The 91,980-nt window shown below is 74.0% G+C and carries 79 protein-coding genes and 1 tRNA gene (1 of these 80 running past the window's edge); 23 read left to right on the top strand and 57 right to left on the bottom strand.

Annotation, left to right across the window (positions count from 1 at the left end; translation table 11 throughout):
- Nucleotides 1-1,087: the 5' portion of an aldehyde dehydrogenase family protein gene (locus ACIGW4_RS26780; protein ID WP_123453028.1), read on the bottom strand. 371 nt of this gene lie to the left of the window's left edge; the window shows 1,087 of its 1,458 coding nt (coding positions 1-1,087); the start codon lies at nucleotides 1,085-1,087; its stop codon lies off the left edge, out of view.
- Between the two features lie 63 nt (nucleotides 1,088-1,150).
- Entirely contained in the window at nucleotides 1,151-2,023 is an 873-nt protein-coding gene (locus ACIGW4_RS26785) for a helix-turn-helix transcriptional regulator (RefSeq protein ID WP_123453030.1), read from the bottom strand.
- A 329-nt stretch (nucleotides 2,024-2,352) separates the two neighbouring features.
- Between ACIGW4_RS26785 and ACIGW4_RS26790 the strand changes: the two genes are divergently transcribed.
- Nucleotides 2,353-2,853: an ATP-binding protein gene (locus ACIGW4_RS26790; RefSeq protein ID WP_123453032.1), complete on the top strand. Its 501-nt coding sequence runs from the start codon at nucleotides 2,353-2,355 to the stop codon at nucleotides 2,851-2,853.
- A 118-nt stretch (nucleotides 2,854-2,971) separates the two neighbouring features.
- Here ACIGW4_RS26790 and ACIGW4_RS26795 read toward each other — a convergent pair whose 3' ends face one another.
- The 7 genes from ACIGW4_RS26795 to ACIGW4_RS26825 form a co-directional block, all read right to left on the bottom strand.
- Nucleotides 2,972-3,184 carry a DUF397 domain-containing protein gene (locus ACIGW4_RS26795; protein ID WP_063992029.1) on the bottom strand — a complete coding sequence of 71 codons (213 nt, stop codon included), beginning with the start codon at nucleotides 3,182-3,184 and terminating at the stop codon, nucleotides 2,972-2,974.
- Nucleotides 3,185-3,412: 228 nt separating this feature from the next.
- Entirely contained in the window at nucleotides 3,413-4,141 is a 729-nt protein-coding gene (locus ACIGW4_RS26800; protein WP_399583245.1) for a hypothetical protein, read from the bottom strand.
- Nucleotides 4,138-4,740, bottom strand: a complete 603-nt coding sequence (locus ACIGW4_RS26805; protein WP_399583247.1) for a SigE family RNA polymerase sigma factor — start codon at nucleotides 4,738-4,740, stop codon at nucleotides 4,138-4,140. The genes ACIGW4_RS26800 and ACIGW4_RS26805 overlap by 4 nt, the downstream gene beginning before the upstream one ends.
- Nucleotides 4,741-4,842: 102 nt before the next feature.
- Nucleotides 4,843-5,448: a hypothetical protein gene (locus ACIGW4_RS26810; RefSeq protein WP_399583249.1), complete on the bottom strand. Its 606-nt coding sequence runs from the start codon at nucleotides 5,446-5,448 to the stop codon at nucleotides 4,843-4,845.
- A 96-nt stretch (nucleotides 5,449-5,544) separates the two neighbouring features.
- On the bottom strand, nucleotides 5,545-7,680 hold the full coding sequence (locus ACIGW4_RS26815) for an FUSC family protein (protein ID WP_399583251.1): 2,136 nt from the start codon (nucleotides 7,678-7,680) through the stop codon (nucleotides 5,545-5,547).
- Nucleotides 7,681-8,523: 843 nt separating this feature from the next.
- On the bottom strand, nucleotides 8,524-9,636 hold the full coding sequence (locus tag ACIGW4_RS26820) for a DUF2786 domain-containing protein (RefSeq protein ID WP_359586847.1): 1,113 nt from the start codon (nucleotides 9,634-9,636) through the stop codon (nucleotides 8,524-8,526).
- Nucleotides 9,633-10,025 (bottom strand): helix-turn-helix domain-containing protein, encoded by a 393-nt coding sequence (locus ACIGW4_RS26825; protein ID WP_123453042.1) that lies wholly within the window; start codon nucleotides 10,023-10,025, stop codon nucleotides 9,633-9,635. Before ACIGW4_RS26825 ends, ACIGW4_RS26820 begins: the two co-directional genes overlap by 4 nt.
- A 73-nt stretch (nucleotides 10,026-10,098) precedes the next feature.
- Between ACIGW4_RS26825 and ACIGW4_RS26830 the strand changes: the two genes are divergently transcribed.
- The 3 genes from ACIGW4_RS26830 to ACIGW4_RS26840 all read left to right on the top strand — a co-directional run bounded on the left by ACIGW4_RS26830 (nucleotide 10,099) and on the right by ACIGW4_RS26840 (nucleotide 13,932).
- Nucleotides 10,099-10,920, top strand: coding sequence for an NAD(P)H-binding protein (locus ACIGW4_RS26830; protein WP_398708337.1), 822 nt, complete (start codon nucleotides 10,099-10,101; stop codon nucleotides 10,918-10,920).
- A gap of 70 nt (nucleotides 10,921-10,990) precedes the next feature.
- A complete protein-coding gene (locus ACIGW4_RS26835; protein ID WP_399583253.1) occupies nucleotides 10,991-11,842 on the top strand; it encodes an ABC transporter ATP-binding protein in 852 nt (283 codons plus the stop codon).
- On the top strand, nucleotides 11,836-13,932 hold the full coding sequence (locus ACIGW4_RS26840; RefSeq protein WP_399583255.1) for an FtsX-like permease family protein: 2,097 nt from the start codon (nucleotides 11,836-11,838) through the stop codon (nucleotides 13,930-13,932). The genes ACIGW4_RS26835 and ACIGW4_RS26840 overlap by 7 nt, the downstream gene beginning before the upstream one ends.
- Before the next feature lie 732 nt (nucleotides 13,933-14,664).
- Here the strand turns inward: ACIGW4_RS26840 and ACIGW4_RS26845 are convergent.
- Both ACIGW4_RS26845 and ACIGW4_RS26850 read right to left on the bottom strand, forming a co-directional pair.
- Nucleotides 14,665-15,210 carry a GNAT family protein gene (locus ACIGW4_RS26845; RefSeq protein ID WP_359586843.1) on the bottom strand — a complete coding sequence of 182 codons (546 nt, stop codon included), beginning with the start codon at nucleotides 15,208-15,210 and terminating at the stop codon, nucleotides 14,665-14,667.
- Nucleotides 15,211-15,262: 52 nt separating this feature from the next.
- Complete coding sequence (locus ACIGW4_RS26850) at nucleotides 15,263-16,189, bottom strand: NADP-dependent oxidoreductase (protein WP_398708332.1); 927 nt, start codon at nucleotides 16,187-16,189, stop codon at nucleotides 15,263-15,265.
- A gap of 151 nt (nucleotides 16,190-16,340) precedes the next feature.
- Between ACIGW4_RS26850 and ACIGW4_RS26855 the strand changes: the two genes are divergently transcribed.
- Together ACIGW4_RS26855 and ACIGW4_RS26860 are read left to right on the top strand one after the other, a co-directional pair.
- Entirely contained in the window at nucleotides 16,341-17,585 is a 1,245-nt protein-coding gene (locus ACIGW4_RS26855; RefSeq protein ID WP_399583258.1) for a LuxR C-terminal-related transcriptional regulator, read from the top strand.
- A 542-nt stretch (nucleotides 17,586-18,127) separates the two neighbouring features.
- Nucleotides 18,128-19,819, top strand: a complete 1,692-nt coding sequence (locus tag ACIGW4_RS26860; protein WP_399583260.1) for a bifunctional 3'-5' exonuclease/DNA polymerase — start codon at nucleotides 18,128-18,130, stop codon at nucleotides 19,817-19,819.
- Between the two features lie 56 nt (nucleotides 19,820-19,875).
- Here ACIGW4_RS26860 and ACIGW4_RS26865 read toward each other — a convergent pair whose 3' ends face one another.
- The gene (locus ACIGW4_RS26865; RefSeq protein ID WP_399583262.1) at nucleotides 19,876-21,192 is read right to left on the bottom strand and encodes a hypothetical protein; all 1,317 of its coding nucleotides are present in this window, start codon (nucleotides 21,190-21,192) and stop codon (nucleotides 19,876-19,878) included.
- Nucleotides 21,193-21,247: 55 nt separating this feature from the next.
- Entirely contained in the window at nucleotides 21,248-21,757 is a 510-nt protein-coding gene (locus ACIGW4_RS26870) for a SigE family RNA polymerase sigma factor (protein WP_123453058.1), read from the bottom strand.
- A 236-nt stretch (nucleotides 21,758-21,993) separates the two neighbouring features.
- On the opposite strand from ACIGW4_RS26870, the gene ACIGW4_RS26875 reads away from it, so the two are divergent.
- The gene (locus ACIGW4_RS26875) at nucleotides 21,994-22,377 is read left to right on the top strand and encodes a DUF6479 family protein (RefSeq protein WP_123453060.1); all 384 of its coding nucleotides are present in this window, start codon (nucleotides 21,994-21,996) and stop codon (nucleotides 22,375-22,377) included.
- A gap of 198 nt (nucleotides 22,378-22,575) precedes the next feature.
- Here the strand turns inward: ACIGW4_RS26875 and ACIGW4_RS26880 are convergent, their stop codons facing one another.
- The 8 genes from ACIGW4_RS26880 to ACIGW4_RS26915 form a co-directional block, all read right to left on the bottom strand.
- The gene (locus tag ACIGW4_RS26880; protein WP_123453062.1) at nucleotides 22,576-23,292 is read right to left on the bottom strand and encodes a pyridoxamine 5'-phosphate oxidase family protein; all 717 of its coding nucleotides are present in this window, start codon (nucleotides 23,290-23,292) and stop codon (nucleotides 22,576-22,578) included.
- Between the two features lie 44 nt (nucleotides 23,293-23,336).
- A complete protein-coding gene (locus ACIGW4_RS26885; RefSeq protein ID WP_399583265.1) occupies nucleotides 23,337-24,692 on the bottom strand; it encodes a lysine N(6)-hydroxylase/L-ornithine N(5)-oxygenase family protein in 1,356 nt (451 codons plus the stop codon).
- 28 nt (nucleotides 24,693-24,720) lie between these two features.
- Nucleotides 24,721-25,962, bottom strand: coding sequence for an APC family permease (locus tag ACIGW4_RS26890; protein WP_359586836.1), 1,242 nt, complete (start codon nucleotides 25,960-25,962; stop codon nucleotides 24,721-24,723).
- Between the two features lie 511 nt (nucleotides 25,963-26,473).
- A complete protein-coding gene (locus ACIGW4_RS26895; protein WP_399583267.1) occupies nucleotides 26,474-28,654 on the bottom strand; it encodes an FAD-dependent oxidoreductase in 2,181 nt (726 codons plus the stop codon).
- Complete coding sequence (locus tag ACIGW4_RS26900) at nucleotides 28,647-30,260, bottom strand: class I tRNA ligase family protein (RefSeq protein WP_398708320.1); 1,614 nt, start codon at nucleotides 30,258-30,260, stop codon at nucleotides 28,647-28,649. Before ACIGW4_RS26900 ends, ACIGW4_RS26895 begins: the two co-directional genes overlap by 8 nt.
- Nucleotides 30,257-30,766, bottom strand: coding sequence for a cupin domain-containing protein (locus tag ACIGW4_RS26905; protein ID WP_399583269.1), 510 nt, complete (start codon nucleotides 30,764-30,766; stop codon nucleotides 30,257-30,259). The genes ACIGW4_RS26900 and ACIGW4_RS26905 overlap by 4 nt, the downstream gene beginning before the upstream one ends.
- A gap of 229 nt (nucleotides 30,767-30,995) precedes the next feature.
- On the bottom strand, nucleotides 30,996-31,880 hold the full coding sequence (locus ACIGW4_RS26910; RefSeq protein WP_399583271.1) for a hypothetical protein: 885 nt from the start codon (nucleotides 31,878-31,880) through the stop codon (nucleotides 30,996-30,998).
- Between the two features lie 4 nt (nucleotides 31,881-31,884).
- Nucleotides 31,885-32,088: a hypothetical protein gene (locus ACIGW4_RS26915; RefSeq protein ID WP_399583273.1), complete on the bottom strand. Its 204-nt coding sequence runs from the start codon at nucleotides 32,086-32,088 to the stop codon at nucleotides 31,885-31,887.
- A 206-nt stretch (nucleotides 32,089-32,294) separates the two neighbouring features.
- Here ACIGW4_RS26915 and ACIGW4_RS26920 point away from each other — a divergent pair, with 206 nt between their 5' ends.
- Both ACIGW4_RS26920 and lepB read left to right on the top strand, forming a co-directional pair.
- On the top strand, nucleotides 32,295-33,479 hold the full coding sequence (locus tag ACIGW4_RS26920) for a LuxR C-terminal-related transcriptional regulator (protein ID WP_399583274.1): 1,185 nt from the start codon (nucleotides 32,295-32,297) through the stop codon (nucleotides 33,477-33,479).
- Between the two features lie 113 nt (nucleotides 33,480-33,592).
- Nucleotides 33,593-34,354, top strand: a complete 762-nt coding sequence (gene lepB, locus ACIGW4_RS26925; protein ID WP_359586827.1) for a signal peptidase I — start codon at nucleotides 33,593-33,595, stop codon at nucleotides 34,352-34,354.
- Between the two features lie 125 nt (nucleotides 34,355-34,479).
- Here the strand turns inward: lepB and ACIGW4_RS26930 are convergent.
- The 4 genes from ACIGW4_RS26930 to ACIGW4_RS26945 form a co-directional block, all read right to left on the bottom strand.
- Nucleotides 34,480-34,553 (bottom strand) — tRNA-Thr (locus ACIGW4_RS26930).
- An 84-nt stretch (nucleotides 34,554-34,637) separates the two neighbouring features.
- Nucleotides 34,638-36,182, bottom strand: coding sequence for an alpha/beta hydrolase (locus ACIGW4_RS26935; RefSeq protein ID WP_399583275.1), 1,545 nt, complete (start codon nucleotides 36,180-36,182; stop codon nucleotides 34,638-34,640).
- Between the two features lie 65 nt (nucleotides 36,183-36,247).
- Nucleotides 36,248-37,450 carry a DNA polymerase III subunit delta' gene (locus ACIGW4_RS26940; protein WP_398708309.1) on the bottom strand — a complete coding sequence of 401 codons (1,203 nt, stop codon included), beginning with the start codon at nucleotides 37,448-37,450 and terminating at the stop codon, nucleotides 36,248-36,250.
- Nucleotides 37,451-37,621: 171 nt separating this feature from the next.
- Complete coding sequence (locus tag ACIGW4_RS26945) at nucleotides 37,622-37,795, bottom strand: hypothetical protein (protein ID WP_185094569.1); 174 nt, start codon at nucleotides 37,793-37,795, stop codon at nucleotides 37,622-37,624.
- A 160-nt stretch (nucleotides 37,796-37,955) separates the two neighbouring features.
- Between ACIGW4_RS26945 and ACIGW4_RS26950 the strand changes: the two genes are divergently transcribed.
- Together ACIGW4_RS26950 and ACIGW4_RS26955 are read left to right on the top strand one after the other, a co-directional pair.
- Nucleotides 37,956-39,140 carry a sensor domain-containing protein gene (locus tag ACIGW4_RS26950; RefSeq protein ID WP_399583276.1) on the top strand — a complete coding sequence of 395 codons (1,185 nt, stop codon included), beginning with the start codon at nucleotides 37,956-37,958 and terminating at the stop codon, nucleotides 39,138-39,140.
- Nucleotides 39,128-39,772 carry a response regulator transcription factor gene (locus ACIGW4_RS26955; protein ID WP_030692566.1) on the top strand — a complete coding sequence of 215 codons (645 nt, stop codon included), beginning with the start codon at nucleotides 39,128-39,130 and terminating at the stop codon, nucleotides 39,770-39,772. The genes ACIGW4_RS26950 and ACIGW4_RS26955 overlap by 13 nt, the downstream gene beginning before the upstream one ends.
- Here ACIGW4_RS26955 and ACIGW4_RS26960 read toward each other — a convergent pair.
- The 14 genes from ACIGW4_RS26960 to ACIGW4_RS27025 form a co-directional block, all read right to left on the bottom strand.
- Entirely contained in the window at nucleotides 39,762-42,182 is a 2,421-nt protein-coding gene (locus tag ACIGW4_RS26960; RefSeq protein WP_399583278.1) for an FtsX-like permease family protein, read from the bottom strand. The genes ACIGW4_RS26955 and ACIGW4_RS26960 overlap by 11 nt on opposite strands.
- Nucleotides 42,179-43,069 (bottom strand): ABC transporter ATP-binding protein, encoded by an 891-nt coding sequence (locus ACIGW4_RS26965; protein WP_399583280.1) that lies wholly within the window; start codon nucleotides 43,067-43,069, stop codon nucleotides 42,179-42,181. Before ACIGW4_RS26965 ends, ACIGW4_RS26960 begins: the two co-directional genes overlap by 4 nt.
- A gap of 87 nt (nucleotides 43,070-43,156) precedes the next feature.
- On the bottom strand, nucleotides 43,157-46,441 hold the full coding sequence (gene tmk, locus ACIGW4_RS26970; RefSeq protein WP_123453089.1) for a dTMP kinase: 3,285 nt from the start codon (nucleotides 46,439-46,441) through the stop codon (nucleotides 43,157-43,159).
- 113 nt (nucleotides 46,442-46,554) lie between these two features.
- Nucleotides 46,555-49,443, bottom strand: a complete 2,889-nt coding sequence (gene topA, locus ACIGW4_RS26975) for a type I DNA topoisomerase (protein WP_399583283.1) — start codon at nucleotides 49,441-49,443, stop codon at nucleotides 46,555-46,557.
- 384 nt (nucleotides 49,444-49,827) lie between these two features.
- Nucleotides 49,828-50,025, bottom strand: coding sequence for a hypothetical protein (locus tag ACIGW4_RS26980; RefSeq protein WP_123453093.1), 198 nt, complete (start codon nucleotides 50,023-50,025; stop codon nucleotides 49,828-49,830).
- A gap of 267 nt (nucleotides 50,026-50,292) precedes the next feature.
- Nucleotides 50,293-51,111 carry an ABC transporter permease gene (locus ACIGW4_RS26985; RefSeq protein ID WP_398708299.1) on the bottom strand — a complete coding sequence of 273 codons (819 nt, stop codon included), beginning with the start codon at nucleotides 51,109-51,111 and terminating at the stop codon, nucleotides 50,293-50,295.
- A gap of 13 nt (nucleotides 51,112-51,124) precedes the next feature.
- Nucleotides 51,125-51,898 carry an ABC transporter permease gene (locus ACIGW4_RS26990; RefSeq protein ID WP_123453097.1) on the bottom strand — a complete coding sequence of 258 codons (774 nt, stop codon included), beginning with the start codon at nucleotides 51,896-51,898 and terminating at the stop codon, nucleotides 51,125-51,127.
- A complete protein-coding gene (locus tag ACIGW4_RS26995; RefSeq protein ID WP_359586819.1) occupies nucleotides 51,895-52,911 on the bottom strand; it encodes an ABC transporter ATP-binding protein in 1,017 nt (338 codons plus the stop codon). Before ACIGW4_RS26995 ends, ACIGW4_RS26990 begins: the two co-directional genes overlap by 4 nt.
- A 124-nt stretch (nucleotides 52,912-53,035) precedes the next feature.
- A complete protein-coding gene (locus ACIGW4_RS27000) occupies nucleotides 53,036-54,040 on the bottom strand; it encodes an ArsR/SmtB family transcription factor (RefSeq protein ID WP_398708295.1) in 1,005 nt (334 codons plus the stop codon).
- On the bottom strand, nucleotides 54,037-55,590 hold the full coding sequence (locus ACIGW4_RS27005) for a methyltransferase (RefSeq protein WP_359586817.1): 1,554 nt from the start codon (nucleotides 55,588-55,590) through the stop codon (nucleotides 54,037-54,039). The genes ACIGW4_RS27000 and ACIGW4_RS27005 overlap by 4 nt, the downstream gene beginning before the upstream one ends.
- A 105-nt stretch (nucleotides 55,591-55,695) precedes the next feature.
- On the bottom strand, nucleotides 55,696-56,388 hold the full coding sequence (locus ACIGW4_RS27010) for a small secreted protein (RefSeq protein ID WP_123453105.1): 693 nt from the start codon (nucleotides 56,386-56,388) through the stop codon (nucleotides 55,696-55,698).
- A 161-nt stretch (nucleotides 56,389-56,549) separates the two neighbouring features.
- A complete protein-coding gene (locus ACIGW4_RS27015) occupies nucleotides 56,550-58,868 on the bottom strand; it encodes a sodium-translocating pyrophosphatase (RefSeq protein WP_399583287.1) in 2,319 nt (772 codons plus the stop codon).
- Nucleotides 58,869-59,019: 151 nt separating this feature from the next.
- A complete protein-coding gene (locus tag ACIGW4_RS27020) occupies nucleotides 59,020-59,478 on the bottom strand; it encodes an ATP-binding protein (RefSeq protein ID WP_123453109.1) in 459 nt (152 codons plus the stop codon).
- A 15-nt stretch (nucleotides 59,479-59,493) separates the two neighbouring features.
- Entirely contained in the window at nucleotides 59,494-59,847 is a 354-nt protein-coding gene (locus ACIGW4_RS27025) for an STAS domain-containing protein (RefSeq protein ID WP_015034520.1), read from the bottom strand.
- An 80-nt stretch (nucleotides 59,848-59,927) separates the two neighbouring features.
- On the opposite strand from ACIGW4_RS27025, the gene ACIGW4_RS27030 reads away from it, so the two are divergent.
- Nucleotides 59,928-62,393: a DEAD/DEAH box helicase gene (locus ACIGW4_RS27030; RefSeq protein WP_398708291.1), complete on the top strand. Its 2,466-nt coding sequence runs from the start codon at nucleotides 59,928-59,930 to the stop codon at nucleotides 62,391-62,393.
- Here ACIGW4_RS27030 and ACIGW4_RS27035 read toward each other — a convergent pair.
- The 7 genes from ACIGW4_RS27035 to ssd form a co-directional block, all read right to left on the bottom strand.
- Nucleotides 62,347-62,964, bottom strand: coding sequence for an Rv3654c family TadE-like protein (locus ACIGW4_RS27035; protein ID WP_399583290.1), 618 nt, complete (start codon nucleotides 62,962-62,964; stop codon nucleotides 62,347-62,349). The genes ACIGW4_RS27030 and ACIGW4_RS27035 overlap by 47 nt on opposite strands.
- Nucleotides 62,961-63,317 carry a TadE family type IV pilus minor pilin gene (locus ACIGW4_RS27040; protein WP_399583292.1) on the bottom strand — a complete coding sequence of 119 codons (357 nt, stop codon included), beginning with the start codon at nucleotides 63,315-63,317 and terminating at the stop codon, nucleotides 62,961-62,963. Before ACIGW4_RS27040 ends, ACIGW4_RS27035 begins: the two co-directional genes overlap by 4 nt.
- Nucleotides 63,304-63,510 carry a DUF4244 domain-containing protein gene (locus tag ACIGW4_RS27045; RefSeq protein ID WP_123457357.1) on the bottom strand — a complete coding sequence of 69 codons (207 nt, stop codon included), beginning with the start codon at nucleotides 63,508-63,510 and terminating at the stop codon, nucleotides 63,304-63,306. The genes ACIGW4_RS27040 and ACIGW4_RS27045 overlap by 14 nt, the downstream gene beginning before the upstream one ends.
- A gap of 125 nt (nucleotides 63,511-63,635) precedes the next feature.
- Nucleotides 63,636-64,427, bottom strand: a complete 792-nt coding sequence (locus ACIGW4_RS27050; RefSeq protein ID WP_399583294.1) for a type II secretion system F family protein — start codon at nucleotides 64,425-64,427, stop codon at nucleotides 63,636-63,638.
- The gene (locus tag ACIGW4_RS27055; protein ID WP_399583296.1) at nucleotides 64,424-65,302 is read right to left on the bottom strand and encodes a type II secretion system F family protein; all 879 of its coding nucleotides are present in this window, start codon (nucleotides 65,300-65,302) and stop codon (nucleotides 64,424-64,426) included. The genes ACIGW4_RS27050 and ACIGW4_RS27055 overlap by 4 nt, the downstream gene beginning before the upstream one ends.
- Complete coding sequence (locus ACIGW4_RS27060) at nucleotides 65,299-66,498, bottom strand: TadA family conjugal transfer-associated ATPase (protein ID WP_399583298.1); 1,200 nt, start codon at nucleotides 66,496-66,498, stop codon at nucleotides 65,299-65,301. Before ACIGW4_RS27060 ends, ACIGW4_RS27055 begins: the two co-directional genes overlap by 4 nt.
- Nucleotides 66,495-67,595, bottom strand: a complete 1,101-nt coding sequence (ssd, locus tag ACIGW4_RS27065; protein WP_399583300.1) for a septum site-determining protein Ssd — start codon at nucleotides 67,593-67,595, stop codon at nucleotides 66,495-66,497. Before ssd ends, ACIGW4_RS27060 begins: the two co-directional genes overlap by 4 nt.
- 477 nt (nucleotides 67,596-68,072) lie before the next feature.
- Here ssd and ACIGW4_RS27070 point away from each other — a divergent pair, with 477 nt between their 5' ends.
- On the top strand, nucleotides 68,073-68,939 hold the full coding sequence (locus ACIGW4_RS27070) for an HAD family phosphatase (protein WP_123453121.1): 867 nt from the start codon (nucleotides 68,073-68,075) through the stop codon (nucleotides 68,937-68,939).
- 358 nt (nucleotides 68,940-69,297) lie between these two features.
- Here ACIGW4_RS27070 and ACIGW4_RS27075 read toward each other — a convergent pair whose 3' ends face one another.
- Entirely contained in the window at nucleotides 69,298-70,146 is an 849-nt protein-coding gene (locus tag ACIGW4_RS27075; RefSeq protein WP_399583302.1) for an oxidoreductase, read from the bottom strand.
- A gap of 102 nt (nucleotides 70,147-70,248) precedes the next feature.
- Here ACIGW4_RS27075 and ACIGW4_RS27080 point away from each other — a divergent pair, with 102 nt between their 5' ends.
- Nucleotides 70,249-71,235, top strand: coding sequence for an ATP-binding protein (locus ACIGW4_RS27080; RefSeq protein WP_359586805.1), 987 nt, complete (start codon nucleotides 70,249-70,251; stop codon nucleotides 71,233-71,235).
- Between the two features lie 52 nt (nucleotides 71,236-71,287).
- Here ACIGW4_RS27080 and ACIGW4_RS27085 read toward each other — a convergent pair whose 3' ends face one another.
- Entirely contained in the window at nucleotides 71,288-72,589 is a 1,302-nt protein-coding gene (locus ACIGW4_RS27085; protein WP_123453127.1) for a hypothetical protein, read from the bottom strand.
- A 292-nt stretch (nucleotides 72,590-72,881) separates the two neighbouring features.
- Here ACIGW4_RS27085 and ACIGW4_RS27090 point away from each other — a divergent pair, with 292 nt between their 5' ends.
- From ACIGW4_RS27090 to ACIGW4_RS27115, 6 genes are all read left to right on the top strand, one after another.
- Nucleotides 72,882-75,341 (top strand): SulP family inorganic anion transporter, encoded by a 2,460-nt coding sequence (locus ACIGW4_RS27090; RefSeq protein ID WP_399583305.1) that lies wholly within the window; start codon nucleotides 72,882-72,884, stop codon nucleotides 75,339-75,341.
- A 265-nt stretch (nucleotides 75,342-75,606) separates the two neighbouring features.
- Nucleotides 75,607-77,562, top strand: coding sequence for an acetate--CoA ligase (gene acs / locus ACIGW4_RS27095; protein ID WP_399583307.1), 1,956 nt, complete (start codon nucleotides 75,607-75,609; stop codon nucleotides 77,560-77,562).
- 248 nt (nucleotides 77,563-77,810) lie between these two features.
- Nucleotides 77,811-79,199 carry a Na+/H+ antiporter NhaA gene (gene nhaA / locus ACIGW4_RS27100; protein ID WP_123453131.1) on the top strand — a complete coding sequence of 463 codons (1,389 nt, stop codon included), beginning with the start codon at nucleotides 77,811-77,813 and terminating at the stop codon, nucleotides 79,197-79,199.
- Nucleotides 79,200-79,237: 38 nt separating this feature from the next.
- Nucleotides 79,238-79,723 carry a phage holin family protein gene (locus tag ACIGW4_RS27105; protein WP_399583309.1) on the top strand — a complete coding sequence of 162 codons (486 nt, stop codon included), beginning with the start codon at nucleotides 79,238-79,240 and terminating at the stop codon, nucleotides 79,721-79,723.
- On the top strand, nucleotides 79,720-80,655 hold the full coding sequence (locus ACIGW4_RS27110; RefSeq protein ID WP_123453135.1) for an alpha/beta fold hydrolase: 936 nt from the start codon (nucleotides 79,720-79,722) through the stop codon (nucleotides 80,653-80,655). Before ACIGW4_RS27105 ends, ACIGW4_RS27110 begins: the two co-directional genes overlap by 4 nt.
- A 122-nt stretch (nucleotides 80,656-80,777) precedes the next feature.
- Nucleotides 80,778-80,969 carry a hypothetical protein gene (locus tag ACIGW4_RS27115; RefSeq protein WP_093875378.1) on the top strand — a complete coding sequence of 64 codons (192 nt, stop codon included), beginning with the start codon at nucleotides 80,778-80,780 and terminating at the stop codon, nucleotides 80,967-80,969.
- A 115-nt stretch (nucleotides 80,970-81,084) separates the two neighbouring features.
- Here the strand turns inward: ACIGW4_RS27115 and ACIGW4_RS27120 are convergent, their stop codons facing one another.
- The 3 genes from ACIGW4_RS27120 to nth all read right to left on the bottom strand — a co-directional run bounded on the left by ACIGW4_RS27120 (nucleotide 81,085) and on the right by nth (nucleotide 84,028).
- Nucleotides 81,085-82,284, bottom strand: coding sequence for a MarP family serine protease (locus ACIGW4_RS27120; protein WP_123453137.1), 1,200 nt, complete (start codon nucleotides 82,282-82,284; stop codon nucleotides 81,085-81,087).
- Nucleotides 82,285-82,362: 78 nt separating this feature from the next.
- Nucleotides 82,363-83,067 (bottom strand): NUDIX hydrolase, encoded by a 705-nt coding sequence (locus tag ACIGW4_RS27125; RefSeq protein WP_399583312.1) that lies wholly within the window; start codon nucleotides 83,065-83,067, stop codon nucleotides 82,363-82,365.
- A 112-nt stretch (nucleotides 83,068-83,179) separates the two neighbouring features.
- A complete protein-coding gene (nth, locus tag ACIGW4_RS27130; protein WP_399583330.1) occupies nucleotides 83,180-84,028 on the bottom strand; it encodes an endonuclease III in 849 nt (282 codons plus the stop codon).
- A gap of 230 nt (nucleotides 84,029-84,258) precedes the next feature.
- Here nth and ACIGW4_RS27135 point away from each other — a divergent pair, with 230 nt between their 5' ends.
- Nucleotides 84,259-84,933: a Crp/Fnr family transcriptional regulator gene (locus ACIGW4_RS27135; RefSeq protein WP_015034542.1), complete on the top strand. Its 675-nt coding sequence runs from the start codon at nucleotides 84,259-84,261 to the stop codon at nucleotides 84,931-84,933.
- Nucleotides 84,934-85,000: 67 nt separating this feature from the next.
- On the opposite strand, the gene ACIGW4_RS27140 is transcribed toward ACIGW4_RS27135, so the two are convergent.
- The 5 genes from ACIGW4_RS27140 to ACIGW4_RS27160 form a co-directional block, all read right to left on the bottom strand.
- A complete protein-coding gene (locus tag ACIGW4_RS27140) occupies nucleotides 85,001-85,885 on the bottom strand; it encodes a prohibitin family protein (RefSeq protein WP_123453142.1) in 885 nt (294 codons plus the stop codon).
- A gap of 231 nt (nucleotides 85,886-86,116) precedes the next feature.
- Nucleotides 86,117-86,947, bottom strand: a complete 831-nt coding sequence (locus ACIGW4_RS27145; RefSeq protein ID WP_123453144.1) for an MBL fold metallo-hydrolase — start codon at nucleotides 86,945-86,947, stop codon at nucleotides 86,117-86,119.
- The gene (locus tag ACIGW4_RS27150; protein WP_123453146.1) at nucleotides 86,944-87,831 is read right to left on the bottom strand and encodes an NUDIX hydrolase; all 888 of its coding nucleotides are present in this window, start codon (nucleotides 87,829-87,831) and stop codon (nucleotides 86,944-86,946) included. Before ACIGW4_RS27150 ends, ACIGW4_RS27145 begins: the two co-directional genes overlap by 4 nt.
- Nucleotides 87,832-87,950: 119 nt before the next feature.
- On the bottom strand, nucleotides 87,951-88,421 hold the full coding sequence (locus ACIGW4_RS27155) for a RidA family protein (RefSeq protein WP_359586798.1): 471 nt from the start codon (nucleotides 88,419-88,421) through the stop codon (nucleotides 87,951-87,953).
- Nucleotides 88,418-88,576: a DUF4177 domain-containing protein gene (locus ACIGW4_RS27160; protein WP_015034547.1), complete on the bottom strand. Its 159-nt coding sequence runs from the start codon at nucleotides 88,574-88,576 to the stop codon at nucleotides 88,418-88,420. The genes ACIGW4_RS27155 and ACIGW4_RS27160 overlap by 4 nt, the downstream gene beginning before the upstream one ends.
- A 123-nt stretch (nucleotides 88,577-88,699) precedes the next feature.
- Between ACIGW4_RS27160 and ACIGW4_RS27165 the strand changes: the two genes are divergently transcribed.
- Nucleotides 88,700-89,662 (top strand): ArsA family ATPase, encoded by a 963-nt coding sequence (locus tag ACIGW4_RS27165; RefSeq protein ID WP_399583316.1) that lies wholly within the window; start codon nucleotides 88,700-88,702, stop codon nucleotides 89,660-89,662.
- A 110-nt stretch (nucleotides 89,663-89,772) separates the two neighbouring features.
- Entirely contained in the window at nucleotides 89,773-91,074 is a 1,302-nt protein-coding gene (locus ACIGW4_RS27170; protein ID WP_123457360.1) for an ArsA family ATPase, read from the top strand.
- Between the two features lie 62 nt (nucleotides 91,075-91,136).
- Here ACIGW4_RS27170 and ACIGW4_RS27175 read toward each other — a convergent pair whose 3' ends face one another.
- On the bottom strand, nucleotides 91,137-91,481 hold the full coding sequence (locus ACIGW4_RS27175) for a WhiB family transcriptional regulator (RefSeq protein WP_015034550.1): 345 nt from the start codon (nucleotides 91,479-91,481) through the stop codon (nucleotides 91,137-91,139).
- Between the last annotated feature and the right edge of the window lie 499 nt (nucleotides 91,482-91,980).

The following is a 91,980-nucleotide window of genomic DNA, read 5'->3' on the forward strand; positions in this document are numbered from 1 at the left end:
CGAGGTTGCCGTCGACCGTGCCGTGCAGCAGGGCCGTCGCGCCGGCCGCGACCGTCTGGTCGACGATCGAGGAGACGGCCTCCGCCTGCTGGGAGTTGATGAGGGGGCCGATGTGGGTGGCGGGGTCGGCCGGGTCGCCGACGCGGAGGGTCTTCACCTTCGCCACGAACTTCTCGGTGAACTCCTCCTCCAGGGTGCGGTCCACCAGGATGCGGTTGGCGGCCATGCAGACCTGGCCCTGGTGCACGAAGCGGCTGAAGACGGCCGCGTCCACCGCGTAGTCGACGTCGGCGTCGTCGAGGACGATCAGGGCGCTGTTGCCTCCGAGTTCGAGGACGGCGTGCTTGAAGTTCTGCGCGCAGACGGTGGCGACGTGGCGGCCGACCTTGTCGGAGCCGGTGAAGGAGATGACCTTCGGGACCGGGTGGGTCAGGAGCGCGTCGCCGATCTCGGCGATGTCGGTGATCACGACGTTCAGCAGGCCGGCCGGCAGACCGGCCTCCTCCAGGACCTTCGCGACCAGCGTGCCGCCGCAGATCGGGGTGTTCTGGTGCGGCTTGAGGACGACGGCGTTGCCCAGCGCGAGCGCGGGCGCGACCGACTTGAGGGAGAGGAGGAAGGGGAAGTTGAAGGGGGAGATGACGCCGACGACGCCGACCGGGACGCGGTAGACCCGGTTCTCCTTGCCGTCGACCGGGGACGGCAGGATGCGGCCCTCGGGGCGCAGCGCCAGCTGGATCGCCTCGCGCAGGAACTCCTTGGCGAGGTGCAGCTCGAAGGCCGCCTTGAGCCGGGTGCCGCCGAGCTCGGCGACGATCGTCTCGGCGATCTCCTCCTCGCGGTCCTCGACGATCCGCAGCGCGCGCTCGAAGACGAGCCGGCGGGTGTACGGGTTGGTCTCGGCCCACGCGGTCTGGGCGCGCTCGGCTGCACGGTAGGCGCGGTCGACCTCGTCGACGGTCGCGATGGTGATCGCCGCCAGCTTCTCCCCGGTGTACGGGTTGAAGTCGATGATGTCCCACGAACCGCTGCCGGGCTTCCACTCGCCGTCGATGTACTGGTGGGCCAGGTCGGTGAAGTGCGACATGGTTGAAGACCCCTCTACCCGCTACCTGCAGTGCGACTGATGTGGCGTCATCGTACTGATGTGTCAGGAGAGTTGGAGGAGCCCGCGGAGAAGGTCCCGGCTTTCGGCCGGATCCGGACCTTCCTCCTGCAGCTTCTCCATCACCCGCTGGTACTGGGCGACTTCCTCGCGCTTGTCGAGGTAGAGGGCGCTGGTGAGCTGTTCGAGGTAGACGATGTCGGAGAGGTCGGACTCGGGGAAGCTCAGCATCGTGAAGGCGCCGCTCTCGCCGGCATGACCGCCGTAGCTGAAGGGCATGACCTGGAGCGTGACGCCCGGGTGCTCGGAGATCTCGATGAGGTGCCTCAACTGCCCCCGCATGACCGACCGGTCGCCGTAGGGGCGGCGCAGCGCGGCCTCGTCGAGGACGGCGTGGAACTGCGGGGCGCGCTCGGAGACCAGGACCTTCTGACGCTCCAGGCGGAGGGCGACCCGGCGGTCGATCTCGGCGCGCGGGGCGTCGGGCATGCCCCGGGTGACGACGGCCTGGGCGTAGTCCTCGGTCTGCAACAGGCCGTGGACGAACTGGACTTCGTAGACACGGATGAGGGAGGCGGCGCCCTCCAGGCCGATGTACGTCTGGAACCAGCCGGGCAGGACGTCGCCGAAACTGTGCCACCAGCCGGCGACGTTGGCCTCGCGGGCGAGCCCGAGGAGCGCGCCGCGCTCGGCCTCGTCCCCGACCCCGTAGAGGGTGAGCAGATCCTCGACGTCCCTGGCCTTGAAGCTCACCCTTCCCAACTCCATACGGCTGATCTTGGATTCGGACGCGCGGATCGAATAACCGGCAGCCTCGCGGGTGATCCCGCGCGACTCGCGCAGCCGCCTCAGCTGGGAGCCCAGCAGGATGCGCCGCACCACGCTCCCGCTCGCTCCGCTCGATTCGCCTGCGGTCACGGCTCTTCGCCTCCCCTTCACGGTGTCGAGCCCCCGTCGAGCCCCGGATTCTGCCATCAAACGCTTCAGCGCGTACACATTCGATTACGGAAAGACGGCGGCTTCCGGGCATCCGCGCGCACAGCGCGTGCAGATCGGGGGAAGTTCCCCTCATCGTGTGGACGACTTATGCACAGATTCGGCACGGGGGCGGACAGGTCCGGCGCGTGCACGTGCATCTGCCCTTGCATCCAGTGGGCGCATTCGGAACCATGGAGCCCGCGCAGACGCGTACTCGTTCGTGTTGTCGTGTTGTCGCACCACAGTCGCGATTCCCGGGAGTGCCTCGCATGGGGACGAATGGATCGACCGTGCTCGAGCCGTTACGGCAGGGCCTTCCGCCGATCGATCCCGGCGCCGTCTCCACCTCCGCCTCCTGCGCCCTGCCCGCCCGGTACGAAGCCGTGCGCGGGGCCCGCAAGTTCACCAGCGCCACGCTCGACCGCTGGGAACTGACGGAGCGTTTCGACGACGTGGCCCTGGTCGTCTCCGAACTCGTCACCAACGCGCTGCGGCACGCCGTGCCCGCCGACGCGCCACAGGAAGAAGGCCAGAACCCACCGGTCCGGCTGCACCTGATGCGCTGGGCCTCGCGCCTGGTGTGCGCCGTGCGCGACCCCAGCCGGGAGAGCCCGGAGGCACGCGGCGGCGAGGAGGACTTCTCCGCCGAGTCGGGGCGCGGCCTGTTCCTGGTGGACTCGTTCAGCGACAGCTGGGGCTGGCACCCGCTCGCCGGGACGCTCCAGGGCAAGGTGGTGTGGGCGCTGTTCCGGATCGGACCGGAGCAGTAGCCCCGTACGGGCGGTACAGGAGAAGGGCCCCGGCGCACGACGCCGGGGCCCTTCTCGCATGTCTCCGCGCTCACGCGCCTTCGCGCACACGTCCCTGCGCGCACACGTGCCTTCGCGCTCACACCAGGTGGTCGAACTCCCCGTCCTTGACGCCCAGCAGGAGTGCCTCTATCTCCGCGGGCGTGTAGACGAGGGCGGGCCCGTCGGGGTGACGCGAGTTGCGCACGGCGACGTCGCCCCCCGGCAGCTTGGCGAACTCCACGCAGGATCCCTGGGAGTTGCTGTGCCGGCTCTTCTGCCACACGACTCCTCGCAGCTCCGTGGCCGCCATGCCGTTGTACGCGTGATGCGCATGATGCACTGGTAGCTCCCCGAGTTGCTTGGTGCAGGTGTCAACTTCCTCGGATCATAGCTGTGTTCATATGCCGATGCATGAGCAGATGCACGTGCACAGGGGGTGGCGTAGCGGCTACGCGACGGAGAGTTCTACCGGCGAGTATCCCCCGCTCCCGCCGGGCCGCGGGCCACATCGGCAGAGGGCCCCGGGGCGTCCCTCGGTTCAGCCCCGCAGCTCGGCCAGGCGTCGGCCCGCCCGGTCGTACAGCGCCACGGCGGCCCGGTCGCCCCCCGGGCCGGTGCGCGCGTACCAGACGCCCCAGCCCGGGCGGCCCGGCAGTTCCAGCAGGGTGGCGAGGACCGGGCGCCCCCCGGCCCCGGTGAGCTCGACCCGGCCCGCCTCCTTCGTCCCGTAGTAGAGGCCCGAGTGGAACACGCCCGACGCGTCGCCCTCGCTCTGGTGGCTGACGCCGGGCTGCGCACGGTCGATGTTGCCGTCGACCACGCTGCGGAAGTTCTCGAAACCGTCCGGACCCGCCCAGTGCTTGCCGTCCTCCGTCAGCCACACCGTGAACCCCTCCCCCGCGTCCACCCGCTCGCCCCGGGCCACGACCCGTACCGGAGGCGGGGTCCGGGGCGGACGGGCCACCGGTGCCGGGATCCGGACGGGGCTCGGCGGGGCGGCGACGGACACGGGCGCCGGCGGAGAGGAGGACCGTACGGGAACCAGGGTGACGACCCCCGCCACGGCGGCCGCGACACCGAGCGCCGAGAGCACGGACAGGCCCGCCGTACGGCGTCGGCGCCGCGTCCGGCCCGCGCGCCGGACGGCGTCCAGAGGCACCGGGCCCGGGGTCACGTCGAGCGCGGCGCGCGCGAACACGGCCCGGACCTCGCTCTCGCCGGGGAGGGACGGAGAACGGCCGGGGTCCGGCGGGGGCATGGGGTTCATCGGCGGACTCCGGAAGAGGCGGGGAGAGAAGGGGAGGGAGAGGAGAGGGGGGAAGGAGGGACGGGCGGGGCGGGGGAGGAAAAAGAGGTGGAGGCGGTGGCGAGGGCGGGGTGGGCGCGCAGTGCCGCCAGGCCGCGCCGGGCGTGAGACTTGACCGTGCCGAGCGAGCAGCCGAGCACGCTCGCGACCTGCGACTCCGTCAGGTCCTCCCAGTAACGGAGCACCATCACGGCCCGCTGCCGGACGGTGAGGTCCCCCAGCGCGGCGAGGAGCGCGGTGCGTTCCTCGACCGTCTCCGCGTGGCCCGCCGAGGTGTGGCGGAGCGACTCCGGCAGCACCGGCGTCAGGAGGTGGGCGACCCGCTTGCGGCGGATCCTGCTCAGGTTGTTGTTGATCAGCGCGCGGCGCACGTAGAGGTCCATCTCGGCGCGGGGCACCCGCCGCCAGCGCCCGTAGACCTTGGCCAGCGTCGTCTGCACCAGGTCCTCGGCCTCGTGGAAGTCCCCGGTCAGGAGCTGCGCCGTGCGCACCAGCCGGGGCCAGGCGGCGACGGCGAACTCGGCGAAGCCGTCGTCCTCTGTGACGGACTCGTGCGGCACGGTGTCGGTCCTCGCGATCGGTCGGTGGCTCGGTGGAGGGGTGGAGAGAAGGTGGGTGGGACCCGCCCCGTGTCGGGCCCCACCCGGTGACGCGTACGCCGGTCAGGGCTTCCGGAAGCCCGGCAGGTCGGCCAGGAGCCTGCCCCCTCTGTCGTACAGCGCCACGGCCTGGCTGTCCTCGGACGGCGCCGTGTGGGCGTACCAGACGCCCCAGTCGGGGTGGCCCTTCAGGGCGACGAGCGTGGCCACGGTCTTGTGGCCCTCGCCGTCGGTCAGTTCGACGCGGCCCGCCGTGCGCGTCCCGTAGTAGAGGCCCGAGTGGAACACGCCCGACGCGTCGCCCTCGCTCTGGTGACTGACGCCGGGCTGCGCACGGTCGATGTTGCCGTCGACCACGCTGCGGAAGTTCTCGAAACCGTCCGGACCCGCCCAGTGCTTGCCGTCCTCCGTCAGCCACACCGTGAACCCCTGCCCCGCGTCCACCCGCTCGCCGGAGCGGACCGTACGGATCCGGGCCGGGGCGGGCGCGGCGGGCGCGGGTGTCGGGTGGAGGGCGGGCGTGGCGGTCTGGTGGAGGGCGGGGACGGGGGTCGGGTGGAGGGCGGGGGTCGGGTCGGTGGGAGGTTCGGAGGAGGCGCCCACGGCCGACGGGGCCGCGATCACCGCGGCGGCCACCACACCGGCCGCCGCCAGCAGGTACTTCTTCATCCGGTTGCTCCTGGGGTCTCCGGGGGCCGCGACCGTTCGCGGCCCTCATCCCTTCCAACTCCTCCGCACGCGCCGCCGGATGACACGACGCCAGATCTACGAGGACCGTTTCGGCTCCATGAGGGCCGTCGTGAGCTCGTCCAGGCACTCCAGGAGCAGGGCGGCGCCCTTGTGGAGCAGGAAGTGGTCCGGCGGTTCCGCCGACCAGGCCGTGACGGTCTCCCGCAGATCGTCCCAGTGCGGCTCCCCGCGCTCCCGCACCTCCTTCGCGCCCCGCTCCGTCGACCGGCGCAGGGACTCGGCGAGGGCCGCCGCGGCGGGCACGGGCGGGGCTCCGCGCTCCGGCAGGTGCGCCTCCAGGAGCATCGCCACCCGGCCGAACTCCGCGAGCGCGTGCTCGGACTGCTCCGCCGCCGCGTGCGAGAGCCCCCGGTGCCGCACCGGCTCGTGGGTCGCCCGGGCCACCGCCTCCTGCCAGGCGACCCGGGCCGCACGGGTCCTCAGGAGCGCCTCCCGCACGTCGGGGCTGGCCGGGCCGGCCGGATCGGCGTACCGCGCGGTGACGACGGCCGCGAACGCGCCGACCGACGCCAGCCAGTCCGCGAGCCGACCGCGCAGCCGGGGCGTCTCCCAGGCCGGGTAGACGGCGTACGACAGCATCGCCAGGACCCCGCCGAGCAGGGTCAGCAGGACCCGCTCCCGTACGGTCTGGGTCAGGCCCGCGCCCTCCATGCCGAGCAGGAAGACGACGTACGCGGAGACGAAGGTCTGCCCGGCCGCGTACCCCGTCCGCATCAGCAGGTACATCCCGAACGCGCACATCACGGCGAGCGCGGCGGACAGGTACGTGCCCGGATGCGCCGCCTGGACGACCCCCGTCGCCAGCGTCACCCCGAGCAGGGTGCCGCCGAAGCGCGCCACCGAGCGCGCGTACGTCTGCGAGAAGTCGGGGCGCATCACCATCACCGAGGCCATCGGCGCCCAGTAGCCGTGCCCGAAGGGCAGCCACGTGCCCAGCAGGTAGCCGGCGGCCGTGACCGCCGAGACCCGGACCGCGTGCCGCAGGACCGGGGAGTCGGGGCGCAGCTCGGCACGCACCTGCGCCACCACGACGGGCACGAGGCGGAGGAGGGTGGGGCGGGTGCGGGCGCCGTGGCCGGGCGGCGCCTCCGCCGTCCTCGGCGTCCGCGTGCCCGGGCCCGGCCTGCTCGGCGTCCGCGTGCCCGGGTCCGGCCTCCTCGTCCGCGTGCCCGGGTCCGCCGTCTCGACGACGTCGCCGAGCAGGGCCGTCAGGCGGAGGGCCGCCCGGCGGGACGGGCCCTTGAGGATCGCTCCCGTGTCCGGGGTGCGGAGCGCGGCGAGAGCGGGCGGCGGCGGCGCCATCGGCTCGCCGTGCCGGATCGCGTGCGCGGCGGCGTCCAGGACCTCGGCCGCCGCGGCCAGCAGCTCCCGCACCCGGGCCCGCTCCGGACCCTCCTCCGGCACGCCGACCGCGGGGTCCGCGAGCGAGGCGAGGACGGGGCGGATGCGCTCCGCGAGGCCGCGCGCTCCGTGCAGCTCCGCCGGGCGGGTACGGGCCTGGCGGGGCGTCACGGCGGCGGCGCTCCGCGCCGTCATGAGCGGTACGGGATCGAACGGGGCGACCGGATCGTGGCGCAGCCGGCGTGCGTAGTCCGCCTCCGCGGCGAGCGCGTCCGCGAGGGCGTCGCGCTGGGCGCCCCAGCGCCGGACGGGAAGGAGGACGACGAGGGCGGCCTGGACGACCCCGCCCGCGAAGATCATGACGGCGTGGCCGGCGGCGGTGGCGACGGAGGTCGGGAGCGTGACCGTCACCAGCATGATCGCCACGTTGGAGGAGGCGATGATGCCGGCGGTCGGGCCCGCGGCCCAGGCCAGACCCGACACGAACGTCCAGAAGAGCAGCAGGGCGAGGAAGAGGGCCGTGTGCCCGCCCGTGAGATAGCCGAGGAACGTCGAGACGGCGAGGCTGGCGCCGGAGGCCAGGGCGAGGGTGGGGCGGGGGCGCCAGGAACGCTGGAAGGTGGCGATGGCCGCCTGGAAGGCGCCGAAGGCGGAGGAGACGGCGACTGCGGGGCCGAAGAGGGCGAGGGAGAGGCCGACGACCAGGGCGAGACCGAGGGCTCCGCGGGCCGCGACGACGGGTTCGAGCCGCCGTCGCTCGACGGTGAGGCCGGAGCGGGCGGTCTCCTTCAGGGCCCGGAGCCAGCTCATGCCCCGAGCGTATCCGCGAACCCCCCTTAAACGGTTGGTAACCACACGAGCCGGGCCACCACCCGGCCCTTGCCGGACCTGAGGCCCCGCCGCCCGCGGAGGCGGACCGCGGGCTGCGCCCTCACCGCGCCGTTGCGGGCGGTCGCCCCACCGGGCGGCGCCCCCGCCTGTCGTGGGCGCGCGCCCGCCGGTGCGGCGCCCTTGCGCCCCCGTTGCGGGCAGTCGTTCCGCTGGGGCGGTGCCCCCCCTCGCGCCCCCCGTTGCGGGCTGCGCCCGCTGGGGCGGCGCCCCCGCCCGCCCCGTTGTGGGCTGCGCCCGCCGGTGCGGTGCTCCCGCCGCCCCCGTTGTGGGCAGTCGTTCCGCTGGGGCGGAACGGGTGGGCACAACGGACCCGCGCCCTGCCGGCGCCCGAGGCTTCTGTGCCTGGACCCGCACCCCGTGTGCACCGCCGCTCGTGGTGCGGGTTCAGGCGCGGGACGCGGAGGCGCCGCTGAAGGGCGCCGTCCCGTGTGCCCACCCGTCCCGCCCCAGCGGGACGATTGCCCACACGGAGGGTGGGCGGGGGGCACCGCCCATCCGGGCGCGGGCCCCACACGGGGGTAAGCAGGGCACCGCCCCACCGGGCCCGGGCTCCACACGGGGGGGTGCGGGAGGGAAGCCGCCCCAGCAGGCGCGGGCCCGCGCAGCGGAGGGCAGGCACGGTCCGGGCGGCGGAGGGCCGGCAAGGGGTGCCGTCCCGCGGGCGTGCCCGCAGGGCGGGTGCCGGCGCGGGCGGGTGCCGGCGCGGGCGGGGGCGCTGCACCGGCGCGGGCGGTAGTGCGGCAGTGGCGTCTGGAGGTGGGGTTACGGCAAGTGGGGGCGGTTCGGGTGGAGGCCGGCGGCGTCGGCGGCCGTCGCCCCGTGGTTCCAGCCCGCCTCGTCCCACGCCGCCCGCACCCGCGTCGCCCTCGTCTCCGGGAAGAGCTCGTCCGTGCGGGCCGACACCGCGACCTCCCGCGACGCGAGCGCGGGCAGGAGCGTCGGGGCCTCGGCCGCCACCCGCCGGGACGTCGCCGAGAGCCGGGCGCCGAGCCGGTTCGCGTACGCGAGGAGGAAGGACTGCCGGAACGACTTCGTGCGCTTGCGGCCGCCCGCCCGCTGCTCCGCCTCCGCCCGCGTCATCGCCGCCGTGCCCTGGACGAGCAGCGAGGTGTAGAGCAGCTCGACCGGGTCGAGGTCCGCCTCGAAGCCGACGACCGTCGAGAAGCCGTACGCCTCGTTCCACACGGCCCGGCAGTGGTTCGCCGTCGCCACCGCGTCGAGCAGGATCGCCTTCGCCTGCTCGTAGGGCGGTTCCACCCCGATCCGGATCGCGCCCGGCGTCTCCGGGGACGGCGCGCCCGCCGCGAGCGTGGCCTCGTCCAGGCTGTGCCGGGCCATGAGTTCCTGGGCCTTGGCCGTCAGCGCCTCCGCCTCCTCCGGGTAGCCCGTGGCCTCCGCCTTCGCGAGCAGCGCCCTGATCCGGGTGAGCATCCGGGGCTCGCCCGCCGCCGCGGGCGGCAGGGCCTCCCCGGGGACGGGCCCCACCGCGTCCAGGCGCGGCAGCCGGACCAGCAGCCGGTACAGCTCCAGGACGGTCGTCGCCTGCGAGAAGCGGTCCACGGGCCGGACGGCCGGATCGCCCAGCGCTTCGATCTGCGCCTGCCAGCGGTGCGGCAGCCGCTCGTACCGGGACGTCTCCGTCCTGATCAGCCCGACGAGCAGCCGTACGTGTTCCTCCGACAGCTCGCGGCGCGCCACGCGGACCAGGTCCGCCGGCTGCCAGCCCCGCCCCCACAGCGTCCGGACGAACTCCTCGCCCCGCCGGGCCCGTTCCGCGTCCGCGCCCGGGTCGGCGGCGAGCAGGGAGGCCGCCGTGTCGAGGGAGCCGTCGTCGCTCGCGTACAGCGCCTCGAAGGCCTTGTCGATCACGGTCATCCCGTCGTCCTCGCGTCCCATTCCTCGCGCGACCGGGCGATCACCGCGCGGTGGTCGAGCGACCAGTCGATCAGCTGCTTGATGAGGTGGGTCATGCTGTGCCCGGTCCCGGTCAGCGCGTACTCCACCTGCGGCGGGGTCGTCGGGTACACCGTCCGCGAGACGAGCCCGTCCCGTTCGAGGCGGCGCAGCGTGAGCGTCAGCATCCGCTGCGAGACGCCGGTGACGAGCCGCTGGAGCTCCTTGAACCGCCTCGGTCCGGCGGCCAGTTCGACGACGACGTGCACCGTCCACTTGTCGCCGAGCCGGTCCTGGACGTCCCGTACTCCGCAGTCCTCGGCACAGCTGACCAAGGGCTCGGTGGTTACCTCCGTGTGCCCCTCTGACATCAATGTGCCTCCTTCCGCACTCCTGTCCGTCCGGTCACGATGGTCTCAGCCGTCACCACCCCTGGGGGAATCCATGCTGCTCGTCACCGGCGTCTCCGGCGCCCTCGGCTCTCTCGTCGCCGAACGGCTCGCCGGCCGCGACGACGTCGTCCTCGGCACCCGCGCCGGGCTCCCCGGCACCCGCCCGCTCGACTTCGACGCCCCGGAGACCCTTCCGGCGGCCTTCGCCGGCGTGGAGACCCTCCTCCTCATATCCGCCGGGTACGGGGAGGACGACGTCGTGATCGCCCGCCACGAGGCCGCGATCTCCGCCGCCGAGGCCGCCGGCGTCCGACACGTCGTCTACACCAGCCTCTCCGGCGACGGCGACCACCTCACGTACGCCCTCGCGCACCGCTGGACCGAGCGGCGGCTGCGGCGGTCCACGACGCTCGACTGGACGATCCTCCGCAACGGCCTCTACGCCGAGCTCCTCACCTGGATCGCCGCCCCCGACGCGCAGAACCGCATCACCGGGCCGCTCGGCGAGGGCCGTCTCGCCGCCGTCGCCCGCGCGGACCTCGCCGACGTCGCCGTCTCCGTCGCCACGGACCCGGCCGCCCACCGGAACCGGGTGTACGAGCTCGTCGGCGAGCGCCCCCTCGGCGGTGCCGACCTGGCGGCGGCCCTCGGCGCCGCGTACGCGCCCGGCACCCTCGCGGAGGCCCGCGCCGCGCTCGCCGCCTCCGGAGCCGCGCCCTTCCAGGTGCCGATGCTGGCGAGCACGTACTCGGCGATCGCCCACGGCTTCATGGACGGCACGGGCGTGGAGCGGGGCCACCTGCGCGCGCTGCTCGGCGGGCGCGAACCCCTCGACGCGCTGGACGTGTTCGTGAAGGCGGTACGGGAGGGGTAGGGCCAGGCCCACCCCCGGGACGCCCGGTGGTGGTCGTGATCGGAGCGGGCCGAAACGGTTCGCTTGATCCATGACCACGACCGCCGCCGCCACCGGCCCTGCCTCCCTCTCTGCCACCGCCACCGCCTCTGCCTCTGCCTCTGCCGTACGGCTCCGGGGGCTCGTCCGGCACCACCGGGACGTCCGCGCCCTCGACGGCGTCGACCTCGACTTCCGCGCCGGGACCTTCACCGCCGTCATGGGGCCCTCCGGCTCCGGCAAGTCCACGCTCCTCCAGTGCGCCGCCGGGCTCGACCGGCCCACCGCCGGGACCGTGGAGGTCGGCGGCGTCACCCTGGACGGGCTGGGCGAACGGCGCCTCACGCTGCTGCGGCGGGACCGGATCGGCTTCGTCTTCCAGTCCTTCAACCTGCTGCCCTCGCTGACCGCCGCGCAGAACGTGGCCCTCCCGCTCCGGCTCGCCGGCCGCCGCCCGTCCCGTACGGAGGTGCGGCAGGCCCTCGCGCGCGTGGGGCTCGCCGGCCGGGAACGCCACCGGCCCGGCGAACTCTCCGGCGGCCAGCAGCAACGGGTCGCGATCGCCCGCGCCCTGATCACCCGGCCCGCCGTCCTCTTCGGCGACGAACCGACCGGCGCGCTCGACTCGACGACGAGCCGCGAGGTCCTCGACATGCTGCGGGACCTCGTCGACCACGACGGCCAGACGATCGTCATGGTCACCCACGACCCGGTGGCGGCCTCCCGCGCGGACCGCGTGGTCTTCCTGGTCGACGGACGCCTCGCGGGCGAACTGACGGGCCCGACGGTGGAGTCGGTCACGGCCCGGATGACGGCCTTGGAGACGGGCGGCACCAGCGGCGTCGAGGCCGGCGGTGTCGAGACCGGCGGCGTCGAGACCGGTGCCGGAGGTGTGGCGTGCTGACCGTCGTCCTCGCCGGGCTCCGGGACCGCTGGGCCTCCTTCCTCGGCGGGTTCGTCGCGCTCGCGCTCGGGGTCGGGCTGCTCGCCACCATGGGACTCGGCCTCTCCGCCACCCTTCACGCGCCCGAGCGTCCTCCCCAGCGGTTCGCCTCCTCGCCCGTCGTCGTCCAGGGGCAGGACCGGCTGACACTGGACGTGCGGCGCGGGCCCCGCACCGTACCCGTGGAGCTGCGGCTCGACCGTCCACAGCCTGTGGACAGTCGCGTGCTCCGCGAACTCCGCGCCCGCTGGACCGTCACCGCCGCCGGCGGCCCCGACGCCGTCGGCGTCGACGCCCCCGCCGCCGAGGTCCGGACGCTCGTCGGCGACCGCGCCCGGGTCCTCACCGGCACCGAACGCGCCCAGGCCGACCCCGACCCCGACCGGGACGCCCGCGCGCTCGTCGGCCTCAACGCCCTCCTCGGCACCTCCGGCGGCGTCACCGCCTTCGTCTCCGTCTTCGTCGTCGCCTCCACCTTCGCCTTCGCCGTCGCGCTGCGCCGGCGCGAGTTCGGGCTCCTCCGGACCGCCGGAGCCACCCCCGGCCAGATCCGGCGGCTCCTCCTCGCCGAGGCGGCGGCGCTCGGCGTGCTCGCCTCCGCCGCCGGGTGCGCGCTCGGCACCCTCGGCGCGCCCCTCCTCGCCCGGGCCCTCGTCGACGGCGGCCTCGCGCCCGCGTGGTTCACGATCGGCGGGGCCTCCTGGCCGTTCCACACGGCCTTCTGGACCGGTGTGACCGTCGCCCTGGCCGGTGCCGTCGCCGCGTCCCGGCGGGCCGGGAAGGTCGGGCCGACGGCCGCGCTGCGGGAGGCGGACGTCGACGCCGACGCCCTGCCCCTCGGCCGGGCCGTCCTCGGCACGGGCCTGCTCCTGGCCGGGCTCGGGCTCCTCGTCTGGACCTGCGCCACCGAGCCGTCCGCGCTGCTCAAGCGGAAGACGTACACGACCCTCCCGATGCTCCTGATCACCGGCGTCGCCCTGCTCTCCCCGCTCCTCGTCCGGCCGGCGGCCCGGCTGCTGCGGTCGCGCGGCGCGGTGGGGACGCTCGTGCGGGAGAACAGCGCGGCCGCCGTCCGCCGCACCGCCGCCGTCGCCGCGCCCGTCCTCGTGACCGTGGCGCTCGCCGGGACCCTGTTCGGCTCGGCGACCGGCGTCACGCGCGCGAAGGAGGCGGAATCCCGGGAGCAGACGGCCGCCCAGTACGTGGTGCGCGGGGAGGAGTTGAGGCCGGTGGCGGCGCCGCCCGGGGCCGTGGTGTCCCCCACCGGGGCGACGTCCGTCTTCGTACGGGACGGGGCCGAGGCCGTCGTGAAGTACGGGGCGCGGGCGGTCGCGGACCCGGCCGCGTTCGCGGAGCTCGCCCGGCTGCCGGTGGTCGCCGGGGACCTGCGGGACCTGGACGACCGGTCGATCGTCGTCAACGAGGAGTTCGAGCGGCACCGGGTCGGCGAGACCGTGGAGGTGTGGCGGGCGGACGGGAGCGGTCCGGTACGGCTCCGGGTCGCGGCCGTCCTCGCGCTCGGGACCGGCGACAACGGGCCGTACGTCACCCGGGCGAACGCGCCGGGCTCCGCCCTCGACCGGATCGACGCGCGCGGGGGCGGGGCGGCGACGGTCCGGGCGCTGGAGGCGAGCGGCGGAACCGTCCCGTCCGAGCACCGGCCGGACGGCGGCAACCCGCAGAACCGGCTGGGCATGATCCTGGTCCTGGGCATCGCCCTCGTCTACACGGTGATCGGCCTCGCCAACACCCTGCTGATGGCGACCTCCGTACGGGGCGGAGAACTGGCCTCGCTGCGGCTCGCCGGGGCGACCCGGGCCCAGGTCCTGCGGGTCGTGACGGGCGAGGCGGCGCTCGCCGTCGCGATCGGCACGGTGCTCGGGCTGATGGTGACGGGCGTCGTCCTGGGTGCCCTGGGAGCGGGCCTCGCGGCCCTCTCGGCGCCCGTGGTCCTGGTCCCGCCGTGGACGGTGATCGGCGCGGCGGCGGGCGTCTGCGCGACGGTCGCGGTCGCCTCGGCGGGGCTTCCCGCGTGGCGGCTCACGCGCTGAGCGGCCATGGTGGGACGACGGGGCGGTGACCGGGGTCGGAGCCGGGTCCCCGCCCCGCCCGCACGGGGGCGCCGCCCTGGGCGCACGGGGGCGCCGCCCTGCCCCACAGGGCCTCCGTCCTGCCCGCGCGGGCCGCCATCCCGCCCCGCAGGGCCTCCGTCCTGCCCGCGCGGGAGCCCGCTCGCCCCGCCTGTGCGGGGGCCGACTGCCTCCGCGCGTCCGGGGACCGCCCGCCCCACCCCCGTGGGGGCAGGCGGGCCCCGGGCGCCGCGGGAACGACGCACCCCTGCCTGTGCGGGGCCGCGCGCCCGCTGCCCGCGGGGGACCGCGCCCCTGCTGGGCGGTGCCCCGCTCACCTCCGTGTGGGCAGTCGTCCCGCTGGGGCGGGACGGGTGGGCACACGGGACGGCGCCCTCCAGCGGCGCCTCCGCGTTCCGCGCCTGAACCCGCACCCCGAGCTGGATGCGCAACCGGTACGGGTCCAGGCACAGCAGCCTCGGGCGCCGGCAAGGGCGCCGTTCCGTTGTGCCCACCCGTTCCGCCCCAGCGGAACGACTGCCCACAACGGGGTGGGCAGGGGTGAGCACTGCCCCAGCAGGTGGGCGCCCACGACGGGGGCGCGGGGGTGGGCACCGCACCGGCGGTGTGTGCCCACAACGGCGGGGGCGCCGTCCGGAAGGCGCAGCCCGCAACGGGGTGCGAGGGGCGGGCACCGGGCCGGAGCGGGGTGGGTCAGGTGGGCCAGGACGGGGACAGGATCGACCAGATCTCCTCGTCGTGCCGGGCCCCCCGGTACGCGTAGCTGCCCCTCAGCACACCGTCCCGCGTCATCCCCAGCCTCCGCGCCACCGCGATGCTGGGTTCGTTGTCGGAGGACACCACCCACTCCACCCGGTGGATGCCCCGCACCCGGATCGCCCAGTCGATGAGCGCCCGCGCCGCCCGGGTCACCAGGCCCTTGCCGACGCCCGCCGGCTCCAGCCAGCAGCCCGCCTCGGCGTAGGAGGCCGCCAGGTCGAACCTCCGGAGGATCACCGCGCCGACGAGCGTGCCGTCGGACCAGATGCCGTGGATCCGGCCCGTGTCGGTCGCCGCCTTCTCCGCGTACAGACGGAGGAACGCCCTGCTCGACTCCAGGTCCGTCACGACGTCGGGTAGGCCGTTGCGCGCGCCGATGAACTCCCGTCCCCGGTCCATGTGCGCGAGGAACTCCTCGGCCTGCCACGGTTCCAGCGGGCGCAGTTCCGCGCCGTCGTCGCCCAGGGACATCGCGTACATCGGCGTCACACTCCTCCGTCAGGACGTCGGGGACGTCGGGGACGGAGGGATGCTACGGGATCAGGACGATCTTGCCGCGTACATGACCCGACTCGCTCGCCTCCTGGGCACGGGCCGCCTCCTTCAGCGGCAGCGTCTCGGCCAGCCGGACCTTGAGCGCCCCCTCCGCCGCCAGGCGGGCCTGGGCGACGAGGCCGCGCCGCACGTCGTCCGGGTCGCCCGTGACGCCGGAGAAGACGATGCCGTGCTCCTCCGCGTCCGTCGCCGCGATCGTCACGATCCGCTCCTTCGCCGCGTCGCCGCCGCCGAGCAGCTCGACGGCGACCGGCAGCACGCCGTGCCCGGCCGCGTCGAAGACCGCGTCGACGCCCTCCGGGGCGGCGGCGCGGACCCGGTCGGCGAGGCCGTCCCCGTACGCGACGGGGATCGCGCCGAGTTCGCGCAGGTAGGCGTGGTTGGACTCGGAGGCGCTGCCGATCACCGTGATCCCGGCCGCGACCGCCAGCTGGACGGCGACCGAGCCGACGACTCCGGCGGCGCCGTGCAGGAACAGCGTCTCGCCCTCCCGCACCCGCAGCAGGTCCAGGACGCGCTGGGCGGTCTCGCCGGCCACCGGGAGGCTCGCGGCGGCCTCCCAGGAGAGCCCGGCGGGCTTGGGGGCGACGGTGCCGGCGATGGCGTACTCGGCGTAGGCGCCGGTCTTCGTCCAGCCGAGGACCTCGTCGCCGACGGCCAGGTCGGTGACGCCCTCGCCGAGCGCGTCGACGGTGCCGGCGAACTCCAGGCCCGGGACGGCGGGGAAGGTGGTCGGGTAGAACGCCTCGACCCAGCCGCGACGCCGCTTCCAGTCCACCGGGTTGACGCCGACCGCCGCCACCTTGACCCGGACCTCGCCGGGGCCGGGCTCCGGCTTCGCGACGCCGGCCTCGTGGCGCAGCACCTCGGGGCCGCCGAACTCCTCGTACACGATCGCTTCCATGTCAGCCTCCGGCGCTGTCCGTTCGTCCTTCTCGTTCTTCGACTCCCCAAGACTGCGCCGTCGGGCGCCCGGTCCCCGCCCTCCCAACGGCCAGTCGTACCTGGCCGAAAGACGGGCCGTCACCTGTCCGCCCCGCACTAGGCTGAACCCCATGGACACGTCCACGCTGACCACCGCGTACGAGATCATCCGGCAGCCGCTCGGGGAGATCCTCCCCAAGGTCTCGGCCGCCCTCGCCCCGCTCGTCCCGCACGTCGACGCGGCCGAACTCTCCACCCACTGCGCCCACTCCCCCTTCAAGGCGCTCGGCGGTACGGAGCTGATGACCGCCGCCGAACTGACCCCGCTGCTCGCGGCCGGCGTCCCCGGCTCCCCCTGGCAGGGCCGCGCGACGATCGGCGGGCGCGAGCGCGAGATCGTCGCCGTCACCAGTCACGCGACCCGGCGCGGAGCGGTCCTCGTGCTCGTACGGGAGGACGGCGCCGCCCCCGTCGACACGGCCGCGCTCACCGTGGCGCAGGCGCTGTGGGACCTGGTCACCGGACACTTCGACCGGTTCGCGACGGAAGCCTTGCCGGGCGCGCTCGCCCGCTCGCGGGCCGCCGCCGACACCCGGGCCCGGGTCATCGCCGAACTCACCGGCGCGCACGCGGCCGCGCTCTCCGGCGTCCTCGGGGTGCTCCGCAGCCGGGCCCTCGACGACACGACCGCCCGCACCACCGCCACCGACCTGGCCGCGTCCGCGCTGATCGAGATGCGGGCCGAACAGCGGCGGGACCGGGCGCTCGCGGAGGAACCCGCGCAAGACGCCTTCGAGCGGCTCGCCGGCGAACTGCGGCCCATGCTCCGGCACAGCAAGGTCCGGCTCGAACTCGGCGCGCCCGACTCCGCCCGGTCCCTCGCGGCCGACGTCGCCCACAGCGCGCGGGCCATCGTCCGGTCACTGCTCCTGATCGTCCTGGAACAGGACTCCGTGCGGCGCGTCCACGTCGGCTGGCAGCTGACCGAGCACGAACTGCGGGCGTCCGTGCGGGACGACGGCGCCGGTGCGCTCGCCCCCTGCGACCTGGGCGCCGGGACGATCCGGGACCGGCTCGACGTGCTCGGCGGGCGGCTCGACATGGACGCGGTCCCCGGCTGGGGCACGACCATCACGGCGGTCATCCCGCTGGCGACCCCGGAGGCGCCCGTCGAGGCGGCGCACCCGCTGACCGGGCTCGGCTCACGGGAGGTCGAGGTCCTGCGGCACCTGGCGCTCGGGCACCGGAACCGGAGGATCGCGGAGGAGCTGCACATCAGCGAGTCCACGGTGAAGTTCCACGTCGCGAACATCCTGAACAAGCTGGGGGTCGATTCGCGGGGCGAGGCGGCGGCCCTCTTCCACGCAGCGGCCTGACCCACCCACCGCCGGCGCCCGCCCACCCCTGCGCCCCGCGCCCCCGTTGCGGGCTGCGCCCGCCGGGGCAGTGCCCCCGCCCACCCCGTTGTGGGCAGTCGTTCCGCCGGGGCGGAACGGGTGGGCACAACGGACCCGCGCCCTACCGGCGCCAGAGGCTGATGCGCCTGGACCCGCACCCCTAGGTGCACCGCACTTGGGGTGCGGGTCCAGGCGCGGGACGCGGAGGCGCCGCTAAGGGCGCCGTCCCGTGTGCCCACCCGTCCCGCCCCAGCGGGACGATTGCCCACACGGGCGGGGGGGCCGCCCCGGCGGACGCGGGCCCCCACGGAGGTGCGGGAGGAGCACCGCACCGCCGGGCGCGGGCCCACACGGGGGGCGCGGGAGGGGCACCGCCCCGGCGGGCGCGGGCCCGTACGGCGGGTGGGCGGGGGCGCCGCCCCGGTGGGCGTCGGCCCGTGCGGGGGTGGCAAGGCGGCGACCAGCGGGGGGCGCGGATCGGGGGGCCGAGGGGTGTCAGTGGGGGGTGGCAGACTCGCGGTATGGGTGAGCGGTGGGCGCTGGCGGCCGAGGCCGAGGGGGACGGAGCCCAGCTCGTCCCCCTCGGCCCGGACGGGCTGCCCGCAGGCCGGGTGCGGCACGAGCCGGACCTGGTGGCGGCCGTACGGGCGCGCCCCGACGTGGCCCGCTGGGTGTGGCGGTCGACCGCCGAGGTCTATCCGCGGCTCCTCGCCGCCGGCGTCCGCGTCGAGCGCTGCTACGACATCGAGGGCGCCGAGCAGCTCCTCCTGGGCCACGAGGGCCGGCTCGGCGAGCCCCGCTCGGCCGCCGCCGCCTGGGCGCGCCTGCGGAACGCCCCCGTGCCGCCCGACCCGCCGCAGCGCGCCGCCGAGCCCGGTTCGCAGGACTCGCTCTTCGAGCCGCGCCCCACGGTCTCCGTGCCGTTCGAGGGGCTTCTCGCGGTGTACGCGGAGCAGCTGCGCCGCCATGACCTGGCCCAGCACCCCGGTCGGATGCGGCTGCTCACGGCCGCCGAGTCGGCGGGGATGCTGGTGGCCGCCGAGATGCACCGGGCGGGGCTGCCGTGGCGGGCGGACGTGCACCGGGAGCTGCTGGGCGAGCTGCTCGGCGAGCGGTACGCGGGCGGGGGCGAGCCGCGCCGCCTGGCGGAGCTCGCGGACGAGGTGTCGGCGGCGTTCGGCCGCCGGGTCCGGCCGGATCTGCCGGCCGACGTGGTGAGGGCCTTCGCGCAGGCCGGGATCCGGGTCAGGTCCACGCGCCGCTGGGAGCTCGCCGAGCTGGACCACCCGGCGGTGGAGCCCCTCCTCGCGTACAAGAAGCTGTACCGGATCTGGACGGCGCACGGCTGGTCGTGGCTGGCCGACTGGGTGCGGGACGGCCGTTTCCGGCCGGAGTACCTGCCCGGCGGCACGGTCAGCGGTCGCTGGACGACGAACGGCGGCGGCGCCCTGCAGATCCCGAAGGTGATCCGGCGGGCGGTGGTCGCCGACGGGGGATGGCGGCTGGTGGTGGCCGACGCCGATCAGATGGAGCCGCGCGTCCTCGCCGCGATCTCCCGCGACCCGGGGCTGATGGAGGTCGCCGGGCATCCCGACGACCTCTACACCCGGCTCTCCGACCGGGCCTTCTCCGGCGACCGCGAGCACGCCAAGATCGCGCTGCTGGGCGCGATCTACGGGCAGACGAGCGGCGACGGCCTGAAGAACCTGGCGGCGCTGCGGCGCCGCTTCCCGCGCGCGGTGGCCTATGTCGACGAGGCGGCGAAGGCGGGTGAGGAGGGCCGGCTCGTACGGACCTGGCTGGGCCGGACCAGCCCGCGGGCGGTCGGATCGGACGGGGACGAGGAGGCCGGGATCCCGCAGGACACCGGCGAACCGGACCGGGAGGGCGGCGAGTTCGTCCCCGGGTACGCCTCGGGGAACGCGCGGGCGCGCGGCCGGTTCACCCGTAACTTCGTCGTGCAGGGCAGCGCCGCCGACTGGGCGCTGCTGATGCTGGCGGCGCTGCGGCGCTCCCTGTCGGGGATGCGGGCCGAGCTGGTGTTCTTCCAGCACGACGAGGTGATCGTGCACTGTCCGGCGGAGGAGGCGGGGGCGGTGGCGGAGGCGATCCGGGCAGCCGGGGACGAGGCCGGGCGGATCGCGTTCGGGGAGACGCCGGTCCGGTTCCCGTTCACGACGGCGACGGTCGAGCGGTACGCGGACGCGAAGTAGCCCGCGCCGGAGGGAGAGAAGGGGTGCGGGGCCGCCGCCCCGCACCCCTCCCCCGGCTACTTCAGCGGCAGCTTCCGCCACTTCGGGCTCAGCGCGATCGCCTTCAGCTGCTCCATCGTCAGCGCGGGCTCGGCGCGCGTGGCGGCCTCGTACTGCGTGCCCGAGTTGTAGGCGGAGACGATGACCCGGAAGCCCTTCGGGCTCAGGGTGTCGACGTTCCACCGGACGACCCCTTCGCCGCCCTTCTCTCCGAGCTCCTGCGTGGACTTGACCTTGGTGCCGTCGGGCAGGGTGACGACGCCGGATCCGCTGAAGAGTTCGGCGACCACGCTCCCGGCGGTGGGCTGGACGTCGACGCCGACCATGCTCGCGCCCTTGCCGTCGTCGACGACGACGTAGCCGTGGCCGTCGCCCCCGCCGTGGGAGGTCACGGTGGCGCCCCGGGGCAGGAGGGAGCGCAGGGTCGCCTGGACGGCGGCCGCGCTCGGCACGGAGGGCGACCGGCCCGGGCCCTTGGGGGGCTTGGGCGGCTCGGGGAGCTGCCGCAGGAGCGGCCGCCAGGCTTCGGCGGTGACGAGGGCCTTGAGCTGGGCGGGGCTGAAGGGCGGGTTCTCGCGGCTGATCTCGGCACCCTTCTCGGCGGCGGCGTTGTACTCGCTCGCGTCGACGATCAGGCCGTCCTTGGTGAGCAGGACCGCCCGCCAGTCCTTGGTCTCCTCGCGCTTGTCGGCGTACTCGTACCCCTGGAGGACCATGAGCCGGTCACCGCCCGGCAGCCGCTCGCTGGTGCAGGAGTCGAAGGGGACGAAGTTCTTGTCGGGGCAGGTGACCTGGTCCGTTCCGGACTCGGCGGTGCCACCGGCCCGGTAGAGGCCGACGCTGACGCCCGCCTTGCCGTGGCCGTCGTCGTAGACGCCGGTGACGGCCTGGCCCCGGCCCTCCAGGTCGTCGAACTGCCACTGCCCGGCCGGGGTGTGGGCCTTGAGGACGGCGGCGATGTCCTTCGCCGGGATCTGCGGCTGGGCGAAGGGTTCCTTGCCGGTGGGAGCGTCGGTACGGGCGCCGGTGCCGTTGGCGTGGCCGGGCTGCGGGGGCGCGGCCACGGTGGTCGTCGTCGCCTGTCCGGCGGGGCCGAGCAGCGAACCGCCGTACACGCCGCCGATGCCGACGGCGGCGAGCGCGAGGACGCCGCCGGTCACCGCGAGGCGGCGGCGCACCAGGCGGCGCCGGCCGCGCTGGAGCCCGCCCGCGACCAGCTCGCGCCGGTCGTCGACGGCGAAGCCGTCACCGGTGCTGCGCAGGACCGCGCCGAGCTCCTCCTCGAAGCGCTCCCGGGGGGCTCCGTCGTGTTGGGTTCCTTCGTTCTGGGGCATGCCGAGATCACCGTCTCCGGTCCGTGGGAAAGGGAAAAGCGGGAAGGGTGCGTGGTCAGTGGGTGGCGAAGGCGACGAGGCTGCCGCCGAGCCGTTCCCGCAGCTTCGCGAGCGCGCGCACCGAGCGGGTGCGCACCGCGGCGGAGCTGACGTGCAGGGCCTCTGCGGTCTCCTCGATGCTGCGGTCCTCCCAGTACCGCAGCACCACGACCGCCCGGTCCTTCGGCGCGAGCGCGGCCAGCGCGTCGAGCAGCGCGATCCGCAGCGCCGGGTCCTCGCCGTGCTCGGGGGCACGGTCGGGCAGCTCGCCGAGGGGGCGCTCGGTGGCCGAGCGGCGCCGCTGGTGGCTGAGGAACGTGCGGACGAGCACGGTCTGGGCGTACGCGGCGGGGTTCCCGATCCGGGCCATGCGGCCCCAGAGGGCGTACATCCGGCCGAGCGTCTCCTGGGTGAGGTCTTCGGCGAGATGCGTGTCCCCGCTGGTCAGCAGACACGCCGAACGGAACAGGTGCCCCGTGCGTGCGGAGGCGAACTCCAGGAACTCGTCCGCGCGGGACTTTCTCATGCCCCTCCTTTCCCTCGCGGTCACGTGGCGTGGTCGACGTACACCTCATTGACGCGACGGGGGAGCGGAAATGTTTCAGCGGAATCGGGAAGTTCCGAAGGGGCTCCTTGAGGGGGCTTCTTTGAGAGGTCTCCCAGGGCTTCCCAGGGATTCCCCGAGGAGATCGCCGGAGGGGATTGCCGGAGGATGGTCCGCCGGACGTATCCGAGGAAGCGGAATCGGGTAATCCTGTTGGTATGAACACTCTCAGCGCAGCAGAGAACCTGGCCGCTGGAGTCTGGCAGTCAGGTATGGGGCAGGTCCTCGGCGGCCTCGTTCTCGTGGCCGTCCTCATCGGGGCCTTCTGGTTCGGATACCGGGTCCGCAACCGCGAGCCCGAGCCCCCGAAGCCGGAAGAGCAGCCGCACCGGCCCGACACCGGGGCGCTCCCCGGCGAGACGAGCGAATACCGCAAGCCGGCCGAGATGCCGCAGACCGACGGCGAGCACCGGCTCATGCCCTACCAGCTCAAGAACGGCGGCACGGAGACCTCGTCCGACCCGCCGTCCGAGGAGAAGCGCAAGTGGGGCGGCATCTCCAGCGGAGGCTTCGGCAGCGGAGGCACCGGCCACGGCGACTGACGCCGGACACGGCAGCTGAGGCCGGACAGGGCGACTGACCCCGGAGACGGCGACCGACCCCGGAGGCGGCCCCGGACGCGGGAAAAGCCCAGCCGCGCACGCGGCTGGGCTTGGTCCGGTCCGGTCCGGCGCGGCTGGGCTCGGTCCGGCGCGCCGGGGCTCGGTCCCGCTCGGTGAAGCCCCCGGCTACGCCTGGACCTACACCTGGGCGGCGGCCGCGGGCTCCCCGCCCAGGACCCGGCCCGCGCGCGAGGCGATGTGGGCCGGCGGGGCGAAGTCCGCCGGAAGGATCGGGTCCGTGATCGGCTCGCCGAAGGTGGTCACCACCGGGAGCACCCCCGCCCACAGGCCGAGCGCCGCGTCCTCGGACTCGCCGTCGTCCGGCGGGCCGCCCGCGGTCTTCACGGAGGCCTCGGTCAGGTCGAGCGCGAGCACCGCGGTCGCGGCCAGCTCCTTGCGGCTCGGCTGCCGCGCGTACTCCCACTGGCCCGGCGAGCTCTGCTCGGTCAGGGCCCGCAGGCCGCGGAGCTTCTCCTCCGGGTCGGTGACGATCTCGGGAACGCCGTAGATCATCGCGCACCGGTAGTTGACCCCGTGCTCGAAGACGGAGCGGGCGAGGACGAGGCCGTCGACGTGCGTGACCGTGACGCAGACGGTGGTGTCGGGGGCCTGGACCAGGCTGCGGCTGGCGACCGAACCGTGGAGGTAGAGCCGGTCGCCGTCCACGCCGTACGCGGTGGGCACCACCATCGTCGTGCCGTCGACGGTGACGCCGAGGTGGCAGAGGAAGCCCGCGGCGAGCACGGCGTCCAGGTCGGCCCGCCGGTGGCTCCCCTTGTGACGCATCCGGCGCAGCCGGGTCCGCTCGGTGACGGGCAGCGCGTCGCCGGGCTCCGTGGGGGTGGTGGTGCTCATGGTGCCCTCTCGTCGAAGTGTGGTGGAGAGTGTTGTACGGGGGATCAGCCGGTCACCGCCACCGGCGCCCGCCTGTCGGAACGGCGGCGGGCGGCCAGGGAGTCGCAGATCTCGCCGGCCCGGACGGCGGCCATCGACAGCAGGTTGGCCGTGATGCCGTGCGAGTGCTCGGTACCGCCCATCAGGTAGATCCCGGCCTCCACCTCGGGCGCGGTCTCCACCCGGTAGTCGCGGCGCACCCGCAGCCGGCCGTCCTCGTCGCGCGTGCAGGCGGCGTCGAGCTCGCCGAGCAGCCGGCCCGGGTCGGGCTCGGAGTAGCCGGTGGCGTAGACGACGGCGTCCGCCTCCATCGTCTCCGTCTCGCCCGTCGCGAGGTTCCGCACCTGGACGCGGACGCCGTCGGGGCCCTCCTCGACCTCGGTGAGCCGGGTGACGCCGAGGATCCGCAGCCGCTGCTCGCCGCGCACCTTCTCCTGGTACGAGCGGCGGTAGAGCTCCTCGATGAGGTCCATGTCGACGACGCCGTAGTTGGTGTTGCGGTGGTAGTCCATGAGCGTGCGGCGGACGGACGGCTCGGCGCCGTGGTAGAGGTCGACGGCCGCCGGGTCGAAGATCCGGTTCGCGTACGGGCTGTCGTCGGCCGGGCTGTAGCCGTACCGGGTGTGGACGGCGACGACCTCGGCCCCCTCGTACGTCCGGTGCAGGTGGTCGGCGATCTCGGCGGCGCTCTGGCCGGCTCCGGCGACGACGAAACGGCGCGGCTCGTCGGTGGGCAGGGCGGCGAGGCGGTGCAGGAACTCGCTGCTGTGCCAGAGCCGTTCGGAGGACCGGACGCCCTCGGGGAGCCGGGGGACGAGGCCGGTGCCGACGACGAGGTTCCGCGCCCGGTACGTGGCGGCCTCCGCCTCGCCGAAGGCGGCGACGTCGACCTCGACGACGGGGCCCGACGCCTCCGCGGCTCCCGCCGGTCCCGCCGTTCCCGCGGGGCGGATGGCGGTGACCTCCAGGCCGTAACGGACCATGTGGTCCACGCCGTCGGCGGCCCACTGGAGGTAGTCGTGGAACTCCTCGCGGGTCGGGAACAGCACCTTGTGGTTGATGAAGTCGACGAGGCGGCCCCGGTCGTGGAGGTACGGCACGAAGCCGAAGCGGCTGCGCGGATTGCGCATCGTGGCCAGGTCCTTGAGGAACGAGACCTGCATGGTGGCGTCCGGGATCAGCATCCCCCGGTGCCAGCCGAAGTTCGGCTGCTTCTCCAGGAAGACGGCCGTGAGCCGGTCCTCGGGCGCGGCCTGCTCGTTGTGCTCCTCGATCGCGATCGCGAGGGCGAGGTTGGCGGGCCCGAAGCCGACACCGACGACGTCGTAGACGGGGGTGGTCGCGTTCACGGTCTCGTTCATGACGAAGTGCCTTTCGATGGCGAGGGGTTCAAGAGGTGTGCGCGCGGCCGGAGAGGGCGGCGCAGCCGGCGGCGAGGAGCAGGGCGAGCAGCAGCCCCGTACCGGCGAAGGAGAGGAAGACGGCCGCGATCAGAAGGGTCACGGCGGCCGTCGCGCGCAGGGCGCGGCCGGTGCCGCGCGCCCGCAGGGCGGCCGCGGCGGCGGCCACGTACAGCAGCAGGAACGCGCTGCTGGTGACGACGAGCACCAGCTCCTCGCCGGTCCCCGTGACGGTCAGGGCGCCGAGGACGGCCGCGTAGGCGAGGGCCAGCGCGACGGTCGCCCGCACCGGGCGGCCGTCCAGGGCGCGCGGCAGGATCCGCTCGCGGGCGGCGGCCCGGACGACCCGGGTGGCGCCGAGCACCCAGGCGTTGGTGGCGACCACCGCGAGGCCGAGGGCGAGGAGGTCCCCGGCGAACGCCCCGCCGTCGCCGAGCGAGGCGCCGAGCAGGGCGGTGATGACGACGGGCTCGTCGCCCGGGACCGCCAGGTAGGCGGCCGTCACCGCCGCGTAGAGCAGCCCGACGATCGGCACCGCCCAGCGGATCGCCCGCCGGTAGCTGCGGGCCGGGTCGTCGACCTGCTCGGCGAGGGTCGAGACGTTCTCCCAGCCGAGGAAGGAGAAGAAGGCGGTGACGACGGCGATGCCGACGCCGCCCCAGCCGTGCGTGAGGAACGGGGTGTACTCCCCCGCCTCGAAACGCGGCACCGCGAGCACCACGGCGCCGCCGAGGCCGAGCAGCAGCACCAGCAGCGCGGCGGTCTGCACGCGGGCGCCGGCCGTGAGCCCGAGCAGCGTGAACGCGGCGGACAGCGCCATGAAGCCGATCGCGATCGGGTACACGGGCCCGTCGGGCTGGCCGAGCAGCCCGAGCAGGCAGCGGGCGGACACGATGCCCATCACCGGGTTCCCGATGACGTACGTGGCGACGAGCAGCAACGCCGCCGCCCGCCCCGGGCGGCGCCCGAACCCGGCCTCCACCATCGCGGCGAGACCGGAGGCGTCGGGGCGCCAGGCCGACATCTCCGCGAAGAAACGGGCGAAGGGGTACGAGCTGAGGGCCAGCGCCAGCCACGCGAGCAGCGCGGCGGGACCGGCCTGCCGCTCCGTCAGGCCCGGCACCAGGAGGATGCCGGTCCCGACGAGGCTGCTGACGTAGAACACGACGAGAGAGCGCACGCCGAGGGTGCTGCGGGGGGCGGCGTCGGGCCGCTGCAGCAGATCGGTCATGGTGTCACCTTCGAGTGAGTGATGAGCATTCGTTCACCTGAACCACCCCTGTTACGGGCAGTCGTTCCGCCGGGACGGCCCCCACCCCGCTGTGGCTGCGCCCCCGGGCCGGTGCCCCCGTTGCGGGCTGCGCCCGCTGGGCGATCCCGCCCCTTGCGCCCCCCGTTGTGGGCAATCGTTCCGCTGGGGCGGAACGGGTGGGCACAACGGACCCGCGCCCTGCCGGCGCCAGAGGCTGACGCGCCTTGACCCGCGTCTCAGGTGCGCCGCACTGGTGGTGCGGGTTCAGGCGCGGAACGCGGAGGCGCCACTGAAGGGCGCCGTCCCGTGTGCCCACCCGTCCCGCCCCAGCGGAACGACTGCCCGCACGGGGGTGGGAGCCGCCCCGCAGGGCGCGGGCCCCACGCAGCGGGCGCGGGAGGGGCACCGCCCCGGCGGGCGGCGGGCCCGCACCGGACGGGAGGACGGGGCCCGGGAAGGGCGGGTCCGGGAAGACGGGGTCGCGTGGGGGTCAGGTGGCTTCCAGGACGTCCAGCGCCTCCGCCGCCGCAAGCTCCCCCGCCGCCGGCGCCGTCTTGAACCCCGCCCCCGACCACCCCGTGGCGAGCACGATCCGGCTGCCGGGCCGTTCACGGCCGAGGTGGGGCCGGGAGTGCGGTGTGTAGAGGTCGACGCCCTGGCGCCCGCCGAGGAAGCGGGTGGCGGGATCGGCGAGCCAGGGCCACCGCGCGGCCGCCCCCTGGCGTATGTACGCCACGTGCTCGTCGGTCAGCGTGGCGAGCCCGCCCGGGGGTACGTCCCATTCGTCGACGGGCCGTCCGGCCATGTAGCCGTCGGCCGCCTCGCCGGTGAGTTGGGGCCGGCCCCAGACGCCGCTGACCATGTCGACGACGGTCGGCAGGCCGGCGGTGGCGGGGTGGTGGAAGAAGCCGTACCGGATGCTCTTGGTGCGTCCGGCGTCCGCGCCGCTGAGCCGGTGCCCGGCGATCTCTCCCGTGCCGCCGCCGGCCGCGAGGACGACGGCGAAGGCCTCGACGGGACCGCCGGGTTCGAGGAGGACGCGGACCCGGTCGGCGCCGGGTGGTGCGTCGAGTTCGCGTACCCGGGCGGGCAGCAGCCGGGCCCCGTGGGCGAGGGCGCGGTCGCGGTAGACGCGTGCGGTGCGGGGCGGGTCGGCGTAACCGGCCTGGGGTTCCCAGACGGCGGCGGTGACGCCGTCGACGGAGAGTCCGGGGAAGCGGGCCCCGAGCACGCCCGGGTCCAGCAGCTCCGCCGGCACGCCGGCCCCGTTGAGCTCGGCGACGCCCTTCTCGGCCTGTTCCAGGTCGGCGTCGCCGCAGAGGACGAGCGACCCGGTGGTCATGAAGCCGTACGGCCCCGGCGCGAGCGCGGCGGGCCCCCAGGCGAGGTGGTGGCTGCGGAGGGCGAGCCCGCGCAGGTACGGGTCGGCCTCGAAGGACCGGACGAGCCCGCCGGACCAGGCGGTGGCGTGCTCGTCCCGCCCGTCCATGGGGGCGACGAGCGCGACCCGCGCGCCGTGCCGGGCGAGGGCGGAGGCGGTGGCGGAGCCGACGACCCCGGCGCCGACGACGATGACGTCGTAGGCCCGCCCGTGCCGCCCGGCGGTCCGGGGGGCCGGCGTGCCGGCCGCAGGGGGCACGGGCACGAGGTCCCATCCCACGCTCCCGGGCTCGGGTTCGCCGAGCGCGGTGAACCCCCGGTCGGCGTGGGCGCGTACGGCGGCGAGGAGGGTGCGTCCGGTGCGCGTCGGGTCCTCGGCGAGCGCGGCGGTGGCGGCGGCGAAGGCCGCGTCCACGTGGGCTTCGGGCCCGCCGCGCATCCGGGCGACGTACGAGGAGGCGACAGGACCGAGGAGTTCGGCGAACTCGTCCACCGCGCAGTCGTCGGTGAACCAGAACGCGCCCTCGAACCCGGCCGCCCGCCACTCCCGGGCCGCCCGCGCGGCCCCGACGTGGGTGCCGCAGACGACGAGTGCGGTGAGCGCCGTGGCGTCCCCGCCTTCCGGCCCGTCGAGGACGTCCGGGGAGGGCCCGGTCAGGGCGGCGGGCACCGGTACGGCGCCCGTGGCGGGCCCGCTGCCGTCGGAGACCACGGCCCCCGACGGGACGGCGGGCCGCACGGCCGCCGAGGCGTCCCGTACGGACGGGGTCGACCGTGCGACCACCGAGGCGTCCCGTATGAGCGGCGTCGGCCGCGCGACCGCCGGGGCGTCCCGTACGAGCAGGGCGAGCCGCTTCCCGTACGCGCTGCCGTCGTGCGTGACGGCGACCCGGGTGTGCCCCGCGTCCCGTACCGCGGCGAGCAGGTCGGCCGCCTGGGCGCGGTCGTCCGGGCACCAGCGCAGGAGGGTGCCGGCGCCGTCGGCGAGGAGGCCGGGGGTGGTGGCCAGCGGGAGGAGGACGGGGAGTCCGGCGGCCCGGTAGACGGGGAGGGCGGCCGCCGCACCGGCGCTGTTGAAGTGCCCGACGACCAGGGCGTGCCGGCCCTCGGCGACGACCGCCTCGGCGATCTGCCGGGCCGTCTCGGCCTCCCCGCGGTCGTCGTACAGCTCCCAGTTCACGGCCGTGCCGTACCGTTCGGCCGCCCGCTCCAGGTGCTCGCCCCAGGCGGCCCGGGGCCCGGAGAAGGGCCCGACGACGGCGCCGCGCGGCAGGAACTCCGCGTCAGGCACTGAAGACCGCCCCGGGCCAGGCCGCCACCGGTGTCCCCGGGGCGAGCGGGGCGAGGGCCTCCGCGTCCACCCGGCGCGGCTCCGGAGCGAGGCCGAGGAGGGCGGCGAGCCGGGCGGAGCCGTACGGGAGGGCGGGCGCGGCCCAGGCGGACAGGGCGGCGGCGACGGCGAGCTGGGCGGAGAGCGCGGAGCGGTGCGCGGCGGCGCCGTCCGGACGCTCGGCCTCGAAGCCGTTCACGTATCCGAAGTCCTCGGCGAGGCAGACGACTTCGTCGAGCAGCGCGATCGCGCGCCGCGCGTCGTAGCCGCCGATCTCCGCGCCGTACGCCTCCCTCAACTGCCCGACGGTCTCGGTCAGTCGGGCGCGCAACCGCTCCCACGCCGGTCCCCGGGGCGCCTCGGCCGGCGCGGACCCGTCGGCGGACTCGGCGACGGCGGTGAGCAGTCGGCCGAGCCAGCCGTCCCAGCGCTCGGCGAGCCGGCTGCGGCTGAGTTCGAGGGCGGTGGAACCGAAGCTGGTCTGGCGGCCGTTGGGGCGGTCGGAGAGGACGTGGTAACGCAGGACGTCCGCGCTCGTCCGGGCGAGCTCCTCGTGCGCCCAGATGGCGTGGCGCCTGCTGGTGGAGAACTTGAGCCCTTCGAGCCGGTAGAACTCGTTGACGACGAAGGCCTTCGGCAGCGCGATCCCGGGGTCGTACGCCCGGAAGGCGGCGGGGAACAGCAGGGCGTGGAAGTAGCCGTTGTCGAAGCCGAAGAACTGGACGGGGGCGGGCGCGGGGCCGGTCTCGCCGGCGCCGGTCCACTCCAGGAGGTAGCCGGGGGCCATCTCGAACCAGACGTAGATCCGCTGCTCGGTGAAGCCCTCGACGGGCACCGGGACGCCCCACTCGGAGGGGTGGCTGACGGCGATCTCGGGGAGGCCCTCGGCCCGCATCCGCTCGCAGAGGGAGCGCAGGTGCGGCGGCATGTCGACCTGGTCCCAGAAGGCGGTGAGCTGCTCCTCCCAGGGGGCGAGGGGGAAGTAGAGCCGCTCGCAGTCGCGGAGTTCGGGGGTTGCGCCGCAGCCGGTGCAGACGGGGTCGGCGAGGTCGGCGCAGTCGTTGGGGCGGCCGCAGGGCTCGCAGGCGTTGCCGTTGGAGCCGGAGCCGCAGTGCGGGCAGTCGCCCTTGAGGTAGGCCTCGTACAGCCAGCGCTCGCAGTCGGCGCAGTACGGCAGGGGGCGGGTGCGGGCGACGATGTGCCCGGCGTCGTACAGGCGGCTGAAGAACTCCTGGACGGCCGACTGGTAGCCGACGTCGCGGCGCGGGCGGACGATCGCGTCGAAGTCGGCGCCGGCCTGCCGCCACACGGACTCGATGGAGGCGCCGTAGCCGTCGGCGACCTCCTCGCCCTTGCGCCCGCCGTCGTTGAGGCCGCGGACGGGCACGTAGCTCTGGTGGTCGTCGAGGCCGGTGGTGTAGCGGACGGTGCCGGTGCCCTCGGCGGCGAGGAAGCGGCGCAGGACGTCGCCGGCGAGGTAGGGCCCGGCGAGGTGGCCGATGTGGAGGTCGCCGTTGGGGGTGGGCGGGGTGGCGGTGATCCAGTGGGTGGACACGTCGGCGCTCACGCGGCGACCTCCTTGTTGTCGGTCTCGTTGCCGGCCTCGTCGCCGGTCTCGTTGTCGGTACGGATGGCGGGCTCGCGCAGCGGCCAGTAGAGGGAGAGCCAGCTCAGCTCGGTGTCGCCGGTGTTGTGGACGACGTGCTCCTGGTTCCGGGGCAGCACGACGATGTCGCCGGTGCGGAACGGGGGCTCCGGGCGCCCGTCGAGGGTCACGCTCCCGGTGCCGCCGAGGATGACCATGACCTCGTCCTGGTTGTGGCAGTCGGGGTCGGAGTCCCCGCCGGGCTTCAGGAAGCAGGCCATGGCGCCGACGGGCGGCTCGGCGTCCCCGCCCGACCAGGGGATGATCCGCTGGCAGGCGAGCCCGAACTCCTCGGTGGCGGCGCTGCGGTCGATGCGGAAGCGGCGGTCGGCCATGGGGGCGTCTCCGGTCTTCGGGGGAAGGCCGCGGTACGGAGTGGAGGCGGGGGCCGGTTCTCCGGGCGGCAGGATGGGCGAGGTGAAGGGCATGGGGTCTCCAGGGACTGCGGGCGCGGTGGGGTGCGGGCGCGGTCGGGACGGGTGCGGGCGCGTTCGGGGCGGGTGTGGGCGCGGTCGGGACGGGTGCGGCGCGGTCGGGACGGGTGCGACGCGGTCGGGACGGGTGCGACGCGGTCGGGGCGGGTGCGGCGCGGTCGGGCGCGGAGGCTGCGGGGGCGGCTGGGACTGCAGAGGCGGCTGAGGCTCAGTGGTGGTGGGGCTACCGGGGCCCGAGGCCCGTCACCGAGGCGACCGGGATCCGGGCGAGGCCGGCCATGACCTGCCGGGGCCCGGCCCCCCACCCGTACCGCTGCTTGAGCGGCGCGACGTGGGTGGCGATGAGCCCGAGGAGGGGCGCGAGGTCGGTGGGCGTGGCGCCGAGGAGGGCGAGCAGTTGCTCGGTACGGGTCAGGCCGGCGCCCGGGCCGATCCCGTGCACGGCGGCGTCCTGCCAGGTGGCTCCGGCGCTTCCGGCGACGACGGTGTTGTGCAGGGCGAAGCCCTGGTTGTCGTGGGCGTGGATGCCGACGGGGGCGGACACGGCGGCGCGGGTGGACTGGACGAGTTCGATGACGCGCTCGGGGCGGAGCGAGCCGAGGGAGTCGACGAGGAAGACGGCGTCGAGCGGGCCGAGTGCGGCGCTCTCGCCGAGACAGCGGTCGAGCTCCGGGTAGGAGGCGAGGTCGATGTGGGTGAGCAGGAGGCAGACGCCGAAGCCGGCTTCCCGCAGGCGGTGCAGCGGGGCGGCGGCGCGGGCCACCCGGTCGTACCGGACGGCGAGGCGGACGAGGCCGACGGACACGGGTCCCGCGGCCAGGGCGTCGGCGATCCGCCCGGCGGAGGCCGTGGCGGCGGCGTCCGAGGCGGGCAGGTGCGCGGTGTCGAGGAGGACGGAGAAGCGGGGGCCGTAGCGCTCGGGGAGCGGGACCGGCAGCAGCGCGCCGCGCGGGGCGGAGCGGTCGGCGGGGTCGTGGACGTCGCCCAGCTCGATGACGTCGATGCCGAGCCGCGCGCAGACCGCGAGGTAGTCGGCGGCCAGCGCGGGGGGCACGGATCCGCCGGTGAGCCGTCCGCCGGTGCGCAGGGTGCAGTCGAGCAGGGTCACCGGGTCACCCCCAGCCGGTGTCGTTCGTGTCGGCGCCGGCGGCGGGCGCGCCCCAGCCGGTGTCGTACGCGCCGGTGAGGACGGCCGCGCCCCAGCCGGTGTCGTTCGTGCCGGTGCCGCCGGTGACGGCGTCGGCGGTGACGGTGGCGAGGCCCGCGAGGCCGACGACCAGGGTGGTGAGGAGGGTGGTGAGGATCCGCCGCTTCATGTCGTGTGCTCTCTTTCCGCTTCGGCGAGGGTGAGTCGTGGGTTTTCGTGGGGGTTCGCGATGTTCGCTGGCTGCGCGAGCTTGGTGCGCTTTGACCTTGTGGGCGGTGGTACGAACGTATCCAGGGCGGCATGACTATGGGGCGGACCGCATGGCTCATTAGGCTGCATGGCAGCAAGAGGACGCCGTCACAAACGGGGGAAAAGGTGGCGATACCAGACGTACTGCGGGCCCAGAGCGAGGACGGAACTCCGGACTCCGCCGCTCCGACGGAAACGGCAGGGACGGCGGGAGCAACGGGAACAACAGCAGCAACGGGAACGGCAGAAACAACAGGAGCAACAGGAACGGCAGGAGCAACGCGAGCGACCTCCCCCGCGCCCCCCTCCGAGGACCCCGAAGACCCCCTGACCCGGGTCTACACCTGCCTCCTGGCCCGGGACCCGGCCCAGCCGCCCGCGCACTCCGCCGACCTCGCGGCGGAACTCGAACTGCCGCTCTCCCGGGTGGAGTCGGCCGTCTCGGCCCTCCTCGACATGGGCCTGCTGCGCCGCACCCCGGAGCGGGCGGTGCTCCCGGTGGCGCCGGACGAGGCCGTCCAGCGCACCCTGGGGCCGCTGGAACGCGAGATGCGCGCCCGCCGCCAGCACATGGAGCGCACCCGTGAGCAGCTGATGGCCTTCATGCCGCTGTACGAGTCCCACCTGCTCCGGCTGACGCACCTGCGGCAGGCGGAGTACGTGGAGCTGCTCACCGACCTCCGCGCGGTGCGGGAGGCCATCACCGAACTGGGCCGGACCTGCGAGCGCGAGGTCATGACGGCGCAGCCGGGCGGCGGCCGGCGCGCCGAGGTCCTGGAGGAGGCGGTGGCCCGCGACGAGGAACTCCTGCGCCGCGGCGTCCGGATGCGCGTCCTCTACCAGCACACCGCCCGCTTCTCCTCGGGAACCTGCGCCTACGTGGAGCGGATCGGCCGGCTCGGCGCCCAGGTCCGCACCCTGGACGACGAGTTCATGAGGATGCTCGTCTTCGACCGCTCGACGGCGGTCATCCCGGTCCCGGACGACCCGCACGCGGCGGTCCTGGTCCGCGAGCCGCACGTGGTCGCGTTCATGGTGGGCGCGTACGAGCGACTGTGGCTGGAGGCCCTGCCGTTCGAGACGGAGTGGGACCGGCAGACCATCATGGACATCTCCGACGAGCTGAAGCAGACGATCGTCCGCCTGCTCACCGAGGGCCTGACGGACGCGGCGATCGCCCGGCGCCTGGGCCTCTCCGTCCGCAGCTGCCGCCGTCACGTCGCCGACGTGATGGCGGCCCTGGGCGCCGAGAGCCGCTTCCAGGCCGGTTACCTCCTGGCGCAGCAGGAGCGCGAGCAGCCGGGCCCCTGAGGGGACCGCGGGGTCACCCGTACGTGGTGAAGAGCGGTCCGGGGCCGCCGTACGGGCGCTCCCGGGCATAGGGTCCGTGCAGACGACACGGACACGACGAAGTCAGGGTGGACATGAGCGACTTGGCGACCGAGGAGCGATCCGAACGGGAGGGCCCGGAGGGAAGCCCTCCGGACGGGGCCGCCCCGGCGGCCGGCCGCGCCGCGAAACGGCGCCGCCCCTTCTGGATCGAGCTGCCGTTCCTCGCGGGGATCGCGCTCGTGCTGGCGTTCCTGATCAAGACGTTCCTGCTCCAGGCGTTCCTGATCCCCTCGGGATCGATGCAGAACACCCTGCAGGTCGACGACCGGGTCCTGGTCGACAAGCTCACGCCGTGGTTCGGCGCGGAACCCGACAGGGGCGAGGTCGTGGTCTTCCGCGACCCCGGCGACTGGCTGGTGGGACGGCCGGTGACGGAGCCCACCACGCTGCAGAAGGCCCTGGGCTTCGTGGGCCTGATGCCGGCGGCCGGGGAACAGCACCTCATCAAGCGGGTCGTCGGCGTCGCCGGCGACACCGTCGAGTGCAAGGGCACGGGCCCCCTGAAGGTCAACGGCAAGGCCCTGACCGAGCCGTACGTCTTCCAGGGGAACACGGCCTGCAGCACGGACCCGGAAGGCCAGTTCAAGGTCACGGTCCCCGCCGGCCACCTGTGGGTGATGGGCGACCACCGGCAGAGCTCACAGGACTCCCGCTACCACCGGAACGACCCCCGGGGCGGCATGGTGCCCGTCACGGACGTGGTCGGCCGCGCCGTCGTGGTCGCCTGGCCGCTCTCCCACTGGTCGACCCTCCCCGTCCCGGACACCTTCGACCAGCCGGGCCTCACCCACTGACCGACCAGCCGGGCCTCACCCACTGACGAAACCGCCCGGGGCACCCGCCCCGGGCCACCGGGCCCTCAGCTTTCCGGGAAACAGAAAAGGCCAGGTCAGACAATGTCTGACCTGGCCTTTCTCTGAGCCGCCTTCGGGATTCGAACCCGAGACCTACGCATTACGAGTGCGTTGCTCTGGCCAACTGAGCTAAGGCGGCGTGCTGTGCAGACACATCGTGGTGCAGCAGCGTCGCCAAGTCTACACAGTTTCCGGAGGTGCTCCGACCACCCCCGGATCAGGCCTACGAGCAGCGCTTTCCGTCTGCCGGAGGGGTGCCTTCCAGGAGGTAGGTGTTGATCGCCGTGTCGATGCAGTCGCTGCCCCGGCCGTAGGCGGTGTGGCCGTCGCCCTCGTAGGTCAGCAGGGTGCCGGAGGAGAGCTGGTCTGCCAGGGACTGCGCCCAGTGGTACGGGGTGGCCGGGTCGCGGGTGGTGCCGACGACGAGGATCGGGGCGGCGCCCTCGGCGGTGATGCGGTGCGGCCGGCCGGTGGGCGGGGCGGGCCAGTAGGTGCAGTTGAGGGCGGCCCAGGCGAGGCCCGCGCCGAAGACCGGGGAGGCCTTCTCGAAGGACGGGACGGCCTTCTCGACGGCCGCGGCGTCACGGTAGGCGGGCGGCAGGTCCAGGCAGTTCACGGCCGCGTTGGCGAACATCAGGTTGGCGTACGTGCCGTCCGTCTCGCGCTCGTAGTAGCTGTCGGCCAGCGCGAGCAGCCCGGAGCCCTCGCCGCCCCTCGCCTGGGCGAGGGCCTCGCGCAGCTGGGGCCAGGCGCCCTCGTCGTACATGGCGGCGATCACGCCCGTGGTGGCGAGGGACTCGCCGAGCTCCCGGCCCTCCCCCGTGGGCACGGGCTTGGCGTCCACGTCGCGGAAGAACTTCTTCATCGCCTCCCCGGCCGCGGCGACGGACCCGGTGCCCAGGGGGCAGTCCGGCTTCCGGACGCAGTCGGCGGCAAAGGCGCGGAAGGCGGTCTCGAAGCCGCCGGTCTGGTCCCGGTTGAGGTCGAGCGCGGAGAGCGAGGGGTCCATCGCCCCGTCGAGGACGAGCCTGCCGACCCGGTCGGGGAACAGTTCGGCGTAGGTGGCGCCGAGGAACGTGCCGTACGAAGCCCCCACGTAGGTGAGCTTCCCGTCGCCGAGCACCGCCCGCAGGACGTCCATGTCGCGGGCCGCCTCGACGGTGGAGACGTGCGGCAGGACCTTCCCCGACCTCTTCTCGCAGCCGGCCGCGAAGTCCTTGAAGGCCGCGCTGAGCGCGTTGACCTCCGCCGTGTCGTCGGGGGTCTGGTCGACCTGCGTGTACGTGTCCATCTGCGGGCCCGTCAGGCACTCCACGGGCGCGCTGCGGGCCACGCCGCGCGGGTCGACGGCCACCATGTCGTAGCGGGCGCGGACGGGTGCCGGATAGCCGATGCCCGCGTACCCCTGGAGGTAGCCGACGGCGGAGCCGCCGGGCCCGCCGGGGTTGACCAGGAGCGAGCCGAGCCGCTTGCCGGGGCCGGTGGCCCGGGCCCGGGAGACCGCGAGCTCGACCTCCTCCCCGTCCGGCTTCGCGTAGTCGAGCGGGGCCCGCAGGGTGGCGCACTGGAAACCCTCGACGCCGCAGTCGCGCCACTTCAGCTTCTGCTCGTAGTACTTCTTCAGCTTCGGCGCCTCGGGCGCGAAGGAGGGCGCAGGCGCGGCCGTCCGGGGCGCGGCGGCGCCGCTCCCGCCCGAGCAGCCGGAGAGGATCAGTCCGGCGGCCGCGAGGGCCGTGGCGGTCGTGCGGAGCAAGCGCCTGGAGTCCATCCCCGGAGCGTATCCGTACCGGTACGGATCGTGTCCAATCGCCCTCCGGGGCCGGGACGCCGGAGTCAGCCCCGCAGCGCCATCGTCATCGCCTCCACCGCGAGCAGCGGCGCCACGTTCCGGTCGAGGGCCTTGCGGCAGGCGAGGATCGCCTCGATGCGGCGCAGGGTCCGCTCCGGGGTGGTGTCGCGGGCGATCCGCTCCAGCGCGTCCTGCACGTCCGTGTTCGCCAGCGCCGTGCGGGAGCGGAGCTGGAGGGCCAGGACGTCACGGTAGAAGCCGGTCAGGTCGGTGAGCGCGAGGTCCAGGCTGTCGCGCTGCGTCCGCGTCCTGCGCCGCTTCTGCCGCTCCTCCAGCTCCTTCATCGCCCCGGCCGTGCCGCGCGGCATCCGCCCGCCCTGCGCCGCGCCGAGGGCCGCCTTCAGCTCCTCGGTCTCCTTGACGTCGGTCTCCTCCGCGAGCTGCTTCGCGTCCTCCGCGGCCGCGTCGACCAGCTCCTGCGCCGCCTTGAGGCAGCCGCCGACGTCGTCGATCCGCAGCGGCAGCTTCAGGACGACGGACCGGCGCGCGCGGGCCCGCTCGTCGGTGGCGAGCCGCCGCGCCCGGTCGATGTGCCCCTGGGTGGCCCGGGCCGCGGCGTGCGCCGTCTCCGGCTCGATGCCGTCGCGCCGCACGAGCACGTCGGCGACGGCCTCCACCGGCGGGGTGCGCAGGGTCAGGTGGCGGCAGCGGGAGCGGATCGTGGGCAGCACGTCCTCCAGGGAGGGCGCGCAGAGCAGCCAGACCGTGCGCGGCGCGGGCTCCTCCACGGCCTTCAGGAGCACGTTCCCCGCGCCCTCGGTGAGCCGGTCCGCGTCCTCCAGGACGATGACCTGCCAGCGGCCGCCCGCCGGGGAGAGCTGGGCGCGCCGGACGAGGTCGCGGGTCTCCTTCACGCCGATGGACAACAGGTCCGTACGGACGATCTCGACGTCCGCGTGCGTCCCGACGAGGGTCGTGTGGCAGCCGTCGCAGAAGCCGCAGCCCGGCGCCCCGCCGAGCGCCCGGTCGGGGCTCACGCACTGCAGCGCGGCGGCGAAGGCGCGCGCCGCGGTCGCCCGGCCCGAGCCCGGGGGGCCGGTGAAGAGCCAGGCGTGGGTCATCTTGGAGGCGTCGGGCGCCGGCTCGCCGGCGGCGTGGGCGGTGACGAGCGCGTCGGCGTCGCGCGCGGCGGCGGCGAGCTGCTCCTCGACCCGGGTCTGTCCGACCAGGTCGTCCCATACGGCCATGTCTGCCCCTCCTCAGGTACGTCCTCCATTGTGGGGCAGCGCTCTGACAGCATCCGTCGGCCTGTGGGAGCCTCCCCGGCCCCGTCGACCCGTGGAGAACCTCCGCCTCCCCAGCCCCGGCGGACTGTGGGACTTCCTCCCCTCCCCCGCCGGCCTGTGGGAGCCTCCCCCTCAGCCCTCGCCGCGGGGCCTGGTCAGCCACAGGCCGGTCGCGGAGCCGAGGAGCACCGCTCCCGTGCCGACGCTCCCGGCGACCTGGAGGCCGCCGGTCCAGCCGGCGAAGGTGCCGACGAAGACATTGGCCAGGACGCTCGCGGTGAGCAGCAGCCAGAGAAGGGCGCGCATGGGATGCCTCCGTGGGGCGGTTTCCGGGTGTCGCCGCCGGGGTTCCGGCGGCTCTTCGATCCTGGTCGACGCCGTCTCCCCGCACAGCCGTGCCCGCTCCCGGAGCGATGGTGTAGCCCGCTCCACCGTCTCCCCCGGAGCCGCCGCCTACCCTGGCTCCATGCGTGAGGCGATCAAGGAAGCGGCCCGGGCGTGGCTCCACCTCACGGTAGGGGCCGCGATCTCCCTCCTGTGCTACCTGATGGCGGGCGTCGTCCTCTTCACCTCCGTCGTCACCCTCACGGTCATCGGCGCCGGCGTGCTCCCCGAGAGCGTGCTGCTGCTGCGCCGGCTCGCCGGCCGGGAGCGGCGCCGCACGGCCGCGTGGACCGGGACGCCCGTCCCCGAGGCGTACCTGCCGCTCGAAGGCCCCCTCCCCGCGCGCGTGCGGACCGCGGTCGTCGACCCGGGCACCCGACAGGACCTGGTCTGGGCCGCCGCGCAGCTGCTCTACGGCCTGGTGCTCTGGTACCTGTCGATGATCCTCTGGGCGCCCGCGCTGCTCGTCGACGGCTTCCTGACCGGCCTCGCCGGGCGGCCGCCGGTGGCCCTGCCGCTGATCGGGCGGCTCGCGGGCCTGGCGGCGGAGTGGTCGCGCGCGCTGCTCACGCCGGCCCCGTCGGCCACCCGGGACGCCGCCCTCGCCGCCCGGATCGAGCAGCTCACGGCCACCCGGGCGGGCGCGATCGCCGCGCACGGCGCCGAGCTGCGCCGGATCGAACGCGACCTCCACGACGGCGCGCAGGCCCGTCTGGTGGCGCTGTCCATGCGGATCGGGCTCGCCCGGCGCGCGTACGAATCCGATCCCGCGACCGCCCGCAAACTCCTCGACGACGCCCAGACCCAGGCCGAGGAGGCGCTGGCGGAGCTGCGGCACGTGGTGCGCGGCATCCATCCGCCGATCCTCACCGACCGCGGCCTGACCGGAGCGGTACGGGCCCTCGCCGCGAGCAGCGGCCTGGAGGCGGCGGTCTCGGTGACCGGCCTCGGCGACCACGACCAGGACGGCCCCCGCGCCCCGGCCGCCGTCGAGGCCGCCGCGTACTTCGTGGTCGCCGAGGCGCTCACGAACGCCGCCAAGCACAGCGGCGCCGCCCGCGCCGCCGTCTCCCTGTCCCATGAACCGGCCGCCCTGCGCGTGCGCGTGCGGGACGAGGGGCGCGGCGGGGCCGAGGCCGGCGAGAGCGGCGGCTCCGGCCTGACGGGGATGCGGCGCCGGGTCGCCGCGCTCGACGGCACCGTACGGTTGACCAGCCCCGTCGGGGGGCCGACCGTGATCGAAGTGGAGCTTCCGTGCGTGTGGTGATCGCCGAGGACAACGCCCTCCTCAGGGAGGGCCTGGTGCTGCTGCTGACCTCGTCCGGCCACGAGGTCGCGGGCGTCGCGGCCACCGGCCCCGAGATCCTGCCGCTGCTCCTGGAGCACCGGCCGGACGTGGCCGTCCTCGACGTGCGGCTGCCGCCCGGCTTCCGCGACGAGGGGCTGCGGGCGGCGCTCGCGGCCCGCGAGCGGCTCCCGGAGCTGCCGGTGCTGGTGCTGTCGCAGTACGTGGAGGAGACGTACGCGGCCGAGCTGCTGGGCGGTGGCGCGCGGGGCGTCGGCTACCTCCTGAAGGACCGGGTGGGCCGGGTCGACGAGTTCCTGGACGCCCTGGAACGGGTCGCGGCCGGCGGTACGGCCCTGGACCCGGAGGTCGTCACCGAACTGATGGCCCGTCGCCGCGACGACCCGCTGGACTCCCTCACGCCCCGCGAGCGCGAGGTCCTGGAGCTGATGGCGCAGGGCCACGACAACGGCACGATCGCCCGCTCGATGGTGGTCACCGAGCGGGCCGTGCACAAGCACATCGGGAACGTCTTCCTGAAGCTCGGCCTGCCGCCGACCGACAGCGGCGGTCACCGCCGGGTCCTCGCCGTCCTCGCGTACCTCAACGCCTGAGCGTCGCCCGGGACGGCCCGAACACGCCCGCGACCACCGTCACCAGGACGACGCCCGCGATCGCGCCCGCCTGTGCGGGCGGCAGGTACGGCAGGCCGCCGGTGAGCGCCCAGGCGAAGGCGGTCAGCGGCAGCGCGCCCACCACGAGCCCGACGAGCAGGCCCGTCGCGGTCAGGAACCCCGCCTCCAGGCCGAGCATCCGGCGCAACTGGCCCGCCGAGGCGCCGACCTGGCGGAGCAGTCCCAGTTCGCCGCGCCGCCCGGCGCCGATCAGGGCGAGGGTGCTCAGGACGGAGAGGACCGTGAGCCCGCCGATCGCCGCGACGATCCCGCCGGAGACGATCCCGTTCAGCTCGGCCCCGGGCAGCGTCACCGCCTCGGGCGCGACGGGGGCGGAGCCCGCGGGTCCCGCCGCCAGTACGCGCGCGGGGTACGGGTCGCTCATGTGCGGGGCCAGTTCGCCCTTCGGCAGGAGGAACTCGCCGAGGGCGAGCGAGCGTTCGTACACCGCGACCACCCGCAGCCGCTTCGGCGTCCCGTCGCCGAGCCGCAGCTCCACCGTCGAACCGGGCCCCACCTCCAGGGACTCGGCCGTGTCCGCGCCGACCGCGACCGTGCCCGCCGCGGCGAGCCCGGCCAGGTCGCCCGCGACGACGCCGGGGTCGAGCGTGCCCGCAAGGCCCTCGGCGTCCACGCCGAGGACCGGGAGCCGGTCCAGGCGCGGCGTGCCGGCCTCGGTGCGGGCCAGGACCACGGTCGACCGCAGCACGTCCGTGGCCGCCTCCACCCCCGGGAGCTCGCGCACCCGCTCCGCCGTGGTGCCGGAGAAGGCCAGGTCGGCGGTGGTCGCGGCCCGCGCCTGCGCGGCGGCGGCCCGCTCCATGGTGGCGCCGGCCGAGAGCTGCACGACGGCGAAGGAGGTGACGAGGACGACGGGCACGAGCGCGGCCCCGAGCCGGCGCGAGTGGGCGGCGGCACCGGCCGCGGTGAGCCGCCCGGGCGCGCCGCCGAACCACCGGAACGGCCTGTCCAGGACCGTCGTCGCGGCCCGCGCGATCCACGGCCCGAGCAGCGCGCACCCGGCGACCAGCGTCACCGTGGCCGCCCCGGCCGCCGCGGCGGCCGCGTCGCCGCCCTGCAGCGCGGCCGTACCGGCCGAGCCCGCGCCGAGCGCGAGCAGCACGAGCCCGGCGACACGGCGGGCGCCGCCCTTCCCCGCACGGCCCGGCCGCCGGGCCGCGAAGAGGACCACGAGCCGGGTGATGCCCACCACGAGGGCGGCGACGACGAGGACGGCGGCGAACAGCCAGGGCGGGGTGGGCAGTTCGAGTCCTTCCGGTACGACTCCGGTACGGGCCCGCAGCGCCGACCACAGCGCTAGGAACGCCGGTACGGACGCGAGCGCGCCGAGCAGCGCCGCCGCACCCGCCACCCGGGCCACCTCCCGGCCCGCCGCGCCCCGCACCTGACGGGGCGTCGCACCGACCGAGAGCAGCAGTTCCCGCTCGGCGGCGCGCTGCTGGAGGGCCTGCGCGACGAGCGAGGCGAGGACGAGGACGGCGACCAGGACGAGGGTCCCGGAGACGGCCGCGAGGAGCTGGAGGAGCTCGGTGCGCGCGGGCGGCGCGCCGAGGTGCTCGACGCCGCCCCGGCCGTTCCCGGTCAGCGCCCGGAGTGGCTGCCCCGCGGCGGTGTCCTTGAGGCCGGCGGCGTCCAGGGCGGCCCGTACGCGCGCGTGGAGGGCGTCCACCGGTACGCCGGGCTCGGCGAGGACTCCGACGGCGTCGACGGCACCGGGGTGCCCGGCGAGCCGCCGCGCCTCCCCCGCCGTGACGTAGAGCGCGGCCGGCCCCTCGGCGACGCCGACGATCCGGCGGCCGGCCACGGTGTCCCCGACGGCGGCGCCGAGACCGGCCCCCACGACGGCCTCCCCGGCGCTCCGGGGCTCCCGCCCGTCGGCCAGCCGGTACGGGGCGAGCCGGGCCGCCTCCCAGGAACGCCCGGTGTACGCGCGCGTGGCCGCGCCCGCGGAACCCGCGCCCCCGTCCCGTACGACGAACGTGTCGTCCGGCACCGCCTCCCGCACTCCGGGCACGGCCCGCAGGACGGCGACGGCCGCCTCGGGGATCCGTACCCGCTCGGTCAGGCCCGCCGTCTCGGTCGTCGGCTCGCCGCCCCACGGCGTGGCCGTCCGACGGACCTCCTGGTCGCCGGCGACGACGACGGGCGCGGCGGCGTACCGCTCCACGCGCGCGTGGCCGAGGCCGGTGGAGCCCAGCGCGAGGGCCAGGGCGCCGAGCAGCGCGGTGGTGACGGCGACGGCCGCGAACACGGCGGCCCACGCCTTGCGGTGGGCCCGCAGCGACCGGGCGGCAAGCAGCCGCACGGCGGGGTTGCCGGGGCGGCTCACCGCGCCACCGCCGAGTGACGGCCGGCCGCGGCACGGGCGCGCGCCTCTCGCACGCCGGCCGCGGCGCGGGCGCCGAGCCCCTCCCGTGCGCCGGCCGCGGCGCGGGCGCCGAGCGCCTCCCGTACGCCCGCCTCGTCCGGGTGGTCGAGGCGGGCGACGATCCGGCCGCGGTCCAGGAACACGGCCTCGTCCGCCCAGGTGGCGGCCACCGGGTCGTGGGTGACGAGGACGACCGTGCGCCCCCGCTCGTCGACCGCGCGCCGCAGCAGGGCGAGGACCCCGGCCGCCGTGACCGGGTCGAGGGCGGCGGTCGGCTCGTCGGCGAAGACGACCTCGGGCTCGTCGATCAGGGCGCGGGCGATCGCCACCCGCTGCCGCTGGCCGCCGGAGAGGCTCTCGGGCCGGTCCTCGGCCCGGTCGGCGAGGCCCACGGCGTGGAGGGCGGCCAGGGCGCGGGCGTCGAGCGCCCGGCCCTCGCGGGCCCCGGCGAGGAGCAGCGGCAGGGTGACGTTCTCCCGCACGTTCAGGGCGGAGACGAGGTTGAGCGACTGGAACACGAAGCCGATCCGCTCCCGCCGGAGCCGGGTGAGACCGGCCGCCTTCAAGGTGGCGAGGTCGGTGCCCCCGATCCGTACCCGCCCGGCCGTCGGCCGTTCGAGCCCGGCCGCGCAGCGCAGCAGGGTGGACTTCCCGGAACCGGACCGGCCCATCACTGCCACGAAGCGCCCGCGCGGCACGACCAGGTCGACCCCGTCGAGCGCGGGCGCCCCGCCCCCGTACGTACGGCTCACCCCGTCCAGGGCGAGGGCGGCGTCCGCGGCGGGGATGGCGTCCGCGGCGGGGGCGGCGAGGGTGGCGCCGTTCTCCGTCACTGCTGTCGTCGTCATACCGACCACGCTAGAAAAGCGCAGGTCACAGCGGTATGGGGCTGGCTGCCGTAGCGGGGGTGGAGCCAGCTCCACCCCCGCCGGGATTCAGCGACGGCGGCGCGGGCCCTCGTCCTCGTCCTCGTGCGGGCCGAACAGCTCGTCCGCGAGGGTCGGCAGGTCGTCGAGCGGGGTCTCCTCCGCCCAGTCGGAGCGGCGGCGCGGCCGGCCGTTCTCGTCGAGCTGGGGCAGCTCCCGGGTCCGGTCGTCGGCCCCGTACGGCTCGTTCCACTCACCGCGCTCGTCGCGCTCGTCGCGGAAGATGCCCGGCGGCACCCGGTCGGCGGGGTCGGACGCCCCCGCGTCCCGTACGGGAGGCAGCACGGCCGTCTCGTCGACGGCCCGCGGGTCCCGGACCTGCGGCAGGACGGCGGTCTCCGCCTCCGGCCGCTCGGCCGTCCCCGGCTTCACGATCGGCGTCTCCACGGTGACCTCGTCCGGCGAGACGGTCGGCGCGTCCGGCTGCACGACCGGGGTCGCCACGGTGACCTCGTTCGCCGACACCTCCGTCGACCGGGCGGCACGAGCGGCCCGCTCCGCCGCGGCCGTCCGCCCGGCGGCGGCCTTCTCCGCGGCCTCCCGCTCCCGAGCGGCCTTCTCCCGAGCGGCCTTCGCGGCCTCGGCCCGTTCGGCGGCGGCCAGCTCCGCCGCCGCGCGCTCGGCGGCCGCCCGCTCCCGGGCCGCCTTCGCGGCGGCCTCCGAGGCGAGCTTCTCCGCCGCGGCCTTCGCCGCGGCCTCCTCCGCGGCCTTCGCCGCAGCGGCGGCCTCGGCGGCCCGGCGGGCCTCCTCGGCGCGGAGAAGCGCCTCCTCGGCCTTGCGCTGCTTCTCCAGGCGGCGCTCCTCGGCCTCCTTGCGGAGCCGGGCCTCCTCCTCGGCCTCCTTGCGGAGCCGCTCCTGCTCCTCCTGACGGGCCTTCTCCTCGGCGGCGAGGCGCCGGCGCTCCTCCTCGGCGGCGAGCCTGGCCTCCTCGGCCCTGCGCCGGGCCTCCTCCGCCTGCCGTTCGGCCTCCAGCCGGCGCGCCTCTTCCTCCTCGCGCCGCTTGCGCTCCTCCTCCTCGGCGCGGAGCCGGGCGAGCTGCTCCTGCCGCTCGCGCTCCAGGCGCTCCTCCTCGGCCTTGCGGGCGGCCTCCTCCTCCGCCAGGCGCCGGGCCTCCTCCTCGGCCTTGCGGCGGGCCTCCTCCGCGGCCTTCACCTCGGCCTCGGAGAGCGGCAGCATCCGGTCGAGCCGGTGGCGCACGACGGTGGTGACGGCCTCGGGCTCCTGCCCGGCGTCGACGACGAGGTAGCGGCTGGGGTCGGCGGCCGCGAGGGCCAGGAAACCGGCCCGTACGCGCGCGTGGAACTCCGGCGGCTCGGACTCCAGCCGGTCGGGCGCCTCGGTGAACCGTTCCCGCGCGGTCTCCGGGGAGACGTCGAGGACCACGGTCAGGTTCGGGACGAGACCGTCGGTCGCCCAGCGCGAGATGCGGGCGATCTCCGTCGGGGACAGGTCGCGGCCCGCGCCCTGGTAGGCCACGGACGAGTCGATGTACCGGTCGGAGAGGACCACCGCCCCCCGCTCCAGGGCCGGACGGACCAGGGAGTCGACGTGCTCGGCGCGGTCGGCCGCGTACAGCAGCGCCTCGGCGCGGTTCGAGAGCCCCGCCGACGACACGTCGAGGAGGATCGAACGGAGCCGCTTGCCGATCGGCGTGGCTCCCGGCTCGCGGGTGACGACGACCTCGTGGCCCTTGGCGCGGATCCACTCGGCGAGCGCCTGTACCTGCGTGGACTTCCCGGCGCCGTCGCCGCCCTCCAGGGCGATGAAGAAACCGGTCGGGGAGGGCGCCTGGACCGGGTCGGAGCCGCGCAGCGCGTCGCGCAGGTCGCGGCGGAGCGGGACGCCCGCCCGGTCGTCGGTCTTCGCGAGGACGAGCGCGGCGACCGGAAGCAGCAGGGCACCGGCGAGGGCGAGCGTGAAGGCGGCGCCGCCGTGCGCGAAGACGAACTCCCCGGAGGCGAGCCGGTGCGGCCCGATCGCGGCGGCGAGCAGCGGGGCGGCGAGCGCGCCGAGGCCCATGGCGACGCGGGCGGCGGCCTGGAGGTGCTCGGTGGTCCGGGCCCGGCGGGGCTCCTCGGTCTCCTGGTCGATCAGGGTGTGCCCGGTGTTGGCGGCGACCCCGGCCGCGTACCCGGCGAGGGCGGCGAGGAACAGCACGGTCGCCGTGTCCGGGACCAGACCCATCGCGATCAGGGCGACGCCGGTGACGGCGATGGCGAGGGCCAGCAGCCGGCGCCGGGACAGGACCGGCAGGACGGAGCCCGCGGTGCGGATGCCGACGGCGGTGGCGCCGCTGAGCGCCAGGATCAGGAGGGCGTACGTGACGGGCCCGCCGCCCAGGTCGTACGCGTGGAGCACCGCGAGGGACGCGGCCGCGGCGATCGCCCCGGCGACGGTGGCGGAGGCGAGGACGAGCAGCGGCAGGGCGCCGGTGCGGCCCTTCCCCTCGCCCTCGGCCTTCCGGTCCGGCCGGCGCAGGCCCTCCAGCGGCGAGCGGGGCCGGGGCGTCTCCTCGCCGGGCAGCGCCATCGCGTACAGGACGGTGACGGAGGCGGCGAACAGCCCGGCCGAGACGTACGAGCCGAGGGCCGCCTGGTGCAGCGTGAACCAGTCGATCCCGGCACCCAGCAGGTTCCCGACGAGGGTGGCGACGAGCAGCGCGGCGGCCGCGGCGGGAACGGCGAGGAAGCCGGTCCGCTGGGACAGCCGGCGCAGCGCGCCGAGGTGGTCGGGCAGCGGCCGCACGGCGGCGCCCTCCAGGGGCGGGGCGGGCAGCAGCGCGGGCGCGGCGCCCTCGCGGCCGACGGTCCAGAGCCGCTCGGCCGCGCCGGCGACGAAGACCGTGCCGAGCAGGTACCAGAGGGCGCTGTCGGGGACCCAGTCGATCCACAGCGGGGCGACGACGAGCAGCGCGATCCGCACCCCGTCGGCGCCGATCATGGTCCAGCGCCGGTCGAGCGGACCGCCGGGCCCGGTGAGCGCGGTCAGCGGCCCGAGGAGCACGGCCCCGAACAGCACCGAGGCCAGCAGGCGGGCGCCGACGACGGCGGCCACGGCGAACGCGGCCCCCCGGTAGCCGCCCCCGAGCGCGCCCTCGGCGACGGCCGCCTGATAGCCGAGGAGTACGAGGACGAGGAGGGCGAGGGCGTCGCCGGTGCCGCCGGCCAGGTGGGCGCCCCACAGCCTGCGCAGCGGCTGATGGCGCAAGAGGGCGCGTACGGCGCGCTCCCGGGAATCCGCGACGAGTGCGGCGTCGGAATCGCCCAGGCGGTCTGGCTGCTCTGCTCGCGTCATCCGTCCACCCTATCCGGACGGCCTTGCTCCCCGCGGCCCGCGCCCGAACAAACGTGGGAGGGCGGGAGCACCGCTCCCGCCCTCCCGCCGGCCCCTCCGGAAACCGCTCGGGGCTACTCCGGCTTGGCCGCCGCCGTCTTCTTGGCGGTGGTCGTCTTCTTCGCCGTCGTGGTCTTCTTCGCGGCCGTCTTCTTGACTGCGGTGGTCTTCTTCGCCGCCGTCTTCGCGGCCGTCTTCTTGACTGCGGTGGTCTTCTTCGCCGCCGTCTTCGCGGCCGTCTTCTTCGCCGCGGTCTTCTTCGCCGGGGCCTTCTTGGCGGCCTTCTTCGCCGGACCCTTGGCCCGCTTCTCGGCGAGCAGCTCGTAACCGCGCTCCGGCGTGATCGTCTCCACGCTGTCGCCGGTGCGCAGGGTGGCGTTGGTCTCGCCGTCCGTCACGTACGGGCCGAAGCGCCCGTCCTTGACGACCACGGGCTTCTCGCTGACCGGGTCGGTGCCCAGCTCCTTCAGCGGCGGCTTGGCCGCGGCCCGGCCCCGCTGCTTCGGCTGGGCGTAGATCGCGAGCGCCTCTTCGAGGGTGATCGTGAAGAGCTGCTCCTCGTCGGTGAGCGACCGCGAGTCCGTGCCCTTCTTCAGGTACGGGCCGTAGCGGCCGTTCTGCGCGGTGATCTCGACGCCCTCGGCGTCCGTGCCGACGACCCGCGGGAGGGACATCAGCCGGAGCGCGTCCTCCAGGGTGACGGTGTCCAGGGACATCGACTTGAAGAGGGAGGCCGTGCGCGGCTTCACCGCGTTCTTGCCGGTCTTCGGGGTGCCCTCGGGCAGGATCTCCGTCACGTACGGGCCGTAGCGGCCGTCCTTGGCGACGATCTGGTGGCCGCTGGCCGGGTCCGTGCCCAGCTCGAAGTCACCGCTCGGCTTGGCGAGCAGCTCCTCGGCGAGCTCGACGGTCAGCTCGTCGGGCGCGAGGTCGTCGGGCACGTCGGCCCGCTGGTGGCCTTCCTGCTCCTTCTCGCCGCGCTCGACGTACGGGCCGTAGCGGCCGACGCGGAGCACGATGCCGTTACCGACGGGGAAGGAGGAGATCTCGCGCGCATCGATCGCGCCGAGGTCGGTGACGAGCTCCTTGAGGCCGCCGAGGTGGTCGCCGTCGCCGTTCCCGGCGTCCGCCGCGCCACCCGTGCCGCCGCCCGTCCCGCCGGACTCGCCCTCGCCGAAGTAGAAGCGCTTCAGCCACGGCACCGCCTGGGCCTCGCCGCGCGCGATGCGGTCGAGGTCGTCCTCCATCTTGGCGGTGAAGTCGTAGTCGACGAGCCGCCCGAAGTGCTTCTCCAGGAGGTTGACGACGGCGAAGCTCAGGAAGGACGGGACGAGCGCCGTGCCCTTCTTGAAAACGTAGCCGCGGTCGAGGATGGTGCCGATGATCGAGGCGTACGTCGACGGGCGGCCGATCTCGCGCTCTTCCAGCTCCTTGACCAGCGAGGCCTCGGTGTAACGGGCCGGCGGCTTGGTCGCGTGGCCGTCCGCCGTGATCTCCTCGGCGGTCAGCGCGTCGCCCTCGGCGACCTGCGGCAGGCGCCGCTCGCGGTCGTCGAGCTCCGCGTTCGGGTCGTCGGCCCCCTCCACGTACGCCTTCATGAAGCCGTGGAAGGTGATCGTCTTGCCGGAGGCGCTGAACTCGGCGTCACGGCCGTCGGCGGCGGTGCCGCCGATCTTCACGGTGACCGAGTTGCCGGTCGCGTCCTTCATCTGGGAGGCGACGGTCCGCTTCCAGATCAGCTCGTACAGCTTGAACTGGTCGCCGGTGAGCCCGGTCTCCGCCGGCGTGCGGAAACGATCACCCGAAGGCCGGATCGCCTCGTGCGCCTCCTGCGCGTTCTTCACCTTGCCCGCGTAGACGCGCGGCTTCTCCGGCAGGTAGTCGGCGCCGTACAGCTGCGTGACCTGCGCCCGGGCCGCCGCCACGGCGGTGTCGGAGAGGATCGTGGAGTCCGTACGCATGTAGGTGATGAAGCCGTTCTCGTACAGCTTCTGCGCCACCTGCATGGTCGCCTTCGCGCCGAAGCCCAGCTTGCGGCTCGCCTCCTGCTGGAGGGTGGTGGTCCGGAAGGGGGCGTACGGGGAGCGGCGGTACGGCTTCGACTCGACCGAGCGCACCGAGAACGCCGTGTCGGCGAGCGCGGCGGCGAGGGCCCGCGCGTTCGTCTCGTCCAGGTGGAGCACGTTCGCGGTCTTCAGCTGCCCGTCGGCGCCGAAGTCACGGCCCTGCGCGACGCGCCTGCCGTCGACCGTCGCGAGGCGCGCGACCAGCGAGGACGGGTCGGAGGCGTCACCGGTGCGGCCGGTGCCGAAGGTGCCGGTGAGGTCCCAGTACTCGGCGGAGCGGAAGGCGATGCGCTCGCGCTCCCGCTCGACGACGAGACGGGTGGCGACGGACTGCACGCGGCCGGCGGACAGCCGCGGCATGACCTTCTTCCACAGGACCGGCGAGACCTCGTAGCCGTACAGCCGGTCGAGGATGCGGCGGGTCTCCTGGGCGTCGACCATGCGCTGGTTCAGCTCGCGCGGGTTGGCGACGGCCTCGCGGATCGCGTCCTTGGTGATCTCGTGGAAGACCATCCGGTGGACCGGGACCTTGGGCTTCAGCACTTCCTGGAGGTGCCACGCGATGGCCTCGCCCTCGCGGTCCTCATCGGTGGCGAGGAAGAGCTCGTCGGACTCGGCGAGGAGCTCCTTGAGCTTCCTGACCTGCGCCTTCTTGTCGGCGTTGACGACGTAGATGGGCTGGAAGTCGTGCTCGACGTCGACCCCGAGGCGGCGCACCTCGCCGGTGTACTTCTCCGGCACCTCGGCGGCGCCGGAGGGGAGGTCGCGGATGTGCCCGACGCTCGCCTCGACGACGTAGCCGGGGCCGAGGTAGCCCTTGATCGTCTTCGCCTTGGCAGGCGACTCGACGATGACGAGTCGGCGGCCGCCGTGTGCGGTCTCGCTGGTCGGGGACAACTTCGCTCTTCTCTCCGGATCGACGCTCTCTGGCACGTACGGCACTGGCACGCACGGCAGCGCACGGACGGTGACGCTCCCGTCGCTGCGGAGTGTGACGGTACAACCCGCCCCCGTGTCAAACGGCAAAAGCCCGCAACGGCCACTCGAACGGTAACCCGAGTCCTGGCATTCCTGCCGCCCGGACTCCCGGTCCGGCGGGGCGGGGGACATCTCGGAGAGATCACAAACAAACCGGAAGCGGAACCCGGACCGGATCCAGAACCGGGTCCGTCACACGACTCGGGACCGGGGCCGGGCCGGCGTCACGACCGGCTTCGGGGCGGGTGCGGGCCGGGTGCGGGCAGGATTCGGACCAGGTTCGGACCGGGTGGGGCGCTCGCTTCAGAGCCGGCCGAAACACCAGACGCCGAGGAGGAGCGAGACGGCACCGGCGAGGCCCGTCAACGCGACGGCGGTGCGCGGAGGGACCCCGTACGCCACGGGCTCACGGTGCAGCGCCCGCACGGTGGTCCACAGCAGCAGCGCGCCTCCGAACAGCGTGAACGCCGCCCCCGCGAAGATCGCCGGCCCGCTCTCCATGCCCGTCCCCCGTTCCGTTCACGTGCGGTGTTCGCCCCTCGCGGCCGAGGCTGACAGCCCTGGGCATCGAGGGCGCGAACTCCGGGTGAACGGAGTGGGCCGGGGTCGTACGGTTTCACGAAGATGGCCGGTAGTGGTCCGCCTCGGGGGCCCCTCCCCCCGCCCCTCCCCGCCCCTCCTCTTTTTCTCTCCCGCCGTGTGACGTCCCTCGTCACATCACGCCCGCCCCATCACGTTCGTCACACCACCCCTGTCGCATCACGTCCGTCACATCACGTCCAGCGTGGCCCGGTGCCGGCTCCCCCGCTCGAAGACGGCGAGGAGGACGACGGCGAGCAGCCCCCACCCGGCGCCGACCGCGAGCTCGGCCCCGAGCAGGCGACCGTCCAGGCCCGCGCCCGCGGTCAGCCCGCGCGCCGCGTCCGCCGCGTGCGTGAGCGGCAGCAGCTCACCGGCGGCCCGCATCCATTCCGGCAGCGTCTCCCGGGGCACGACGGCGCCCGTCAGGAGCAGCAGCCCGGAACTGGCCACGTTCGACACCAGGAACACGTCGCGGAAGCGCAGCCCGAGCGCCCCGAGCGCGAGCCCGAAGGCCGAGCAGGCGCCCGCCGCGACGAGCAGCACCGGACCGAGCCCGGGCAGCGCCCCGACGGGCACGGGCAGCCCGAGGACGAGGGCGGCGGCGGTGAGCACGAAGGCGCTGACGAACAGCCCGTTGAGGACGTACGGGAGGGCTCGTCCGAGCCACAGCGGGACCCTGTGGCGGGGGGAGAGCAGGACGGCCCCGAGGGTGCCGTACCGGCGCTCGTTGGCGACGGCCATCGTGCCGCCGTACACGCAGGAGGCGGAAGCTGCGAGGACGGCGTTGCCGACGAGGTGGAAACGATCGTCGGCGACACCCAGTTCCCTGCCCAGGAAGACGAAGAAGAAAACCTGGAGGAGCGGCCCGACCAGGAGCGTTCCGATGAACATCGGCGGGGTCGTCCAGTTGAACAGGGCGCGGTACGAGATCGCTCCGCCGACCACGAGCAGCCGGGAGGAGGCGTGGAAGCGGAAGCCGAGGAGTCGGCACCGGAAGCGGAACATCCGACGGTGCCTTTCAGGCGAGGGCGAGGGTGGCGGCGGCGCGGGCCCGGCGCTCCACGCGCCCGAGGACGAGGACGGCGGCGAGGGCGTATCCGGAACCGAGGGCGACGGCGGTGAGCATCGGTGCGACGACGTCCCCGCCGGAGGTCGCCGCGTGCACGGCCCGCGCACCCCAGGTCGTGGGCAGCGCCCAGGAGATCGGGCGGGTCCAGACGGGCAGCACGGTGACGGGCACGAGCAGCCCGGACAGCAGCCAGACGGGGGTGTCGAGCGGGTTGGCGAGGGCGTTGGCGTTGCGGAGCAGGACGAAGGTGGCGGCAAGGAGCAGCCCCGTCATGCCGAGGGCGAGGACGCACACCGGGACGGCGACGAGGAAGAGCAGCGGGTGCGCGAAGTCGAGCGGCACGTCGAAGAGCAGCACGCCCCACAGGACGGTCGCGCCCATCGCGTACGTGCCGATGACGGCGGTCGCGAGGGTGATGGGGAGGAGGACGAGCGCGAGCGGCGTGGGTGCGACGACCAGGGTCTCCAGGGTGCCGAGCAGGCGCTGGTTCTGCACCGCGCCGCCCGAGCCGAAGAGGACCGAGCCCCAGATGCCCATGAGTCCGGCCCCGACGGAGGCGGTGAGCAGCCGGTCCGGATCGCCGGCGGCGCGGAACAGGTGGACGGCGAGGGTGGCGTGGACGAGGGGGACGAGGAGGGCGAAGGTGATCTCGATCGGGGAGCGCGACATGGAGGAGACGTGGGTGCGCACCCCGACGAGGACCAGTCGTGGGAGGCGCGTCATGCGGCCGCCTCCTCGGCCTCGGTCCCCGGAGACCCGGGCCCGGCCGTCTCCTCGACGATCGCGATGTAGGCGTCCTCCAGGGAGGGTTCGCGGTTCGTGACCCTGCCGATCCGTACGCCGTCGAGTGCGGCGAGGACGGGTCCGTGCAGGTCGGAGGCGCCGCGTCCGGTCTGCACGGTGACGGTCTGCAGGGCTCCCCGGTCCTCCGTCGACACGCCCCGCACGCCGGGCACGCGCCGTACCCGGTCGAGCCGCTCCTCGTCCACGCCGTAGGCCTCGATCTCCAGCACGTCCCGTTCCCGTACGAGGGACTTGAGGCTGTCGGGGGTGCCGAGGGCGCGGATGCGGCCGCCCGCGATGACGGCGATCCGGTCGCAGAGCTCGTCGGCCTCGGCCATGTAGTGGGTGGTGAGGAGGACGGTGGTGCCGGCGGCGGCCAGGTCGGCGACCGTGCGGCGCAGGTCGCGGGCGGCGACGGGGTCGACGCCGATGGACGGTTCGTCGAGGAAGAGGACGTCGGGGTGGTGGAGCAGTCCGCGGGCGATGTGGAGGCGCTGGCGCATGCCGCGCGAGTAGCCCTCGACGCGTTCCTTCTCCCGTCCCACCAGGCCGACGAGGTCGAGGAGTTCGGCGATGCGCCGCTTCTGGTCGCGCGCCGGGACGCCGTACAGCTCGGCGAAGTAGCGGAGGTTGTCGAGGGCGGAGAGCCGGTCGTACAGGCCCCGGTCGCCGCCGAAGACGTATCCGATCCTGCGGCGTACGGCGACGGGGTCGCGGGCCACGTCGTGGCCGAACACCCGTGCCGTGCCGGAGGTCGGCAGCAGCAGGGTGTTGAGCATCTTGATGGTGGTGGTCTTGCCGGCGCCGTTGGGCCCGAGCAGGCCGAACAGTTCCCCCGGCGCCACCTCGAAGGTGACTCCGCGCACGGCCTCGGTCTCGGTCCGCCGGGACCTCGGCCACCCGGTCCGGCTGGTGTAGGTGCGGCGCAGCGCGTCCGCCTCGATTGCGAGCATGCGCCGGACGGTAGGGGCCGCCGGAAGGGCCGGGCCATCGATTCGGAAGGCTCCGAATCGTGGTGCCGGGGCGGCGAATCCGCGGTTCGCGCTTCCCGAATCGTCGGGCCGGGGCGGCGGCCCGTCAGGCCACGGCGGTGAGGACGTCCTCTCCCGCGAGCAGCGCGAGCAGGGAACGTCCCGTGTCCGTCAACTGGTAGTACACGGAGCGCCCGACGCGGTGGCGGGTCACGACGCCGGCCTCCGCGAGGACCGACAGGTGCTCGGAGACCGTGCTGGGGGCGAGGCGGAGCCGGTCGGCGAGCCCGGCGGTGGTCAGGGGGCCGCCCAGTTCGCGCAGGACCGCCGCCCGGCCCCGGCCGAGCATCAGCCCGAGCCGGTCCTCGGCGACGGGTTCGGCGGGTTCGCGCAGGGCGGCGGCGCCCCGGGCCTGGAAGCTGAGCGCGAAGACCTCGGGGTCGTCGGTGGAGTAGAGCCGGCAGCCCTCCGCGAAGACCAGCGGGACGAGGACGAGGCGGCGCTCGCCGGGGGCGTACTCCGCGTCGATGTGCTTGGTCAGTTCGAGTACGGGCGGCTGCCAGCGCCCCCGTGTCTCCAGGCCGGTGAACAGCGCGTCGACGCCCTCCGTCGCGAACGTCCTGGCCCGGACGAGCACTTCGTCCTCGACGAGGCGGCGCATCGTGGGCCAGTACGGTTCGATCGCGCCCTCCCAGTAGGCGGCGTACGCGTCGGCGAGCGCCGCGCAGGCGGCCTCCGGGTCCTTCAGGTAGGGCTGGAGGAAGGGCGCGTCGGCCATGCCGGGGTAGCAGACGGCCGCCTGGGCGCGGACGAACTCCGGGTCGGTGGCCCGCAGTGCGGCGAGCTCCTCGTGGACGTGGACCGTGCCGAAGGGGCGGGGCAGCAGGAAGTCGGAGACCACGTGCCGTTCCGGGACGAACAGGTCCCACAGCGGGCGGAGCCGGTCGTCCTCGCGCCACACCTCGCGCGCCTGCCCGACCCACTCCTGGTACGGCCAGGAGGGGTGCCGGTGGGGCTGCGCGAGGTGCATCGAGCAGAACGCGTCGCGCAGCGGGCTGATCGCGATCCGGGTGGCCCCGAGCGAGGCCTCGTCCAGTTCGATCCGTATCAAGCACCGCTCCCTTCGGTCACGGACAGCAGGGAGTCGGGGATCAGGAAGCCCTCCTCGACGAGCAGCCGGATCGCCTGCGGGGTGCGGTCCCGCAGCATGACCGGGTCCTCGCCCATCAGCTGTCCGATCGCGTCGAGGATGCGGCCGGCGCTGAGCGTGCCGTCGCACACGCCGGCGAACCCGGCGCCGACGTGGTCGACCTTGGTGGCGCGGCGCATGCCGCGGTTCTGCCGGAGGACCACGTGCTCCGGGTCCTCGGCGCCCGGCAGTCCGACCTGCTCCTGCACCACCTCGGGCGCGAGCGTGAACCGGTCGGCGAGGAGCGCGGCGTCGTCGTGGCCGCGCAGGTAGTCCTGGCGCTCGAAGTGGGCGCGGACGGTGGGGCCGAGGGGCTGTTCGACGGGGTGGGGCCACTCCTCGATGACGATCGAGGGTTCGACCGCGCCGGAGGCCACGGCCTCGTTGCGCCGGATCGTGATCCAGCCGAAGCCGACCGCTCGGGTCTTGCCTGCCTCGAACTCGTCGAGCCAGCGGTCGTACGCCGCCCGGTAGGCGGCCGGGTCGCCGCGGTGGTCGCCGCTGTCGCGCAGCCACAGCTCCGTGTACTGGGTGATGTCCTGGACCTCGCGCTGCACGATCCAGGCGTCGCAGCCGCGCGGCACCCAGGAGCGCAGTCGCTCCTGCCACTCCTCGCCCTCGACGTGCTGCCAGTTGGCGAGGAACTGGGCGTATCCGCCGTCGTTGAGCCGCTCCCCGGCCTGCTGCACGAGGGTGCGGCACAGGTCGTCGCCGCTCATCCCGCCGTCCCGGTAGGTGAGGCCGGCGCCGGGGGAGATCACGAACGGCGGGTTGGAGACGATCAGGTCGTACGTGTCGCCGTCGACGGGCTCGAAGAGCGATCCGGTCCTCAGCTCGGCCTCCCGGGCGCCGGAGAGGGCGAGGGTGAGCCGGGTGAAGTCGAGGGCGCGCGGGTTGAGGTCGGTGGCGGTGACCCGGGTGGCGTGCTGGGCCGCGTGCAGCGCCTGGATGCCGGAGCCGGTGCCGAGGTCGAGGGCGGAGGAGACCGGCGTGCGGACCGTGATGCCGGCGAGTGTGGTGGAGGCGCCGCCGACGCCGAGGACGACTCCTTCGTCCTTCCTGCCGATGCCTCCGGCGCCGCCGACCGCGCAGCCCAGGTCGGAGACGATGAACCAGTCCTCGCCGTCCGGTCCGCCGTACGGCCGGACGTCGACCGTGGCGAGGACGGTGCCGTCCTCGCGGACGACCCAGCCGTCGCCGAGGGCCTCCTCCAGCGGGAGCGCGGCGGCGGCCCGGTCGGCCGTGACGGGCTCCTGGAGCAGGAAGAGCCGGACGAGGGTCTCCAGCGGGGAGTCACCGCGGGTGGCGCGCAGGGCGGGCACGGTCTCGCTGCGGGCGAGTGCCGCGTAGGCCGGGGCGCCGAGCAGGTCGAGGAGTCCGTCGGCGGTGAAGTCGGCGGCGAGCAGTGCCTCGCGCAGACGGGCGGCGTGCGCGGGCACCGGGAGGCGGGGGGGCAGGCTGGTCGTACTCACCGCTCCATTGTGACGGCCGCCACCGACATCCGGGCGGCCGACCCGGCGGCATGCGGCGGATCGCCGCGGGCGCCGGGCCGTCCGGTCCCCGGTGCTCCTACCCGCTCACTCGCTCTTGCCGGCCGTGGGCTTCTTGGTCGGCTTGGCGGACGCCTTCTTGGTCGGGTTCGTGGAGTCGGAATCCGAGTCGGAGGCGGCGTCGGGGTCGGAGGTGGTGCCGGCGTTCGGGGAGGCGGAGGTCTTCGGCGGGACCGAGGCCGTGGGCTTCTGGCAGCCGGGCTGCTTGGCCATCGCCTGGCCCAGTTCGCCGTCCTCCAGCTTGGACAGGGCGTTCTGGTCCATCTTCTCGATCTTGGTCAGGCCGTCGGCGACGGTCTGGAGGCCGTCCGCGAACTTCTGCTGGTTCGTCGGGTCCAGCGCGTCGACCTGCTTCTTGAGCCCCTCGTACGCCACGGCGGTGTCGTTGAGCTCCTTGATCGCGTCCTGCTTGACCTTCTCGCCGTTCTCGACGGGCGGGGCTCCGGCGGTCTGGACGGCCTTGGCGAGGGCCCGGTCGGCGTTCGCGATGTCCTGGAACGCCTTCGAGTCGGCGGCCTGGATCTCGGCCGGCTTGCTGTCGGCGGCGGTCGAGATGATGATCTGGTGGGCGTCGGCCCGCTTCTGGATCTGGGGCTTGGCCTGGTCGCAGAACGTCTTCGCCCAGTCACCCACCTTGTCGCCCTCGTCGCTGCTGCAACCGGCCAGCGCGAGCATCAGTACCGTGCCGCCGGACAGTGCGGCCGCAAGCTTCTTGTTCAACGGATCGGTCCCTTCCAAGGCTCTCGGCCCCGGAACATACACGCCGAACGGGCTACTTCCACTTTTCGTACGACCGATTCGTACCATATTGCAGTCTTTTGAACCAAGGGATAAGCTTCCCGCCCCACCCGGAAACCCCCGGTAATGAGACGGACGCCACGTCAGGACATCGACACCGTCCGCCTCTTGGACGCCCGGACCGCGCCGATCACGACGAGGAGCGCGACCGCCGCGACCGCCGCCCGCAGCCCGGGGCTCGCGTCGCCGCCGTAGCTGAACCGCACGACCGCCGGGGCGATCAGCAGCGCGACCAGGTTCATCACCTTCAGGAGCGGGTTGATCGCCGGGCCCGCCGTGTCCTTGAACGGATCGCCGACGGTGTCCCCGATGACGGTCGCCTCGTGCGCCTCGCTGCCCTTGCCGCCGTGGTTCCCGTCCTCGACCAGCTTCTTCGCGTTGTCCCAGGCGCCACCGGAGTTGGCGAGGAAAACCGCCATCAGCGCGCCCGCACCGATCGCCCCGGCGAGGTACGCGCCGAGCGCGCCGACCCCGAGCGTGAAGCCGACCGCGATCGGGGCCATCACGGCGAGCAGCCCGGGCGTGGCGAGTTCGCGCAGCGCGTCCTTGGTGCAGATGTCGACGACCCGCCCGTACTCCGGCTTCTCGGTGAAGTCCATGATCCCGGGGTGTTCGCGGAACTGCCGCCGCACCTCGTAGACGACCGAACCGGCCGAGCGGGAAACCGAGTTGATCGCGAGCCCCGAGAAGAGGAAGACGACCGCCGCGCCGAGGATCAGGCCGAAGAGGTTGTTGGGCTGCGAGATGTCCATCGAGAGCGTCACCTCGCCGACCCTCACGCCGAACTCCCCGACGTCGGCGACCGAGGTCGCGATGGCGTCCCGGTACGAGCCGAAGAGCGCCGAGGCCGCCAGGACGGCGGTGGCGATGGCGATGCCCTTGGTGATGGCCTTCGTGGTGTTGCCGACGGCGTCGAGGTCGGTGAGGACCTGCGCGCCCGCCCCCGTGACGTCCCCGGACATCTCCGCGATCCCCTGGGCGTTGTCGGCGACCGGACCGAAGGTGTCCATGGCGACGATCACCCCGACGGTGGTGAGCAGGCCCGTCCCGGCGAGGGCCACCGCGAACAGCGCCAGCATGATCGAGGCGCCGCCGAGCAGGAACGCCCCGTAGACGGTGAGTCCGATCAGCAGGGCCGTGTAGACGGCGGACTCCATGCCGAGCGCCACGCCCGCGAGGACGACGGTCGCCGGGCCGGTGAGGGAGGACTTGCCGATGTCCCTGACCGGCCGCCTGCTCGTCTCGGTGAAGTAGCCGGTGAGCTGCTGGATGAGCGCGGCGAGGACGATGCCGAGGGCGACCGCGACCAGGGCGAGGACCCGCGGGTCGCCGCCGTGGCCGTGGATGCCCGGCTCGGTGACGCCCTCGAGCTCGGCGTACGAGGACGGCAGGTAGACGAAGGCGGCGACGGCGACGCCCACCAGCGAGATGACCGCCGAGACCAGGAAGCCGCGGTTGATCGCGCTCATCCCGCCGCGGTCGGCGCGCCGCGGGGCGACCGTGAGGATGCCGATCACGGCGGTGACCACCCCGATGGCCGGCACCATCAGGGGGAACGCGAGGCCGTGATCGCCGAAGGCCGCCTTGCCGAGGATGAGCGCGGCGACCAGGGTCACGGCGTACGACTCGAAGAGGTCGGCCGCCATGCCGGCGCAGTCGCCGACGTTGTCGCCCACGTTGTCGGCGATGGTGGCGGCGTTGCGCGGGTCGTCCTCGGGGATGCCCTGCTCGACCTTGCCGACGAGGTCGGCGCCGACGTCGGCGGCCTTGGTGAAGATCCCGCCGCCCACTCGCATGAACATGGCGATGAGCGCCGCGCCGAGCCCGAATCCCTCCAGGACCTTGGGCGCGTCGGCGGCGTAGACGAGGACGACGCAGGCGGCCCCGAGCAGTCCGAGGCCGACCGTGCACATGCCGACGACCCCGCCCGTGCGGAACGCGATCCGCATGGCCCGGTGCGCGACCTCGTTCAGGTCCCTCTCGGGTTCGCCCGGCGCCGGCGTGGCCTCCCGGGCCGCGGCGGCCACCCGCACGTTCGCCCGTACGGCGAGTCGCATGCCGAGGTAGCCGGTGACCGCGGAGAAGAGCGCCCCGACCAGGAAGAACAGGGAACGTCCTGCCCGCTGCGACCAGTTGTCGGCCGGCAGCAGCATCAGCAGGAAGAACACGGCGGCCGCGAAGACGGCGAGGGTCCGCAGCTGCCGCGCGAGGTAGGCGTTGGCGCCCTCCTGCACGGCGGCGGCGATCGCCCTCATCCTCTCGGTGCCCTCGCCCGCCGCGAGCACCTGTCGGACGAGGAGCCGCGCGACGACCAGTGCGGCGAGGGCGATGGCCGCGACGACGACCACGATCGTCCGGTTCCCGCTCGTGAGCACCGCCGCGGCGAGCGTTGTGGGGTCCATGGAGACGGATCATAGGGAGACAAGACGGTACATATGGGGATGCACCAATTCGTGGGCGAGGACGCCCGGCGCACAAGGGAAGAGGCCCTGCGGTCGCAGGGCCTCTTCTCTCATGCACGTGTACGGGGGGTGGGCCCCGCCCGCGTACGGGTCAGGACAGCACGTCCGCCGAGCTCACCGGCCACGTCATCCGGATGGTGCCGCCGTCCCGGCCGGCGCTCACCTCGACGTCGTCGACGAGCCCGCGGATCACCGCGAGCCCCATCTCGTCCTCGCCGTCGGCGTCGTCGAAGTCCTCGGCCGGGGCCGCGGCCCGCGCACCGGGGACACCGGCCGCATCGGCCGCCGCCACCCCCGCGCCCGGCACCTCGTCGCCGACCTCGATGGAGAACGTCTTCTCCTCCTCGGTCAGGACGACCCGGATGGGGGTCGTGACGTCGTTGCTGCGATGCAGCCCGACCGCACGCGAACAGGCCTCACCCACAGCGAGACGCACCTCGTCGAGGACCGCCTCGTCCACACCCGCCCGGCGCGCGACCGCGGCCGCCACCAGGCGGGCCGTACGGACGTGTTCCGGCTGAGCGCTGAAGCGGAGTTCAACGGTGGCCATGCGAACCCCCTGGGCTCAGTCGACGGCGTTGACGGCCTCGTCGACCGAGGTGTGGATCGGGAACACCTTGGTGAGACCCGTGATCCGGAAAATCTTCAGAATGCGCTCCTGGTTGCAGACCAGGCGCAGCGAGCCCTCGTGGGCGCGCACGCGCTTCAGGCCGCCGACGAGCACACCGAGGCCGGTGGAGTCGAGGAAGTCCACGCCCTCCATGTCGACGACCAGGTGGTAGCTGCCGTCGTTCACCAACTCGACCAACTGCTCGCGCAGCTTGGGCGCGGTATACACATCAATCTCGCCACCGACCTCGACGACCGTACGGTCACCGCCAGCACCGGACACATTGCGAGTCGACAGGGACAGGTCCACGGATCCTCCAGCACCTTGCTATCGGGCGATCGTTTTCTCGGGTCTCCGGGGCGGAGCCGAGGAACGGAACGCCAGCCGCGATGGCATTCAATCACTTACCAGCAGCCATGCACGACGCCTTGGAAGCATTGTCCGTCATGGCAGTGACACACTCGGTGCCGATGGCCAAGAATCAGCGCCCCCGTCGCCCGGCCGGGGAAAAGGGCAGCCGCCCCTCTCCCGGCATGGTCCTCGACCGTCTCTCCTCGGGCGAGAGCCGGGCCGCGCGCATCACTCATACGGAGCACATGCCCGCTCGGCAGGGCCGCCATGCCGTCTGGCCGCACCGCATCCGCCCGGAGGTGATCGCGGCGATCCAGGAGGCCGGCATCGAGCACCCCTGGGCCCATCAGGCGGAGGCCGCGGAGCACGCCCTGGACGGCGAGTCCGTGGTGATCGCCACGGGCACCGCCTCGGGCAAGTCGCTCGCCTACCTCGCCCCCGTCCTCAGCACCCTCCTGGACGGCGCGGAGGCCCCGAACGGCCGCGGCACCACCGCGCTCTACCTCGCCCCCACCAAGGCCCTCGCGGCCGACCAGCGACGCGCCGTACGGGAACTGGCCGCCCCGCTCGGCAACCGGATCCGCCCCGCCGTCTACGACGGCGATACTCCGTTCGAGGAACGCGAGTGGGTCCGGCAGTACGCGAACTACGTGCTGACCAACCCCGACATGCTGCACCGGGGCATACTCCCCTCCCACCCCAGGTGGTCCTCCTTCCTGCGCTCCCTGCGCTACGTCGTGATCGACGAGTGCCACACCTACCGGGGCGTCTTCGGCTCCCACGTCGCCCAGGTGCTGCGCCGTCTGCGCCGCGTCTGCGCCCGGTACGGCTCCGAACCCGTCTTCCTCCTCGCCTCGGCCACCTCCGCCGAACCGGCCCGGGCCGCCGGCCGCCTCACCGGCCTGCCGGTCACCGAGGTCTCCGACGACGCCTCCCCGCGCGGCGAGCTGGTCTTCGCCCTCTGGGAACCGCCGCTGACCGAGCTGCACGGCGAGCGCGGCGCGCCCGTGCGCCGCACCGCCACCGCCGAGACCGCGGACCTGCTGACCGACCTGACCAGGCAGGGCGTCCGCTCGGTCGCCTTCGTCCGCTCCCGGCGCGGCGCCGAGCTGATCTCGGTGATCGCCCAGGAACGGCTCGCCGAGACCGACCGCGCGCTCGCCCGCCGCGTCGCCGCCTACCGGGGCGGCTACCTGCCCGAGGAGCGCCGCGCCCTGGAGCGGGCCCTGCACTCCGGGGAGCTCCTCGGCCTGGCCGCCACGACCGCCCTGGAGCTGGGCGTGGACGTCTCCGGCCTGGACGCCGTCGTGATCGCCGGCTACCCCGGCACCCGGGCCTCCCTGTGGCAGCAGGCGGGCCGCGCCGGCCGCTCCGGCGAGGGCGCCCTCGCGATCATGGTCGCCCGGGACGATCCGCTGGACACCTTCCTCGTCCACCACCCGGAGGCGATCTTCGAGCAGCCGGTCGAGACGACCGTCCTGGACCCCGACAACCCCTACGTCCTCGCCCCCCATCTGTGCGCCGCCGCCGCGGAGCTCCCGCTGACCGAGCCGGACCTGGTCCTCTTCGGCCCGGCCGCGCCCGGCCTGCTGCCCCAGCTGGAAGGGGCCGGTCTGCTGCGCCGCCGACCCACCGGCTGGTACTGGACCCGCCGTGAGCGGGCCGCCGACCTCACCGACATCCGGGGCGGCGGCGGCAGCCCCGTCCGGATCGTCGAGGCCGGCACCGGCCGCCTCCTCGGCACCGTCGACGAGGCCGCCTCCCACGCCGCCGTCCACGAGGGCGCCGTCCACCTCCACCAGGGCCGCACCTATCTGGTGCGGGAGCTCGACCTCAAGGACTCCGTGGCCCTCGTCGAGGAGGCCGTCCCCCCGTACTCCACCACCGCCCGCGACACCACCTCCATCACCGTCCTCGAAACCGACACCGAGATCCCCTGGGGAGCCGGCCGCCTCTGCTACGGCTCCGTCGAGGTCACCAACCAGGTCGTCTCCTTCCTCCGCCGCCGTCTGATCACCGGCGAGGTGCTCGGCGAGACCAAGCTCGACCTGCCGCCCCGCACCCTGCGCACCCGGGCCGTGTGGTGGACGGTCACCGAGGACCAGCTCGACGCCGCCCGGATCAACCCGGAGATCCTCGGCGGCGCCCTGCACGCCGCCGAGCACGCCTCCATCGGCATGCTGCCGCTCTTCGCCACCTGTGACCGCTGGGACATCGGCGGCGTCTCCGTGCCGCTCCACCCCGACACCCTGCTGCCCACCGTCTTCGTGTACGACGGGCACCCGGGCGGCGCGGGCTTCGCCGAGCGCGCCTTCCACACGGCCCGCGCCTGGCTGACGGCCACCCGGCAGGCCATCGCCTCCTGCGAGTGCGAGGCGGGCTGCCCCTCCTGCATCCAGTCCCCGAAGTGCGGCAACGGCAACGATCCGCTCCACAAGCGCGGCGCGGTCCGCCTCCTCACGGAACTCCTGCGGGAGGCTCCGGAGGACCCGCCCGCGACCTGACCTCCGGCCTGTACGGGCCGCGCACCACCCGGGCGGTCACGTCCGCGACCCCGTCCCGCACCGCGCACCGCGCCAGCTCGGCGCCCTGCGCGACGGCCACACGTGAGGCGGCGGCGCACGCCTCGGCCTCGCCCCACAGGGCCCGGTCGGCGGCGGCGAGGGCGGCCAGGTCGGCGGCCCCGCCGGCCCGGTGCCTGGCCGCCACCGCCTGCCCGAGCGCGAGCACCACCCCGAACACCACGCACAAGGCACACGCGGCGAACGCGGCCCACACGGTCGCCGCCCCACGATCCCCCACCGCCCCCGTACCCCGGTCCGACCGCTCGCCCGGCAGCGGGGACGGCCACCCGGCCGACCGCCCGCCCGGCAGCGGGACCGACCACTCGCCCGGCAGCCGGGACGGCCGTCTGGCGGGCTGCCAGGTCGGCTTTCTGGCCGGCAGCTGGATCGGCCGTGTGGCCGCCGCCAGTCGGGTCGGCCGTACGGCCGTCAGCCGGGTCGTGCCCCGGCTCGCGGTCCCGTGTTCCGGCCAGGATCGAACAGGAGCGCCGCGGCGCCCGGTGGCCGTCATGGGGCTCCCCCGCCCACCGTGTCCTCCGCGAGGGCCGCCGCCTCGGCTCTCAGAGTGACGCCCATGCCCCGGGGGCCCGGGGCCGCCGCCTCCACCGTCACCCGCCACAGCTCGCCCTCCCTCGCCACCGACACCCGGGCGCTCTCAGGGGCGGCGGCACGGGCGGCCGCCTCTGCGGCGGCCACCGGCTCCGAACGGGCCGCCACCCTCGCCCCCGCCCTCGCCGCGTCCACGCACCGGATCTGCGCGGCGGCCGCGGCCAGCGCCCAGAGCAGGGTCACCGTGAACAGTGCGAGGACGGGCAGGACCATCGCCGCCTCCACGGTCACGAACCCCCGGTCAGAACGGCGCATCGAGGGCCTTCCCGATCACCGACTCCAGTGCTCCCGAGACCGCCCCACTGGTCACGATCTTGTAGAGGACGGCGGCGAACGCCGCCGCGGCGATCGTCCCCACCGCGTACTCGGACGTGGTCATCCCGTCGTCGCGGCGCGCTGCCGCCCGCCGCGCCCGCCACCAGCCACGCAGTCGCGCCTTGAACGCCATACCGTCCTCCTCGCCCCGCCCCGCCTCGTCCTGCCGTGCCGCGCCGTGATCTGTCATGTCACCGCTCCTCGTCGTCTCTCGTCGTGCCGCGTCTCGTCGTGCCGTGTCTCGTCGTGCCGTCGTGTTCATCCGTCCAGCAGCCCCGTCGCGAGGCCGATCACCACCGGGGCCACGCCCACCGCCAGGAAGGCGGGCAGGAAGCAGAGCCCCACGGGCGCGCTGATCAGCACCTGGGCCCTCCGGGCCCCGGCCGCCGCCGCGCGGGCGCGGGCGGCGCGCAGGGCGGCCGCGTGCCGGGCGACGGCCTCCGCTGCCGGTGCTCCCGAGGAACCGGCCCGCTCCATGCAGCGGGCCAACCCTTCGGCACCCGGTATCGCGCCGAACCTCCCCCACACCTCGGCCGGTTCGCCGCCGAGCCGCAGTTCGGCGGCCGTGCGGGTCAGACGCTCGCCGAGCGGGCCGCCCAACGACCGTCCCACCGCCTCCGCCGCCTCACCCGGTCCGGCTCCGGAGGCGGCGCAGGCCGCCAACAGATCTGCGGCGAGCGGAAGGTGACGTGCCGCCACCTCCTCGCCGGCCGACGTCGGCAAGGGCCGCCGCGCCGCCCTCCACCTCGCTCCGACGGCCACCAAGACCCCGGTACACAGGCCACCGATCTCGCCGAACAGCACCCAGCCGACGCCGAGTCCGACGAGGGGCGCCGACCACGGCCACACCCACGACGGCAGCCCGCTCCAGCCCTTCCGGAGGCGCGGTTCCGGGCTCGCGAGGAGAGCCCTCGCCTGCCACCGCGTCCGGCGTGCCCGCAGTCCGCGCAGCACCTCGATGACACCCTGCGCGCACAGGACCGCGACCAGGAGCGGAAGGACCGCCGCTCGAACGCCGTCCGGCACGTGGTGGACCGCTTCCCCGATCACACCCGCTCCCCTCCCCGCACGATCCGCGCGGCCCACCACAGTCCGGCCGCCTCCAGCGCCCCGCCCACGGCCAGACAGCCCAGGCCGGCCGGTGTGTGCAGCAGCACCCTCAGCGGATCGGCGCCCAGGGCGGCACCGAGGGCGAGTCCGGCCGCCGGGAGCAGGGCGAGGACCGTCACCGTGGCCCAGGCACCGGCCAGTTCGGCCCGCAGGCGGTCGCGCTGCTCACGGTGGTCCCGCAGGGCGGCCTCCAGCCGGTCGAGTCCGGCGGCCAGGCCCGCGCCCCCGTCGACGGCCACCTGCCAGCAGGCCGCCATGCCCGCGAGCCCGTCGGCACCGTCCTGCCGGGCCGCCCGCCGCAGCGCCTCCGGCACGTCCCCGCCGAACCGGGCCGCCGCCAGCACCGACGCCTCCGCGGCACCGAGCGCACCCGTCTCCCGGGCCGCGAAGGACAGCGCCTGCGCGGGCTGCCATCCGGCCCTCAACTCGCCCACCACCGCTCCGCACAGGGCCACCACCCGCTCGGCCCGCGCCTCGCGCTCCTTCCCGCGCCCCGCGGCCCGCAGCCGCCGATCCACCAGGGGTACCGCGAGCGCCCCCGCCAGCAGCGGCAGCGGGGACTCACCGAGGAGGTCGAGAACCCCCGCCGCCGGCAGGCACAGCCACGCGCGCCGTCCCCGCAGCGCGGCCCACCACCGCGCGGCCACCGCCGGCCACTCCCAGCCGCCGCGCCCGCCGGTACCCCCGCCCGCGAGCACCGCCCGCGCCCGGCCCGCCCCGCGCCGCCGCTCGACCGTCCACCACAGGGCGAGCGCCGCGCAGAGCACCGCCGCTCCATGGGCCACGCCCCGTACCGGCACCATCTCGCCCGTCATCGTGACCCCCCTCCGATCAGCGACCTCAGCCGCTCCCAGCCCCGCTCCCGCTCGAACCCGGCCGCGCCCCACCGCAGCGCCGGCACCGTCCGGACCAGGCCGTCCCGGTCCCGCTCCAGAACGTGCGCCTCGGCGATCCGCCGCCGCCCGTCCCGGTCCCGTACGACGTGCAGCACGACCGACAGGCCCGCGCCCAGCTGGCTGTGCAGGGCGGCCCGGTCGAGTCCGGCCGCCGTCCCCAGGGCTTCGAGCCGGGCCGGAACGTCCGCGGCCGTGTTGGCGTGGACCGTTCCACAGCCGCCTTCATGGCCCGTGTTGAGAGCGGCGAGCAGATCCACCGCCTCGCCGCCCCTGACCTCTCCGACCACCAGTCGGTCGGGACGCATCCTCAGAGCCTGGCGGACCAGATCCCGCAGGGTCACGAGCCCGGCGCCCTCCTGGTTCGCCGGCCGCGCCTCCAGGCGCACCACGTGCGGGTGGTCCGGCCGCAGCTCCGCCGAGTCCTCGGCGAGCACGATCCGCTCCCGCTCCCCCACGAGCCCCAGGAGCGACGCGAGGAGCGTGGTCTTGCCCGTGCCGGTGCCGCCGCTGACGAGGTACGACACGCGGGCGTCGATCAGGGCCCGCAGGATCGGCGCGCCGTCCGGCGGCACGGTGCCCGCCGCGGCCAGCTCCTCCAGGGAGAAGGCGCGCGGGCGGACCACTCGCAGCGACAGGCAGGTCGAGCCGACCGCGACCGGTGGCAGGACCGCGTGCATCCGGGTGCCGTCGGGGAGCCGGGCGTCGACCCAGGGGCGGGCGTCGTCGAGACGGCGCCCGGCCACCGCCGCGAGCCGCTGCGCGAGGCGGCGGACCGCGGCGGCGTCGGGGAAGGACACCGGGGCCCGCTCGAGGCCGGTGCCCCGGTCCACCCACACCTGGTCGGGTGCGGAGACGAGGACGTCGGTGACCGCCGGGTCGGCGAGCAGCGGCTCCAGCGGCCCGGTGCCGATCAGCTCGCACCTCAGCTCCTCGGCCGCGCCGAGCACTTCCGCGTCGCCGAGCAGCCTCCCCTGGGCCCGCAGCGCCGCCGCCACGCGCGCAGGGGTGGGCTCGGCTCCGCTCGCCGCGAGCCGCTGCCGCACGGCGTCGAGAAGCCCCGTCCCACCGCCCGCGACACCGTCCGCGCCCCGGGCCGCGAGCCCTGTCCCGGTCATGCCTCACCGCCGGCGCGCTCCCAGAAGGCGGCGCAGAACCGGCCGAGCGGCCCCCGGGGTTCGGCACCCGGCGGCACGCCCGCATCCTGGTCGGCCACGATCCCCGGGTCGTAGGGGAGCTCACCCACGAGCGGCAGCCGCAGCGCGTCGGCGACCCACCGCTCGTCGAGTCCCGCCGCGTACGGACCGCGGACCACGGCGCGCAGGTCGCGCACGACCGGGCCGATCGTCGAGACCATCCGGTGGGCGGCCGCGACGGCCCTCAGCTCTCCCGGCACGACGAGCAGTCCGAGGTCGAGCTGGGCCAGTGCCTCGGTGACCGAAGGGTCGGCTCCGCGCGGCAGGTCGACCACGACGGCCCCGCCCCGACGGCGCGCGGCGGCGAGCACGGACCGCACGGCCTCGGGCGGCACCGGCGCCACCGCGTCCCTGCCCCAGCTGAGCACCCGGACGCCGCGCACCGACGGCAGGGACTCCTCCAGGGCGCCGCCGGCCAGTCGGCCCTTCGAGGCGGCGAAGTCGGGCCATCGCCTGCCCTCCTCGCGCTCGCCGCCGAGCAGCACGTCGAGCCCTCCGCCCAGCGGGTCCCCGTCGACGAGCAGCGTGCGGTGCCCGGCGCGTGCGGCGGCGAGCGCGAGACCGCAGGCCAGGGTGGAGGCGCCCGCGCCGCCCCGGCCGCCGACGACGCCGACCGTCAGCGCCGCCCTGTCGGCTCCCTCGGCGGCGTCGGCGAGGCGGTCGACGAGGAGGCTCTCGGCGCCGGGGAGGCTCAGGACGCTCTCCGCGCCGATCTCGACCGCCAGCCGCCACAGCTCCGGGTCGTCCCGGTCGCGGCCGACGAGGAGGGTCCCGGGCCTGCGCACCGCTCCCCGGCAATGGGCGGCGACGTCATCGCCGATCAGGACGAGCGGCGGATCGGTCCAGGTCTCGCGCCGGTGCGGCACCCGGTGGTCCACCTGGGGCTCGACCCCGGCGGCGGCGCACAGCCGCAGGAGGTCGTCGAGCAGCCCGAGGTCCTCGGTGACGATCAGCGGGCCGGGCCGGCGCGGTCCTTCCTGTCCCGCCCCGTCCTGCCTCGCTCCGTGTGCCGTACCCATGGCCCCGGAAGTCCTGGATGTCCCCACGGCGCACGCCCCTCTCGTGATTCCTGTCGGCCGCGAACTTCGCGACAGGAATCACCGTGGGGCCGTCCTGGAAATCGTGCCGACCTCGCCGAAAAACTGTGGATAAGCGAGGGGCTGTGAATAACTTCGCCACCCCTTCGCGGGCTGTCCGGAACGCAGTCCGACGATTACTGTGAGTGATGCATCGAGAGCCGGGCGGGGCCTCGGTCGACTCGTGATCGACGAACGGAAGGAAGGGAGCAAGCGATGGCACGCAGAGCCGAAATGGCTCCGGACATGCGACGACCCCCGCCGGGGGGGAGAGCGGGGGTCGTCTCTCCGGCCGACTCGGGGGGGGAGGAGCCGGACCGGGTTAGCACGGTCGCGAACGATCCGTGACTTCCATGGTGTACCCGAGAGCCTTCTCAGGCAAACCCACGCGCCCCAGCGTACGCCGAATGGCGGGCACCTATGCTCGGGCTCGTGGAAAACCACTCCTTGCCGCGCACAGCCGCCTTCTTTGACCTGGACAAGACGGTCATTGCGAAGTCTTCGACGCTGACCTTCAGCAAGTCCTTCTACAGGGGCGGGCTGATCAGCCGCCGCGCCGCCCTGCGGACGGCCTACATCCAGTTCGTCTTCCTGGCGGGCGGAGCCGATCACGACCAGATGGAGCGGATGCGTGAATATCTTTCCGCGCTCTGCAAAGGCTGGAACGTCGCCCAGGTGAAGGAGCTCGTCGCCGAGACCCTTCACGACCTGATCGACCCGATCATCTACGACGAGGCGGCCTCCCTGATCGAGGACCATCACGCCGCCGGCCGCGACGTCGTGATCGTCTCCACCTCGGGTGCCGAGGTGGTCGAGCCGATCGGCGAGATGCTCGGCGCCGACCGGGTCGTCGCCACCCGGATGGTGGTCGGCGAGGACGGGTGCTTCACCGGGGAGGTGGAGTACTACGCCTACGGGCCGACGAAGGCGGAGGCCGTGCGGGAGCTCGCGAAGTCGGAGGGCTACGACCTCTCGCGCTGCTACGCGTACAGCGATTCGGCGACCGACATCCCCATGCTGGAGGCCGTCGGCCACCCGTACGTGGTCAATCCCGACCGGACGCTGCGCCGTGAGGCCGTGGCACGGGAGTGGCCGGTCCTGGCCTTCGACAAGCCGGTGCGCCTCAAGCAGCGGCTGCCCGAATTCCGGATGCCGCCCCGCCCCACGCTCGTCGCCGCGGCGGCGGTCGGAGCGGCGGTCGTCGGAGCAGGGCTCGTCTGGTACGCGGCGCGGCGACGGCAGGCGGCGCTCACCCATCGCCCCGCCGGGGACTTTGCCCGAATTTGAGCAATCGACAGAGAAGTGGAGCCACCACTTTCGCTTCCACCCGGACAGGAGTAGAAAGGAATCAGGCCCGCGAGACCGAGGACATCCGAGAGGATCACCTGTTGAGCATGAAGGCCCCACGGACCTAGCACTGAAACCGGGCACCCACGCGACGTCGACCCGTCGATTACGGGCCAGCCGCACCAGGCCACGGGCAAAGTACCCGGCCTGATGGGCACATATCGAGGACGCTTGGTAACTGGGTGGACGTGCCAGCGGCGGTACCAGGACTGGTGCCGCCGCAACCCGTTTCCGGCCCCGGTCGGCCCGTGAGGGCCAGGTCGCCCGTGAAGGCCAGGTGGGCCCATGAGGGCCAGGCTCAGGCGGCGCCGCGCTGGAGGGCCTCGCAGACGGCCGTCGACTCCCGGACCCCCAGCTCGACCGAGCGTCCACAGTGCGCGATCCAGGCACCCATGCCCTCCGGGGTGCCCGACAGGTACCCCTCGAAGGCGGCGAGGTAGGCGGCCCGGCCCTGCTCCGCGTGGCCGACCTCGGCCGGGCAGATGGCCTTGGGGTCGAGGCCGCTGCCGACCAGCGCGATCCGCTCGGCCGCCCGCGCGACGAGGCCGTTGTACGAGGTGAAGGGGCGCAGCGCGAGCAGTTCGCCGTGGACCACGGCGGCCGTGACGAGGGCCGGGGCCTCGCTGCCCGCGACGATCAGTTCGGCGAGGCCGTCGAGCCGCCCCGCGATCTCGGCGGGCGTCGGCAGCGGGACGTCGATCAGGGGTTCGTCGACCGTCTCGCCGTCCAGCCGGGGCCGGCCCACGGAGTCTCCGACACCCGCGCCGGCGCCGGCCGGGAGGCCCGCGTCGCCGGCGGCGACCAGGTGCAGCCGGGCGAGGACGCGCAGGGGCGACTGGCGCCAGATGGAGAGCAGCTGCCCGGCCTCGGCGCCGAGGCGCAGGGCGGCACCGACGGTGCGGGCCTCGGCGTCGGCGCTGAAGTCGGTGCGCCGGCGGACCTCTTCCAGGGCCCAGTCGGCCCCGGACAGGGCGGCCGAGCCGCGCGCGCCGCGCAGGGCCGCCTCGGAGGAGATCTCGTTGCTGCGGCGGCGCATCACGCGGTGGCCGTAGACCCGGTCGACGGCCTTGCGTACGGAGTCCACCGCTTCGGCGACGCCCGGCAGGGAGCCGAGGGCGGCCAAGGGGTCAGAGGCGTGCGTACTCATAAGTAGGGAGGCTACGCGCCTCGGGGCCCCGCCCCACGATGGAGTGGTCTTCTTCACGCAGCTTGACCACGCGGCGCAATCATGCCGCTACCCTAGGTGAACATGAAGATCGCTTTCGTGGGGAAGGGCGGCAGCGGCAAGACCACGCTGTCCTCGCTCTTCATCCGCCACCTCGCCGCCAACGAAGCACCGGTCGTCGCCGTCGACGCCGATATCAACCAGCACCTGGGTGCCGCGCTCGGTCTGTCCGAGGCGGAGGCCGCCGCGCTGCCCGCGATGGGCGCGCATCTGCCGCTCATCAAGGAGTACCTGCGGGGCAGCAATCCGCGGATCGTCTCCGCCGACACGATGATCAAGACGACGCCGCCCGGGGCGGGTTCGCGGCTGCTGCGGGTCCGCGAGGACAACCCGGTGTACGAGGCGTGCGCGCGTCCGGTCCCGCTCGACGACGGCGAGATCCGGCTGATGGCGACCGGGCCCTTCACCGAGTCGGACCTCGGGGTCTCCTGCTACCACTCCAAGGTGGGCGCGGTGGAGCTCTGCCTCAACCATCTGGTCGACGGGGCCGACGAGTACGTGGTCGTCGACATGACGGCGGGTTCGGACTCCTTCGCGTCGGGTCTCTTCACCCGCTTCGACATGACCTTCCTGGTCGCCGAGCCGACCCGCAAGGGCGTCTCGGTCTACCGCCAGTACAAGGAGTACGCGCGGGACTTCGGCGTGGCGCTCAGGGTCGTCGGCAACAAGGTGCAGGGCCGGGACGACCTCGACTTCCTGCGCGAGGAGGTCGGGGAGGACCTGCTGGTGACGGTGGGGCACTCGGACTGGGTCCGCGCGATGGAGAAGGGCCGTCCGCCCCGGTTCGAGCTCCTGGAGGCGGAGAACCGCATGGCGCTCCAGGCCCTCCAGGACGCGGCGGACGACTCGTACGCCCACCGCGACTGGGAGCGCTACACGCGCCAGATGGTCCACTTCCACCTGCGCAACGCGGAGAGCTGGGGCAACGCCAAGACCGGGGCCGACCTGGCGTCGCAGGTCGACCCCGGCTTCGTACTGGACGAGGGGCTCAGCGCCGTTCAGCCCGCCTGACCCCCGAGGGCCGGCCCGGCACCGCCCCCCCACCTGACACCGACGGTCGGGCTCAGTGGCGTTCGGTCTGCTCGGTGGTCTTGGCCGGGGCGCCTGCCGGGGCGGCCGGCTGGGGAGTGAGGAAGGCCTTCCAGCCGCCCGCCGGCGCCTCGCCCACCTTCAGGGTGCGCATCTTGGCGATGACGTCGGGGTCCTGGGCGTCGAGCCAGTCGGCGAGCTGACGGAAGGAGACGCACTTGACGTCCTTCTGCACGCAGACGGTGGCGATGGTCTCCTCGACGGCCCGCATGTACGTGCCGCCGTTCCAGGACTCGAAGTGGTTGCCGATGATCAGCGGCGCGCGGTTGCCCCGGTAGGAGCGCTCGAAGGCCTGCACCAGGCCGTCGCGCATCTGGTCGCCCCAGTAGCGGTGCCGGGAGGGGTCGCCCTGGGTCGTACCCGACTGGTTCACCAGGAAGTTGTAGTCCATGGAGAGCGTCTGGAAGGCGCGGCCCGGGACGGGCACGAGCTGCATCGACAGGTCCCACAGGCCCAGGTCCTTCTTGGGCCAGATCTGGTCGTTGACGCCGCTGGTGTCGTAGCGGAAGCCCATCTGCGCCGCCGCCCGGACGAAGTTCTTCCGGCCCTCCAGGCAGGGGGTGCGGGCGCCGACGAGCTCCTTGTCGTAGTCGAAGGGCAGCGGCTGCTCGGCGCGCAGGCCGGCGTTGGTCTTCCAGTGCTTGACGAAGGACTTGGCCTGGTTGATCTCGCTCTTCCAGTCCTCGACCGACCAGTTGTCGACGCCGCCGTCCTTCCCGCAGAAGTGGCCGTTGAAGTGGGTGCCGATCTCGTTGCCCTCCTGCCACGCGCCGCGCAGTTCGCGGACGGTGGCGCGGATGCCCTCGACGTCGTTGAAGCCGATGTCGGAGCGGCCGGGGCTGTGCTGCGGCGGGTCGTAGAGCTCCCGCTTCTCCTCCGGCAGCAGGTACACGCCGCTGAGGAAGTACGTCATGGTGGCGTCGTACTTCTTGCCGACCGCGCGGAAGTGGGAGAACAGCTTCTGGCTGTCCTCGCCGGCGCCGTCCCAGGAGAAGACCACGAACTGCGGCGGGGTCTCGCCGGGCTTGAGCTTCTGCCAGACCGGCTGGTGGGGCTGGGCGCCGGTGAAGGCGGTCGAGCCGTCGCCGATCAGCCGGGTCACGGTCTGCGGGGCCGCGGCCGGGCCCTTCTTGGCGCCCGCGTCGCCCGGGGTGCCCTTCGCGGCGGTGTCGTCGGAGCCCGAGCAGCCGGCGAGGCCGGTGGCGAGGGCGAGGGTGAGGGCGCCGACGGCGAGCGCCTTCCTCCGGACAGTGGTCGTTCTGCGGGCGGCTGACATCCGCGCACCTCTCCTCAGATCCTCGGATTTGCGTACAAGCGGCGTAAACGTCGCACCGTGAGGACCGGGGGCCGTCAACGACAAGCGGCATGTGCACGTTCTGTCACCGGAACAGGTGAATCATTGCCCTGTTTGCCCCGAAAATAATGCCGCAGTCTTTACTCTCCATTACGATCCATTTACCGAGCGTTGATCCTCCACTCGAACACGCAGATCACCCGGAGGCTCTCGCCGATCCCGCCGCTGCACCCCGCACGAGCCGCGACCGCGCTGCCCCGGAGGAGACGGGAACATGACTCTCTGCACCCCTGCCCGCACGACCAACCGGCCCCGGAGCCAGCGGCCTCACAGCCCGCCGGACGGGCCCCGCCGCTTCCGCCCCGCCGGCGCCGACGTCTCCGCGTCCGTCGCCGTCTTCCTGATCGCGCTGCCGCTCTCGCTCGGCATCGCCCTCGCCACCGGAGCCCCGCTCCAGGCCGGCCTGGTGGCCGCCGCCGTCGGCGGCCTCGTCGCCGGCCGGTTCGGCGGCTCCCCGCTCCAGGTGAGCGGCCCCGCCGCCGGACTCACCGTCGTGACCGCCGAGCTCATCCAGAAGTACGGCTGGCGCACCACCTGCGCCATCACCGTCCTCGCCGGCCTCACCCAACTCGCCCTGTCGGCCCTGCGCGTGGCCCGCTCGGCGCTCGCCGTCTCGCCCGCGATCGTGCACGGCATGCTGGCCGGCATCGGCGTCACCATCGCCCTCGCCCAGCTCCACATCGTGCTGGGCGGCACTCCGCAGAGCTCCGCCGTGGACAACGTCATCGGGCTGCCCGCCCAGTTGGCGCGCGCCCACCCGGAGGCGCTCGCCATCAGCGCCCTCACCGTGGCCGTGCTGCTGTGCTGGCCGCGCCTGCCGGGCCGCGCGGGACGGCTCATGCGGAAGGTCCCCGCCGCGCTCGTCGCGGTGGCCGGGGCGACGGCCGCGGCCGCCTTCGCCGGGTTCGCCGTGCCGCGCGTGGACCTGCCGTCCTGGAGCAGCCACGCCCTGCCCGGCCTGCCCGAGGGCCCGGTCCTCGGCATCGCGGCGGGCGTGCTCACGATCACGCTGGTCACCAGCGTGCAGTCGCTGCTGTCGGCCGTCGCGGTCGACAAGCTGGTCGCCGCCCGGGAGGACCGCGGCCAGGGCGTCCCCCGCTCCCGTCTCGACCGCGAGCTCGCCGGACAGGGCGCGGCCAACATGGTCTCCGGGGCGCTCGGCGGCCTCCCGGTCGCCGGGGTCGCGGTCCGCAGCGTCGCCAACGTCTCGGCGGGAGCGGTGAGTCGGGCCTCGACCATGCTGCACGGCCTGTGGATCGTGCTCGCGGCCCTGCTGCTCGTGCCGGTGCTCGACCTGATCCCGCTGCCCGCGCTCGCCGCCCTCGTCATGGTGGTCGGCATCCAGATGGTGAGCATCACCCACATCCGTACGGTCACCCGGCACCGCGAGGTCGTCGTCTACGCGGTGACGCTGACCGGCGTCGTCCTCGTCGGCATCCTGGAGGGCGTCGCCCTCGGGATCGCCGTGGCCATCGCGGTCGCCCTGCACCGGCTCGCCCGCACCCGGATCACCCGGGAGGAGCGGGACGGCCGCCAACTGCTGCACGTACGGGGCCAGCTGACCTTCCTCGCCGTGCCCCGGCTCAGCCGGGCGCTGCACCAACTGCCGCGGGGATCCGACGTGGTGGTCGAGCTCGACGGGTCCTTCATGGACCACGCCGCCTACGAGACGCTGAGCGACTGGACCGCCGGGCACCTCGCCCACGGCGGGACGGTCGAGACCACCGGGCCGTCCGGTGCCCGGATCGCCGAGCCCGCGCCCGTCACCGACTCCGCCTCGCACCCCTGCTGCCGTCCCTGGACTCCCTGGCACAACCACCAGTGCGGGGAAGAGCCGGCCGAGCCCAGACGGACGACGGGAACCGGACAGACGACGGGGCTGCATCTCGCCAGCGGCATCGGCAAGTTCCAGCGGAACACCGCCCCGCTGGTCCGGGACGAGCTCGCACGGCTCGCCCGGGAGGGGCAGCGGCCCTCGCAGCTCTTCCTGACCTGCTCCGACTCCCGCCTCGTCACCAGCATGATCACCTCCAGCGGGCCGGGCGACCTCTTCACCGTGCGCAACGTCGGCAATCTCGTCCCGCTGCCCGGCGAGGAGAGCGGGGACGACTCGGTGGCGGCGGCGATCGAGTACGCGGTGGAGGTGCTGCGGGTGGAGTCGATCACCGTCTGCGGCCACTCCGGCTGCGGCGCGATGCAGGCCCTGCTGAACGGCGGCCCGGACGACCCGCCGACCCCGCTCCGCCGCTGGCTGCGCCACGGCCGGCCCAGCCTGGAGCGGATGGCGAGCCGACGCCACGCCTGGGCCCGGATCTCCGGGCGCCTCCCGGCCGACGCGGTCGAGCAGCTCTGTCTGACCAACGTGGTCCAGCAGTTGGAGCACCTGCGGGCGTACGAGCCGGTCGCGCGCCGGCTGGCCGAGGGCACGCTCACGCTGCACGGCGTGTACTTCCACGTGGGCGAGGCACAGGCGTACCTGCTCTCCGGGACGGACGAGGTGCACGGCTACGACGACGTCTTCACGCGGGTGATGCCGACGGACGGCCCCGAGACGACGACCCGGACCGCGCCCGCGGGTTCCCTCGAAGTGGCGACCCCGGCCGTCCCCACGGACTCCCTCGAAGAGGTGACCCTGGGCATGCCGACAGACCGCCTGGCGGCGCGCGCGTCCTGACCCCGGCGGCCACGACACCGGTGGTGCGCGTCGCGACCTCCGCGACCGCGCCACCGGCGGCGCGCGTCCTGAACCTTCCGGTCCTCCCGGCCGTGAGACTGTGTGGCCCCTTCTTCCACCGCTCGGGGAGAAGGGGCCACCGCACGTCAACCCGCTCACAGGTCTAAACCAATTCCCTGGAGGCTCTTGTCACCCGGGCATCTGACTGATGAGCTATGACGCGGGACACATACGCACAGAGGACGCCCTGGGAAAGGGAGATGTCGTGAGCAACGAATCCTTGGCCAACCTGCTCAAGGAAGAGCGGCGGTTCGCGCCGCCCACCGAGCTGGCCGCGGACGCCAATGTGACGGCGGAGGCGTACGAGCAGGCCAAGGCGGACAGGCTGGGCTTCTGGGCCGAGCAGGCCAGGCGACTCAGCTGGGCCACCGAGCCGACCGAGACCCTCGACTGGTCGAACCCGCCGTTCGCCAAGTGGTTCGCGGACGGCGAGCTGAACGTGGCGTACAACTGCGTCGACCGGCACGTCGAGGCCGGTCACGGCGACCGGGTCGCCATCCACTTCGAGGGCGAGCCGGGCGACAGCCGCGCGATCACCTACGCCGAGCTCAAGGACGAGGTCTCCAAGGCCGCCAACGCCCTGATCGAGCTGGGCGTCCGCAAGGGCGACCGGGTCGCCGTCTACCTGCCGATGATCCCCGAGGCGGCCATCACGATGCTGGCCTGCGCCCGCGTCGGCGCCGCCCACTCGGTGGTCTTCGGCGGCTTCTCGGCCGACGCCGTCGCCTCCCGCATCCAGGACGCCGACGCCAAGCTGGTCGTCACCGCCGACGGCGGCTACCGCCGCGGCAAGCCGAGTGCCCTCAAGCCGGCCATCGACGAGGCCGTCGCCAAGTGCCCGCAGGTCGAGCACGTCCTCGTGGTCCGTCGTACGGGCCAGGACACCGCCATCACCGAGGGCCGGGACGTCTGGTGGGACGACGTCGTCGCCCGCCAGTCCGCCGAGCACACCCCGGAGGCCTTCCCGGCGGAGCACCCGCTCTTCATCCTCTACACCTCCGGCACCACGGGGAAGCCGAAGGGCATCCTGCACACCTCCGGCGGCTACCTCACCCAGGCCGCCTACACCCACCACGCCGTCTTCGACCTCAAGCCGGAGACCGACGTCTACTGGTGCACCGCCGACATCGGCTGGGTGACCGGTCACTCGTACATCGTCTACGGCCCGCTGGCCAACGGCGCGACGCAGGTCATGTACGAGGGCACCCCGGACACCCCGCACCAGGGCCGGTTCTGGGAGATCGTGCAGAAGTACGGCGTCACGATCCTGTACACGGCGCCCACCGCGATCCGCACGTTCATGAAGTGGGGCGACGACATCCCCGCGAAGTTCGACCTCTCCAGCCTCCGTGTGCTCGGCTCGGTCGGCGAGCCGATCAACCCCGAGGCCTGGGTCTGGTACCGCGAGCACATCGGCGCGAACAGGACCCCGATCGTGGACACCTGGTGGCAGACCGAGACCGGCGCGATGATGATCTCGCCGCTGCCGGGCGTCACCGAGACCAAGCCGGGCTCCGCCCAGCGCCCGCTGCCGGGCATCTCCGCCACCGTCATGGACGACGAGGCGAACGAGGTCCCGAACGGCGGCGGCGGTTACCTCGTCCTCACCGAGCCGTGGCCGTCGATGCTCCGCACCATCTGGGGCGACGACCAGCGCTACATCGACACGTACTGGTCCCGCTTCGAGGGCAAGTACTTCGCCGGTGACGGCGCCAAGAAGGACGAGGACGGCGACATCTGGCTGCTCGGCCGGGTCGACGACGTCATGCTCGTCTCGGGCCACAACATCTCGACGACCGAGGTCGAGTCGGCCCTCGTCTCGCACCCGTCCGTGGCCGAGGCGGCCGTCGTCGGCGCCGCCGACGAGACGACCGGCCAGGCGATCGTCGCCTTCGTCATCCTGCGCGGCAGCGCCGAACAGGACGAGAACCTGGTCGCCGAGCTGCGCAACCACGTGGGCGCGACCCTCGGTCCGATCGCCAAGCCGAAGCGGATCCTGCCGGTGGCAGAGCTGCCGAAGACCCGCTCCGGCAAGATCATGCGCCGCCTGCTGCGCGACGTCGCGGAGAACCGCGAGCTGGGTGACGTCACGACCCTGACCGACTCCTCCGTGATGTCGCTCATCCAGAACCAGCTGCCGGCCACGCCCAGCGAGGACTGAGCCGCCACCGGTAGGTCGTGAACGCCCGTCCCGAGCCGCTCGGGACGGGCGTTCCCGTACCCCGGCCCACCTGCACACCCCGACGGGACGAAAGGCCCATATCTTTCTAAAGTGAATCTCGCCGGACACATCCCGGGCTCGTTAGGTAAAGTAAGGACCGCGTCAGGAACGCGACAGAAAGACCCAGGTGAGCCGGGAAGTCTGGTCGGCATGTGCTTCGCCCTGCCTGCCCGACGGAGGTCCCCCACGTGTCCGTGTCCCACGACCGCAAGTTCCTCGGCCGCCTCTCGCTGCCCGAGCGGCGGTACATCGCCGACGCCCTGCGCACCGAGACCGTCGGCGGCGTCCTGCTGCTCCTCGCCGCCGTCGCCGCCCTCGTCTGGGCGAACACGCTCGGCGGCAGTTACGAGGCCGTCCGGGACTTCCACATGGGCCCCGCCGCCCTCGGCCTCGACCTGTCCATCCAGCACTGGGCCGCCGACGGCCTCCTCGCGGTCTTCTTCTTCGTCGCGGGCATCGAGCTCAAGCGCGAACTCGTCGCGGGCGAGCTGCGCGATCCCAAGGCCGCGATGCTCCCCGTCGTCGCCGCGCTCTGCGGCATGGCCGCCCCCGCCCTCGTCTACACCCTGGTCAACACCCTCGGCGACGGCTCCCTGGACGGCTGGGCCGTGCCCACCGCCACCGACATCGCCTTCGCGCTCGCCGTCCTCGCCGTGATCGGCACCTCGCTGCCGTCCGCGTTGCGCGCCTTCCTGCTCACCCTCGCCGTCGTCGACGACCTGTTCGCGATCCTGATCATCGCGATCTTCTTCACCAGCGACCTGAACTTCGCCGCGCTCGGCGGCGCCGCCGCCGGACTCGTCGTCTTCTGGCTGCTGCTCCGCAAGGGCGTCCGCGGCTGGTACGTGTACGTGCCGCTGGCCCTGGTCGTCTGGGGCCTGATGTACAACAGCGGCGTCCACGCCACGATCGCCGGCGTCGCCATGGGCCTGATGCTCCGCTGCACCACCCGGGAGGGCGAGGAGCACTCCCCCGGCGAGCGCATCGAGCACCTGGTCCGGCCGCTCTCGGCCGGGTTCGCCGTGCCCCTCTTCGCGCTCTTCTCCGCCGGGGTGAGCGTCTCCGGCGGCGCGATCCACGACGTCTTCACCCAGCCGGTCACCCTCGGCGTGGTCCTCGGCCTCGTCGTCGGCAAGGCGATCGGCATCTTCGGCGGCACCTGGCTCGCCGCCCGCTTCACCCGCGCGGAGCTCAACCCGGACCTGGCCTGGCCCGACGTGTTCGCCGTCGCCACCCTCGCCGGGATCGGCTTCACCGTCTCGCTCCTCATCGGCGAACTCGCCTTCGCCGGGGACGCCGCCCTCACCGACGAGGTGAAGGCCGCCGTCCTGATCGGCTCGCTCGTCGCGGCCGTCCTCGCCTCCGTCCTGCTGAAGCTGCGGGTCCGGAAGTACCAGGCCCTCGTCTCCGAGGAGGAGCGCGACGACGACGGGGACGGGATCCCCGACATGTACGAACAGGACGACCCCGAGTACCACCTGAGGATGGCCGAGATCTACGAGCGGAAGGCGGCGGAACACCGGCAGCGCGCCCAACTGGCGGGGGCATCGCGCGACGGCGCCGACCGTCCGGCATGATCTGAGTCGGACCGTAGACAGAAGGAGAGGGAGCAGCGATGAGCGACCCGTACGACGGCACCGAGCGCAGCCTCGGTCAGCTGGTCGCCTCGGCGACCGCCGAGATGTCCGCGCTGGTGCACGACGAGATCGCCCTGGCCAAGGCCGAGATCCGACAGGACGTCAAGCGCGGCGCGATCGGCAGCGCGGCGGGCATCGCGGCCGCCGTGGTGCTGCTCTTCTCGCTGCCGATGCTGAGCTTCGCGCTCGCGTACGCCATCAACACCTGGACCGGCGGGCACAACGGTAACGGGGGCTGGAACCTCGTCTGGTGCTTCCTGCTGTCCTTCGCCTTCAACGTGCTGGTCGCGACGCTGCTCGGGCTGATCGCGTACGCCAAGTTCAAGAAGGTCAAGCCGCCGGAGAAGTCCATCGCCTCCGCCAAGAAGACGGCGGCGATCATGCAGAACGCGAAGCCGCACCCCCGTCCGGAGCCGCGCCCGGCACTGGACAAGGCCTCCGTTGTGGCACGCTCGTCCGTATGACCCTTCCCGAGAGCACCGGCGGCAACGGCGGGCCCGTACGGCTCGACGGGCCGTGGACGCACCGCGACGTCGCCGCCAACGGCGCCCGCTTCCACATCGCCGAGATGGGCGACGGCCCGCTGGTGCTGCTCCTGCACGGCTTCCCGCAGTTCTGGTGGACCTGGCGCCACCAGCTGCCCGCGCTCGCCGAGGCCGGGTTCCGGGCGGTCGCGATGGACCTGCGCGGGGTGGGCGGCAGCGACCGCACGCCACGGGGTTACGACCCCGCCAACCTGGCCCTCGACATCACCGGCGTCGTCCGCTCCCTGGGCGAACCGGACGCGGCGCTCGTCGGGCACGACCTGGGCGGCTACCTCGCCTGGACGGCCGCCGTCATGCGGCCGAAGCTGGTGCGCCGGCTCGCGGTCTCCTCGATGCCGCACCCGCGCCGCTGGCGCTCGGCGATGCTCTCCGACTTCTCCCAGTCGCGGGCCGGTTCGCACATCTGGGGCTTCCAGCGGCCGTGGCTGCCGGAGCGTCAGCTCGTCGCGGACGACGGTGCGCTCGTGGGCGAGCTGATCCGGGACTGGTCGGGCCCGAAGCCGGTCGACGAGGAGGCCGTCGAGGCGTACCGGCGGGCGATGTGCGTGCCGTCGACGGCGCACTGCTCGATCGAGCCGTACCGGTGGATGGTGCGGTCGCTGGCCCGCCCGGACGGCATCCAGTTCAACCGGCGCATGAAGCGGCCGGTCCGGGTGCCGACGCTCCATCTGCACGGCTCCCTGGACCCGGTGATGCGGACCCGCAGCGCGGCGGGGTCCGGGGAGTACGTGGAGGCGCCGTACCGCTGGCGGCTCTTCGACGGCCTGGGGCACTTCCCGCACGAGGAGGACCCGGTGGCCTTCACCACGGAACTCGTCAACTGGCTGAAGGACCCCGAGCCCGACCGCTGAGCCCCCGTCAGGGACGGCCTCGGCGCACAGGCGTCCGTCGAACGGCCATGTGCCTCGCGCATACTCCAATTGGCGGGCCCCGAGGCGGTTATCGACCTCGGCCCCCGGGCAGACGTCGAAGTATGGGCTGGACGCACGACTACGGTGACACGACAGCACGCGACCGCCGCTCGGCCACGGGGCCGGGCTCCCGGGAGAGGGGTGGCCCGGCGGACGCGGGCTACGCGGTACCAGGGGTGGGGATCTCGCGCATCCTGCGCCGCCGGGCCCGATGGGTCTCGGCCCGACTGCGGCACCCCAGAAACACCCCGTGAGCAGGCGCCCAGCGGAGCGGTGAGCGCCTCCTGAGCCCCTTCGGGCCCGTTTCCGGACAAGACCCTTCGGGGAGCTCCTTCGGGCCCGTTTCGGACAAGCCCCTTCGGGCTCGGCTCAGAGGGCGCAGGCCTGGGTGTCGACCTGCTGGTCGGCGGTCCGGCCCTGCTCGATGTCCTCGCGGATCTCGTCGACCGTCAGGGCGTATCCGGTGTTCGCGTCGTCGAGGGAGCGGGCGAAGATCACGCCGTACACCTCGCCGTCCTCGGTGAGGAGCGGGCCGCCGGAGTTGCCCTGGCGGACCGTCGCGTACAGCGAGTACACGTCCCTGCGCACCTCGTCGCGGTGGTAGATGTCGGGGCCCTTGGCGCTGATGCGGCCCCGCACACGGGCCGACCGCACGTCGTACGAGCCGTTCTCCGGGAAGCCGGCGACGATCGCGTCGTCGCCGCTGCGGGCGTCCTCGTCGGTGAAGGCCAGCGGCGTGGCCCGGAGGCCCGGCACGTCCAGGACGGCGATGTCGCGCCGCCAGTCGTAGAGCACGACCTTGGCGTCGTAGAGCTTGCCCTCGCCGCCTATCTGGACGGTCGGCTCGTCGACGCCGCCGACGACGTGGGCGTTGGTCATGACGCGGCGGTCGGCGAAGACGAAGCCGGTGCCCTCGAGGACCTTGCCGCAGCTCTGCGCGGTGCCGACGACCTTCACGATGGAGCGCTGCGCGCGGGCGGCGACGGGGCTGTGGGCGAGCGCCGGGTCGGGCGGGGTGACCGGGGTGATCGGCTCGTTCGCGAAGGGGCTGAAGACCTGGGGGAAGCCGCTGCGGGCCAGGGTGGAGCTGAAGTCGTCGAACCAGCCCGAGGCCTGATCCGGCATCACCTGCTCCACGCCGAGCAGCACCTTGGAGTTCCGCACCTCCTTGCCCAGGGTGGGCAGCGAGGTGCGGGCGAGGGCGGAGCCGATCAGCCAGGCCACGAGCAGCATCGCGACGACGTTGACCAGGGCGCCGCCGGTGGCGTCCAGGGCGCGGGCCGGCGACCAGGTGATGTGGCGGCGCAGCTTGTTGCCGAGGTGGGTGGTGAAGGCCTGGCCGACGGAGGCGCAGACGATGACCGCCATCACGAAGACGACGGTGGCCGTCGTCGACACCTCGCTGTGGTCGGTCAGCTGGTCCCAGAGGATCGGGAGCAGCAGGACGGCGACGAGGCCGCCGCCGAGGAAGCCGATGACCGAGAGGATGCCGACGACGAATCCCTGGCGGTAACCGATGATCGCGAACCACACGGCGGCGAGCAGCAACAAGATGTCCAGCACGTTCACCGTCAATAGCCTCGCAGATTCGTTTCCGGTCGCCCGGGGTCGGTCGGCCCACGGCCGGTCCGCCCGGAGGTCAGCCTGTCATGAGCGCCAGTCGAGCGGGACCTGCCTGGACCGGTCCCAGGGGAGCTCCCAGCCGGCGTAGTGCAGCAGCCGGTCGATGACGCCGGCCGTGAAACCCCAGACCAGAGCGGATGCGACGAGGAATCCGGGGCCCTTGTGGCCGCTCGGGTGCACGGTGGTCGCGCGGTTCGCGGGGTCCGTGAGATCCGCCACGGGGACGGTGAAGACGCGGGCGGTCTCCCCGGGGTCGACGACGCCGACCGGGCTGGGGTCGCGCCACCAGCCGAGGACGGGGGTGACGACGAAGCCGCTGACCGGGATGTAGAGCCGGGGGAGGACGCCGAAGAGCTGGACGCCCGCCGGGTCGAGGCCGGTCTCCTCCTGGGCCTCGCGCAGGGCGGCGCGCAGCAGGCCGCCGTCCGCCGGGTCGCCGTCCTCGGGGTCGAGGGCGCCGCCGGGGAAGGAGGGCTGTCCGGCGTGCGAGCGGAGGCTGCCGGAGCGCTCCATGAGCAGCAGCTCGGGTCCGCGCTCGCCCTCGCCGAAGAGGACGAGGACGGCGGACTGGCGGCCGGCGCCGCTTTCGGGCGGCAGGAAGCGGCTCAGCTGCTCGGGCCGGACCGTGCGGGCGGCCCGGTCGACCGGTTCGAGCCAGTCGGGCAGCCCGTCCCGGCTGAGCAGCCCGGCCGTGCCGGGTCCGTGGATCTCTTCGTCAGTGCGCGTCACTGGGCACCCCCGTGGTTCACAACGCGATCGGTGGACGGGTTCGTTCCCGGCGTTCCCCCCGCCCCGGCCGACCGGGGCGGGGGGAACGCGCCCGGGGCTCCCGGGGGCGGGTTCAGGCACCGCCGCCGAGCGGGGGCGCCGGGATGCCGGGGTAGTCGGGCGGCGGGTTCAGCCGCTGGCCGGGGAAGCCGCCCATCTCGTACTTGAGCAGCTTCCGCGCCTTCTCGGGATCGGTCTCGCCCTCTCCGTACGAGGGGCAGAGGTGGGTGATCGGGCAGGCGCCGCAGGCGGGCTTGCGGGCGTGGCAGATCCGGCGGCCGTGGAAGATCACCCGGTGCGAGAGCATCGTCCACTCGCTCTTGGGGAAGATCGTGGCGACCTCGGCCTCGATCTTCACCGGGTCGTCGGACTCGGTCCACCGCCAGCGCCGGGCGAGACGGATGAAGTGGGTGTCGACGGTGATGCCGGGGACCCCGAAGGCGTTGCCGAGGACGACGAAGGCGGTCTTGCGGCCGACGCCGGGGAGCTTGACGAGGTCCTCCAGGCGGCCGGGGACCTCTCCGCCGAAGTCGTCCCTGAGGGCGGCGGCGAGACCCATGATCGACTTCGTCTTGGCGCGGAAGAAGCCGGTCGGCCGGATCAGCTCCTCGACCTCCTCGGGCACGGCCGCCGCGAGGTCCTCGGGCGTGGGGTACTTCACGAAGAGGGCGGGGGTGGTCTGATTGACCCGCAGGTCGTTGGTCTGGGCCGAGAGGACCGTGGCGACGAGCAGCTCGAAGGGGTTGCGGAAGTCGAGCTCCGGGTGGGCGTACGGATAGACCTCGGCCAGCTCGCGGTTGATCTTCCGGGCGCGGCGGACCATGGCGAGCCGCGATTCGGGCTTCACGGGCTTCCGATTTGCACCTTTAGCCCGTTTCGACACGCCGCGTTCGCCCACAGCGGAATTACCTTCGGCCGACACTCTTTCAGCCCCCTTGGCCTGCGCTCTCACCGGCGAGTTGGACACCCGGCCAGCCTAGGCGCCGCCGCCGACATCCGCCCCGGGCACGGCCGATCGGAGCCCAATCGGGCCCCTGACGTACGGATGGGCGGCTCGGTACGTCAAACTTGTTGTGATTGATCGCACTGTTTTGTGCGTCCGGCATCATGGGACCCAGGTCCTTTGAGCAGGTCGACAGTAGGAGAGAACTCGTGGACGACGTTCTGCGGCGCGCCCCGCTCTTCGCGGCGCTCGATGACGAGCAGGCTGCCGAGCTGCGCGCCTCGATGAGTGAGGCGACGCTCGCCCGTGGCGACGCGCTCTTCCACGAGGGCGACCCCGGCGACCGCCTGTACGTGGTGACCGAGGGCAAGGTGAAGCTGCACCGCACCTCCCCCGACGGCCGCGAGAACATGCTGGCCGTCCTCGGCCCCGGCGAGCTCATCGGCGAGCTGTCCCTCTTCGACCCGGGCCCGCGCACCGCCACGGCGACCGCGCTGACCGAGGTCAAGCTGCTCGGCCTGGGCCACGGCGACCTCCAGCCCTGGCTGAACGCCCGCCCCGAGGTGGCCACCGCGCTGCTGCGCGCCGTCGCCCGCCGACTGCGCAAGACCAACGACCAGATGTCCGACCTGGTCTTCTCCGACGTCCCGGGCCGTGTCGCCCGCGCGCTCCTCGACCTGTCGCGCCGCTTCGGCGTGCAGTCGGAGGAGGGCATCCACGTCGTCCACGACCTCACCCAGGAGGAGCTGGCCCAGCTGGTCGGCGCCTCCCGCGAGACGGTCAACAAGGCGCTCGCCGACTTCGCCCAGCGCGGCTGGCTGCGCCTGGAGGCCCGCGCCGTGATCCTGCTGGACGTGGAGCGCCTCGCGAAGCGCTCGCGCTAGCACCCGGCACACGAGAAGGCCGCCCCGATCCGAGGACCGGGGCGGCCTTCCGCGTCCTGCGGGACGGTCAGCGCTTCGAGCCGTCCACGATCACCGGGGCGGAGCCGCCGGAGCCGCAGGGCACCGCGTAGACCGGGTTCTTCGCCGCGGCCTCCTTGTACGCGTCGATGCACTGGTTCATCAGGACCTTGTCCGTCAGCGACTCGTTGAGGATCTTGTTGGCGCGGGCGATGCCCTCCGCCTCGATGCGGCGCCGGTCGGCCTCGGCCTTGGCCGTACGGGCGGCCTCGGTGGCCCGCTCGGTGGCCTGCTGCTGCTGGATCTTGCGGTCGATCTGGCCCTGGAGGGCGTCCGAGGGCTTCACGTTGCGCAGGTTGACCGTGGTCACGTCGATGCCGCGCGGGGCCAGACGCTCCTTGATCAGGGCGCCGATCTCGGCGTTGATCTTCTCGCGGTCGGTGGCGTACCCCTGCTCGCTGGTGTAGTGGGCGAAGACGTTGCGGACGATCTCCCGGCTGTCCGGGTAGACCAGCCGCTGCTGGATGGCCTCCTCGCTGCCCGCGAGCTTGTAGAGCTCGACGGACTTGGCCTGGTCGACGGACCACTTCACCGTCACCTCGGCGTACATGACACCGCCCTGCGAGGAACGGACCTCGACCACGTCCTTGTCGGAGAGGTTGAGGTCGACCGGTCGGGTGGAGAAGGTCGTGACGTCCGTGAACGGCGACTTCAGGTGCATGCCCGAGGTCATCGGCGAACCCACCTTGCCGAAGGCGACCGGCACGCCGACCTCGTACGCGCTGATCACGTACGTCATGCTCGCGATCAGCGAGAAGAGGCCGGCCAGGACCGCGCCGAGGGCGCCGAACTTCAGCCCCTTGGAGTCGTTGGCACGGCCGACGAGAAAGAGCACGACTGCGGCTATGACCAGCAGGATGGCGATGACGAACACGGGCGGTCCCCCCGAAAGCTACGGCCGGATGTAAGCGGAGCGTAAGACACGCGGGAAAGCCGAAAGGTTCCGGGGCCGGTCTCACGGGGCGGGGGGGCGGTCGGATCGGACCGGGGCCGGGTCGGACCGAGGCCGGGTCGGACCGGGGCCGGGTCGGGTCCGACCGGGGCCGGGCCGGGGCGCGGTCGGGCCGAGCCGCGCCCCGGGCAGACCGGACCCGGAGGTCCTCCCTCAGACCAGGCCGCGGTCCCTCAGGTACTCCAGCTGCGCCCGTACGGACAGCTCGGCCGCCGGCCACAGCGAGCGGTCCACGTCCGCGTACACATGGGCGACGACCTCCGCCGCCGTCCGGTACCCCGCCTCGACCGCCGTCTCCACCTGGGCGAGCCGGCTCGCCCGGTGCGCCAGATAGAACTCCACGGCCCCCTGCGCGTCCTCCAGGACCGGCCCGTGTCCCGGCAGGACCGTGTGCACCCCGTCGTCGACGGTCAGGGAGCGCAGCCGCCGCAGCGAGTCCAGGTAGTCCCCGAGCCGCCCGTCCGGGTGCGCGACCATCGTCGTCCCGCGCCCCAGGATCGTGTCGCCCGTCAGCACCGCCCGGTCGGCCGGCAGGTGGAAGGAGAGCGAGTCCGAGGTGTGTCCGGGCGTCGGGACGACCCGCAGCTCCAGGCCGCCGACCGTCACCACGTCCCCGGCGCCGAGCCCCTCGTCGCCCAGCCGCAGCGCCGGATCGAGGGCCCGCACGGCCGTCCCGGTCAGCTCCGCGAACCGCCCGGCGCCCTCCGCGTGGTCCGGGTGGCCGTGGGTCAGCAGGGTCAGCGCGACCCGCTTGCCGAGCTTCTCGGCCGTGTCGATCACATGCCGCAGATGGCCCTCGTCGAGCGGCCCCGGGTCGACCACGACGGCGAGGTCCGAGCCCGGCTCGGAGAGCAGCCAGGTGTTGGTGCCGTCGAGGGTCATCGCGGACGGGTTGGGCGCCAGGACGTTCACGGCGCGGTCGGTCGCGGGCCCGGAGGCCACCAGTCCGCGCGGCTGGCCGGGCAGGGCGGCGGCGTCGCTCATCGCTCGCCTCCCGCGGGGATGACCTTGGTGAACTCCTCGTGCCCCGGCCAGCTCAGGACCAGCTCGTCGCCCTCCAGGCGCGCCTGTGCGAGGACGGGGGCCATGTCCTGCGCCTCCGCCGCCACCAGCGCCTCGGCGGCCGTCCCGTACGGCTCCAGGGTGCGCAGGGTCGAGATCGTCGGCGGCATCATCGTCAGCTCGCCCCGGTCGTAGCCGGCCGCGGCGTCCGCCGGGCGGATCCAGACCGTGCGGTCCGCCTCCCCCGACACGTCCCGGGTGCGCTGCCCGGCCGGGAGGGCCGCCACGAAGAACCAGGTGTCGTACCGGCGCTCCTCGAACTCCGGGGTGATCCAGCGGGCCCAGGCGCCCAGCAGGTCCGAGCGCAGGACGAGCCCGCGCCGGTCCAGGAAGTCGGCGAAGGACAGCTCCCGGGCGACGAGCGCCTCCCGGTCCCGCTCCCACTCCTCGCCGGTCGTGTCGCCGACGACGCCGTCCGTGGTCTCCCCGGCGAGCAGCACGCCCGCCTCCTCGAAGGTCTCGCGCACGGCGGCACAGACCACGGCCTGGGCCTGCGCCGGATCGTCGAGGCCGAGCCGGGCCGCCCACGTGTCCAGGGACGGACCCGCCCAGCGCACCGGCTGCTCGTCGCGCGGGTCGACGCCGCCGCCGGGATAGGCGTACGCACCGCCGGCGAAGGCCATCGAGGTGCGGCGGCGCAGCATGTGTACGTCGGGCCCGGAGACGCCGTCCCGCAGGAGCAGGACCGTGGCGGCGCGCCGGGGCGTCACGGGGGTGAGCTCACCGGCGGCGAGGGCGCGGATGCGGTCGGGCCACTCCGCCGGGTACCACTGACCGTTCGACTGCTTCGACTGACCATTCGACATGGCCGGATGCTATGCGCAAGCATCGGAATGCACGAGAGCCGGTTTCCCCGGGCTGTGGAAAACCGGCTCCCTGTCGTACGGGGTCGTACGGGCTCTCGTCGAGCCGTACGGATCGGCGGTCAGGCCTCGACGAGCTCGACCTGGACCTCGACCTCGACCGGCGCGTCGAGCGGCAGCACGGCCACGCCGACGGCGCTGCGCGCGTGCACGCCCTTCTCGCCGAGGATCTCGCCGAGCAGCTCGCTGGCGCCGTTGACGACGGCGGGCTGGCCGGTGAAGTCGGCGGCGGAGGCGACGAAGCCGACGACCTTCACGACGCGCTTGACGCGGTCGAGGTCACCGGCGACCGACTTCACGGCCGCGAGCGCGTTGAGCGCGCAGGTGGCGGCGAGCTTCTTGGCCTCCTCGGGCGTGACCTCGGCGCCGACCTTGCCGGTCACCGGAAGCTTGCCCGCCACCATCGGGAGCTGGCCCGAGGTGTAGACGTACACGCCGGACTGCACGGCCGGCTGGTAGGAGGCGAGCGGCGGCACGACCTCGGGCAGGGTCAGGCCCAGCTCGGCGATCCGCGCCTCGACGGCCCCGCTCACGACTTGGCCCGCTTCAGGTAGGCCACGAGCTGCTCGGGGTTGTTCGGCCCGGGCACGACCTGGACGAGCTCCCAGCCGTCCTCGCCCCAGGTGTCCAGAATCTGCTTGGTCGCGTGCACCAGAAGCGGCACCGTGACGTACTCCCACTTGGTCATGGGGCCGACTGTATCCGCTGCCGGGCGGCTGCCCGCCGAGGTGGCCCCCGAAGCCTCCCCTAGGGAGCTTCTCCGGGGCGGCCTGCTGATTGCGCCCGGCCGCCAGTGGTTAGGCTCGACAGCGTGAGCAGGCTCCAGGTCGTCAGCGGCAAGGGCGGTACCGGTAAGACGACGGTCGCCGCCGCCCTCGCCCTCGCCCTCGCGACGGAGGGGAAGCGGACCCTCCTCGTCGAGGTCGAAGGCAGACAGGGCATCGCACAGCTCTTCGAGACGGAAGCCCTTCCGTACGAGGAGCGCAAGATCGCCGTCGCCCCCGGCGGCGGAGAGGTGTACGCGCTGGCGATCGACGCCGAGCGCGCGCTCCTCGACTACCTCCAGATGTTCTACAAACTGGGCGGGGCGGGGCGGGCCCTGAAGAAGCTCGGCGCGATCGACTTCGCGACGACGATAGCGCCGGGCGTCCGGGACGTGCTCCTGACCGGCAAGGCGTGCGAGGCGGTCAGGCGGCGCGAGAAGGACGGCCGCCCCACCTACGACCACGTCGTCATGGACGCGCCGCCCACCGGCCGCATCACCCGCTTCCTCAACGTGAACGACGAGGTCGCGGGCCTGGCCAGGATCGGCCCGATACACAACCAGGCGCAGGCCGTCATGCGGGTCCTGAAGTCCCCCGAGACGGCGGTGCACCTGGTGACGCTCCTGGAGGAGATGCCGGTCCAGGAGACCGCCGACGGCATCGCGGAGCTGAGGGCCGCCGACCTTCCGGTGGGGCGGGTCGTGGTGAACATGGTCCGCCCGCACGTCCTCGACGGGGCGGCGGTACGGGCGGCCTCGGGCGACCACCGGGACGCGATCGCGCGCACCCTGGCGTCCGTCGGCGTCACGGGCGGCACGCGGCTGGTCGAGCCGCTCCTCGACCAGGCGGCCGAGCACGCGCGGCGGGTGGAGCTGGAACGGACGCAGCGCGCCGTCCTGGACGGCGTCGGCGTCCCCTCGTACGAACTGCCCTTCCTCGGGGACGGGGCGGACATCGCCGGGCTCTACCGGCTGGCGAAGGAACTGCGGAAGCAAGGGGTGGGCGCGTGACGGAGAAGGCGGACGCCGCGACGACCCCCGAAGCGGCCACCACCGGGGCCGGAACGGGGGGCGAGGCCGGAGCCGGAGCCGTACCGGACAGCGCGGGCGGGCTCGATCGCGTGCCCCTCCTGGAGCTCGATCCGCTCCTCGACGACCGGGGGACCCGGATCATCGTGTGCTGCGGCGCGGGCGGGGTCGGCAAGACGACCACGGCGGCGGCCCTCGGCGTGCGGGCGGCGGAGCGCGGCCGGCGGGTCGTGGTCCTCACCATCGACCCGGCTCGCCGGCTCGCCCAGTCCATGGGCATCGACTCCCTCGACAACACGCCCCGCAAGGTCGACGGGATCAAGGGGTCCGACGGCGGCGAACTGCACGCCATGATGCTCGACATGAAGCGGACCTTCGACGAGATCGTCGAGGCTCACGCGGAGCCCGAGCGGGCGCGGGCGATCCTGGAGAACCCCTTCTACCAGTCCCTGTCGGCCGGGTTCGCCGGTACGCAGGAGTACATGGCGATGGAGAAGCTGGGTCAGCTCCGGGCCCGCGACGAGTGGGACCTGATCGTCGTGGACACCCCGCCGTCCCGGTCCGCGCTGGACTTCCTCGACGCGCCGAAGCGGCTCGGGTCCTTCCTCGACGGGAAGTTCATCAAGCTGCTCATGGCCCCGGCGAAGGTCGGCGGCCGGGCCGGGATGAAGTTCCTCAACGTCGGCATGTCGATGATGACGGGGACCCTGGGGAAGCTGCTGGGGGGTCAGTTCCTGAAGGACGTCCAGACGTTCGTGGCGGCGATGGACACGATGTTCGGCGGTTTCCGGACCCGCGCGGACGCCACGTACAAGCTTCTCCAGGCGCCGGGCACGGCCTTCCTCGTGGTCGCCACGCCGGAGCGGGACGCGCTGCGCGAGGCCGCGTACTTCGTGGAGCGGCTGGCCGCCGAGCAGATGCCGCTGGCCGGCCTCGTCCTCAACCGCGTCCACGGCAGCGGCGCCGCCCGGCTGTCGGCCGAGCGGGCGCGGGCCGCCGCGGAAAATCTTGACGAGGGGCGCATTGTGGATCAGGGGGGCGGGAAGGCTGGACTGCGTGGCTCCCCGGCCACCACGCCCGAGTTCGAGACCGAGCCCGAGCCGAACGATCTCGCCACCGCCGCCGCACATCCCGTACCCGAGGCTGCCCCCACAGCCGAACCGGCACAGGAAACCGACGTGGACGTACGTCATCTCACCGCAGGACTTCTGCGCCTGCACGCAGAGCGCATGCGGGTGCTCGCGCGCGAGCAGCGCACGCGCGACCGCTTCACCGCGCTCCACCCGGAGGTGGCGGTGACCGAAGTGGCCGCCCTGCCCGGCGATGTGCACGACCTCGCCGGGCTGCGGGCCATCGGTGACCGGCTCACGGCGGGGCGGATGCCCTCGGCCTGAGCCGTCTCGCGTACGAGTACCCGTGTCCGTACTCGTACCCGCGTCTCGTACGGGTCGCGGGGTCAGCCGACCGCGGCGTACGCCTCGTACGTCGCGTCGTCCTCGATCGCCACGGGCAGCAGGCCCGCTCCCCGCTCGTACTCCGTCCGCGCGGTCTCCAGGAGCCGGCGCCACGAGGTGACGGTCGGCCTGCGGCGCAGCAGGGCGCGGCGCTCGCGCTCCGTCATGCCGCCCCACACGCCGAACTCCACGCGGTTGTCGAGGGCGTCGGCGAGGCACTCGGTCCGCACCGGGCATCCGGTGCACACCGCCTTCGCCCTGTTCTGCGCCGCTCCCTGCACGAAAAGTTCATCCGGATCGGTAGTGCGGCAGGCCGCCTGCGCACTCCAGTCAGCTACCCAGCCCATACCGGCGCCGTCCTCTCCCGAATCGAGGCTCCCCCACGGCGGTAGCGGCATATTCACCGCTGCCAGTTGGGACGTTACGGAAGGTGGGCACAGCGCAACACCCCCTTCGGGCCCAATCTTGAATGGTCCGAACGGACTATGCGTGCGCGTCAGATCACCCAGAGGAGTGATCGAAGGGCATGCGTGTGATAACGGGCATATCGCAGGGATATGCCCTTCCCCGGCGGGGTCGTTCCGGGACACCGCATGACACATGAGCAGGAATCGGACATGAGGCTTCCCGTGTTTCGGGGTCACGGGAATTCATGCCGATGTCACACCCGGGTCTTGATGCGAGACCACACTGCTGTGACAGTTGGGAGCAGCTTAGGCCAAGGCATATACGTGTGTCCGGCGAATGAGAACGTAGACACCTCACGTTGCTATGCCGTCAAGCCGGAGGGCTCACGCCCTCGAACATCGAGTGCCGCGGAAGGGCGTCTCCTCGTACGGATAGCCT

Origin of the sequence: Streptomyces sp. NPDC053513, from assembly GCF_044544765.1 — a bacterium.
GTDB lineage: Bacteria > Actinomycetota > Actinomycetes > Streptomycetales > Streptomycetaceae > Streptomyces > Streptomyces litmocidini.

What these genes read in the sequence shown, in the direction of transcription:
- ACIGW4_RS26790 (WP_123453032.1), top strand. Translation starts at nt 2,353, where the DNA reads ATGGGGACGAATGGATCGACCGTGCTCGAGCCGTTACGGCAGGGCCTT.
- ACIGW4_RS26795 (WP_063992029.1), bottom strand. Translation starts at nt 3,184, where the DNA reads ATGGCGGCCACGGAGCTGCGAGGAGTCGTGTGGCAGAAGAGCCGGCAC.
- ACIGW4_RS26800 (WP_399583245.1), bottom strand. Translation starts at nt 4,141, where the DNA reads ATGAACCCCATGCCCCCGCCGGACCCCGGCCGTTCTCCGTCCCTCCCC.
- ACIGW4_RS26810 (WP_399583249.1), bottom strand. Translation starts at nt 5,448, where the DNA reads ATGAAGAAGTACCTGCTGGCGGCGGCCGGTGTGGTGGCCGCCGCGGTG.
- ACIGW4_RS26815 (WP_399583251.1), bottom strand. Translation starts at nt 7,680, where the DNA reads ATGAGCTGGCTCCGGGCCCTGAAGGAGACCGCCCGCTCCGGCCTCACC.
- ACIGW4_RS26820 (WP_359586847.1), bottom strand. Translation starts at nt 9,636, where the DNA reads ATGACCGTGATCGACAAGGCCTTCGAGGCGCTGTACGCGAGCGACGAC.
- ACIGW4_RS26825 (WP_123453042.1), bottom strand. Translation starts at nt 10,025, where the DNA reads ATGTCAGAGGGGCACACGGAGGTAACCACCGAGCCCTTGGTCAGCTGT.
- ACIGW4_RS26830 (WP_398708337.1), top strand. Translation starts at nt 10,099, where the DNA reads ATGCTGCTCGTCACCGGCGTCTCCGGCGCCCTCGGCTCTCTCGTCGCC.
- ACIGW4_RS26835 (WP_399583253.1), top strand. Translation starts at nt 10,991, where the DNA reads ATGACCACGACCGCCGCCGCCACCGGCCCTGCCTCCCTCTCTGCCACC.
- ACIGW4_RS26845 (WP_359586843.1), bottom strand. Translation starts at nt 15,210, where the DNA reads ATGTACGCGATGTCCCTGGGCGACGACGGCGCGGAACTGCGCCCGCTG.
- ACIGW4_RS26850 (WP_398708332.1), bottom strand. Translation starts at nt 16,189, where the DNA reads ATGGAAGCGATCGTGTACGAGGAGTTCGGCGGCCCCGAGGTGCTGCGC.
- ACIGW4_RS26855 (WP_399583258.1), top strand. Translation starts at nt 16,341, where the DNA reads ATGGACACGTCCACGCTGACCACCGCGTACGAGATCATCCGGCAGCCG.
- ACIGW4_RS26860 (WP_399583260.1), top strand. Translation starts at nt 18,128, where the DNA reads ATGGGTGAGCGGTGGGCGCTGGCGGCCGAGGCCGAGGGGGACGGAGCC.
- ACIGW4_RS26865 (WP_399583262.1), bottom strand. Translation starts at nt 21,192, where the DNA reads ATGCCCCAGAACGAAGGAACCCAACACGACGGAGCCCCCCGGGAGCGC.
- ACIGW4_RS26870 (WP_123453058.1), bottom strand. Translation starts at nt 21,757, where the DNA reads ATGAGAAAGTCCCGCGCGGACGAGTTCCTGGAGTTCGCCTCCGCACGC.
- ACIGW4_RS26875 (WP_123453060.1), top strand. Translation starts at nt 21,994, where the DNA reads ATGAACACTCTCAGCGCAGCAGAGAACCTGGCCGCTGGAGTCTGGCAG.
- ACIGW4_RS26880 (WP_123453062.1), bottom strand. Translation starts at nt 23,292, where the DNA reads ATGAGCACCACCACCCCCACGGAGCCCGGCGACGCGCTGCCCGTCACC.
- ACIGW4_RS26885 (WP_399583265.1), bottom strand. Translation starts at nt 24,692, where the DNA reads ATGAACGAGACCGTGAACGCGACCACCCCCGTCTACGACGTCGTCGGT.
- ACIGW4_RS26890 (WP_359586836.1), bottom strand. Translation starts at nt 25,962, where the DNA reads ATGACCGATCTGCTGCAGCGGCCCGACGCCGCCCCCCGCAGCACCCTC.
- ACIGW4_RS26905 (WP_399583269.1), bottom strand. Translation starts at nt 30,766, where the DNA reads ATGCCCTTCACCTCGCCCATCCTGCCGCCCGGAGAACCGGCCCCCGCC.
- ACIGW4_RS26915 (WP_399583273.1), bottom strand. Translation starts at nt 32,088, where the DNA reads ATGAAGCGGCGGATCCTCACCACCCTCCTCACCACCCTGGTCGTCGGC.
- lepB (WP_359586827.1), top strand. Translation starts at nt 33,593, where the DNA reads ATGAGCGACTTGGCGACCGAGGAGCGATCCGAACGGGAGGGCCCGGAG.
- ACIGW4_RS26935 (WP_399583275.1), bottom strand. Translation starts at nt 36,182, where the DNA reads ATGGACTCCAGGCGCTTGCTCCGCACGACCGCCACGGCCCTCGCGGCC.
- ACIGW4_RS26940 (WP_398708309.1), bottom strand. Translation starts at nt 37,450, where the DNA reads ATGGCCGTATGGGACGACCTGGTCGGACAGACCCGGGTCGAGGAGCAG.
- ACIGW4_RS26945 (WP_185094569.1), bottom strand. Translation starts at nt 37,795, where the DNA reads ATGCGCGCCCTTCTCTGGCTGCTGCTCACCGCGAGCGTCCTGGCCAAT.
- ACIGW4_RS26950 (WP_399583276.1), top strand. Translation starts at nt 37,956, where the DNA reads ATGCGTGAGGCGATCAAGGAAGCGGCCCGGGCGTGGCTCCACCTCACG.
- ACIGW4_RS26965 (WP_399583280.1), bottom strand. Translation starts at nt 43,069, where the DNA reads ATGACGACGACAGCAGTGACGGAGAACGGCGCCACCCTCGCCGCCCCC.
- tmk (WP_123453089.1), bottom strand. Translation starts at nt 46,441, where the DNA reads ATGACGCGAGCAGAGCAGCCAGACCGCCTGGGCGATTCCGACGCCGCA.
- ACIGW4_RS26980 (WP_123453093.1), bottom strand. Translation starts at nt 50,025, where the DNA reads ATGGAGAGCGGGCCGGCGATCTTCGCGGGGGCGGCGTTCACGCTGTTC.
- ACIGW4_RS26985 (WP_398708299.1), bottom strand. Translation starts at nt 51,111, where the DNA reads ATGTTCCGCTTCCGGTGCCGACTCCTCGGCTTCCGCTTCCACGCCTCC.
- ACIGW4_RS26990 (WP_123453097.1), bottom strand. Translation starts at nt 51,898, where the DNA reads ATGACGCGCCTCCCACGACTGGTCCTCGTCGGGGTGCGCACCCACGTC.
- ACIGW4_RS26995 (WP_359586819.1), bottom strand. Translation starts at nt 52,911, where the DNA reads ATGCTCGCAATCGAGGCGGACGCGCTGCGCCGCACCTACACCAGCCGG.
- ACIGW4_RS27015 (WP_399583287.1), bottom strand. Translation starts at nt 58,868, where the DNA reads ATGGACCCCACAACGCTCGCCGCGGCGGTGCTCACGAGCGGGAACCGG.
- ACIGW4_RS27020 (WP_123453109.1), bottom strand. Translation starts at nt 59,478, where the DNA reads ATGGCCACCGTTGAACTCCGCTTCAGCGCTCAGCCGGAACACGTCCGT.
- ACIGW4_RS27030 (WP_398708291.1), top strand. Translation starts at nt 59,928, where the DNA reads ATGGCATTCAATCACTTACCAGCAGCCATGCACGACGCCTTGGAAGCA.
- ACIGW4_RS27035 (WP_399583290.1), bottom strand. Translation starts at nt 62,964, where the DNA reads ATGACGGCCACCGGGCGCCGCGGCGCTCCTGTTCGATCCTGGCCGGAA.
- ACIGW4_RS27040 (WP_399583292.1), bottom strand. Translation starts at nt 63,317, where the DNA reads ATGCGCCGTTCTGACCGGGGGTTCGTGACCGTGGAGGCGGCGATGGTC.
- ACIGW4_RS27045 (WP_123457357.1), bottom strand. Translation starts at nt 63,510, where the DNA reads ATGGCGTTCAAGGCGCGACTGCGTGGCTGGTGGCGGGCGCGGCGGGCG.
- ACIGW4_RS27055 (WP_399583296.1), bottom strand. Translation starts at nt 65,302, where the DNA reads ATGACGGGCGAGATGGTGCCGGTACGGGGCGTGGCCCATGGAGCGGCG.
- ACIGW4_RS27060 (WP_399583298.1), bottom strand. Translation starts at nt 66,498, where the DNA reads ATGACCGGGACAGGGCTCGCGGCCCGGGGCGCGGACGGTGTCGCGGGC.
- ssd (WP_399583300.1), bottom strand. Translation starts at nt 67,595, where the DNA reads ATGGGTACGGCACACGGAGCGAGGCAGGACGGGGCGGGACAGGAAGGA.
- ACIGW4_RS27070 (WP_123453121.1), top strand. Translation starts at nt 68,073, where the DNA reads ATGCTCGGGCTCGTGGAAAACCACTCCTTGCCGCGCACAGCCGCCTTC.
- ACIGW4_RS27075 (WP_399583302.1), bottom strand. Translation starts at nt 70,146, where the DNA reads ATGAGTACGCACGCCTCTGACCCCTTGGCCGCCCTCGGCTCCCTGCCG.
- ACIGW4_RS27080 (WP_359586805.1), top strand. Translation starts at nt 70,249, where the DNA reads ATGAAGATCGCTTTCGTGGGGAAGGGCGGCAGCGGCAAGACCACGCTG.
- ACIGW4_RS27085 (WP_123453127.1), bottom strand. Translation starts at nt 72,589, where the DNA reads ATGTCAGCCGCCCGCAGAACGACCACTGTCCGGAGGAAGGCGCTCGCC.
- ACIGW4_RS27090 (WP_399583305.1), top strand. Translation starts at nt 72,882, where the DNA reads ATGACTCTCTGCACCCCTGCCCGCACGACCAACCGGCCCCGGAGCCAG.
- ACIGW4_RS27105 (WP_399583309.1), top strand. Translation starts at nt 79,238, where the DNA reads ATGAGCGACCCGTACGACGGCACCGAGCGCAGCCTCGGTCAGCTGGTC.
- ACIGW4_RS27110 (WP_123453135.1), top strand. Translation starts at nt 79,720, where the DNA reads ATGACCCTTCCCGAGAGCACCGGCGGCAACGGCGGGCCCGTACGGCTC.
- ACIGW4_RS27115 (WP_093875378.1), top strand. Translation starts at nt 80,778, where the DNA reads ATGGGCTGGACGCACGACTACGGTGACACGACAGCACGCGACCGCCGC.
- ACIGW4_RS27145 (WP_123453144.1), bottom strand. Translation starts at nt 86,947, where the DNA reads ATGAGCGACGCCGCCGCCCTGCCCGGCCAGCCGCGCGGACTGGTGGCC.
- ACIGW4_RS27150 (WP_123453146.1), bottom strand. Translation starts at nt 87,831, where the DNA reads ATGTCGAATGGTCAGTCGAAGCAGTCGAACGGTCAGTGGTACCCGGCG.
- ACIGW4_RS27160 (WP_015034547.1), bottom strand. Translation starts at nt 88,576, where the DNA reads ATGACCAAGTGGGAGTACGTCACGGTGCCGCTTCTGGTGCACGCGACC.
- ACIGW4_RS27175 (WP_015034550.1), bottom strand. Translation starts at nt 91,481, where the DNA reads ATGGGCTGGGTAGCTGACTGGAGTGCGCAGGCGGCCTGCCGCACTACC.